General features: G+C 64.7%; 85 protein-coding genes, 3 tRNA genes and 1 pseudogene (2 of these 89 running past the window's edge). 50 read left to right on the top strand and 39 right to left on the bottom strand.

Annotated features, from left to right (window positions below):
- Both mutL and CA260_RS14120 read left to right on the top strand, forming a co-directional pair.
- On the top strand, positions 1–1,054 hold the 3' portion of the coding sequence (gene mutL, locus CA260_RS14125) for a DNA mismatch repair endonuclease MutL (RefSeq protein WP_111983706.1). The gene continues 779 nt to the left of window position 1, outside the view; 1,054 of the gene's 1,833 nt are visible here — the last part of the coding sequence; the start codon falls outside the window, past its left edge; its stop codon occupies positions 1,052–1,054.
- A gap of 181 nt (positions 1,055–1,235) precedes the next feature.
- The gene (locus CA260_RS14120; RefSeq protein WP_111983705.1) at positions 1,236–2,147 is read left to right on the top strand and encodes a DUF1684 domain-containing protein; all 912 of its coding nucleotides are present in this window, start codon (positions 1,236–1,238) and stop codon (positions 2,145–2,147) included.
- A gap of 83 nt (positions 2,148–2,230) precedes the next feature.
- Here the strand turns inward: CA260_RS14120 and CA260_RS14115 are convergent, their stop codons facing one another.
- Positions 2,231–3,013: an enoyl-CoA hydratase/isomerase family protein gene (locus CA260_RS14115; protein ID WP_111983704.1), complete on the bottom strand. Its 783-nt coding sequence runs from the start codon at positions 3,011–3,013 to the stop codon at positions 2,231–2,233.
- Between the two features lie 206 nt (positions 3,014–3,219).
- Between CA260_RS14115 and CA260_RS14110 the strand changes: the two genes are divergently transcribed.
- The 3 genes and pseudogenes from CA260_RS14110 to CA260_RS14095 all read left to right on the top strand — a co-directional run bounded on the left by CA260_RS14110 (position 3,220) and on the right by CA260_RS14095 (position 5,653).
- Positions 3,220–3,933: an FKBP-type peptidyl-prolyl cis-trans isomerase gene (locus CA260_RS14110; protein WP_172461852.1), complete on the top strand. Its 714-nt coding sequence runs from the start codon at positions 3,220–3,222 to the stop codon at positions 3,931–3,933.
- A 36-nt stretch (positions 3,934–3,969) separates the two neighbouring features.
- Positions 3,970–4,775: pseudogene (locus CA260_RS14100) on the top strand (NUDIX hydrolase).
- Entirely contained in the window at positions 4,772–5,653 is an 882-nt protein-coding gene (locus tag CA260_RS14095) for a sulfurtransferase (RefSeq protein ID WP_111983701.1), read from the top strand. The pseudogene CA260_RS14100 and the gene CA260_RS14095 overlap by 4 nt, the downstream one beginning before the upstream one ends.
- A 115-nt stretch (positions 5,654–5,768) precedes the next feature.
- On the opposite strand, the gene CA260_RS14090 is transcribed toward CA260_RS14095, so the two are convergent.
- The 4 genes from CA260_RS14090 to uvrA form a co-directional block, all read right to left on the bottom strand.
- Positions 5,769–6,524, bottom strand: coding sequence for an enoyl-CoA hydratase/isomerase family protein (locus CA260_RS14090; RefSeq protein ID WP_111983700.1), 756 nt, complete (start codon positions 6,522–6,524; stop codon positions 5,769–5,771).
- A gap of 93 nt (positions 6,525–6,617) precedes the next feature.
- The gene (locus CA260_RS14085; RefSeq protein ID WP_111983699.1) at positions 6,618–8,081 is read right to left on the bottom strand and encodes a DUF4139 domain-containing protein; all 1,464 of its coding nucleotides are present in this window, start codon (positions 8,079–8,081) and stop codon (positions 6,618–6,620) included.
- A 104-nt stretch (positions 8,082–8,185) separates the two neighbouring features.
- Entirely contained in the window at positions 8,186–8,614 is a 429-nt protein-coding gene (locus CA260_RS14080; protein ID WP_238149814.1) for an acyl-CoA thioesterase, read from the bottom strand.
- A gap of 71 nt (positions 8,615–8,685) precedes the next feature.
- A complete protein-coding gene (gene uvrA, locus CA260_RS14075; RefSeq protein ID WP_111983697.1) occupies positions 8,686–11,583 on the bottom strand; it encodes an excinuclease ABC subunit UvrA in 2,898 nt (965 codons plus the stop codon).
- 182 nt (positions 11,584–11,765) lie between these two features.
- Between uvrA and CA260_RS14070 the strand changes: the two genes are divergently transcribed.
- From CA260_RS14070 to cgtA, 4 genes are all read left to right on the top strand, one after another.
- On the top strand, positions 11,766–12,461 hold the full coding sequence (locus CA260_RS14070) for a DUF2059 domain-containing protein (RefSeq protein WP_238149767.1): 696 nt from the start codon (positions 11,766–11,768) through the stop codon (positions 12,459–12,461).
- Positions 12,462–12,598: 137 nt separating this feature from the next.
- A complete protein-coding gene (gene rplU / locus CA260_RS14065; protein ID WP_111983695.1) occupies positions 12,599–12,913 on the top strand; it encodes a 50S ribosomal protein L21 in 315 nt (104 codons plus the stop codon).
- A 19-nt stretch (positions 12,914–12,932) separates the two neighbouring features.
- Positions 12,933–13,190: a 50S ribosomal protein L27 gene (gene rpmA, locus CA260_RS14060; RefSeq protein WP_038616501.1), complete on the top strand. Its 258-nt coding sequence runs from the start codon at positions 12,933–12,935 to the stop codon at positions 13,188–13,190.
- Positions 13,191–13,353: 163 nt separating this feature from the next.
- The gene (cgtA, locus tag CA260_RS14055; RefSeq protein WP_111983694.1) at positions 13,354–14,433 is read left to right on the top strand and encodes an Obg family GTPase CgtA; all 1,080 of its coding nucleotides are present in this window, start codon (positions 13,354–13,356) and stop codon (positions 14,431–14,433) included.
- A 325-nt stretch (positions 14,434–14,758) separates the two neighbouring features.
- Here the strand turns inward: cgtA and rpsT are convergent, their stop codons facing one another.
- A complete protein-coding gene (rpsT, locus tag CA260_RS14050; protein ID WP_038616506.1) occupies positions 14,759–15,022 on the bottom strand; it encodes a 30S ribosomal protein S20 in 264 nt (87 codons plus the stop codon).
- A 269-nt stretch (positions 15,023–15,291) separates the two neighbouring features.
- Here rpsT and murJ point away from each other — a divergent pair, with 269 nt between their 5' ends.
- From murJ to CA260_RS13985, 13 genes are all read left to right on the top strand, one after another.
- Positions 15,292–16,899, top strand: a complete 1,608-nt coding sequence (gene murJ / locus CA260_RS14045; protein WP_111983693.1) for a murein biosynthesis integral membrane protein MurJ — start codon at positions 15,292–15,294, stop codon at positions 16,897–16,899.
- A gap of 175 nt (positions 16,900–17,074) precedes the next feature.
- Positions 17,075–18,028 carry a bifunctional riboflavin kinase/FAD synthetase gene (locus CA260_RS14040; RefSeq protein ID WP_111983692.1) on the top strand — a complete coding sequence of 318 codons (954 nt, stop codon included), beginning with the start codon at positions 17,075–17,077 and terminating at the stop codon, positions 18,026–18,028.
- A gap of 108 nt (positions 18,029–18,136) precedes the next feature.
- Positions 18,137–21,004, top strand: coding sequence for an isoleucine--tRNA ligase (gene ileS / locus CA260_RS14035; RefSeq protein WP_111983691.1), 2,868 nt, complete (start codon positions 18,137–18,139; stop codon positions 21,002–21,004).
- A gap of 181 nt (positions 21,005–21,185) precedes the next feature.
- Positions 21,186–21,677 (top strand): signal peptidase II, encoded by a 492-nt coding sequence (lspA, locus tag CA260_RS14030; protein WP_111984390.1) that lies wholly within the window; start codon positions 21,186–21,188, stop codon positions 21,675–21,677.
- Between the two features lie 78 nt (positions 21,678–21,755).
- Entirely contained in the window at positions 21,756–22,715 is a 960-nt protein-coding gene (gene ispH, locus CA260_RS14025; RefSeq protein WP_111983690.1) for a 4-hydroxy-3-methylbut-2-enyl diphosphate reductase, read from the top strand.
- Positions 22,716–22,760: 45 nt separating this feature from the next.
- Positions 22,761–22,836, top strand: a tRNA-Thr gene (locus tag CA260_RS14020).
- A 318-nt stretch (positions 22,837–23,154) separates the two neighbouring features.
- Positions 23,155–23,379 carry a hypothetical protein gene (locus CA260_RS14015; RefSeq protein WP_111983689.1) on the top strand — a complete coding sequence of 75 codons (225 nt, stop codon included), beginning with the start codon at positions 23,155–23,157 and terminating at the stop codon, positions 23,377–23,379.
- A 533-nt stretch (positions 23,380–23,912) separates the two neighbouring features.
- Positions 23,913–24,443 (top strand): type IV pilus modification protein PilV, encoded by a 531-nt coding sequence (pilV, locus tag CA260_RS14010; protein WP_111983688.1) that lies wholly within the window; start codon positions 23,913–23,915, stop codon positions 24,441–24,443.
- Positions 24,440–25,756, top strand: a complete 1,317-nt coding sequence (locus CA260_RS14005) for a PilW family protein (RefSeq protein ID WP_172461850.1) — start codon at positions 24,440–24,442, stop codon at positions 25,754–25,756. Before pilV ends, CA260_RS14005 begins: the two co-directional genes overlap by 4 nt.
- Positions 25,757–25,796: 40 nt before the next feature.
- Positions 25,797–26,435: a pilus assembly PilX family protein gene (locus tag CA260_RS14000; protein ID WP_111983686.1), complete on the top strand. Its 639-nt coding sequence runs from the start codon at positions 25,797–25,799 to the stop codon at positions 26,433–26,435.
- 44 nt (positions 26,436–26,479) lie between these two features.
- Entirely contained in the window at positions 26,480–30,235 is a 3,756-nt protein-coding gene (locus CA260_RS13995) for a pilus assembly protein (RefSeq protein ID WP_172461848.1), read from the top strand.
- A gap of 12 nt (positions 30,236–30,247) precedes the next feature.
- Complete coding sequence (locus tag CA260_RS13990; RefSeq protein WP_111983684.1) at positions 30,248–30,673, top strand: type IV pilin protein; 426 nt, start codon at positions 30,248–30,250, stop codon at positions 30,671–30,673.
- A complete protein-coding gene (locus CA260_RS13985) occupies positions 30,673–31,284 on the top strand; it encodes a GspH/FimT family pseudopilin (protein WP_111983683.1) in 612 nt (203 codons plus the stop codon). The genes CA260_RS13990 and CA260_RS13985 overlap by 1 nt, the downstream gene beginning before the upstream one ends.
- An 8-nt stretch (positions 31,285–31,292) precedes the next feature.
- On the opposite strand, the gene recD is transcribed toward CA260_RS13985, so the two are convergent.
- The 4 genes from recD to CA260_RS13965 form a co-directional block, all read right to left on the bottom strand.
- Positions 31,293–33,275, bottom strand: coding sequence for an exodeoxyribonuclease V subunit alpha (recD, locus tag CA260_RS13980; RefSeq protein ID WP_238149766.1), 1,983 nt, complete (start codon positions 33,273–33,275; stop codon positions 31,293–31,295).
- On the bottom strand, positions 33,265–36,921 hold the full coding sequence (recB, locus tag CA260_RS13975) for an exodeoxyribonuclease V subunit beta (RefSeq protein ID WP_111983681.1): 3,657 nt from the start codon (positions 36,919–36,921) through the stop codon (positions 33,265–33,267). Before recB ends, recD begins: the two co-directional genes overlap by 11 nt.
- Positions 36,918–40,400, bottom strand: coding sequence for an exodeoxyribonuclease V subunit gamma (gene recC / locus CA260_RS13970; RefSeq protein WP_202864096.1), 3,483 nt, complete (start codon positions 40,398–40,400; stop codon positions 36,918–36,920). The genes recB and recC overlap by 4 nt, the downstream gene beginning before the upstream one ends.
- 117 nt (positions 40,401–40,517) lie before the next feature.
- Positions 40,518–42,971, bottom strand: a complete 2,454-nt coding sequence (locus tag CA260_RS13965; RefSeq protein ID WP_111983680.1) for a TonB-dependent receptor plug domain-containing protein — start codon at positions 42,969–42,971, stop codon at positions 40,518–40,520.
- Between the two features lie 330 nt (positions 42,972–43,301).
- On the opposite strand from CA260_RS13965, the gene CA260_RS13960 reads away from it, so the two are divergent.
- Both CA260_RS13960 and CA260_RS13955 read left to right on the top strand, forming a co-directional pair.
- On the top strand, positions 43,302–43,751 hold the full coding sequence (locus CA260_RS13960; RefSeq protein WP_111983679.1) for a DUF3574 domain-containing protein: 450 nt from the start codon (positions 43,302–43,304) through the stop codon (positions 43,749–43,751).
- 1 nt (position 43,752) lies between these two features.
- Entirely contained in the window at positions 43,753–45,345 is a 1,593-nt protein-coding gene (locus tag CA260_RS13955) for a hypothetical protein (protein WP_111983678.1), read from the top strand.
- Positions 45,346–45,623: 278 nt separating this feature from the next.
- Here the strand turns inward: CA260_RS13955 and CA260_RS13950 are convergent, their stop codons facing one another.
- Positions 45,624–46,076: a hypothetical protein gene (locus CA260_RS13950; protein ID WP_111983677.1), complete on the bottom strand. Its 453-nt coding sequence runs from the start codon at positions 46,074–46,076 to the stop codon at positions 45,624–45,626.
- A 900-nt stretch (positions 46,077–46,976) separates the two neighbouring features.
- On the opposite strand from CA260_RS13950, the gene CA260_RS13945 reads away from it, so the two are divergent.
- From CA260_RS13945 to CA260_RS20955, 4 genes are all read left to right on the top strand, one after another.
- A complete protein-coding gene (locus CA260_RS13945) occupies positions 46,977–47,282 on the top strand; it encodes a HigA family addiction module antitoxin (protein ID WP_172461847.1) in 306 nt (101 codons plus the stop codon).
- Positions 47,283–47,469: 187 nt separating this feature from the next.
- The gene (locus CA260_RS13940) at positions 47,470–53,418 is read left to right on the top strand and encodes a hypothetical protein (RefSeq protein WP_146745354.1); all 5,949 of its coding nucleotides are present in this window, start codon (positions 47,470–47,472) and stop codon (positions 53,416–53,418) included.
- A gap of 11 nt (positions 53,419–53,429) precedes the next feature.
- Positions 53,430–54,314 (top strand): RHS repeat domain-containing protein, encoded by an 885-nt coding sequence (locus tag CA260_RS13935; protein ID WP_111983674.1) that lies wholly within the window; start codon positions 53,430–53,432, stop codon positions 54,312–54,314.
- A gap of 42 nt (positions 54,315–54,356) precedes the next feature.
- Positions 54,357–54,839, top strand: coding sequence for a hypothetical protein (locus CA260_RS20955; RefSeq protein WP_146745353.1), 483 nt, complete (start codon positions 54,357–54,359; stop codon positions 54,837–54,839).
- 634 nt (positions 54,840–55,473) lie between these two features.
- Here CA260_RS20955 and CA260_RS13930 read toward each other — a convergent pair.
- Positions 55,474–55,548: transfer RNA gene (locus CA260_RS13930), tRNA-Val, on the bottom strand.
- A 133-nt stretch (positions 55,549–55,681) separates the two neighbouring features.
- Here CA260_RS13930 and CA260_RS13925 point away from each other — a divergent pair.
- Complete coding sequence (locus CA260_RS13925) at positions 55,682–56,023, top strand: lipid-A-disaccharide synthase N-terminal domain-containing protein (protein WP_111983673.1); 342 nt, start codon at positions 55,682–55,684, stop codon at positions 56,021–56,023.
- Positions 56,024–56,146: 123 nt separating this feature from the next.
- On the opposite strand, the gene metH is transcribed toward CA260_RS13925, so the two are convergent.
- From metH to CA260_RS13910, 3 genes are read right to left on the bottom strand one after another with little or no spacing between them, the layout of a single operon-like run.
- Positions 56,147–58,831 carry a methionine synthase gene (metH, locus tag CA260_RS13920; RefSeq protein ID WP_111983672.1) on the bottom strand — a complete coding sequence of 895 codons (2,685 nt, stop codon included), beginning with the start codon at positions 58,829–58,831 and terminating at the stop codon, positions 56,147–56,149.
- A 6-nt stretch (positions 58,832–58,837) separates the two neighbouring features.
- Positions 58,838–59,917 carry a homocysteine S-methyltransferase family protein gene (locus CA260_RS13915; protein WP_111983671.1) on the bottom strand — a complete coding sequence of 360 codons (1,080 nt, stop codon included), beginning with the start codon at positions 59,915–59,917 and terminating at the stop codon, positions 58,838–58,840.
- A gap of 11 nt (positions 59,918–59,928) precedes the next feature.
- Positions 59,929–60,855 carry an ArsR/SmtB family transcription factor gene (locus CA260_RS13910; protein ID WP_111983670.1) on the bottom strand — a complete coding sequence of 309 codons (927 nt, stop codon included), beginning with the start codon at positions 60,853–60,855 and terminating at the stop codon, positions 59,929–59,931.
- 250 nt (positions 60,856–61,105) lie between these two features.
- On the opposite strand from CA260_RS13910, the gene CA260_RS13905 reads away from it, so the two are divergent.
- The 3 genes from CA260_RS13905 to CA260_RS13895 all read left to right on the top strand — a co-directional run bounded on the left by CA260_RS13905 (position 61,106) and on the right by CA260_RS13895 (position 64,014).
- Entirely contained in the window at positions 61,106–62,266 is a 1,161-nt protein-coding gene (locus CA260_RS13905; protein ID WP_111983669.1) for an acyl-CoA dehydrogenase family protein, read from the top strand.
- 186 nt (positions 62,267–62,452) lie between these two features.
- A complete protein-coding gene (locus CA260_RS13900; protein ID WP_111983668.1) occupies positions 62,453–62,836 on the top strand; it encodes a hypothetical protein in 384 nt (127 codons plus the stop codon).
- Positions 62,837–63,072: 236 nt separating this feature from the next.
- On the top strand, positions 63,073–64,014 hold the full coding sequence (locus CA260_RS13895) for a GGDEF domain-containing protein (RefSeq protein WP_111983667.1): 942 nt from the start codon (positions 63,073–63,075) through the stop codon (positions 64,012–64,014).
- A gap of 72 nt (positions 64,015–64,086) precedes the next feature.
- On the opposite strand, the gene CA260_RS13890 is transcribed toward CA260_RS13895, so the two are convergent.
- From CA260_RS13890 to CA260_RS21185, 3 genes are all read right to left on the bottom strand, one after another.
- Positions 64,087–67,356: an efflux RND transporter permease subunit gene (locus CA260_RS13890; protein ID WP_111983666.1), complete on the bottom strand. Its 3,270-nt coding sequence runs from the start codon at positions 67,354–67,356 to the stop codon at positions 64,087–64,089.
- Positions 67,357–67,370: 14 nt separating this feature from the next.
- Entirely contained in the window at positions 67,371–68,579 is a 1,209-nt protein-coding gene (locus tag CA260_RS13885; protein ID WP_111983665.1) for an efflux RND transporter periplasmic adaptor subunit, read from the bottom strand.
- A 565-nt stretch (positions 68,580–69,144) separates the two neighbouring features.
- Complete coding sequence (locus CA260_RS21185; RefSeq protein ID WP_172461846.1) at positions 69,145–69,300, bottom strand: hypothetical protein; 156 nt, start codon at positions 69,298–69,300, stop codon at positions 69,145–69,147.
- Between the two features lie 139 nt (positions 69,301–69,439).
- On the opposite strand from CA260_RS21185, the gene CA260_RS13880 reads away from it, so the two are divergent.
- The 3 genes from CA260_RS13880 (at position 69,440) to CA260_RS13870 (ending at position 76,336) form a co-directional block, all read left to right on the top strand.
- Positions 69,440–74,374: an NAD-glutamate dehydrogenase gene (locus CA260_RS13880; protein WP_111983664.1), complete on the top strand. Its 4,935-nt coding sequence runs from the start codon at positions 69,440–69,442 to the stop codon at positions 74,372–74,374.
- Between the two features lie 141 nt (positions 74,375–74,515).
- On the top strand, positions 74,516–75,277 hold the full coding sequence (locus CA260_RS13875; RefSeq protein WP_111983663.1) for an NAD kinase: 762 nt from the start codon (positions 74,516–74,518) through the stop codon (positions 75,275–75,277).
- A gap of 129 nt (positions 75,278–75,406) precedes the next feature.
- The gene (locus CA260_RS13870) at positions 75,407–76,336 is read left to right on the top strand and encodes a 5'-nucleotidase (RefSeq protein ID WP_111983662.1); all 930 of its coding nucleotides are present in this window, start codon (positions 75,407–75,409) and stop codon (positions 76,334–76,336) included.
- 101 nt (positions 76,337–76,437) lie between these two features.
- Here CA260_RS13870 and CA260_RS13865 read toward each other — a convergent pair whose 3' ends face one another.
- Both CA260_RS13865 and CA260_RS13860 read right to left on the bottom strand, forming a co-directional pair.
- Positions 76,438–77,295: an aldo/keto reductase gene (locus CA260_RS13865; RefSeq protein ID WP_238149765.1), complete on the bottom strand. Its 858-nt coding sequence runs from the start codon at positions 77,293–77,295 to the stop codon at positions 76,438–76,440.
- Positions 77,296–77,367: 72 nt separating this feature from the next.
- Positions 77,368–78,243, bottom strand: a complete 876-nt coding sequence (locus tag CA260_RS13860; RefSeq protein ID WP_111983660.1) for a DMT family transporter — start codon at positions 78,241–78,243, stop codon at positions 77,368–77,370.
- 240 nt (positions 78,244–78,483) lie between these two features.
- Here CA260_RS13860 and CA260_RS13855 point away from each other — a divergent pair, with 240 nt between their 5' ends.
- From CA260_RS13855 to CA260_RS13835, 5 genes are all read left to right on the top strand, one after another.
- A complete protein-coding gene (locus CA260_RS13855; RefSeq protein ID WP_111983659.1) occupies positions 78,484–79,653 on the top strand; it encodes an acyl-CoA dehydrogenase family protein in 1,170 nt (389 codons plus the stop codon).
- Between the two features lie 79 nt (positions 79,654–79,732).
- Positions 79,733–80,272: a GNAT family N-acetyltransferase gene (locus tag CA260_RS13850; protein ID WP_111983658.1), complete on the top strand. Its 540-nt coding sequence runs from the start codon at positions 79,733–79,735 to the stop codon at positions 80,270–80,272.
- A complete protein-coding gene (locus CA260_RS13845; RefSeq protein WP_238149764.1) occupies positions 80,269–80,763 on the top strand; it encodes a hypothetical protein in 495 nt (164 codons plus the stop codon). Before CA260_RS13850 ends, CA260_RS13845 begins: the two co-directional genes overlap by 4 nt.
- A gap of 650 nt (positions 80,764–81,413) precedes the next feature.
- Complete coding sequence (locus tag CA260_RS13840; RefSeq protein ID WP_111983656.1) at positions 81,414–83,681, top strand: thiamine pyrophosphate-dependent enzyme; 2,268 nt, start codon at positions 81,414–81,416, stop codon at positions 83,679–83,681.
- A gap of 106 nt (positions 83,682–83,787) precedes the next feature.
- Positions 83,788–84,252, top strand: a complete 465-nt coding sequence (locus tag CA260_RS13835) for an Ivy family c-type lysozyme inhibitor (RefSeq protein WP_172461845.1) — start codon at positions 83,788–83,790, stop codon at positions 84,250–84,252.
- Between the two features lie 45 nt (positions 84,253–84,297).
- Here the strand turns inward: CA260_RS13835 and CA260_RS13830 are convergent, their stop codons facing one another.
- Entirely contained in the window at positions 84,298–85,080 is a 783-nt protein-coding gene (locus CA260_RS13830; protein WP_111983654.1) for a phosphatase PAP2 family protein, read from the bottom strand.
- A 140-nt stretch (positions 85,081–85,220) separates the two neighbouring features.
- On the opposite strand from CA260_RS13830, the gene CA260_RS13825 reads away from it, so the two are divergent.
- From CA260_RS13825 to CA260_RS13805, 5 genes are all read left to right on the top strand, one after another.
- Positions 85,221–86,870, top strand: a complete 1,650-nt coding sequence (locus CA260_RS13825) for a serine hydrolase (RefSeq protein WP_111983653.1) — start codon at positions 85,221–85,223, stop codon at positions 86,868–86,870.
- 73 nt (positions 86,871–86,943) lie between these two features.
- Positions 86,944–88,215: an alpha/beta hydrolase family protein gene (locus CA260_RS13820; RefSeq protein ID WP_111983652.1), complete on the top strand. Its 1,272-nt coding sequence runs from the start codon at positions 86,944–86,946 to the stop codon at positions 88,213–88,215.
- A 135-nt stretch (positions 88,216–88,350) separates the two neighbouring features.
- A complete protein-coding gene (locus CA260_RS13815; RefSeq protein ID WP_111983651.1) occupies positions 88,351–89,811 on the top strand; it encodes a multicopper oxidase family protein in 1,461 nt (486 codons plus the stop codon).
- A gap of 169 nt (positions 89,812–89,980) precedes the next feature.
- Positions 89,981–90,466 carry an RcnB family protein gene (locus CA260_RS21255; RefSeq protein ID WP_191983775.1) on the top strand — a complete coding sequence of 162 codons (486 nt, stop codon included), beginning with the start codon at positions 89,981–89,983 and terminating at the stop codon, positions 90,464–90,466.
- 296 nt (positions 90,467–90,762) lie between these two features.
- A complete protein-coding gene (locus CA260_RS13805) occupies positions 90,763–91,254 on the top strand; it encodes a DUF3761 domain-containing protein (protein WP_111983650.1) in 492 nt (163 codons plus the stop codon).
- Positions 91,255–91,326: 72 nt separating this feature from the next.
- Here CA260_RS13805 and CA260_RS13800 read toward each other — a convergent pair whose 3' ends face one another.
- The 5 genes from CA260_RS13800 to CA260_RS13780 form a co-directional block, all read right to left on the bottom strand.
- Positions 91,327–92,418 carry an ABC transporter permease gene (locus CA260_RS13800; RefSeq protein ID WP_111983649.1) on the bottom strand — a complete coding sequence of 364 codons (1,092 nt, stop codon included), beginning with the start codon at positions 92,416–92,418 and terminating at the stop codon, positions 91,327–91,329.
- A complete protein-coding gene (locus tag CA260_RS13795) occupies positions 92,415–93,344 on the bottom strand; it encodes an ABC transporter ATP-binding protein (RefSeq protein WP_111984387.1) in 930 nt (309 codons plus the stop codon). The genes CA260_RS13800 and CA260_RS13795 overlap by 4 nt, the downstream gene beginning before the upstream one ends.
- 7 nt (positions 93,345–93,351) lie before the next feature.
- Positions 93,352–94,329, bottom strand: coding sequence for an HlyD family secretion protein (locus CA260_RS13790; protein ID WP_111983648.1), 978 nt, complete (start codon positions 94,327–94,329; stop codon positions 93,352–93,354).
- Positions 94,319–94,981, bottom strand: a complete 663-nt coding sequence (locus CA260_RS13785) for a TetR/AcrR family transcriptional regulator (protein ID WP_111983647.1) — start codon at positions 94,979–94,981, stop codon at positions 94,319–94,321. Before CA260_RS13785 ends, CA260_RS13790 begins: the two co-directional genes overlap by 11 nt.
- 116 nt (positions 94,982–95,097) lie before the next feature.
- Positions 95,098–97,023, bottom strand: coding sequence for a CocE/NonD family hydrolase (locus CA260_RS13780; RefSeq protein WP_111983646.1), 1,926 nt, complete (start codon positions 97,021–97,023; stop codon positions 95,098–95,100).
- 231 nt (positions 97,024–97,254) lie between these two features.
- Between CA260_RS13780 and CA260_RS13775 the strand changes: the two genes are divergently transcribed.
- Positions 97,255–98,145 (top strand): AraC family transcriptional regulator, encoded by an 891-nt coding sequence (locus CA260_RS13775; protein WP_111983645.1) that lies wholly within the window; start codon positions 97,255–97,257, stop codon positions 98,143–98,145.
- A gap of 3 nt (positions 98,146–98,148) precedes the next feature.
- Here CA260_RS13775 and CA260_RS13770 read toward each other — a convergent pair whose 3' ends face one another.
- Both CA260_RS13770 and CA260_RS13765 read right to left on the bottom strand, forming a co-directional pair.
- The gene (locus tag CA260_RS13770) at positions 98,149–98,583 is read right to left on the bottom strand and encodes a VOC family protein (protein ID WP_111983644.1); all 435 of its coding nucleotides are present in this window, start codon (positions 98,581–98,583) and stop codon (positions 98,149–98,151) included.
- Positions 98,584–98,663: 80 nt separating this feature from the next.
- The gene (locus CA260_RS13765) at positions 98,664–100,403 is read right to left on the bottom strand and encodes a GGDEF domain-containing protein (protein WP_238149763.1); all 1,740 of its coding nucleotides are present in this window, start codon (positions 100,401–100,403) and stop codon (positions 98,664–98,666) included.
- A gap of 288 nt (positions 100,404–100,691) precedes the next feature.
- On the opposite strand from CA260_RS13765, the gene CA260_RS13760 reads away from it, so the two are divergent.
- Positions 100,692–101,246, top strand: a complete 555-nt coding sequence (locus tag CA260_RS13760) for an NADPH-dependent FMN reductase (RefSeq protein WP_111983643.1) — start codon at positions 100,692–100,694, stop codon at positions 101,244–101,246.
- A 66-nt stretch (positions 101,247–101,312) separates the two neighbouring features.
- Here the strand turns inward: CA260_RS13760 and CA260_RS13755 are convergent, their stop codons facing one another.
- The 3 genes from CA260_RS13755 to CA260_RS13745 all read right to left on the bottom strand — a co-directional run bounded on the left by CA260_RS13755 (position 101,313) and on the right by CA260_RS13745 (position 105,040).
- Positions 101,313–101,624: a hypothetical protein gene (locus CA260_RS13755; RefSeq protein WP_111983642.1), complete on the bottom strand. Its 312-nt coding sequence runs from the start codon at positions 101,622–101,624 to the stop codon at positions 101,313–101,315.
- A 154-nt stretch (positions 101,625–101,778) separates the two neighbouring features.
- On the bottom strand, positions 101,779–103,971 hold the full coding sequence (ppk1, locus tag CA260_RS13750; protein WP_172461844.1) for a polyphosphate kinase 1: 2,193 nt from the start codon (positions 103,969–103,971) through the stop codon (positions 101,779–101,781).
- Positions 103,972–104,263: 292 nt separating this feature from the next.
- On the bottom strand, positions 104,264–105,040 hold the full coding sequence (locus tag CA260_RS13745) for an AraC family transcriptional regulator (protein WP_111983641.1): 777 nt from the start codon (positions 105,038–105,040) through the stop codon (positions 104,264–104,266).
- Positions 105,041–105,167: 127 nt separating this feature from the next.
- On the opposite strand from CA260_RS13745, the gene CA260_RS13740 reads away from it, so the two are divergent.
- On the top strand, positions 105,168–106,394 hold the full coding sequence (locus tag CA260_RS13740) for an MFS transporter (RefSeq protein ID WP_111983640.1): 1,227 nt from the start codon (positions 105,168–105,170) through the stop codon (positions 106,392–106,394).
- 16 nt (positions 106,395–106,410) lie between these two features.
- Here CA260_RS13740 and CA260_RS13735 read toward each other — a convergent pair whose 3' ends face one another.
- The 7 genes from CA260_RS13735 to amaB all read right to left on the bottom strand — a co-directional run bounded on the left by CA260_RS13735 (position 106,411) and on the right by amaB (position 113,354).
- Positions 106,411–107,379: a glycoside hydrolase family 43 protein gene (locus tag CA260_RS13735; protein ID WP_111983639.1), complete on the bottom strand. Its 969-nt coding sequence runs from the start codon at positions 107,377–107,379 to the stop codon at positions 106,411–106,413.
- 439 nt (positions 107,380–107,818) lie between these two features.
- Complete coding sequence (murB, locus tag CA260_RS13730; protein ID WP_111984385.1) at positions 107,819–108,838, bottom strand: UDP-N-acetylmuramate dehydrogenase; 1,020 nt, start codon at positions 108,836–108,838, stop codon at positions 107,819–107,821.
- A gap of 10 nt (positions 108,839–108,848) precedes the next feature.
- Positions 108,849–109,886 carry a quinone-dependent dihydroorotate dehydrogenase gene (locus CA260_RS13725; RefSeq protein ID WP_111983638.1) on the bottom strand — a complete coding sequence of 346 codons (1,038 nt, stop codon included), beginning with the start codon at positions 109,884–109,886 and terminating at the stop codon, positions 108,849–108,851.
- A gap of 2 nt (positions 109,887–109,888) precedes the next feature.
- Positions 109,889–110,656, bottom strand: coding sequence for a class I SAM-dependent methyltransferase (locus CA260_RS13720; protein ID WP_111983637.1), 768 nt, complete (start codon positions 110,654–110,656; stop codon positions 109,889–109,891).
- A gap of 6 nt (positions 110,657–110,662) precedes the next feature.
- Positions 110,663–111,451: an SDR family NAD(P)-dependent oxidoreductase gene (locus CA260_RS13715; protein ID WP_111983636.1), complete on the bottom strand. Its 789-nt coding sequence runs from the start codon at positions 111,449–111,451 to the stop codon at positions 110,663–110,665.
- A 4-nt stretch (positions 111,452–111,455) separates the two neighbouring features.
- Positions 111,456–111,758, bottom strand: a complete 303-nt coding sequence (locus CA260_RS13710) for a DUF4190 domain-containing protein (RefSeq protein ID WP_111983635.1) — start codon at positions 111,756–111,758, stop codon at positions 111,456–111,458.
- Between the two features lie 60 nt (positions 111,759–111,818).
- The gene (amaB, locus tag CA260_RS13705; protein WP_111983634.1) at positions 111,819–113,354 is read right to left on the bottom strand and encodes an L-piperidine-6-carboxylate dehydrogenase; all 1,536 of its coding nucleotides are present in this window, start codon (positions 113,352–113,354) and stop codon (positions 111,819–111,821) included.
- Between the two features lie 114 nt (positions 113,355–113,468).
- On the opposite strand from amaB, the gene CA260_RS13700 reads away from it, so the two are divergent.
- A tRNA-Arg gene (locus CA260_RS13700) sits at positions 113,469–113,545 on the top strand.
- Between the two features lie 279 nt (positions 113,546–113,824).
- On the opposite strand, the gene CA260_RS13695 is transcribed toward CA260_RS13700, so the two are convergent.
- Positions 113,825–114,466, bottom strand: a complete 642-nt coding sequence (locus CA260_RS13695) for a response regulator transcription factor (protein WP_111983633.1) — start codon at positions 114,464–114,466, stop codon at positions 113,825–113,827.
- Positions 114,467–114,764: 298 nt separating this feature from the next.
- On the opposite strand from CA260_RS13695, the gene CA260_RS13690 reads away from it, so the two are divergent.
- A protein-coding gene (locus CA260_RS13690; protein WP_172461843.1) for an ATP-binding protein crosses the window boundary here: on the top strand, positions 114,765–115,343 show its 5' portion. It continues 3,711 nt past the right edge of the window; only the first 579 of its 4,290 coding nucleotides appear in the window; it begins with the start codon at positions 114,765–114,767; its stop codon lies beyond the right edge, outside the window.

The following is a 115,343-nucleotide window of genomic DNA, read 5'->3' as shown; positions in this document are numbered from 1 at the left end:
TCTGGTGCGCGATCGCGTGGTGGCGCATGCGGTGCGACAGGCTTACGCGGACGTGTTGTTCCATGGTCGTCATCCGGCGTTCGTGTTGTACCTCGAACTCGATCCGGCCGGCGTGGACGTGAACGTGCATCCGGCCAAGCACGAAGTACGCTTTCGCGAGCAGCGGCTGGTGCATGATTTCCTGTTCCGCACGCTGCATGAGGCACTTGCGCAGACGCGGGCAGGGCAGCTCGGTGCATCAACGCAGGAGCCGATGGCGGCAACGCCACCTGCTTATGCGTTTGCCTCGGCACCCGGCGCGCCTTCCGCTCCGGCATGGCCCAACGCCTTCAGCCAGAGTCGCCTCAGCCTCGGTGTGCGCGACGAGCCGTTGGCTGATTACGCCGCATTGCTTGGAGAACCTTCGGCACCGCCCGCCTCATTGGCCTTTGCCGCGAACACACCGATGCCCGAAGCGGCGGATGACGAAGCACCGCCACTCGGTTTCGCCATCGCGCAGCTCAAGAGCATCTACATCCTCGCGGAAAATGCGCATGGCCTGGTGCTGGTCGACATGCATGCGGCGCACGAGCGCATCACCTATGAAAAGCTCAAGGCAGGGCGCGCCTGCAGCAACCTGCGATCGCAGCTGTTGCTGGTTCCGCTGAATGTGTCAGTGAGCGCGAAGGAAGCCGCCGCAGCGGAAGAGCACGCCGATGCCTTGGCCGACTGGGGACTGGAACTGTCGCGTAGTGGTCCTTCGGGCGTCGTGGTACGGCGCATCCCGGCATTGCTGGAAGGCGCTGACGTGGCCCAGTTGTGCCGCGACGTGCTGGCCGAACTTGCGCAGCACGGCAGTTCGCGGCGCCTGCAGGAGCTGGAGAACGAACTGCTCGCCACCATGGCCTGTCATGGCTCGGTGCGCGCGGGCCGGCGTCTCACCGTGCCCGAAATGAATGCGTTGCTACGTGAAATGGAAGCCACCGAACGCTCCGGGCAATGCAACCACGGTCGCCCGACCTGGACGCAGCTGAGCCTGCCCGAGCTGGACAGGCTGTTCCTGCGCGGCCGCTGAATCTCGTATATGTAGGAGCGCACCCAATGCGCGATCGCAGGTTGCGGCGTTGCCGCTCCGTAGGCTTTTCGCGCACTGGGTGCGCTCCTACAGGTGGGATACCGGTGCGCTCGGGGGCCCACGCTTGCCAGTGCGGCAAATGGACGGCCATACTCGGACCCCTGTTCCGACGGGGCCTGCCATGTTGCGTACCGCCGTTTTCGCTTTCGCCTTGAGCCTTGGAGTTGCCGCAGTGCACGCCCAAACCCCCAGCCATACCGACGTCAACGATTTTTCGCAGCAGATCGCGCAGTGGCGCAGTGCGCGCCTCAACAACCTCACCGCACCGAGCGGCTGGCTCAGCCTGATCGGGCTGGACTGGTTGCAGGAAGGTGCGAACCGCGTGGGCAGCGCCGCCGACAACGACATCGTGCTCAAGGCGGGGCCTGCGCACCTGGGCGTGGTGACGCTCGCAAAGGATGGCGCCGTGCATATCGCCCTCGACAAGAACAGTGGCGCCACGGTGGACGGCAAGGCGGTGCAGGAGGCCGATCTCGTCGATGACATGCATGCCGGCAACGCTTCGCCGTCGGTGGTGGCATTCGGAAGCGCGAGTTTCCTGGTGATCGAACGTGATGGGCGCAAGGCGTTGCGCGTGAAAGACAGCAACGCGGAGACGCGCACGCATTTCGCAGGCCTGGATAATTTCCCGGCCGATCCGTCGTGGCGCATCGTGGCGGACTGGGTGCCGTTCAATCCGCCGCACGAACTGGAGATCGGTTCGGTGCTCGGCACCATCAACAAGGAGAAGGTGCCGGGCAAGGCGGTGTTCCATCGCGATGGCCACACCTATGAGCTGATGCCGATCCAGGAAGAACCGGATTCGCTGTTCTTCGTTATCGCCGACCGTACGTCTGGTCGCGAAACTTACGGCGCCGCGCGCTTCCTCTACGCGGATCTGCCGAAGGACGGCAAGGTCGTGCTGGACTTCAATCGCGCATACAACCCGCCGTGCGCATTCACACCGTATGCGACCTGTCCGCTGGCGCCACCGGAGAACCGGATGGATCTTGCGGTGACGGCGGGCGAGAAGAAATACAGCGGCGGCCATTGAGCGCCGCATGACCGCAACGACCAACGTCTGATGCGGACACCCCAGAAAGGCCAGGCGAATCGAATCGCCTGGCCTTCGCTTTTTCAGCGGCCCTTGAATTCGGGCTTGCGCTTTTCCAGGAACGCCGTGGTGCCTTCGCGCATGTCCTCGGTGGCGAAGGCGAGGGCGAAGGCCTGCGTTTCAAACTCCAGCCCCTGGTCGATGCTGGTCTCGCCGCCCTGCAGTACGGCGTCGAGGATGCCGGCGGCGGCCAGCGGGGCAGACGCGGCGAGCTGGTCGGCCAAGGCGTTGACCGTTTCGTCCAGCGCCTCCGGTGCCACTACGCGGTTGACGACACCCAGCTCATAGGCGCGTTGCGCGCCGATCGGCGCACCGGTCAGGCACAGCTCCAGAGCGGCGCCGCGGCCGGCCAGGCGCAACAGGCGCTGCGTGCCACCGAAGCCCGGGATCAGTCCGAGATTGATTTCCGGCTGCCCGAACTTGGCCTTTTCGCTGGCGACGCGCAGATGACAGCACATGGCCAGTTCCATGCCGCCGCCAAGGGCGAAACCCTGGATGCGTGCGATCACCGGTTTGCCGAGGCGTTCGACCAGGCTCATGAGGCGCTGGCCCGCGCGCGAGAAGCCTTGCGCCTGCACCGGCGTGTAGCCGTTCATTTCGGAGATGTCGGCACCGGCCACGAAAGCCTTTTCGCCCGCACCCGCCAATACCACGACACGGACAGCGTCGTCCTGGGCAGCCTGGGTGAAGGCCAGGGTCAGCTCATTGAGCGTCTCGCGATTGAGCGCATTGAGCTTGTCCGGGCGGTTGACGGTGATCGTGCGCACCGCGCCGCGGTTGGTGATGTCCAGGTTCCGGTAGGCCATGGCCTCGCTCCAGAGGTAAAGCGGCTATGGTACCAGTGGGAACCTTTGGAGCTCCCGGCGTTCTCAGCAGGGACCCCCGTCGACGGACGTTCGCTGCACGATAGGCCCGGACCGCTTACGATGACTAAGGCAACACTGACTAAGGCATTATGACGACGATACTTGGCCAGGGTTGCCTCTAAGTTCGCGCTGCAATGGAGATAGGCATGGCACAACTGCGTTGGCTGGCTCTGGGCATCCTGCTGTGGGGTGCGATGGCGCATGCGCAGGATGGCGGCGCCTCGCCCGACGCATCGCGGGTCAGGCTGGACAAGGCCAAGTTGTCCTATGCGATCGGTTTCCAGATCGGCAGCCAGTTCGCCAACGGCGAGCCGGACGTGGACATCCCCACGCTGCAGAAGGCCATCCAGGACGCGTATTCGAAGAAGCCGCCGTCGGTGTCCATGCAGGACATGCACGACCAGTTGCAGCGGCTCGACGAGGAAATGCATTCCAAGGCGCTGGCCGAGTACAAGCGCATCGCCGACGCGAATGCGCGCAAGAGCACTGAATTCATGGAGCGCAATCGCCAGCAGCCCGGCGTGATCCAGCTGCCTTCGGGCATCCAGTACGCGGTGCTGAAGAAGGGCGAGGGAACGGTCAATCCCAAGGTCACCAGCCAGGTCACCGTCAACTACAGCGGCCGGCTGGTGGATGGCACGGAATTCGACAGCACCTGGGCGCATGGCGCGCCGGTGCGCTTCCAGGTCGACAAGGTCATCCAGGGCTGGCAGGACGTGATTCCGCGCATGCACGTGGGCGATCGCTGGAAAGTGGTGATTCCGCCGCAGCTCGCCTACGGGCCGCGTGGTGCCTTGCCGCGCATCGGTCCCAACGAGGCGCTGGTGTTCGAAATCGAGTTGCTCGACATCCAGCAGTGACGCTCGCCCCTGCCTGAGGGCAGGGAATCGGCTAGCATGGGTGGGCTCATGCTCAACGATCCCCTCCCTCCGCCTTCCGCACCTCTCACGCCGTGCATCGGCATCTGCAAGCTCGACGACCGTGGCTATTGCCTCGGTTGCCTGCGCACGGGCGACGAAATCGCGCGCTGGCGTGGCATGGGTGATCGCGAACGGCTGCACTTGATGCTCGACGTGTTGCCCACGCGCAAGGTCGCGCCATGAGCGCACTGCTCGCCGACCTCAGCGCCTCGCTGTTGCCGCTGTCCTCGCCGCCGAGCGGCCAGGGCTGGAACCATGCGCAGATGACGGAGCTGCTGGGCGATGCGCCGCGGCGTCCGGCGGCCGTGCTGGTGGGCGTGCGTGAGGGCGTGCAGCCGCGGGTCGTGTTGACGGTGCGGACCAACGACCTGCCGTCGCATGCGGGACAGGTGGCTTTCCCCGGGGGCGGCAGCGATCCCGTCGACGTGGATGCCGTGGCCACCGCGTTGCGCGAAAGCGAGGAAGAGATCGGCCTGGAGCGCTCGCTGGTGACGCCGCTGGGGTTCCTCGATCGCTTCGAGACGATCAGCGGCTACAACATCACGCCGGTGGTGGCGCGCATCGATCCCGCGGCGCGCCTGTATCCCGCGCCAGCGGAAGTTGCCGAAGTGTTCGAGGTGCCGCTGTCGTTCTTCCTGGAGCCGGCCAACCTGCGGCGCTATACGATGGAGTTTCGCGGGCATAGCCGCGACATGGTGGAGTTCGTGCACGGCGGGCATCGCATCTGGGGCGCCACGGCCGCCATGGTGTTCAACCTGTTGCAGAGGATGGGACGCGCATGACCCTCAAGACCACATTGATCACGGTCGACGATCTGGCCGCGTTGCCGGTGGATACCGCGCTGATCGTCGACTGCAGGTTCGACCTGATGGCGCCCGGCACCGGCGATCGCGATCCCGGCAAGGGCGAACGCGATTATCGCGAGGCGCATATCCCGGGCGCCGTCTATGCAAGCCTGGATACGGACCTGTCCGATCTTTCGCGACAGGCCGAAGGCTTGGGGCGCCATCCGTTGCCGCTGGAATCCGCGTTTTCTTCGGCACTGTCGCGCTGGGGCTGGCGAGCTGGCATGCAGGTCGTGTGCTACGACGCCGCGAATGGTTCGTTGGCCGCGGCACGCCTTTGGTGGTTGCTGAGGCTGGCTGGCGTGCGCGAGGTTGCCGTGCTTGATGGCGGCTATCCTGCGTGGGTGGCAGCTGGCCTGCCGCTCGAATCCGGCGACGTCGTACGTGCACCGACGAAAGTGGATCTGCATTTCGACGCGAACCAATACCTCGTCGATCATGCGCGCTTGAAGGACGCTCCAGGCCGTGTCCTGCTGGATGCCCGCGCCGCACCGCGCTATCGGGGTGAAGTCGAGCCGATCGACCGGGTCGGTGGCCATGTGCCGGGGGCGTTGAATCGTCCGTTCGCCGACAATCTGGATGCGGATGGTCGCTTCAAGCCCGCGGCTGTCCTTCGCGAAGAATTTCTTGCCCTGCTTGGCACGCACGCGCCGCAGGACGTGGTGCACATGTGCGGCTCGGGCGTCACGGCGTGCCACAACCTGCTGGCGATGGAATATGCCGGCCTGACGGGTTCGCGCTTGTATGCACCGTCGTGGAGCGGCTGGGTGAGCGACCCGGCAAGGCCGGTGGCCAAGGGTGCATCGCCCGGCTGACGCAAGCGCGTTTTGTGCAGGAGCGCACCCAGTGCGCGACCGCAGAGCAACAATCTCACCGCTCCGCTGGCTTTTCGCGCACTGGGTGCGCTCCTACAGGAAAAGGCAGGTGCGCTTAGTCCTTCTTCTTCAGGCGCGCCACCAATTGCTGCAGCACCGCCTGGGTTTCCGGGTGGAAATACGCGTCGATGAATTCGTCGATGGGCAGCGCATCCGGATCGGCCCATACCTTGGTGAGATCGGCGCGCGCGATGGCGCGGGTCTTGAGCATCGCATTGGACGGCAAGGCCAGCATGCCCTGCATCCAGTGGAGCGCACGCGTCACGACCTGCTCGACGTTGGTAAGTTCGTCCACAAGGCCGCAGGCCAGTGCTTCCGACGATTCGATCATTGCGCCGGCCACCATCAGCCGTTCCGCGCGATAGGGGCCTACGACGCGACGTAGCGCGTGCTGGATGCTTTCCGGCACGACGAGGCCGACCTGCACTTCGTTCAAGCCGATGCGGAAGGGACCTTCGGCCATGACGCGGTAGTCGCAGAACAGCGACAGCACCGCGCCGCCTGCCGGACTGTGGCCGGTGATGGCCGCCACCAGCGGTACCGGCGACATCGCCAGCTTCGCGGCAGTCCGGAAGAATTCCCGCCAGAACTCCTGCACGCCTTCGCGATCGCGTCCCAGCAGTGCAGGCACATCGACACCGGCCGAAAACATGCCCGGCGCACCGGACAACACCAGCCCTCGTGCGCCGGCACGAACCGCATCGTCGATGCCGTGGCGGATCGCGCGCAGCAGGTCGATGTTGAGCGCGTTCACCGGCGGGCGCGCCAAGTTGATTTCAGTGATGGCGTCGTGCGCGATCAGGTTGAGCATGGCAAAGGCCCGTCAGGAGAAGAAGGACAACGATGGGCAACGAGAGTAGCAAACCCGATTGCGGCTGGCTTCCTCTCGTTGCGCACGGCCGGGTTACCCCTGTGGATGGTCCTCGGCGGACCACTGGTAACGCACGGCATAGTCCAGCGTGGCCTTGCCGCCGGCCGGAACGGTCACGCGAAACTCCAGCGTGTCCGGCGTCTGCTGACTGGGCTTGCTGCTGGAGGAGACCAGGGTCCACTGCCGCCAGCGCGAGGGATGCTCGCGCACCGTGACCACGCGCGCGCTGTCGCCTGCATTGGTGAGCGTGATGCGGAACGACTCGTCGAGCGTACGGCTGGCCTTGTCCACGCTGAAGGCCGTGCGTTCGCGTTCGCCGCGCAAGTCGAAGGCCGTGCCCAGCGTGATATGCGCGTCGCTGCCCTTGGGCGTGTCGTTGATGCGACCTTCGCCGATGAATTGCGGCGTGCCGTTGCGGTCGGCCGTCAGCACACGCAGATAACCCGCTGGCAAGCTGTCGAAGGCGCGCAGCTGCAAGGTGCTGGTGACGGCGCCATTGCCGCCGGGCGTGAAGTCGCGATTGATCATCGGCTGTGGCGGCACCCAGCCGCCGCCATTCTCGAACAGCGACGTACGTTCGCATTCGATCGTGCGCGTCGCATACAGAGGTACCTGGCTGACGCTGCCATCCGGTAGATCGACAGCACCAGGCAGGGTGTAGGTGCGGTAATCGGCCAACGTATCCTGTTCCGGCAGGGGGGCGGCATCGGCCTTCGCACGCATCGCATAGGCGACCGGGGCACCCATCGGGCGAGGCGCCGAGGGCTTGGCGAAATTGGGCTCGCCGGCAACCAGGGTCAGCTGTGTGTCCTTCCAGTCGCGGCCGCTGCGGTTGGCGATGCTGGCGCGCGATTCGAACTGCATCTGGCAGCGATCGCCCGGCTGCAAGGTGCCCACATAAGCGGCACGCCAGCCCAGGCCGGACGTGGTGTAGCTCAGCGTGGCCCTGGCCGTACCGGCGCGCTGGGCGTCGATGCGCAGCTGCAGCAGGGAGCCGGTCTGGAAGCTGTTCTGCGCGCGCACCGCGGCGTACTCGCGAATGAGGCTGGTGCCGCCATCGCTGCCCTGCACCAGCAGGCCATCGCCTGCGCGAAGCAAGGTCCCTGAGGCCAGCGGTTGACCGCCGCTGCCTAGCACGGAGACCGGCTGGCCCACCAGGCTGGCCAGCGCGGCGTTCTGCCCCTGGCCGAGCAGCAGGCGCTGGGAAAGTACGTGGGCGCTATCGCCTTCGACCGACAACGCCATGGCCTCCGGATCGAGATACTGCGGCAAGCCGCCGAGGCTGATGTCCTGCACGCCGTTCTTCAGTTGCAGCTCGCGCGGCTCGCGGGCTACGGCATAACCGGCCTGCACGCCGCCATTGCCGGCGCTGAACAGTGCGGCATCGTCGCTGCGATAGAGCGTGAGATGGGTGGCCGGCGATGATGCGGCCAATGCGCCGGTCGACGCAGTGGTGGCGATGGCAACGGCAAGGGTGGCGAGGGGAAGCGGGCGCACGGTCGAACTCCTTTCGGGTGGTCGCCGTGGATGTTACGGGTGTCGGATGAAGCTGGGGCATCCGGCGTTCGCGGGTGCTTAACCCCGAACGCCGGATGCGTCGTTCAAGCGCCCTCGGCGGCGTCGCGGATCGATCGCGGCAGTGGCACCGGTTTGCCCGTGGCGGGATTCATCCACACCATGACCACCTTGCCGTCGCTGTACAGCTGCGTGTCGTCATCCGCGTCGACGATGCGATGCGCCAGCGTGATCGAGCTGTTGCCCAGACGCTCGCAGGTCAGCTCTACATGCAGCTGCGCGGGCCATTCGATGGGACGGCGATAGTTGATCTCGCTCGCGGCCAGCACCGGCATCGACTGCTCGTCGAACCAGCCCGGCACATGGCGCAGCCATTGCAGACGGGCTTCTTCGAGGTAGGTGAGGTAGTTGGAATTGTTGACGTGGTTGAACGCGTCCAGATCGCGCCAGCGCACGCCGATCGATGCGACAAACAACGCCCGCGGCTGATTGGCGGGCGCGTCGGCGTTGTCCATGGCCGAGGCGCGCTCCGGCGCCTCGGTCTTGCGGGCGCGCGTGCGTTGCTCCGACGCCGGTTGGGTGGAACTCATGCAGTCTTCTTCCGTAATGCAGGTTTGCTCTTGCCGTGGTTCTGCGTCTTGGCCGCCTTGGCCGGCTTCACGTCGAGATGGGGAGCGAGGAAACGTCCGGTATGCGAACCCGGCGTGGCCGCGACCTGCTCCGGCGTGCCGGTCACCAGGATGCGACCGCCACCGGCACCGCCTTCCGGGCCGAGATCGACCAGCCAGTCGGCGGTCTTGATCACGTCCAGATTATGCTCGATCACCACCACGGTGTTGCCCTGTTCCACCAGCTGGTGCAGCACGTCGAGCAATTGCTCGATGTCGTGGAAGTGCAGGCCGGTAGTCGGTTCGTCGAGGATGTACAGCGTGCGGCCGGTGTCGCGCTTGGAGAGCTCCTTGGAGAGCTTCACGCGCTGCGCTTCGCCACCGGAGAGCGTGGTCGCGCTCTGGCCGAGCTTGATGTAATCCAGGCCCACGGCGCGCAGCGTTTCGAGCTTGCGTGCGATGGTCGGCACGTTCTCGAACAGCTTCAATGCATCTTCCACCGTCATGTCGAGCACATCGGCAATCGTGTGGCCCTTGTAGTGCACCTCGAGCGTTTCGCGGTTGTAGCGCTTGCCGTGACAGACGTCGCAAGGCACGTATACGTCCGGCAGGAAGTGCATCTCCACCTTGATCATGCCGTCGCCTTCGCAGGCTTCGCAGCGGCCGCCGCGCACGTTGAAACTGAAGCGACCCGGCGTGTAGCCACGCGCACGCGCTTCGGGCACCTGCGCGAACAGTTCGCGCAGCGGCGTGAACAGGCCGGTATACGTGGCCGGGTTCGAACGCGGCGTGCGGCCGATCGGCGACTGGTCGACGTCGACCACCTTGTCGAACAGTTCCAGGCCCTCGACCGACTTGTACGGCGCCGGCTGCTCGCTGGATCCGTTCAATTCGGCGGCGGCGAGGCGGAACAGCGTGTCGTTGACCAGCGTCGACTTGCCCGAGCCGGACACGCCGGTGACGCAGGTGAAAAGACCGGCGGGAATGGCGAGGTCGACGTTCTTGAGGTTGTTGCCGCTGGCGCCCTTCAGGTGCAGCCACGAATCGGCATCCAACTGCTGGCGACGTTCGGTAGGCACCTTGATGCCACGCTTGCCCGACAGGTACTGGCCGGTGACGGAGCTGGACGAGGACAGGATGTCCTTCAGCGCGCCCTGCGCCACGACTTCGCCGCCATGCACGCCAGCGCCGGGACCGATGTCGAGGATGTAATCGGCCATGCGGATAGCGTCTTCATCGTGCTCGACCACGATCACCGTGTTGCCGAGGTCGCGCAATCGCGTCAGCGTGCCGAGCAGGCGCTCATTATCGCGCTGGTGCAGGCCGATCGACGGCTCGTCCAGCACGTACATCACACCGACCAGGCCGGCGCCGATCTGCGAGGCGAGTCGAATGCGCTGCGCTTCGCCGCCGGACAACGAGTCGGCCTGCCGGTCCAGCGTGAGGTAGTTGAGGCCCACATCGTTGAGGAACGACAGACGCTCGCGGATCTCCTTGACGATCTTCACCGCGATCTCGCCGCGCCAGCCCGTGAGCTTCAGCGCTTCGAAGAAAGCGAGTGCATCATCGATCGAGCGCGAGGTGAGCGACGGCAGCGCGTGGTCGGCCACGAACACATTGCGTGCGGAACGGTTGAGTCGCTGGCCTTCGCACTCCGGGCACGGGCAATCGCTGATGTACTTGGCCAGTTCCTCGCGCACGGCCGGCGACTCGGTTTCCTTGTAGCGCCGTTCCATGTTCGGGAGGATGCCTTCGAAGGCGTGCTCGCGCGTGACGCGACCGCCGCGCTCGGTGATGTACTTGAACGCGATGCGTTCCTTGCCGCTGCCGTAGAGCACGGCCTTCTGCACGTCCGCCGGCAGCTTGCGCCACGGCGTATCTACGTCGAACTTGTAGTGGCCGGCCAGCGACATGAGCAGCTGGAAGTAGTGCGCGTTGCGGCGATCCCAGCCGCGAATGGCGCCGCCGGCGAGCGAGAGCTCCGGATGCGCCACCACGCGCGCCGCGTCGAACACCTGCGTGATGCCCAGGCCATCGCAGCTGGGGCAGGCGCCGATCGGCGAGTTGAACGAGAACAGACGCGGTTCCAGCTCCGGCAGCGAGTAGTCGCACACCGGGCATGAATAGCGCGAGGACAACAATTGTTCCGGCGCCTTCGCGTCATCCATGTCGACGATGATGGCGAGGCCATCGCCCAGCCGCAGTGCGGTTTCGAACGATTCGGCCAGGCGCTGCTTGATGTCGTCGCGCGGACGGAAGCGGTCGATCACCGCTTCGATGGTGTGCTTCTGGCGCAGCGTGAGCGGCGGCACGGCGTCGAGGTCATACACGGTGCCATCGACGCGTGCACGCACGAAACCCTGCGCGCGCAGCTGGTCGAACACCTGCACGTGTTCGCCCTTGCGCTCCCGGATGACCGGTGCAAGCAGCATGAAGCGCTTCTCGGAGTCGAGCGCCAGGGTGTTGTCCACCATCTGGCTCACCGTCTGCGCTTCCAGCGGAATCCCGTGGTCGGGGCAGCGCGGCGTGCCTACGCGGGCATAGAGCAGGCGCAGGTAGTCGTACACCTCGGTGATCGTGCCCACGGTGGAGCGCGGGTTGTGCGAGGTGGACTTCTGTTCGATGGAAATGGCCGGCGAAAGACCTTCGATGTGGTCGACGTCCGGCTTCTCCATCATCGAGAGGAATTGCCGGGCGTAGGCCGACAGCGACTCGACATACCGGCGCTGGCCTTCCGCATAGATCGTGTCGAAAGCCAGCGAGGATTTGCCTGAGCCGGAAAGGCCGGTGATGACGATCAGCCGGTCACGCGGCAGATCCAGGTCGATGTTCTTGAGGTTGTGCGTGCGCGCACCGCGGATGCGGATGGTGTCCATGTCGCCCGGGAAGGTGGGGAAAGGGAAAAACTGCACTATACCAAACCAATCAGGTTAGTTATTACCCGCCTGACGCCTGACCGTCGTCTTCAGGGAAGACCGGCGCAACTATGGCTAAATAGGTTCTTTGGCCCCGACGGGCCCTGGCTTGGATTCGGTAGAGAGTGCGGATGCTTAAGTGGATGAGATGGGGTGTCGGCCTGGCGCTTGCAATGGCCGGCGGACAGGTGATGGCGGCCTCGGGCCCGGCCAGTGAAGCCCAGGTTCGCCAGCTGATGGATGTCGTCGGCGTGGGCAAGATGTTGAGCCAGATGAACTACCAGGCGGTGACCACGATGCAGCAGTCGCTGCCGTGCGTGCCGGCCGAGTACTGGCAGGGCTACATGGACGCCAACGCCACCCAGCAGTTCATCGGCCGCCTGGTGCCGGTCTACCAGAAGCACTTCAACGCGGACGAAATGGAGGGACTGCTCAAGTTCTACCGTTCGCCGCTGGGCCAGAAGGTCATCAACGAGATGCCCACGACCATGGCTGAGGCCAACCAGGCGGGACGCCAGTGGAGCCAGGAGCGCAGCGACCAGATGATCGCCGAGCTCAAGCAGAAGGGCAGCCTGGACGCCGGGGGCCGTTGTCCCTCCAAGGTGGCCGCCACCGCCCCGGCACTGGGAGCGGTAGCGGGCGCGGCGCAGGCCGACGACGAAGCCGCGGAGGAGGCCCCGGCCAAACCGGCAGCCAAGGCTCCGGCCAAGGCGAAGACGAAGGCGCCGGCCAAGAAGACGACGAAGCCTGCTGCCAAGAAGCCGGCGACCAAGACACCGGCGAAGACGACGGCAGCCAAGCCCGCCAGCCAGTCGGCTCCCGCCCAAGGCGGCCAGTGACCGGCCGCCGTCCCGGCGTGAAGAGGCCACTGGTCAGTAATTGACCAGTACCTGCGAAGCTCGCTATACTCCCGAGTTCGCCGGTGCCCATTTCGGCTCGGCGAGCCCAAGAGAATAACGACAGAAGGGATATTCCCATGAGTTACGCAGTCATCAAGACCGGCGGCAAGCAGTACCGCGTTCAGCAGGGCGACGTCCTGCGCGTGGAGCTGCTGAACGCCGAAGAAGGCGCCGCTTTCACCTTCGACCAGGTCCTCCTGGTCGGCGCCGGTGAGTCGATCACCGTCGGTGCGCCCGTCGTGGCCGGTGCCACTGTCAGCGCCACCGTGCGCAAGCACGGCCGTGCCGACAAGGTCCGCATCATCAAGTTCCGTCGCCGCAAGCACCACAAGAAGCAGCAGGGACATCGTCAGCATTTCACCGAAGTCGAGATCACGGGCATCAACGCCTGAGCAACTGGAGCATTGAGTCATGGCACATAAAAAAGGCGTAGGTTCCAGCCGCAACGGTCGCGATTCGAACCCGAAGTACCTCGGCGTGAAGGTTTACGGTGGCCAGGCCATCGAAGCCGGCAACATCATCGTGCGTCAGCGCGGCACCAAGTTCCATGCCGGTACCGGCGTGGGCCTGGGTCGTGACCACACGCTGTTCGCCCTGGTCGACGGCACCGTCGAATTCAAGGCCCGCGGCGCCGAAGGTCGCAAGTTCGTCAGCGTCGTCAAGGCTTAATCCCCTTCGATGTTGCAGCGAAGGCCCCGCTTCGGCGGGGCCTTTGTTTTTGTAGGAAGCAGGTGGGCCGACGAGGTGCGCAGGGCGCAAGTGTCGGATTCCCTTATCATGCAGCTCGGCTGCGCGTCCTGTTTTCCAGTTTCCTTTCCCCCGGATTCCTTTCATGAAATTCGTCGACGAAGCCATCATCAAGGTCCAGGCCGGTGACGGCGGCAACGGGTGCATCAGCTTCCGTCGCGAAAAATTCATTCCCTTTGGCGGCCCCGACGGCGGCGACGGCGGCAGCGGCGGCTCGGTGTGGCTGGTGGCCGACGAAGGCCTCAACACGCTGATCGACTTCCGCCACCAGCGCATGTTCAAGGCCCAGCGTGGCCAGAACGGCATGGGCAGCCAGATGTACGGCAAGGGCGGCGAAGACACCTTCATCCGCGTGCCCGTCGGCACCGTGGTCACCAACGTCGACACCGACGAGACCATCGGCGACCTCACCCAGCACGGCCAGCGGCTGCTGGTGGCGCAGGGCGGCAAGGGCGGCCTCGGCAATATCCATTTCAAGAGCTCGGTGAATCGCGCGCCACGCAAGTCCACGCCAGGTACGCCGGGTGACGTGCGCGAGCTGAAGCTGGAGCTGAAGCTGCTGGCCGACGTCGGCCTGCTGGGCTTCCCGAACGCGGGCAAGTCGACCTTCATCCGTGCGGTGTCGGCGGCGACGCCGCGCGTGGCGGATTACCCGTTCACCACGCTGCACCCGAACCTGGGCGTGGTCAGCCTGGGTACCGACCAGAGCTTCGTGATCGCCGATATCCCGGGCCTGATCGAGGGCGCCGCTGACGGCGCCGGCCTCGGCATCCAGTTCCTGCGCCACGTATCGCGCACGCGGTTGCTGCTGCACGTGGTGGACATCGCGCCGATCGACGGCTCGGACCCGGTGGAGCAGGTGCATGCGATTGAGCAGGAACTGGAGAAGTTCAACCCGGAACTGCTTGAGCGTCCGCGTTGGCTGGTGATGAACAAGGCCGACGTGCTGCCCGAGGACGAGCGCCAGGCAGTCGCCGAGGACGTCGTGAAGCGACTGGGATGGGAGGGGCCGTGGTTCCTCGTGTCGGCCATCGCCCGCGAGAACACCATGCCGGTGTGTCAGCAGATCTGGCGCTTCCTGGAGGCCGAGCACATGGCGCGGGAAGAACGCGACGACATGCTGCCGGGGGATGTACGGCTGCGGGGCGAGGGGGCGGCGGAGTAAGCCGTTTCGGAGTGTTGATCAGAAAAAGGCGGCCAGAGGGCCGCCTTTTTTTCCTCAGGGCCGGGTGACTCTCGAATGATTGTAGGAGCGCACCCAGTGCGCGACCGCTGAGCCCCGGCTGCAATGCTTTGTAGGCTTTTCGCGCACTGGGTGCGCTCCTACAGAAGGCTGGCGGCTCCCGCGGAGGCGGCCGCGCTCCCTTCTCCCCGGGTAAATGCCGGGCGCAAAAAAACCGGCTCTCGCCGGCCATGGTTTCCTCCACGCACAGAAAAGCCGGCTTGCGCCGGCTTTCCTACCAACCCGAGATGCAATACGCGGAGCCGGCTTATGCCAGCTCGCGGATCTTCGCGTTGAGGCGGCTCTTGTGGCGAGCAGCCTTGTTCTTGTGGATCAGGCCGCGGGCGGCGTAGCGATCCATGACCGGCTGCGCGGCGGCGAACGCCTCGACAGCAGCAGCCTTGTCCTTGTTCTCGATGGCCTTGACGACCTTCTTGAGGGCGGTGCGCACCATGGAACGGGCGCTGACGTTGCGCAGGCGGCGCTGCTCGGACTGGCGCGCGCGCTTCTTCGCGGACTTGATGTTGGCCAAGGTAGAACTCCGGAATGAATGACTGGGTTGGAAAAAGACGGCAATTATGCGGTCAATGCGCCGTTGCGTCAACAGCTTAGCTGTTTGTCAAGGCGCCAATGGGCGCCAGACGTCGCTGCGGTGGGCGATGGCTCGGATGAACCAGCCCCGATTATGCCACGCCCGGGCCGTGAACTTGGCTCGGGCGGCTGTCACACTACGCGCCTTTCGGCCCGGGCAGGGCGATCCGTGCCCGCAGCGTCTCACCAGAAAAGGCACTGTTTCCACGCATGAAGTCTCCCAGCATGTTCCGCGGGCTCCTGTCCTTCAGCAGCATGACCATGATCTCGCGCGTGCTCGGTCTGGTCCGGGACATGTCCATCAATGCGACGTTCGGCGCCAACGCGGCCACGGATGCGTTCTGGGTGGCTTTCCGCATTCCCAACTTCATGCGCCGCCTGTTTGCGGAAGGCTCGTTCTCCACGGCCTTCGTGCCCGTGTTCACCGAGGTGAAGGAGAAGCGCAGCCACGACGACCTGAAGGAGCTGATGGCGCGCGTCTCGGGCACGCTGGGCGGCGTGCTGCTGGTGATCACGGCGTTGGGCGTGATCTTCGCGCCGCAGGTGGCTTCGCTGTTCTCGCAGGGCGCGGCGGATACGCCGGAGAAGTTCGCGCTGACCACCCAGCTGCTGCGCCTGACCTTTCCGTTCCTGCTGTTCGTGTCCCTGACGGCGCTGTGCGGCGGGGCGCTCAACAGCTTCCATCGCTTCGCGCTGCCGGCGCTGACGCCGGTGATCCTCAACCTCTGCATGATCAGTGGCGCGCTGTGGCTATCGCGCTACCTGAACCCGCCGATCATGGCGATGGGCTGGGCCATCCTGGCGGCTGGCGTCCTGCAGTTGCTGTTCCAGCTGCCGTCGCTGAAGGGCCTGAACCTGCTGACCCTGCCGCGCTGGGGCTGGAGCCATCCGGACGTGCGCCGCATCCTGCGGCTGATGGTGCCGACCCTGTTCGGCTCCTCGGTGGCCCAGGTGAACCTGCTGCTGGACACGGTGATCGCCGCCTACCTGATGACCGGCTCGCAAAGCTGGCTGTCGCAGGCTGATCGCTTCCTGGAGCTGCCGCTGGGCCTGTTCGGCGTGGCGCTGGGCACGGTGATCCTGCCGTCGCTGTCGCGCCACCACGTCACCACCGACAAGGACGGTTTCTCCAAGGCGCTGGACTGGGGCCTGCGCATCACGCTGCTGATCGCCGTCCCCGCGATGTTCGCGCTGATGCTGCTGGCGCGTCCGCTGGTGGCCACGCTGTTCCAGCATGGCCAGTTCACGCCGTTCGATACCCGTATGGCGACGCTGTCCATCACGGCGTTGAGCTTCGGCCTGCCGGCCTTCGCGCTGGTGAAGGTCGCCCTGCCGGCGTTCTATGCGCGCCAGGACACCCGCACGCCGGTGCGTGCGGGCGTGGCCTCGCTGGTGGCGAACATGGTGCTCAATGTGGTGTTCGTGGCGATGCTGTTCACGCTGTGGGCCACACCCGAGCAGCGCCAGCTGCCCTGGATGGACGGCATCGCCGCCGTGCCGGGCCTGCACATGGCACTGGGCATGGCCAGTGCGTTGGCCAGCTATATCAACCTGGGCCTGTTGTGGCGGTGGCTGAAGCAGGCCGGTGTTTATCAGCGCCAGCCCGGTTGGGCTCGCCACATGTTCCGTCTGGTGATCGCCTGCGCGGTCATGATTGCCGTGCTGCTGCTCGGCATGTGGTGCTGGCCGGATTGGACGGCTGTCGAGAAGTGGACCCGCGTATGGCGCCTGGCCGTGCTGGTGCTGGCGGGCGGCGGTGCCTATGTGGTGACCCTGTTCGCGGCGGGCTTCCGCATGCGTGAGCTGCGCGGCGCCTGAGCCGTCTGACGACGCCTTGTAGGAGCGCACCCAGTGCGCGATCGCCGTTCAGAACCCCCGGGCGATAGGTCACCCGGGCAGACCCGTTTTCGATCATGCGCAGATCGCGCACTGGGTGCGCTCCTACAGAGAGGCAGAAGCAGGGAAGGTGGCGCTCACCCGCTATACTCGCCCGATGATGAGACTTTCCAGGGATGTCGCCGGCCCTTGCCTGGCGCCGGGTGGCAGTGTGGTGGCCGTCGGGGCGTTCGATGGGCTGCATCGTGGTCACCAGGCCTTGCTTGCGGAGGTCCGCGAGCGGGCTTCGACGCTCGGACTCACGCCGGTGGTGGTGAGTTTCGAGCCGCTTCCGCGGGCGTTCTTTTCGCCTGAACCGGTGGCGCGCCTGTCCAGCGTGCGTGAAAAGTTGCGCGGTTTCCATGCGGCCGGCATGGAGCACGTACTGCTGCTGCGCTTCAACCACGCGTTGACCGCCATGTCCGCCGAGGATTTCGTGCGCCGTGTGCTGGTCGAGCGCCTCGCGGCGCGTGAGGTCTGGGTGGGAGGCGATTTCCGTTTCGGGAACAAGCGTGCGGGCGACGTGGCGCTGCTCGAAAACATGGGCAGCGAACTCGGCTTCACCGCACGCACCATGCCGGCCGTGCTGCTCGAAGGCGCGCGCGTCTCGGCCACCCGCGTCCGCATGTTGCTGGCCGCCGGCGAGTTCGCCGGTGCGACACCGCTGCTCGGTCGTCCCTTCGTCATCGAAGGCAAGATCGAGTACGGCAAGCAGTTGGGCCGGCAGCTGGGTTACCCCACCGCCAATATCCATCTGCGTGATCGATCCAGCCCCGTCCACGGCATCTTCGCGGTGCGCGTGGGCCTGGGCGAGAGCGAATGCAGCTGGCCAGGCGTGGCCAGCCTCGGCGTACGGCCCACGGTGAACGAGGTGCCCGAGCCGCTGCTGGAGGTCCATCTGTTCGACTTCGAAGGCGACCTCTACGGCCAGCGCATGGCGGTGGAGTTCGTGGCCAAGCTGCGTGACGAGCAGAAATTCGACAACCTGGACGATTTGACCGTCCAGATGGCCAAAGACGCCCGCCAGGCGCGCGAACTGTTGGGCATGAATCCGCGCCTCAGCGAGGCGTAACGGCCCCAAATCCGGTAACGTTGGCGTTTCCGCCGTGTCCATGGCGGCGCCAGGCAACAAGGGCGCCCGCCAGGCCGCGCCAGACCCCGATCAGAGCATCCCCAGGCAATGACCCAGGACTACAAGAACACCATCAACCTGCCGCAGACGGAATTCCCGATGCGCGGCGACCTGCCCAAGCGCGAGCCCAAGTGGCTGGCCGACTGGCAACAGGTGAACCGCTACGTGCAGATCCAGGAGCGCGCGGCCAACCGCGACAAGGTGTTCGTGCTGCACGACGGCCCGCCGTACGCCAACGGCGCGATCCACCTGGGCCATGCGGTGAACAAGGTGCTCAAGGACGTGGTGGTGAAGTCGCGCCTGCTGGCCGGCTATCGCGCGCCGTACGTGCCGGGCTGGGATTGCCACGGCCTGCCGATCGAAGTGGCGGTGGAAAAGAAGTTCGGCCGCGTGGGGGACAAGCTCGATGCCGCCGCGTTCCGCCAGAAGTGCCGCGAATACGCCCAGCAGCAGATCGACCTGCAGCGCACCGACTTCAAGCGCCTGGGCGTGCTGGGCGATTGGGAGAACCCGTACCGCACCATGGACTTCAAGTACGAAGCCGACATGGTGCGCGCGCTGGCGAAGATCGTCGGCAACGGTCACGTCGTGCGCGGCGCCAAGCCGGTGTACTGGTGCTTCGATTGCGGCTCGGCGCTGGCTGAAGCCGAGATCGAATATGCCGACAAGACCTCGCCGGCGGTGGACGTCGCCTACGACGCGGTGGACGCGAAGGCGCTCGCGCAGAAGTTCGGCGTGGATGCGGGCAACGCCATCGTCGCCATCCCGATCTGGACCACCACGCCGTGGACGCTGCCGGAAAGCTTGGCCGTGTCGCTGGGTGGCGAACTCGAGTACGCGCTGATCGAAGGCCCGTCGCGCGACGGACATCGCGTGCTGCTGGTCGTTGCCAGCGCACTCGTCGAAAAGGTCGCGCAGCGCTATGGCATCGACGGCGAGGCGAAGGTGCTTGGCCACGTCGCCGGCCAGTCACTGGAAGGCGTGCTGCTGAAGCATCCGTTCTATGCACGCGAAGTGCCCGTGCTGATCGGCGACCATGTGTCGGCCGAAGACGGCACTGGCGCCGTGCACACCTCGCCCGACCATGGCGTGGAAGACTTCGTCGTCTCGCGCAAGTACGGTATCGAGACGCTCAACTACACCGAGGCGCGCGGCACCTACCGTGCCGATACGCCGGCCGCGCTCGACGGCACGGTGATCGCAGGCAAGCACTTGTGGAAGGCCAACGACGAGATCGTCGAGCTGCTGCGTCGCCGCGGCGTGCTGCTGGCCTTCGCGAAGATCGAACACAGCTACCCGCATTGCTGGCGTCACAAGACGCCGGTGATCTTCCGCACCACGCCGCAGTGGTTCATCAGCATGGAGAAGGAAGGCCTGCGCCCGACCGCGCTCGATGCGATCAAGCACGTGCGCTGGGTGCCGGGCTGGGGCGAGGAGCGCATCGCCGGCATGGTGGGCGATCGTCCCGACTGGTGCATCTCGCGCCAGCGCACCTGGGGTGTGCCGATCGCGCTGTTCATCCACAAGGGCACGCAGGAACCGCATCCGGATTCCGTCGCGCTGCTGGAGCAGGTGGCCAAGCGCGTGGAGCAGGGCGGCATCGACGCGTGGTACGCGCTGGATGCAGCCGAGCTGCTCGGCGACCAGGCCAAGGATTATGAAAAAGTCCTCGACGTGCTCGACGTGTGGTTCGATTCCGGCGTCAGCCACTTCGCCGTGGTCGGCCAGCGCGCCGAACTGCAGCAGGGCAAGGCATCGAGCTACAAGGTGATGTACCTGGAAGGCTCGGACCAGCATCGCGGCTGGTTCCAGTCGTCCTTGCTCACTTCGTCGGCCATGTTCGCCAGGGCGCCGTACAACGACGTGCTCACCCACGGCTTCACCGTGGATGCGCAGGGCCGCAAGATGTCCAAGTCGCTGGGCAACGGCATCGAGCCGCAGGACATCATGAAGAACCTGGGCGCGGACATCCTGCGGCTGTGGATCTGCTCGACCGACTACCGCAACGAGATGTCGCTGTCGGACGAGATCTTGAAGCGCGTGTCGGATACGTATCGCCGCATCCGCAACACCGCCCGTTTCCTGCTCGGCAACCTCGACGGCTTCGATCCCGCCAAGCACCTGGTGCCAGTGGAAGAGAGCCTGTTGCTCGATCAGTGGGCGGTGCAGCAGGCGTACGACGTGCAGCAGGCGGTGATGGCGGCGTACGACCGCTACGACTTCCCGGAAATCGTCCAGCGCGTGCAGAACTTCTGCACCAACGAGCTGGGCGCGCTGTACCTGGACATCACCAAGGACCGTCTCTACACGATGCCGACCGACAGCCACGGTCGCCGCAGCGCGCAGAGCGCGATGTACCGTATCGCCGAGGCGCTGGTGCGCTGGCTGGCGCCGGTGCTGAGCTTCACCGCCGAGGAAATCTGGCAGTACCTGCCAGGCGAGCGCAGCGAGAGCGTGCTGTTCGAAACCTGGTACGAAGGCCTGGCCGCCACGCAGGGTTCGCCGGAGCAGCGCCGCTACTGGTCCGACCTGCTTGCGATCCGCGAGACCGCCTCGCGCGTGCTCGAAGGCATGCGCAAAGGCGAGCAGATCGGCGCCTCGCTGGAAGCGAAGCTGGCGATCCATGCCGATCCGGCGATCGTCGCACGCTACCAGCCGGCGGCCTCGGAGCTGCGCTTCTTCTTCATCACCTCCGACCTGCGCCTGGACCTGGCCGGTGGCCAGCCGGCCGATGCCGTGCTGACCGAGCTGGAAGGCGCGGACGTGTGGGTCTCGGCAACCGTCAGCGATGCCGCCAAGTGCGTGCGCTGCTGGCATCGTCGCGATGACGTGGGCACGCATGGGAACCATCCGGAGCTCTGCGATCGCTGCATCAGCAACGTCGAAGGTCCGGGCGAGGACAGGCGCTGGTTCTGACGCCAGTACTTCACTTCTTCCTCTCCCCGCCGGGGAGAGGACTGAGGTGAGGGGCGGGTGCTCGCGATAGAGCTCAAAAAGGGCAAGCGTCGCTCCGTACCCAACCAGTCGCGAGATTGTCCCCTCACCCCAACCCTCTCCCCGGAGGGGAGAGGGAGCTTCCAGGCAAGATTGACCCATGATGAAACCCAAATCCAACGCCCTTTCCTGGCTACTGCTCTCGGTGGTCGTCATCGCTCTCGACCAGCTGAGCAAGTGGTGGGCGCTCACCGCACTGCAGCCGGCTGGCCTGCCGCACCCGGTGATTCCCGGTTTCCTCAACTGGACGCTGGCGTTCAACACCGGCGCCGCCTTCAGCTTCCTCGCCAGCAGCGATGGCTGGCAGCGCTGGTTTTTCGTATTGCTGGCGGTCGTGATCAGCGGGGTGCTGGTGGTGTGGCTGCATCGCACCCCGCGTAACGACTGGAAGACAGCGATGCCGTTGGCCCTGATCGTGGGCGGCGCACTGGGCAATCTCATCGACCGCCTGCACGCGGCCCAGGTGACCGATTTCATCCAGGTGTACTACCGCGAGTGGAGCTACCCGGTGTTCAACGTGGCCGATTGCGGCATCACCGTCGGTGCGGTTGCGCTCGTCGTTTTCGGCCTGTTTGCCGGCAAATCCAGGGCCTGAACGTACTGTCACGTCCCATGGGACCGGGCATGCGATAATGGCCGTCTGCCATTAGGCCCAGTCGGGCCCGGAGCGTCCGTGGATATCCTGCTTGCCAACCCCCGTGGCTTTTGCGCCGGCGTGGATCGCGCCATCGCCATCGTCGAGCGTGCGCTCGAATCGTACGGCGCGCCGATCTATGTGCGGCACGAAGTGGTGCATAACCGTTACGTGGTGGACAAGTTGCGCGCCGATGGCGCGGTCTTCGTCGAAGAACTCGACGAAGTGCCTGACGGCGCCACGGTGATCTTCAGCGCCCACGGCGTCTCCAAGGCCGTGCGCGAGGAAGCCGACCAGCGCGGGCTCAAGGTGTTCGATGCAACCTGTCCGCTGGTGACCAAGGTCCACATGGAAGTCGCCCGCCTCGGTCGCACCGGCCGCAGCGTCGTGCTGATCGGCCACGCCGGGCATCCGGAGGTGGAAGGCACCATGGGGCAGTGGAATCCCGCCAATCGTGGCGAAATCCTGCTGGTGGAGTCCGTGGAGGACGTGGCCGACCTCGAGCCCAGCTTCCCGCACGAACTCTCCTACGTCACCCAGACCACGCTCTCGGTGGATGACACCAAGGCCATCATCGACGCGCTGCGTGCGAAGTTCACGGACATCGATGGCCCGCGCAAGGACGACATCTGCTACGCCACCCAGAACCGCCAGGATGCCGTACGCCGCCTGGCCGATGCCGTGGATCTGGTGCTGGTGGTGGGTTCGGTCAACAGCTCCAACTCCAACCGCCTCCGCGAGCTGGCGGAAAAGCAGGGCGTGCCCGCCTATCTCATCGACGGTGCCGAACACATCGAGCAGCGCTGGCTCGACGGCGTCACCCGCATCGGCCTCACCGCCGGCGCGTCCGCGCCCGAAAAGCTGGTCAAGGACGTGATCGCCCGCCTGCAGTCCTGGGGCGCCGGTGCCGTGCGTGAGCTGGACGGCGAACCCGAAACCATCACCTTCGCACTGCCGAAGGAACTGCGCATCGCCGGCGGCGCCTCCGCCAGCCTCTGACAGCTTGCACACCCCCTCCTGCCTCCGTAGAATTAGCGGTTCCTCGCCGGAATAGCTCAGTTGGTAGAGCGGCGCATTCGTAATGCGTAGGTCGCAGGTTCGACTCCTGTTTCCGGCACCAGTATCCGAATAAAAACAGCGTCATACGCATTGCAGCGTATGGCGCTGTTTTGTTTTTGGCGGATCCGCTTGTCTAGTCGACGCGGGTCAACCGCTAGTAGTAGCCGAGGTCGATTTCCCCCATGGCCGCGCAGTGATCTCACCGCGCCATGCCGCGGTTAGTGACTCGTTCGCAAGGTCATCGGGAAGGGCGCCCTTTTGCCGGCAGCCAGTCGAAGTTTGGTGGCGCCCTGCTGTTCTTGGTCTGCCAAACGGTCGACTTGCAGCATTCACCAAGCGGGCAGACGATGATGAAAGTCAGGGGAAGGTGTGATGCCGCATGCCGTCGTTCTCCTGCGATTTTCGGGGAGCGCAAGTCCGCATCTTGTATGAGAGCGGCGTTCATGGCGACGCGATCTGGATCGCGACCATGACGGACGGGTTTTGCGTGCAGAGCATCGACGGGTCCACTTATGTCGGCGACTGGCCGCCATCCCTGGTTGAGACCGCCATCGAAGCTTCGGTGCTGCGTGGGCTGGAGTGGATGCGGCAGGTCGATCGATAGCCTCTTCCATCGCGGCCATTCTGCAAGTGGCCGATCGAATGAGGACTGCGCGCCTATCGAGGCCAAATCGATGCATGTGCGACATCACTCAGGCGCGCTCCCAATCAAGAGCGGCACCCCTGTAGGAGCGCACCCAGTGCGCGATTCCGCGTGCCTCAGCCTTCCACAACCTCCAACTCAAACACATGGTTGTCGATCACAGCTGCTGACGGTAGCACTCCCTTGAGCGCGGCTCATGCATTCGCCTGTAGCCGGGTGCCGTAAAGATCAACCACACCATGGCGTGCTTGCCTACTCGTGTCGTCACTCGATGGCATGTAGGCGCCAGGCGCGGCAATCCGTACATGTCCATGCGCGCGCTTGTCGCAGAAGACCAGCTTCACGTGGCGCCACGTCGCAGCCGTCTGACGAGCGCAATGGAATCGGCCGTGGCGCGCGCCATTCGTCTGCTTTTTCTCGCCGCTCGTCGGTGCGACAGCGTTCCCCGGAGAGCATGAACCATAGAGTTTTCCCAGGTTACGGGAGCTACGGTCATGGATGGCCAGCAATACCAGCGCGGTGTATCGCTGATCGAAGTGCTAGTCGCGGTCTTCGTGTTCAGCATCGGCCTGGTGGGTCACGCGGGCATGATGGTGATGTCGGCGCGATCCAACCAAACCGCCTATCTGCGAACGCAGGTGGCGTATCTGGCGAACAACATGGCCGATCGCATGCGGGCGAATCCGGTCGGTGTGTGGAGCGGCGACTACAACAGCGATGACTATCCGGTCAGCAGTGGATCGACAAGTTGCGACGCGCAGACACCCTGCGGCCCCGCAGCAGTGGCTGAACGGGATAAGGTGCTGTGGAGTCGCCTGCTCGATAGCCAGCTGCCCGACGCCAGCGCCCGCATCCAATGCCGAGGCATGAATGCGGTGGGCTATAACCCGTCGGCCCAGATCGGTCAGCGACCGCCTTACGGTGGCAGCTGCAGGATGACCGTGTCGTGGACCGAGCGCGGGGCAGGGGATCGCCAGCACGCCGATGCGGCGAGCCAGCTGTTTGCATGGGAGTTCCAGCCATGATCGGCCCTGCAGACCGTCGCCATGTCGCGGGCTTGTCGCTGATCGAGCTCATGGTGGCGATGGTGCTCGGGCTGCTGGTTTCCGCCGGCATCGTGAGCGTTTTCCTGTCGACGTCGGCCAGCAGCCGCGCGCAGGGCCAGCTCGCGCAGGTTCAGGAGGGAGGGCGCTACGCGATCGGGCGGATCGTGGACGACCTGCGCATGGCGAATGCGCAGTACTGCACTTCCACCGGCGGTACCGCGTCGACCACCAGCAGCGGGCTGAGCCTAGATGGGTTGCGCGCGCCGGTGGTCTACGCAAGAAACCTTCAGGCGGCACTAGGTGCGAGCGATCTCACCACACGTTGGGGGGCGACGTCCGGCAGCAACACCTACCCCAGCGCTCCGACGGCGCCTTATTCGTTGCCCTCTTTCTTCTGGATGCGCGGATATGACTGCAGCAGCACGACCTGCTCACCCATCGATCCACCGACGTCCGTGCTGCCATCGATGGGCAAGTCTGTCGACCACCGTGCGCTGGGAACCGGCGTGTTGACGCTGCGGTACGTGGATGGCTCGCGGGGCTGGGCGTTGGGGGCAAGCAGCTATGTGGTCACCGACACCGCCGGAAGCATCACGTCGATTCACCTTGCGCCCGCGAGCGGAGAGCCGCCGCTTACCGACCTGGAACCCAGTGACCTGGTCATGCTGTCGGACTGCTCCGGCGGGCAGGTCTTTGCGGTCAGCGGCAAGCCCGACCTGACGCCCGACCCCAGCCAGAACTTCACGGCGCCGGTGGCCCGTTCGAGCCAGGCAGCACCGAGACTTTTCGATTTCAACAAGGACTTCGCCACGCTGACCTACTTCGTGAAAGTGGTCGCCAACGATGACGGCACCACTACGGGCGCGTTGATTCGCAAGGATCGGACCGGAAGCCAGGAAATGGTGCGTGGCGTGGAGCGCCTCGACTTTCTCTACGGCGTTGAAGACGGCAATGGCCATACGCGCTATCTCTCCGCCGCCGAGGTCGACAGCAATGCCGGCGCGACGATTGCCTGTCCGCCTTCCGTGCCGCTGCCCCTGGAGCGCGACCCCGGCTGTCTCTGGCGCGCAGTGAAGACCATCGAGGTGCACCTGCTCATGGCAGCCGAAAAACCGCTCTACACCCTTACGCCGCGCGAGCAGATGTATGCCTATCAGATCGACGGCATCTCGGCGCCGGCTTCGCCCGATGCGTCAGGTCGTCGGGTGACTCCCTCAGCGCAGGGCTTCGTGAATCAGAAGCTGCGCCGTGAGTTCATCGCGTTGGTTTCGGTGCGCAACTACAACCCCTGACCGCCGCAAACCACCGGGGCCGCCAGACGGAGACATTGGCATGAGTCATCAGAACTTCTTTCGCATGGGAACTGCGCGGCGCGCGCGTGGGACGGTACTCGTCGTCGCGTTGATCTTCCTGCTGCTTCTGACGCTGTTGAGCATCGGTGCATCCAGCCATTCCTTGTTGCAACAGCGCATGGCCGGTGGTCTGCGCAATGCACAGCAGGCCGAGATGGGCGCGGAAGCGGCGCTGCGTGGCGCGGAGTGGCGCCTCTGGACGGCAAGCGCGACCTCGTCCGCATTGCGCTGCGGCAAGGCGGTGCTGACGGATTGTTACCTCGACGATCCGTCCGTCGGTCCCGCCGAGGCGGTGCGCGTATTCCGCACGAGCCAGGGCTGGGTCACCGGCTACGGCACCGAATACGGGGCGGCGAACGGCGGCATCGATTTCACAAGGCCGGCGCCGGATGACGGGCACGCCGCGCTGGCCTACAACCCCCGCTACCTGATCGAGGATCTCGGCCCCGAACTGCCGCCGGACACCGGCGTGCAGCACGAGTCCGGTGCGAGCGGTGCCGGCGGCGTCGGTTACACGTCGACGTCCCGCCACATTTACCGGATCACGGCCCGCTCGACCGGCGGCAGTGCGAACACGGTGCGTGTCTTCGAAAGCACGTTTTCCGCCAAAGGCGATTAAGGGAGCTGCCCATGCGTTCAATGAAAGTGCCAGGGATGGTGCTAATGGTGTTGCTCATCGGCGCCGCAGGGATGCGCACCCAGGCGGGCACCGTGGATCTTTCGGCCACGCCACCCGAACTGACGCCGGCGGTGGCGCCGAACATCATTCTTACCTACGACGATTCCAACAGCATGCGGAAGACGTTCGTGCCGGGTTACCTCGATGGCGACATCGCCTATGGAGCCTACTCGGGCTTCATTACCGACCCGATCACGGGCGGGCGCATGTGTGGCTGGTACAGCGCGGATGCGAGCAAGGTGGTGCACCCATGGAATTTCTCGCCGGCAGTCAACACCATCTACTACGACGAACAACTGACTTACGTCGCACCCAAGCATCCGGATGGCAGCGCCATGGATCCGGGCAGCTTCACGGCGGCCTGGGAAGACGGCATCGCCGCGAATACGGGCGGCACGCGCGCTGTTCGCAACCTGCTCACCGACTACGCCATCTACTGGTGGGGCGGCAATACGATCCAGCCCGAGGCGATCTATCCGGCCAGCAAAAGTCATCCGGCGTCCATGCAATGCAAGGTCGACGATGGCTATATGCCGTTTCCATTCGCTGATCCCGATGGCAACAACGCCCACGCCTTCTTCTATCGCTTCCTGGGCGATCGCGCGAGCCGGCGCGACCTGTTCGATCCACGCAAGTACGTGGCGGTCGATGTGTCGACCCTGAGCGACGCGCAGAAGAAGAACTTCACGATCTGGTACGGCTTTTACCGGACCCGCAACCAGGCGGCACGCTCGGCGCTTGCGCGCGCACTGGAAAGCGTGCCGCGTACCATCCGTGTCCAGTGGCAACGACTGACTACCGGCCCGCTGGACAACACCGCCATCATTCGTCCTCTGACCGATGAAACGCAGTTCCGGAAGCTGATGGACTTCGTCTATGCCAGCCAGCCTTCCGGCGGTACGCCCACGCGCGGCGCGATGACCAGGGTCGCCAACTATTTCAGCCGCTCCAACACCGCCTTGTCGGAGAACAATCCGTACTATGACGTGGCGTCCGGCAGGGAGCTGAGCTGCCGCCGCAATTACAGCCTGCTGGTCACCGATGGCGGATGGAACGAAAACGCCGGGTTCACCAGGGACTGGTCGGACGCCACGGGGGCGAAAGGCAATGTGGCCGTCGCGCCGAACCCGGATCAGACAATCACCACCTTGCCGGACGGCCGCAAGTACGATCCGAACAGTGCCGCCGCGACCATCTATGGCGGTGGGCCCTCGCAGCGAAACCTGTCCGGCTTTGCCGACGTGGCCTTCCATTACTGGGCCACGGACCTGCGGCCGGATCTCAAGAACGACGTGGTGCCTTATCTCCCCGACAGGACCACGGGCATCACGGGAGCCTCGATCTCGACGCCCATGGGTAGCGATCCGGCATCGTTGCCCGATGAGGTCTACTTCAATCCCGCCAACGATCCGGCGACCTGGCAGCATCTGGTGCAGTTCGTCGTGACGTTTGGCCTGGACGGCGTATTGGATTTTCCGGGCGATCTCACCGCCCTGCGCAAGGGCACCAAGACGTGGTCCGACTGGGCATCGCCACCCAACGACGAACTGCTGGACACCGCCGCGAAAACGGACGACACCTGGCATGCGGCGATCAACAGCCGTGGCGAACTTTTCAACGCCAACAATCCGCAACAGCTGATCGACCAGATCCGACAGGTCATCAACAGCATCGTTGCGAGGACGGGTTCATCGGCCGCCGGCGCGATAAGCCATACCGTGTTGGGAACGGACAGCACGTATTTCCGCACCGGTTTCAGCAGCGACGATTGGAGCGGCGTGGTGCAGGCGGTGCGCGTCGATGAGTCCGGCAATCTGGGCGCGTCCCGGTGGAACGCCGGTGCCCTGCTCGACGCACGCACCGGCAATGCCGATGACCGGGTCATCCTCACCAGCACGGCACCCGGGGCCAGCCATGGCGCGGCGTTCCGGGGCGCGTCGGTGCTCGAAGCCCTGCACGCCGTGGATGCCGGCTTCGAGACCGGGGCGGCGGGCAACGACAGGCTGGACTGGATACGGGGTGTGCGTACCAAGGAGGGCAGTGCATTCCGTCAGCGCAGCTCGGTGCTGGGTGCGGTGGTCAATGCGCAGGCGGTATATGTGGCGTATCCGGCGAGCGGCTATCGCGACACGTTTCCTTCTCGGCGCAGTCGCCCGGGCGAACCAGCGCCCGAGATGGCGGTCGGGAAGGATGGCCGCCTGCTGCACAGTTACGAGCAGTTCGTGGCCGACCATCTCAAGCGGGCGCCCACGCTGTATGTCGGTGCCAACGACGGCATGCTGCATGCCTTCGATGCCACGACCGACGGTGTCGATCCGGCCTCCGTCGATAGCGCACCGAAGCCAGGCGCGGAGCGCTGGGCTTATGTGCCCTATAGCGTTTACGGCGGGCTGCGCGGGATGAGTGCGCTGACCCACTTTCAATATGCGCCCACGGTGGATGGCACACCGGTGGTGCGCGATGTGTATTTCAGTTCAGGCCCGCTCGTGGGCTGGCACAGCATCCTCGTGGCGGGAGTCCGCTTTGGTGGCAGGGGGATCTACGCGCTGGATATCACCGACGCGGGAGCGAACGAGGCTACGGGGCCGTCGGAAAAGGTGCTGTGGGAATTCCATCATACCTCCGCGAGCATGGCGGGTGACCCGTCAAACCTGGGCTATACGTTTGGACGTCCGAACATCGGCCGCTTGGCCAACGGACGGTGGGTGGTGCTCGTACCCAGCGGCTATTTCCCCACGGGCAGCACGGAGCCGGCCGCAGCCCGTCACGTCAGTTCGCTGTTCGTACTGGATGCCCAGACAGGGACGCTGCTGAAGGAATTGCGCACGCCCACCCTTGTGGCAGGCATGGGCATCACAAGCGATGGTCTCACCTCGCCGGTGCTGGGCGACTACGAAGGCGACCAGGTCGATGACGTGGCCTTCGCTGGGGATCTGCAGGGCAATGTATGGCGCTTCGACCTCAGCGACGAGGACGCATCGAACTGGAAGGTGGATCTTCTGTTCAAGCCCGCTGTCGCCGGACAACGGCCGGTGACGGTGATGCCACGTCTGTTTCCGGACCCTGCCACGCGTCATTTCATCGTACTGTTCGGCACCGGCAAGTACCTGGGCAGCAGCGACAACCTCGTCGACGCCACCACGCAGGTGCAGGCGGTATACGGCATTCGCGATCCAGGCACGTCGCGTGCCATGCCGGTGATCGAGGGAACGACACCGATGGTCCAGCAACAGCTTTACGAAAAAGGCGACGTGCGTGGCCTGACCACACATGCCGTGCCGTTGAAGGATGGCGCGGGGAATCCGGTGGGCGGTTGGTATTTCCTGCTGCAGACGACCGGTGTCGACGGCAAGCAGAGCAATGCGGGCGAGCGCGTGGTCGTGGACGCCACGGCGCTGTTCGACAGCAATCGCGCCATCGTGACCACGCTCATCCCGCAGAAAAGCGACCCGTGCAATCCGACCACGCAAGGTGCCGTGCTGGTCGTGGATGCCGCGACGGGCGGTGCCGCGAGTGGGGTCCAGTTGGGGCCTGTCGGCGGATGGGACGACGCGTATGCCCACGCCGGTGCGCGCATCACCAACGCGCCGACCGGCGGGTCGTTGCCGGCGGCCATTCGTGTCGGAGGCGGGCAGGTATATCTGCCGGGGATCACGCTGTCGTCTGATGGAAGCCCGTTCTCCGTGGGCGATGCCATCTGGCGTCGCCGCTCATGGCGCGCTCTCAACAACGATCAATGACAGGAGTGGCTCATGAATCCGCGAGGTTTCACCTTGGTCGAGCTCATGGTGGTGGTGGCCATCGTCGCGATACTCGCGGCCATCGCCATACCGTCCTATGGCCGCTACACCTATCGCGCGCGCCGCGCCGAAGGCCAGGCCCTGCTCATGCATATCGCCAATGCGCAGGAGCGCTACTACGCCGTGCATAACCGTTACGGCGATCTCGTGGCGATCGGTTATTCGAGCTCGGCCACTGCCATGTCCGAGTCCGGCCATTACCAGGCGCAGGTCACCGTGCAGGACACCAATGGGGCGGGGCAGGCCTATGTGGCGGTGGCCAATGGGCAGGGCATGCAGGCCGGTGATGCCTGTGGATCCCTTTCCATCGACAACACGGGCACGCGCTTGCCGGACGCCGCGGACGCATCGCGCAATACCAACGGACGGTGCTGGTGATGATGCCGCGCGACCGTTTGCTGCCGTCCCGGGGCGTCACGCTGGTGGAGCTGGTGATCGCACTGGCGGTGCTGGCGATCGTGGTGACGCTGGTCGCGCCTTCATGGAAGGGTTTGTTGCGTCGCCATCACGTGAATGCAGCCGCGGAGATGCTGCGCAGTGACCTGGCCTATGCGCGGCACGAGGCCGTGCAGCGCGCGTCATTCGTCTCCATCTGCCCAAGCAGCACGGGCGATGCCTGCGCCACCCAGGCTTTCTATGGCGATGGCTGGATCGTCTATGCCTATCCCGTCGGGGTCGCGGGCGCCAACCGCGCCTATATGGCCAACGCGCCGGGTTTCAGCCGACTGCGTCGCACGGTTCCCACGGGCTCCATGGCGGTGACCGCCTCCGATGCAGGTGTGGTCACCTTCGGCCAGCAAGGCCAGTTCAAGTCGACGTCCGAACGTGCCACGGTGTCATGGCGTGTCTGCGCACGTGCGTCTGGCGACGATCCCCAAGGCGAAGCGAGCACGGATGTGCCCGGGGTGGAACTCATCCTCAACGGTTCCGGCAGCCTGCAGCGCCGTCAACTGGCGCCGGACGAACGTTGTCTTCCAGCGTCATCGTGATTGACGGATCACGCTGACGTCATTGCGGAAAAACGCGACCACAGTCCCGAATGGCGGCGCGTGGATTGCCCGATGGCGGCGGCGACACGCTCTTCCGATCCCAGCAAGGTGAACCAGCGCCGCGCGCGGGTGACGCCGGTGTAGAGCAGTTCGCGCGTGAGCACGGCGCTGGCCGCGTCCGGTAGCACGAGCGCTGCATGATCGAACTCGGAACCCTGCGACTTGTGCACCGTCATCGCGTACACGGTCTCGCGTTCGCCCAGGCGCGAAGGAAGCACGAGCCGGATACGCGTGGCTTCGTCCCCGCTCTGGCCGGGCACTTCGAAGGCGACGCGCAGGTGCAATCTGCCCTGCTCGTCGGGCACGCGCAGCGCGATGCCGATATCGCCGTTCATCAGTCCCAGGCTGTAGTCGTTGCGGGTGACCAGCACGGGGCGGCCTTCGTACCATTCCTGCGTGGCATCGATCAGGCCTGCCTGCTGCAGGATGGCCGCGATCTGGCGATTGAGGCCTTCCGTGCCGAACGGGCCCTGGCGCAACGCACACAGCAGTTGGAAGCTGCCGAAGGTTTGCAGCACACCGCGTGCCCACGCTTCGAAGCTTGCGATGTCGGCCTGTGCATGCGGTCGCTGGTCGCGCAGCCACTGCAGGTAATGCCGATAGCCCTGCGGCTCGCCGCCATCGTCATGAGCGGCGAAGCGGTGACGGCCGCCGTCGAGCACCAGTTCGGCGAGCCGTGCGGTGTTGGCGGTGGCATCGATCCAGGCGATGTCGCCATGTGGTTCGCCCAGCAGGTGCAGCGCCTGCAGCGCATCGCCCTCATTGATGCGCTGGGCGAGTTGGCCGATGCCGCTGTCGGCGCCAAAGCGATGGCTGTGGCGCAGCATGGCCACGTGCTGGTCCAGCGGCAGCGCATCGCTGTGTATCCACGCATCGACCGTATCGCCGCTGGTCGTGCGCAACCAATCGGCTGTTGCCTGGCTGTAATGGCCCGCTTCGGCGCGGAGGCATAGATCGCCCAATACGGCGCCGGCTTCCACCGAGGAAAGCTGGTCCTTGTCGCCGAGCAGCACGAGGCGGGCGTCGTCCGGCAAGGCGTCGAGCACGGCCGACATCATTTCCAGATCGATCATCGAGGCTTCGTCGATGACCAGTACATCCAGATGCAGCGGGTTCGCCCTGTCATGGCGGAAACGTCGACTGTCGGGACGCGCACCCAGCAGGCGATGCAGCGTATCCACCTGGCTGGGGATGCTGGTGCGAACCTCCGCGTCCACATCGAGCAGGGCGATCTGCGTACTGATCGATGCCTGCAGCCGGGCCGCCGCCTTGCCGGTGGGCGCAGCCAGCCGAATGCGCAGCGGTCGCGCGGCGTCGGTGCGATGCAAGGTCTGCAACAGACCAAGCAGCCGCACCACGGTCGTGGTCTTGCCGGTGCCCGGGCCGCCGGTGATCACGGTGAACGGACTGCGCGCCGCCAAGGCGCAGGCCACGCGCTGCCAATCGGGTGTGCCTTCGTCCCTGGTTGGAAACAGTCGCGCCAATTGCTCGCGCAGTCGCGCAGGCATCTGCGCAGACGGCGAAAGGCGGCGGCCAATGGCCTGGGCCACGCGCTGCTCATGGTTCCAGTAGCGACGCAGGTAAAGCCGGGTGCCATCGAGGACCAGGGGCGAACCACCATGGGTGCCCTCGGGAAGGCCGACCAGTACCGATGCTTCGAGCAACGAAGGGTTGCCGGCGATCGTCGCGACCGAAGCTCGCCAGCCGTCAGGCCAACCGCCTTCGTCGGCCAGCGAGGCCCAGTCGGCGAGATCCAGGCACAGATGGCCGTCCGCCTGCTGGCGGCTCACCAGTGCGCCAAGCAGCGGCAGGGCAGCTGCCGCGCCAGGATCCTGCGAGGCGAGGAAGTGGGCAAACGCCACGTCGAGCGCGCGCAGCAGGCCGCGTTCGGCGGCGAGGTCCAGCGATGCGGACAAGGCATCATGCCGCATGCGTGCGGCCTCCCGTAGCGAACAGGCGATCCATCGCATCGATCAGCGTGAACGGCAGTCGTTCGATGTGGACGCCATGGCCCTGGTCGTCGACGCCACGCAGGTAAAGGTAGGCGACGCCGCCGACGTGTCGTTCGTAGTCGTAGTCTGGAAGCCGCGCGCGCAGCTGCCGGTGCAGGGCCAGCGTGTACAACGCGTACTGCAGGTCATAGCGCTCGCGCAGGATGGAATCGCGCATCGCGGTGGCGGTATAGGCGGCCGCATCGCTGCCAAGCCGGTTCGACTTGTAGTCGATCACGACATAGCGCCCGCGGCGTTCCGCCACGAGATCGATGAAACCCTTGAGCAGGCCGTTGATATGTTCGGCCTGCAGCGCCGGCCGAGGCAGGCCGCCCAGCGAGTGCGTGGTGACGAGCCGATCCAGTGCAAGCGTGTCGACATGGCGCGCCTCGAACCAGAATTCCAATTCCGCGTAGTAGCTGTCCATCTGGGCCAGGCTCGCCGTCGCGCCATCGGGCAATGCCAGCGGCGTGCGCAGCAGTTCGGGGAGCCAACGCATCAGCAGGGGGATGTCCGACTGCCAGCCGCGACGCTGGCAGCGTCGCGTGATCTCCTTGGCCAACCCGGAAGGATCCGCGGCCACGGCGGCAAAGCCTTCCTCGGCCGACCATTCGAGCAGGTCGTGCAGGAACGTGCCGGCCTCGGCGCCGGCGTGGAAGGCGTGGATGCCACGGGCGGCGCCGGGCGCATCCATGGGGGCGATCGAGGGTTCGCTGTCGGCTTCCATCCGCACGTCCTGCGCAGCCGTTTCCGGCGCAGCCGTGGGCGCGTCGTCTTCCGCGAGCTTCAGCGAGCTGTAGCTCGCCACCCACCAGCGTTCCTGCGGCGGGCCCTGGAATGTGCGCGCCTCCCACAAGGGCGTGATATCGGTTGCCCTGGTCTGGAGCGGCTGCGTGTCGGGAAACGACAGCACGTCGAGCTGGATGTCCGCACTGTCGTCGCGCAGGGCTTGCAGCCGCGCCGGCAGTTCGTCGGGCTGGATGATCTCGTCGCCGGACAGCACGTAACCGAACGCGGACTTGTGCAGCGAAGGCGTGGCGCTGTTGCCGCTCTTGCAGCAGGCGACGCCCAGCCAGCAGGCGTAGCGCGCGCGGGTAAGCGCGACATAGAGCAGTCGAAGGTCTTCCTGCAGGCGCTCGCGGTCGGCCATGGCCACCGCCGCGCTGTCCGCACGCAGGTCCATGCGGGCTTCACCATCGTCGCCGTGCCACACGAAACGATCGTCGGGCTTCACTTCGCGCGAAGCACACACGAACGGCAGCAGCACCAGCGGATATTCCAGGCCCTTGGACTTGTGGATGGTCACCACCTTGATCAGCGCATCCTCGCTCTCGAGACGGACGATCTGGTCCTCGGCGGTGTCGCTCTGTGCATCGTGCGCCATGGCCATCTGTGCAGCGAGATAGCGCACCAGCGCCTGCTCGCCGTCGAGGCTCGCCGCGGCATGCTGCAGCAGTTCGGCCAGATGCAGCAGGTTGGTCAACGCGCGTTCTCCATCGAGGCGCGAAAGCAATCGCGCCGGCAAGTCGAACGCATGCAGCAGATCGTGCAGCATGGCCAGCACGCCGTGGCGAAGCCAGGTGTCATGCAAGTGCCGGAAGCGTTCTCCGCATGTTTCCCAGTAGTGTTCGTCGAGATTGAGCCTGTCCAGCTCCGCATCGCTCTGGCCCAGCGTGGGCGTCGCCAGCGCCGCGCGCATGGCGCGATCGGACCCCGGCGAGGCGCAAGCCTGTAGCCAGCGCAAGAGGTCGGCGGCTTCGGGCGACGCATACACCGAATCGCGATCGGACAGGTACACGCTTTTGAGGCCGCGTCGCTGCATCTCCTCGCGTACCTTCGCCGCTTCGGTGCCGCTGCGTACGAGAATGGCGATGTCATTGGCGCGCAGTGGCGTCAGCTTGCCCGCGTCATCCACAAAGCCGCAGCGGTCTTCCTGCGCGGCCGTCAGCAACTGCGTCACGTAGGCTGCCGCATGTTGCGCCATCAGGTTGGCGTAGGCGGAAGCGCTGATGGCTTCGCCGCCGCTCGCCACCGCGAGCCGCATCGGCGGCAAGGCGTGTCCGTCCAGCACCAGGCGATCAGCACGCCCGCGCGCCTTCACCGGATGGAAGGGCAAGGCTTCGCGACCGAACGCAAACGCACCGGCGTGATGCGTGTCGGCATGCTCGAACACGCGATTGACCGCGCGTACCAGCGCGTCGGTGGAACGATAGTTGGTGTCGAGCGTCCACGTCGGCTGGTTGGCGCGTTCGCGCGCACGCAGGTACGTATGGATGTCCGCGCCGCGGAAGCCGTAGATGGCCTGCTTCGGGTCGCCGATCAGCAGCAGGCCGGTGCCTTCGCGCCCATCGTAGATGCGGCGGAAGATGTTCCACTGCAGTGGGTCGGTATCCTGGAACTCGTCGATCAGCGCGATCGGATATTGCCTGGCGATGGTGTCGGCGAGCCGAAGCCCGCTGATGCCGTGCAAGGCGTCGTCGAGCCGGCGCAACATGTCGTCAAAGCCCATCTGCGCACGGCGTTGCTTGGTCTGCTCCAGGCGTTGCGACACCCAACGCGTCGCCTGCGCGAGCACGGTGGCCTTGAGCGGGTCGAGCCGCCCCTGCAGTTCCATGCACGCCTCGATGGCCTCGAACGCCGCGTGCTTCAGCGGTTCGGCGTTCTTGTTCAGTGCTGCAGCCAGTGCGCCTTGCGTGTAGCGTCGCAGCGTGTCTGGCGCCACCGGCCCGCCTCGCGACCACTCCCGCAACTCGGCGAGCTGCGCAGTGACGTTTTCCGCAGGCATTTTCCTGGCGTTGAGCGCGCGTGCCGCCAATGCCTTGGAGAACATAGCTTCGATGGCGTCGACATCATCGCTCCAGGCCAACCGGGCGCAGGCTTCGGCGGCGTCCGCGGCATCCACGCCTTGCCGGAATTGCGTCATCGCTTCAGCCGGCTCGGGCAAGGGCTTGCCGGCGAGACGCAGGGTCGCCAGCGGCTGGCGCAGCAGTGGTCGCAGTGCCTTCTGCAGGTCGTCCGGTGTTTTCCACCAGTGCGAGACCAGCGCGGCGCCGGCGCGGTCGAGCGGGAAGAAATGCGTGCGCCAGTAATCACGCACCGTTTCGGCCAGCAGCTCGCTTTCGTCGGCGTTGGTGTCCTGGACGAATGGATGACCGCTGTCGAAGGCATGCTGGCCGAGCATGCGCTGGCACCAGGCATGAATCGTGTGGATGGCGGCTTCATCCATCCATTGCGCAGCGAGTTCGAGCTGACGTGCAGCGCGGGAGCGCGCTTCCTCACCGGGATAGGCGGCGATCAGTTCGCACAGGAAGTCGTCGGCGGCGACCCGTCCACGAAAGGCATCGGCCGCTTCGCCCAGGCGCTCGCGGATGCGTTCGCGCAGCTCGGCGGTCGCCGCCTTGGTGAAGGTGAGCACCAGGATCTGCGACGGCAACAACGGCAGGCCGTCCGGACGGCCGTGCCCCAGCACGAGGCGCAGGTACAGCGCGGCGATGGTCCACGTCTTGCCCGTGCCCGCGCTGGCCTCGATCAGTTGGATGCCCTGCAGCGGAAGGCGTAGCGGCTGCAGCGGTTGGCTGGCGATCATGCGACGTCCTCCTGGCGTGCGATTTCCAGCAGGGGACGGTAGAGCGACAACCATTCCACGAAGCCACCCGCGAGCAACGCGTCGAAGCGCGGCCAGGCGCGTGCCAGATACGCATCGTCGTCCACTTCGCCGGCGATGCGCGCGAAGCTGTTGCCTTCGTAGGCGAGCAAGGCCTGCTTGCGTGCCTTGTCCTCGTCGCCTGCCTGCAACCACGCGAACGCGGTGCGGCGTGCAAGCGGCAACGGGGCATCCATGCCTTCTCGCCACGCCGCCAGCAGTTCGTCCAGCCACAGCGTGGCATGCGACGCATCCAGGGGCGGCAGCGCGATCCGGCTATCCAGGCCCACCACGCGCGAGGTGATGGACAACCCCTGCGCATGCGCAAGCAGGTGGATGATCCAGGCGGCGATCAATTTGTCGTGGCGGATCACGCCGTTCTTCTGCAACAGGCGCCCGGTTGCGAGCTCGAGGCGGACGAGCGCGCCATCGGTGCCCTGCCGCAGGTCGGTCAGCCAGTCTTCCACGCGCACGCCATGCGCCACGTATTGCAGTTCGATCTTGTCGTCGCGCAGCGGCCAGCGCTCACACGCGGCAAGCCAGGCCTGCGCAAGGACCTCGCCCTCGCGGACCAGCACCTGTTCGGCCAGTTCGCCGAAGCCGCCGGGCGGAAGCACGCCCTGGCGCGCCAGCTGCTGCGTGGCCGCGCCGATGGACAGCCCGGCATCATTGCTGCGCAGCGCGGCGTGAACGATGGCGGTGGTGGCCTGGTGCTGCTCCAGGCCGCCGAGCGCAAACGGCTCGTCGTCGGCGGCCTCTGCATCCAGTGCATTGAATTGCACCTTGAGCCGCTGGTTGTAGAAGCTGCGCACCGGCTGCGAGAGGAAGGCGCGCAGCTGCGTGATGCCCAGTGCGGCATCCGGTTGCCACGGCGGCAGCGGTGTCGTGGCGCCGGCATCGTGTGGACGCAAGGCCTGTCGCCATTCGCGCGCATAGGTAAACAGGCGCGCATCGGTATCGGCCTGGAAATAGCGGCGGCTGAAAGGCTGCAGCGGATGGACCGTGGTGAGCGCGTCCAGCAGTCGTACACCGGCGTCGTGCGCGTCGGCGGCGTCACCTTCGCGATGCCAGCCGGCGGCCAGATAGTCGCGCAACTGTCCCACCAGCACGGACGGCGGCAGCGCGCTGTTGTCGCGCACGTGACGGCCCACCCAGCTGATGTAGAGCGCATCGCGTGCCGACACCAGCGCTTCGAGGAACAGATAGCGATCGTCCTCGCGGCGCGAGCGATCGCCCGGACGGGCGTGGCCCGGCAGCGCCATCAGGTCGAAATCCGCCGGCGCCTGCTGGCGCGGATAGTCGCCATCGTTCATGCCGAGCAGGCACACCACGCGGAACGGAATCGCGCGCATCGGCATCAATGTGCAGAAACTGACCGCGCCGCCCATGAATCGCTGCGACAGCCGGCTTTCATCCATCGCGTCGAGCCAGTGTTCGCGCACGATGGCCAGTGGCAGGGGCTGCGCGAAATCCGCCTCCTGGCAGGCATCGCGCCAGGCGTCCAGCGCATCACCCAGGCGCGTGAGGCGATCGCCGTCGCGCGGGTCGTCGGCTTCGAAGAAGTCGGCGAGCAAGGCTTGCAATCGCGCGTGCCATTGCGCGGGCGTCGCCGGTTCACGCAACGCCCGCCAGTAGTCCTCCAGCCGATCCAGCAGCTGCACCAGGGGACCGACCAGCGCGGCATCGAGCCCGCCGACTTCTTCGTAAGGCGCGATGTCGTGCCAGGTGGAACCCTCGCCCACCGCATAGCCCAGCAGCATGCGGCGCAGGCCGAAGCGCCAGCTGTTCTGTTCGATGCCGGGCAGATCCAGGCTCTGCTTTTGCGCGGCGTCCAGCCCCCAGCGCACGCCGGCGCCCTCGATCCAGCGGCGCAGGACCGGCAGGCCGGATGCGTCGATACCGAAGCGCTGCCGCACGGCCGGCACGTCGAGCAAGTCGAGCAGGTCGCTGACGGCGAAGCGCGACTCGGGCAGCGTCAGCACCTGTTCGAGCGCCACCATCAATGGCAGCACGCCGCGCGAGGGCTGGTCGGTGACGGAATAGGGCAGGTGGCGCGGGTCGCCTGGCGGAAGCCGGCCGAAGACGGCCTGTACGTGCGGTGCGTAGGCCTGGATGTCCGGCACCATCACGATGACGTCGCGCGGCGACAGCGCCGTGCCGCGCAGGTGTGCTTCTTCGAACATGGCCAGCAGCTGGTCGTGCAGGATCTCCACTTCGCGCTGGGGACTGTGCGCGACCTGGAAGCGCAGCGACGCGTCGCCCTGCCGCCAGGGTTTGCGCTGCGCGGGCGTCGTCGGTGCCGGTTCGAGATCGAGGATGGCCTGTTGCACCTGGCGCAGCAGCGTGCCGTTGCCGGTGTCGGTGAACAGGTCGATGCTGCGGTTCCATGCCGCAAATTGCTGGCGATAGCCCTCGGGCCGATCGAAGTTGTCCAGCAACCGGATGTAGTCGCGCCCCTGCCGGCCCCACGCAGCCAGCAGCGGATGCGCATGCAGGTGCAGGTCCTCGTAGCGCGGCTCGTCGGGCAGGCCGGGTTTGCCCGCATGGCGGCGCTGGCTGGCCTTGAGCAGTTCGCGGTCTTCGATGATGTCGGCCCAGTAGTGCCGGCATGGATTGGCCACCAGCAGCATCACCTGGCTGAAACGGGCCAGTGCAGTGAGCGCCTCCAGCGTCTGTTGCGGCAGCGAGGAGATGCCGAACACCACGATGCGGCGCGGCAGCGTCGCCGGTCGCGTCGTCAGCGTGGCGATACGTTCCAGGAAAGCCTGGTGCACGGCCGCGCGATGGTTGCGCCGCTCGGTGCCCACGTCTTCCAGCACCAGCTGCCACAGCCGCGCCTGCCAGCGCTGGTCCATCGCCAATGGAGCCTGGCGGTCGCGCAGGTCGTCGCGCAGCTGGTAGTGGCCATGTTCCCAGTCCGCCAGCCAGTCGGCCCGGTAGACCTGGTATTGATCGAACAGGTCGGCAACGCGTTCGGCCAGCTGGAAGCGCTTGCGTTCGTCGTGGTCGTCGCGCAGGAAATCCCGCAGCGGGGCGAAGTCCGGCTCGTGCAGGTATGCGGGCAGCAGGCGCGGCAGTCGCCAGCACAGGCGCGACTTGTCGAACGGCGACGTGGTGGGTACCGCATCGCGACCCAACACGCTGCGATAGGCGGACCACAGGAAGCGGCCGGGCAGCTGCACGTCGATGGCGGCGCTGATGCCCAGGCCGCCATCGGCGGTGGGACGCGCGAGCGCCCATTTCAACCACTGCGCGATGCCGTTGCTCTGCACCAGCATCAACTCGTCTTCCAGCGGCCGCAGCGGCGCGCGCGCGAGCCAGGCGGTCAGCAAGTCGCGCAGGTCTTCCATGCGGTTGCCATGGATGACCATGAGGCCCGGCACGATCGGGGCCTCGAAGGGCAGGTCCAGGCTATGGCTCACGTCAGGCACGGGGCGGTTTCGCTCATGGGGACATTCTCGCCGAGTGGGCGGGGGATGTCCCGTATCCTGCCTGTCTGCCGTCCCATGGCCTGAGAGGGCAGCCGTGCCCGGTCAGGTTCAGAACGTGTAGCGCACCCGCCCGTACCAGTAGGCGCCGTTGATGCCGATCGGCGAGATCACGTCGTAGGGGAAATTGCCCGCATAGTTGATGTCGCTGTTGGACCGCGTGGGGTACTGGTTGGTGAGGTTGTAGCCACCCACGGCGACGCTGAGCCGCGGGGTGAACTTGAACTCCGCTTCGGCATCGAGCTGCCATCGCGCGGCATAGGTCTGTGTGGGTACGTAGCCACCGCCGAAGTCGAAGACGCGCGTGACCGAGCCTTGCCGCGTGACGCGACCCAGCAGGTTCCAGCGCGTGCTGTTCCAGTTCGCGGTGAACGAACCGCGCTGGCGTGGCGCCGCATCGGTGAGCGTGTTCTGCTCTTCCACGCCGAACAGCACGTTGCCGGCGCCGGTGGCCGCCAGGGCTTCCGGCGTCGCCAGCACCTGGCGGATGTCGGTGTGGTTGTGACTGTAGGCCAGCGTCAGCAGCAAACCGCCGCCGGCCAGCGGCGTGCGGTAGTTGCCCACCAGTTCGACGCCACGCGTGCGCGTGTCCACCGCGTTGGTGAAGAACGCCACGCTTTGCACGCCGGGCACGCCGAAGTGCTGCAGGATGTAATCCTCCAGGCCCGGGCTGTCGATGGTTTCCGAGAGCGTGACGCGATGGTCGATGTCGATCTGGTACGCGTCGAGGCTGAAGTCGAAGTGCTCGTCGATCTGGCCGGTGAGGCCGAGGCTGGCGTTGCGTGATTTCTCCGGACGCAGCGATTGCGCCCCCAGGCCCTGCGCGATCGGGTTGTTCACCGAAAGAATGCGCCCGGTGACCAGCTTGCCGTCCGCGCCGTAGCCGGTGCTGGTGGCCTCATAGCCAATCTGGCTCAGCGAAGGCGCGCGGAAATTGTTGGAGTAGGCCGCGCGCAATGCGTAGCCCGGTGCGAACTCCCAGCGGCCGCTCAGCTTGCCGCTCCAGTTGCCGCCGAAATCGCTGTAATGCTCATAGCGGGCGGCGGCGTCGACGAAGAGGTGCTCGGTCACGTCGCTGGAGACTTCCGCATAGGCGGCGCCCACATCCCGCGAGAGGTTCGCGGCATCCTGCGGTTGCAGGCCGCCGCCCGCCTGCGCACCGACCGGTGCGTCGATATACGGGCCGGCGATGTACGAGGCGACGTCGCCCGGCAAGGTACGGAAATTCTCATGGCGGTATTCGACGCCGACGGCCAGCGTCGCCACCCGCGAACCAACACCGAAGTCGCGGCTGAAATCACCGTTGACGCTGCCCTGGTTGAAGCGATAGCTGCCGATATGGAACGACGTCGGGCTGTCGGGGCCGAGCGAAGCGTTGAGCGAGTCGCGCAGGTCGTAGCCAAAGGCGTTGCTGCCCCAGTTGAGGCTGCCGTCGTAGCGCCAGTCGCCCAGCAGCCCGCGTACGCCAGCGGCCGTCTGCACGTCGCGGTCGGTGCCGATCGACTGCGGCAGGAAGCCGTCCGGATAGATCGACGTGACGTTCGCGCTGCTGTCGGGGTAGCGGAAGTAGTTGTCGCCGATGCTGTGGCGCTGCGTATACGTACCGAACCAATACAGCGTGGCGTTGCCGCCGAGCGGCAGCTCGCTGTTGAGCCAGCCGTTGTAGCTCTCCGCCTTGGGGTCGCCCGCTGCGTAATTGCGGTGCCCACGCAAGGCGAGGTTGGCCGGCGTGGGATCGGCCAGCCAGTCCGGCACGGTGTCGTAGCCGGCGCGATTGGTGGAGCCGTGATTGTTGGCCTCCAGGCCGAAGCGGAAGAAGCCGGTGCCCGCCAGGCGCGTTCCCCATTTGGCGGCGGCGTAACCGGTATCGCCGTCGGTGATGTCGCGGTCGTTCGGACGGAAGTGCGTGTGGTACGCGCCGCCCGTGACCGCCACTTCGCCGCCTTGTGGCGCGTCATCGAGGATGATGTTGACCACGCCCGCGATCGCGTCGGAGCCGTACTGCGCACCCGCGCCATCACGCAGCACCTCCACGCGTTTGATCGCGCTGATCGGGATGGCATTGAAATCCACCGGCGTGGTGCCGCGGCCGATCTTGGTGTCGGTGTTGACCAGCGCGGAGGTGTGGAAGCGCTTGCCGTTCACCAGCACCAGCACCTGGTCCGGCGAGAGGCCGCGCAGCTGCGCCGCGCGCACGTGGTCCGAGCCGCCCGAGTTCGACTGGCGCGGAAAGTTGAACGAGGGCAGCAGGGTGGCCAGCGCCTGGCCCAGCTCGCCATTGACCGCGCCGGCGGCACGGAGGTCCTCCTGCGTGAGCACGTCGACCGGCACTGGCGATTCCAGCGCGGTGCGATGGCTGGCGCGAACACCGGTGACCACCACCTGGTCGAGCGTCCTTGCCTGGCTGGCGTCGTCCTGCGCCTGTGCATGGACCGCCGTCGTTGCCAGCGTGGCAATCAGCGCGGGGAGAAGTCGGCGGCGCAATGGCCTCGTGTGGCTGGGCATCGTGGATTCCTCGGGCGCAACGGGCCATCGCCCTGTGCCATGGGCCAGGGCGGCCTGGGGTTTTTGAAAAGAGGGGAAAGGCTAGCGAGGGTGGAGCATCAACACCCGCAACATCGGCGCACGGGGGAGCCATGCATCGATATCGAATGATCGAAAGCGTCGAGCTTCATCTCAGGCAAGCCTTTCCCCGGTACGACTGGCAGTGGGCCTGGATCGCAACGCGACCGGCAATTATTTGTTGCATTGCGCAAGTTCTGTTGTCAATACTTTGCGAAGACATTCATCGGCGTCTATCCGTCTGGATGTCCAAACGAACATAAGGACATAACCATGCGTTATCTGCGATTCGCCTCGACGGTGTTGCTGCTTGGCCTCGCCTCGGGCTGTGCTACCACCGCGCCCGTTGCTTCCTCCACGTTGCAGGGCGATGCGGCGCATCCCGCGCAGACGCAAGGTTGGGTGGAGACCAGGCTGTATTTCGGTTTGGGCCTGGCGGACGATGCTTCGAGCGGAATAAGCGAGCAGGGTTGGCGCGGCTTCCTGGACGCCGAGGTGACGCCCCGTTTCCCCGATGGGCTCAGCGTGGTCGACGTCTATGGCCAGTGGCAGGGCAAGGGGCAGCTGTCGCCCGAGCGGCTGCGCTCCAAGCTCCTGTTGATCGACTATCCGGACACGGTGGCCAATCGCGCCAAGGTCGAAGCCATCCGCGCCGCGTGGAAAAAGAAGACGGGTGACCAGTCGGTGCTGCGCGTGACGCAGCCGGCCGAGGTATCGTTCTGAGATGAACACGACGACGCGACCGCACTGGATTTCTTCCGGTGACCTCAACGGCTTCCTTGGCCTGGTGGTCGACAACCTGTCGATCATGGCATTCCTCGCCGCAGCCTTGATCGGCATCTTTGGCATGCCGCCCGATATCGTCTTCCTGCGGATGTTTCCCGGCACCACCTTCGGCGTGCTGGTGGGCAACCTGGCGTATACCGCCATGGCGCGGCGATTGGCGCAGCGCACAGGGCGTGAAGACGTCACCGCGATGCCGCTGGGCCTGGATGCGCCCACCAGCATCGGCCTCGCCCTGCTGGTGCTTGGCCCGGCCTTCCTCCACTTCAAGCAATCGGGCCTGGACCAACACGCCGCGGGCGTGGCGACCTGGCAGCTCGGCATGGCCTCGCTGGTGATCATGGGTGTGCTGAAGTTCGTGCTGTCGTTCTTTGGCGGCATGGTGCAGCGTCATGTGCCACGTGCCGGTCTGCTCGGTTCGATCGCCGGCATCGCGCTCGTGCTGATGGGTTTCCTTCCGCTGGTGGAGATCCTCAAGCTGCCGATCGTCGGTTTCGCCGGCCTCGGCGTCGTGCTCTATGCGCTGGTGGCGCGCGCACGCATGCCACTGGGATTGCCCGGCGTGCTGGTGGCGTTCGTGGTGGCCGCGCTGCTCTATTACGTACTGGGCCCGTTGGGGTGGCTGGGCACCGGATACACGCCGCCGGTGGCGTGGCAATGGCGCTTTGCCTTGCCGCTGCCGACGCTGCAGTGGATGAACGGGATGGCCGCTGCCGTACCGTACCTGCCGTTGATCCTGCCGTTCGGCCTGCTGATGGTGGTGGGTGGCATCAATGTGACCGAGAGTGCGCGCGCCGCGGGCGATGATTACCGCACGCGCGACATCCTGCTGGTGGAGGCCCTGGCCACGCTGGTGGCGGGCTTTTGCGGCGGCGTCGCGCAGACCACGCCTTACATCGGCCAGCCGTCGTACAAGGCGATGGGCGCGCGCAGTGGCTATACCTTGTTGACAGGCCTGGTCATCGGGCTCGGCGGTGTGTTCGGTTACTTGTCCAACATCGTGGAACTGGTGCCGCTTTCCGTGCTCGCACCCATCCTCGTCTTCGTCGCCATCGGCATCACGGTACAGGCGTTCGAGGCAACGCCGACACGCTACGCGGCAGCGGTAGTCTTCAGTTTCTTTCCCGCGATCGCGCGCATGGTGACGATCAAGCTGAGCGATCCGACCTATGTGCCGGGCGATCGCCTGCAGGCCTTGTTCACCGATCGCGCGCACGGATTTTCGGAGCTGGCGGTGATCACCGTGCTGGGCAACGGCTTCATCATCACCTCGATGATCTGGGCGAGCTTCGTCGTCGCGATGATCGACGGAAAGCCACTGCGTGCCGCGTGGATCCTGCTGCTTGGCGGTGCGCTGAGCCTGTTCGGCATCATCCACTCGGTGCAGCTCAGTGGCGGCATCTACCTGCCATGGCTGCTCGATGACGCATCGCGGCTGCTCGCGTGGCAGTTCGCCGGGGCCTATGCAGTGCTTGCCATGGTGCTGGTGCTGCTTACAACGGCCACACGGTTCACACAATCCGATACTGCGTGAGGGCGCAGGCCGGAATTGAGAGTCGTCTCATGGTTGGGGTAGGGGTCGGTAACCACAATGCGCCGGCCTCGCCGCGATGATGAGCCGACACTTGCCTGGGCCTTGTGTCTGCCATCATCCGGTGAGGTGCCGAGCACCCCTCATCCATAAACTGCGCGCCGTGGCACGGGCGTGGTGGTCACGCCGAGCGGCAGTCGCTCGCAGGATGGCCGGCTTCCCTAATGCACCACGTTTCGACGTTCATGCCGCAAGACGCGCGTGAGTCACGCGCATCTCGGTCAGATGTGCAGCGCTGTTGCCGGGGTGGTCGCCATGCCTGACAAGGCTTCGGCGCGGGTCATGCTGCGCTCGGCGCGTTCCAGCGCCGTGCATGCCGATTCCGCTGCGTAGCGCATCAGGTACGCCAGGTGGGCGCGGTACTGCGAACCGATGCCATGCGCGCGGATCATGCCCGCCGCTTCGGCCAGGCACTCCAGGTCGGTATAGGCGCGGTCGAGATCCGCGCTGCTGGTGGATTGCACGAAGTCGCGTGCGCGCATCGCATCGTGCGAGCGAACGCTCACCAGATCCTCCACCAGTCGCGCCGCCTGGCGCGCGGCGAACACCAGCACGTCGGCCGCGGCTCGAGAAAGTTCGCTGTCCGACATCGCACGGTCGGTGAGTTCCACCAGACTGCGCGTCACGACAAGCAATTGCGCCACGGGGTTTGCCGTCGCGTCGCTATGGTCCATGGTTCCGCCCCCTCGGAGAATTGGGGCGTATTCTCCACACCGCGAGGGGCTTTGGATATCGGAAAATGCCTCCCATCGCCTTCCTCGCAGGTCGCAGGAGTCGGCGGGCCTGCCGGAACCGGGGTACGATGTCGGTCATGCATGGAATCAAGGACTTGGGCGCGCCCCGTTCCTATCGGATGGGCGCCGACATGCTTTCGGCCCGCCGCCCTCACGCCCATCCTCGCCCGGACGGACACCCATCTCGCCCATCCCTGACAGACGATGCCCACCCTGCTTGTTAGGGTCAGGCCGTCATTCGCGCCGTCTTCTCGTAGGGCTTCGCGAATGACCATGAAGACAAGTCATGAGGCGCGGGCCATGGGTGGTGGAACACCCACGACCCGCTAACCATCACCAACTCGAGACAGTTGATTATGGCTACCCGCGATCATACGGTACGCATTCGCCCGTCCGTTCCCCCTGACGGCACCCTCACTCCTCCATCCGGCGACCCGCCACACACGCGTGTGGCATGGCCCCAAACCCTGCGTTCCTGCACTCGCGGTGACATCGCTCTGGCGGTGCTCGCCCTCGCGCGCCTGCGTCATGACAGCGAACAACGCCGCCAGGCGCGAGCGCGGGGACTCCCCGGCAGACCACTGGAATGGCCGCTTCCCACGGCCGTCACGGCCAGCCTGGGCACCGCGATCCACTGCCTCCAGCAATACGCCCGCCTGCTCGGTCACGAGCCACGAGTGAACCCACCACGCGTCCGATGATCGCCATCGCGGCGCATCGGCCGGCATGGCGATGCGCCGCACCCAGGCGTTCACTGACGCCGCTACTAGGCATGCACTGACACGGAAGGCTGCAAGCGCCCGCCCGTTCTGCAGTCGTGCCCGACAAGGAAGCGAAGCCATGGAACTCATCCAACTCACGCCACGCATGGACGTGGACCCTGCGCAGCGCCTGCGCTCCCCCGGCGATGTGCTGCTGCTCGACTACATGCTCCCGGCAACCGCGAATCCCCAGCAACTCGCCCGCCGCACCGGCATCCGGGCATTGCACCTCAGGGAAATCCTCACCGACGCCCGACCGATGACTCCCCGCCAAGCGATACGCCTCGCCCTTGTGCTCGATACGTCTCCGCTCTACTGGCTGGTGCTGCAGGCGCGCCACGACCTGGCTCGCGAGGCGCAACGCATTACTTCATCGCGTCGCTAGATATTGGCGCAGACGATTTGGGCAAAATTATCAAGGGCGCCGCGAGTTGGGATCCCCTCTCGCCCCCAGGGCGGCTAGTACCCTCCCACGAGGCGCATAGTTCTTACGATGTAGGTCCTTGACGTGAAACCCTGGCCTCGCTAGAAAATGCGACAGCCACACGCAATGTGTGGAACAGGGGGACAATGTGAAGGAGCTTGTGCAGGGATGCCGTCCGGCATGCCAGGGCGTGGCGTATCTTTCCGGGCTTTCTCGTATTTTTGCTGCTTTGGCGGTGATCTTTGCGGTCACCGTGGCGCACGCCCAGACCGACAGCGGCGTAGAACCATACGAAGAATTCGGCAAGAAACTTCGTGCCGCCGAGGAAATTACACCGCTAAAGAGCGACCTCTTCGGGGACAAGGTGAGCCTGTACAACGGCTCGACAGAGTTCAATGTTGTTGATGTGAGCGTGCCTGGTAATGGCGGCTTGCCCGTGGAATTTCGCCGAAGACTCATCATTGAGGACCGGCGAAAGACTCCGGGCAATATCGGTGGACTAGGCGACTGGGACGTGGACGTTCCCTATATCGAGGGCACTTTCACACAGCAAAACGGCTGGGTCATCGACAACAACGATTCGCCCGACACTGCGCGCTGCACCAATCAACGATTGCCCTACGTTCGCGTCAGCAACCTGACCTACAAGCCCGATGCCTCTGTTATCTGGGATGGAAACCATCTCCATATTCCGGGCATTGCCGATGACGAGCTGTTGAAGAATACCGAGGCGAAGCTTCCCGCCATCGCGGACGGCAACTCCTATCCATGGGTGACCAAGGGATTTGTTCGTTTGGGCTGTTCGGCCAGCACGGCCAACGGCTACCCGGGCCAGGGATTCGTTGCGATCACGCCGTCAGGCGTGCGCTACACATTCAACTGGGGCGTGACTCGCGCGGCCCCAACCCTCAAACTCGGCAAAAATCAGCTCGTCACGCGGTCGAGGGTATATCTGCTCGCGACGCGCATTGAAGATCGCTTCGGCAACTGGGTGACCTACACCTACAGCGGAGACCAGCTCACGCGCATTGACGCAAGCGATGGCCGAGCCATCACCATCGGATGGTCGGGGAGCACCATTTCGTCGGTAACGAGCGCGGCAGGAGTGTGGAATTACTACTACACGGCAGGAGCGCTGAGCACCGTCAGGCAGCCAGATGCATCACAGTGGAATTACTCCACCATCTCCGGCTCGATGATAACGGTCAAGGGCGGGTTCCCGGACGACTACGTGCCGCCGAACACCCATTGCCAGATGGAGATGGATCCCAATACAGGCGACTTCGTCTACGGCGTGGGCGCGCCCTCTGGCGCCATGGGTGTGTTCCATTTCACCTACATGAGGCATTACCGCAACTACATACCCTTGTCGTGCATCGACGGAAATTCGTACCACTTCTATCCCGACGTGGATGCGTTCTTCGATAACTTCGCATTGCAGTCGAAACAGGTCACAGGCGCCGGACTGAGCACGCTCAACTGGGCCTACGATTACGGTTCGGTCGCTGGTAGCTACTTCACGCCTTCGGTGCCGGGGCCATGGCCGTCGGGTGCTGAAAGCTATGTCCCTCAAGGTACGTGTTCGGCTTGCAGTGTGTCCAAGACGGTCACCGTCACCGGACCTGACGAAATCACCAAGTACGCCTTTGGCGTGCAGTACGCGCGCAACGAGGGCCGTCTGCTACAGACCGAATACGACACCGCTTCCGGGGCGGCGGTCAAAACGGTCAGCACTACCTACGTCGACGACAGCGAAATGGCTGCCCAACCGTTCCCGGAGAATGCGGGGCTTTCTGTACTGCCGTCCTACAAGAACCCCATGGTCGGCCGCATTCGCCCGACGCGATCGACCACGACTGTCCAGGACGGAGATAGCTATACCTGGCTTGCTGAAGCGTTCGATGCGTTCGCACAGCCGACCAAGATCATGCGCTCCAACAGCATTGCGGGACAGACGGCTGTCGAAGAGCAAATCACCTACTTGAACGACTTGCCTCACTGGGTTATTGGGCTCCGCACCCAGCTGGACAACCTCACCACCGGCGAGACGGTCAACAAGGACGTCTATGACCTGACCAAGGTCACGCTGTCCCAGCGTTGGCGCTTCGGTCAGCTGGTAAAGAGCTATGCGTTCAATGGGCAAGGTCTGTTGGCAAGCTTCACAGACGGCAATAGCTACACGACAACCCTTGGCGACTACAAGGGAGGCATCCCCAGAGACATCATCTACCAGGACACTTCCCGTCAGCGACTGGAAGTTGATGACATGGGCCGAATCATCCAGGTGACTGATCAGCTCGGTGCCGTTACCAAGTACGGCTACGACGCTTTGGGAAGGATGACGCGGATTGATTACCCTGCCGGGGATGAGGTTGCGTGGTATCCAAAGGTCTACACCTATGACTATGTGACGGGTGCAGAACGCGGCGTGGGCGCCGGCCATTGGCGACGCACGATGTCCAAGGGCAATGCAACGACGGTGACGTACTTTGACGCCATGTTGCGTCCCGTCTTGGTCGACAGCTCCATCAACGGCGACGGCAGTTCGCATAGCAATGTCCGGAGCGATTACGACTGGCGCGGCCAAAAAACATATGCCTCCTATGCCGTTGGCGGCCAGCCAGACCTTGGCGCAATTTCGTCAGGGACCAGTAGCGTCTACGACATTCTTGGACGGGTGACTCAGGTCCAACAGGCCTCAGAGCTGGGCACATTGACAACAACGATGGAGCATTTGTCCGGGGCGCGCACACGGATCACCGACCCCAAACAATATGTCACCACGCGCACCTTCCAGGTTTTCGATCAGCCGAGTGAGGACGCGGTCATCCAGGTGGCGGCACCTGAGGGCGTGACACAGACGATCGTTCGCGACGTGTACGGGAATCCGCTATCGATCACGCAATCGGGCCTGTATGGCACGGAAAGCGATAGCGTGACCAAGACACTGGTCTACGACAGCTTCCATCGCCTGTGCCGCACGATTGAGCCAGAGAGCGGAAGCGAAGTCACCGACTACGACGGCGCCAACAACGTCAAATGGATCGCATCAGGGCTGACGATCAATGGAGGAAGTTCAGTATGCGGTCGTGATCAGGTTGCCGACGCCGCCAAGACCGTTCGCAACTACGATCAACTGAACCGGCTATGGACCATTCTTCCCCCGGCTGGCACGCAGAGCACCACGTACCACTATTTCGCCACTGGCCAGCTCCAACAGGCTGACTCGGGCATCACGACCTGGATTGCAGATCGCAACAAGTTGGGGCAATTGAAATCCGAAACGCTGGCTGTGAATGGCAATGGCAGCAGCGTCATCCGCTACACACATGATGCCTATGGTTCCACGCGCACGGTTAGCTATCCGGATGGCACCGTGGTGGACTATGCGCCTGACGCTCTGGGCCGTCCGACGCAGGCGGGCGGCTACGCCACCAATGTCAGTTACTTCCCGGATGGCGATATCCAGCACTTCGTTTACGGTAACGGCGCGGAGTATCTGGCACAGAAGAATGCACGCCAGCTGCTCAGTAATTTCACTTACGCGAAGGGCAGTGCGCTCAACATCAGCGAGGATATCTCCTACGACGGAAACGGAAACATTGGATCAATCAATGATCTAGCGGGAGGCGTGCGCAGCAAATCCTTCGGCTATGACGGCCTTAATCGTCTAACCAATGCGCAAGCCCCAGGCATGTGGGGCACGGAGACCTACACCTACGATCCCATCAACAACCTTCGCACACGCCTCACCGCTGGGCAGACCTACACCTATAACTACGACGCCACCAACCGGTTAGCGAATATCTCTCAGGGATCGAGCCCGGTCGTGACGCTCCAGTACGACAACAAGGGCAATGTTTCTAACAGAAACGGCGCCACGTTGCATTTTGACGAGAAGAACCAGCTGCTGGACATCCCTGGTTATGACACTTACGGCTACGACGCCTCCGGTCGACGAGTCGTACGGACTCCAACCGGCGGGCAAGGCTCCGTGTACTACTTCTATACGGACGCAGGACAGTTCCTCTATCAGTTTGATGCTGCCACGACCAAGACGACTGCCTACATCTATTTGGGCAAGAAGCTGATCGCGCGAAATGAGGCATATAACACCATGGTTCGCGGCAACATCGACGGTGTCAACATTGATGGATCGAACAACGCCACGGTCACTGGGTGGGCGTGCTCCTCGGGCCTGACCTCATCGATAAATGTGGATCTGTATGTCGGCGGCCCTGCGGGCACGGGTGTAGCACTCGGTCGCTATCTAGCCAACCAATCGAGCGAAGCTGCGGTCGCGTCAGCCTGTGGCGTGGGGGCAGGGAGCTTCCGCTTCAGTATTCCGCTTACCGCAGCCAATCGAAGCCAATATGTTGGACAGAATATCTATGTCTACGGTATTTCGCCCGTAGGCAACGGCAACCCCGCACTCACCAACAGCGGCACCTACATTGTCCCAGCTTCACCGAATGCGCCGCCGCAACCTGCATCGCTTACCGCGACGCTCGCGGGAGACCTGACGAGCATCTCCGTTACATGGGCTGGATCGAGTGGCGCCACGAGCTACACGTTGCAGCAGAACGTAAGCAATGGCGGCTGGGCACCGGCATACAGTGGCTCTGGCACGAGCTATTTGCTCAGCAATCCGCCCGACGGCGACTACACCTATCGGGTACAAGCGTGCAAATCCAGCGACTGCAGCTTGTTCGTCATTTCAAACACGGTTTCGGTCAGGCACATACCGCTGGCGCCAGCGACGATCTCTGTGCCTGCGACCAGCAATGGCCCGCTCACGGTGAGCTGGGCGGCCAGTGCGTATGCAACAAGCTATACGCTCGAGCAAAGCATCAATGGACAAGCGTGGGCCGCCATCTACACGGGCTCTGCGATCAGCACGTCCTTCAGCGCGAGCACTACAGGCAGCTATACGTTCCGGGTGAAAGCCTGCAATACGAATGGTTGCAGTACGCAATACACGACGAGCTCTGCAGTCACCGTGACCATTCCACCTGGCGCCCCGACGCTAAGCACGCCAAGCGGAAGCACGACGGGAAGCTATACGGTGAGCTGGACCGCCGTTACTGGCGCCACGTATTACAACCTGCAGGAACAAGTCGGCGGAAACTGGAGCACCGTGCAGTCCAATTCCGCCACCAGCTGGGGCGCCTCGGGCAGGGGCAACGGCACCTATGGTTATCGCGTCCAGGCCTGCAACGCCGGCGGCTGCAGCGGCTGGAGCGGCGTAAGCAGCACCACCGTCCTGCTCCCACCGAGCCCCGCACCGAGTATCAGCGCGCCAGGTAGCAACACCACGGGCAGCTATGGCATTAGCTGGAGCAGTAATGCCACAGCGACTTACTACCAGCTTTGGCAGCTCAATCCCGGGGGCGGATGGGGGGTAGCCCAAAGTACTGGCGCTACGAGTTGGTCGGTGAGCGGCAAAACGAGTGGAAATTACCAGTATTTCGTAACCGCCTGTAACGCCAGCGGCTGCAGTGCGGCCAGCGCCACGGCGACTGTCGCCGTGCTCCTGCCGCCGGCCAGTGCACCATCGCCGAGCGTCCCTTCCAACAGCACGAACGGCAGCTACACGGTCAGCTGGAATGCCGTCACTGACGGCGCGTCGTACACGCTACAAGAAAGCGTGAACGGTGGTGGTTGGGCAACCGTTCAAGCCAACGGCGCAACCGCTTGGTCGACTGGCGGTCGCGGCAATGCGAGCTATGGGTACCGCGTGCAAGCTTGCAACGCCAGTGGATGTGGCCCGTGGAGTGGAACCACAACGATAACGGTCCTGTTGCCACCGCCTGCGCCAGCCTGGGTCCAGGCACCTTCATACGTGCATGGGCAGCAGTACTACATCACGTGGGCAAGTTCAGCTACGGCGACGTCGTACAACGTCATTCGAAAGAACCTCGATAACGGGAACACCATCGTCTACACCAGCACGTCGGTGACGACGGTGACCATTCCTATCCCTGGTGCGACGCAGTCCATCCAGTGGGGCGCGCAAGCATGCAACGCGTCCGGATGCTCGGCGACTACTAATGCGCCGAACATTACCAATACCGATCCACCTGGTCCGATCAATTGAGGGGCGGGGACATGGAATTCTGGATGAAGGCTGTAGGAGACCGGCTGAGCCGTGCGTTGCTGATTTTGCTTGCGATAAGTGCTAGCGAAAGAGCTCTCGCCGGTACAGTTACCTATATGTACACCGACCCACAAGGTACGCCGCTGGCTGAAGCTGATACGAGCGGCAATGTAGTGGCGACCTTTGATTACAAGCCTTATGGATCGCAGGCTCTGGGGACCCCAAAAAATGGGCCAGGATATACTGGGCATGTTAACGATGCGGATACGGCGCTCGTTTACATGCAGGCTCGCTACTATGATGCAGCCATCGGGCGCTTCCTTTCGGTTGACCCAAAAAAGGTTAAAAGTGGCGAGCTCTATAGCTTCAATAGATTTGCCTATGCTGACGACAACCCAACGTTAAAGACAGATCCGACAGGGGAGTCGACTTGCGTCGACAAAGACTGCAAGATGTCGACAATCGATGCACATCCAGCAGGGCCTAACGGGCCAACAATTACTTTCCATAACGATAATCCCAAAGGGGCCTCTCCCGCTCAACCCGTCAGTACTGAAACGGCAAAGATGGTAGAGGCCGCGGTGATTGCTTCTGGTGTTTCCTCTGTAAATATCAACAGTACGACCGGCGGGCAGCATGCGCCGACAAGTCGCCACGCCGGCGGGAAGGCCGTTGATATAGACACAGTCAACGGAAAGACTGTTCGTGGTCAAGGGCAATCTAAGGCCGTTCAATCTCTGCAGAAAGCCTTTGAACAACAATCAAATTCGCGTGAGAATTTCGGTCCGGCCGTAATGGAAAAAACCAACGCCATTGGTGGAAAACCCGAACATTTCGATGATCCGAAAGTTGGAGAGGATCATCAGGGACATATCCATGAAAGCGGGCAAAATTGAGTAGGCCATATGATGGTCTACGATCGATGCTAAGGAGTCTTTATGGTTTTTTTTCGGCACGGAATATTAGCGCTTGCGGCGATCCTGTTTTTTGTTGCTTTGCCTGCGATGGCTGACAATGCAAAGCAAAGTTGTGCCAGCGACATTAGATTTGAAGGGGTGTCGTCCATATCAATCAATTCGCTGGGATGGCTCGCGATCCCCAAGTCCATTTCGGCCGCAGAGGGTTCGGTCGTATTTTGGCCATTTGATACTGAGAGTCAGCCTGTTCAGGCTGAGTGGTCTGCGCTCGCAATCGTTTTGGCAAATTCAGGCGACATAGGCGCTAATTCGGTTGGAGGTATTATTTGGGTTAAGAAGACGAAAATATCGGGAGTAAAGATAGACTTGATCTCTAGGCCAGCGGCTTCTGTGACGTTTTCATTTGATAAGGACAATACTAATTGTCGGGAAGGCGTCAAGTTTGAGCTAACAAATAGCTCTGAGGTTAAATTCGGAGGCCGGACTGTCGGTAAAATTAACTAGCTTGATGGGGCGAAGTACGCCTGGGCAGGAGAATGCCGCCAGAGCGCACTCTTGAAGGGGCAACTTTGCAGGCGTATATCAAGCCGTCACTGAATGTGAGGGCGGGTTGCCGGGCCGCGTATACGGACTAACCCCTCCACCACGCTGTTGACATTAGGTTGCAGTAAGCCTGTTACCGCTTACTACCGACTATTGGGGCAAGTCAAATCATTAGGCCGTTGGTGTTGCCGTCACCTCAAATAACAATGGATCAGGTGTAGGTCGTGCCTACCTGAGCATGAAAAGCCTTTTTCGCTGCGATCGAGGCTACGCTGTGCGCATGCCCGTAAAAAGGGGGGGCGCGATATGAAGCATTCAAATGCAGCCGACCGTTGTCGAGTTTCAACGAGCCGAGCACATCGCAGGCAACGGTGTCAGGTTCAGTTCCTCTAAGAAGAAGGTAAACAAAAGGAAGTGAACCTGACACCGTTACTCGCCGGTGAATTTTGCATTGAAATGCACTTCAAGCGATGAAGCGGCAAGTCACTGGCAAACGAACAAGAACCGCCAGTCGGTCCGGCGTTCCTAAGCGCAGGCAACAAAAAAGGCCCCATCGCTGGAGCCTCTAAGTCCCTTGCAACAAGGGTTTGTGCGGTGGTGGGCGATGCAAGGATCGAACTTGCGACACCTGCCGTGTGAAGGCAGTGCTCTACCGCTGAGCTAATCGCCCGCCGAGCGCGCAAATATACGGTGCCCCGGGGGCGGGGTCAAGGCTTTCGATCCAAAAATTGCCATGGACTGGGCAGGCCTGTGAAAGGTGGGCGCGTACAATGTCGCGTTTAACACGATACCGGCCCAGGCTCATGGACTTCCTGCAGCACGAACTCAACCACATTCTCCAAGCCCTGCACAATTTCGAGTTCACGCCCTGGAAGATGGTCGGTTATCTCGGCTCGATCATGTTCACCAGCCGCTGGTTCGTGCAGTTGTACTTCACGCGCAAGCTCAAGCGCGTGGTGATGCCCTTGTCGTTCTGGTGGTTGTCGGTGATCGGCAGTGCGTTGCTGCTGTCGTACTTCGTGTTCGGCAAGAACGACTCGGTGGGCATTCTTTCCAACTTCTTCCCGGCCTTCGTATCGATCTACAACCTCGTGGTGCACATGCGCGAGGTGAAGCGCCGTTCGCTGGTTGAGAGCGAGGTCTGAGGCTTGGCTGTCCTGTCGTTTTTGTAGGAGCGCACCCAGTGCGCGATAAGCCTACGAAGCGATGACGACGCGACGTCGATCGCGCACTGGGTGCGCTCCTACAAAGAGCAGGTACGGCTGCCGTCAGTCGGGGTCGTAGTCGAGGTTGGAGGCGAGCCAGCGTTCCGCCACATCGCGCGTCCAGCCCTTGCGCTTGGCGTAATCCTCGACCTGTTCGCGGGTGAGGCGGCCGACCACGAAGTATTGGCTGTCCGGGTGGGAGAAATACCAACCGGAGACAGCCGCCGTCGGATACATCGCGAAGCCTTCGGTGAGTTCGATGCCGGCGTTGCGGGTGGCGTCGAGCAGGTGGAACAGGGTGGCCTTCTCGGTGTGGTCGGGGCAGGCGGGGTAGCCGGGAGCCGGGCGGATGCCGCGATACTTTTCGTCGATCAGTGCCTTGTTGTCGAACTGCTCGTCCGGTGCATAACCCCAGAATTCGCGACGCACGCGCTCGTGCATGCGCTCGGCAAAGGCTTCGGCCAGGCGGTCGGCCAGCGCCTTGAGCAGGATGGCCGAGTAATCGTCATGGTCGGCTTCGAACCGCGCGACGTGGGCGTCGATGCCGATGCCCGCGGTGACGGCGAAGCCGCCCACCCAGTCGCGCTTGCCGGCGCTTTTGGGTGCGACGAAGTCGGACAGGCAGAAGTCCGGCCGCTCCACCGGCTTGTCCGCCTGCTGGCGCAGGTGATGCAGGACGACCGTCTTGCCGTCGCCGAGCTGCACTTCGACATCGTCGCCGTTGCCGGTCGCCGGCCAGAAGCCGATCACGCCACGAGCCGTGAGCCAGTTCTGCGCAATGAGTTTGTCCAGCATGGCCTGCGCGTCGTTGAACAGTTCACGTGCCTGCTTGCCCACGACCTCGTCGTCGAGGATGGCAGGATAGTGGCCGGCCAGTTCCCACGCGTTGAAGAACGGTGACCAGTCGATGTAGCGACGCAGCTCCGCCAGGTCATAGTTGTCGAACACGGTGATGCCGGGCTGGCGCGGCGCGGGCGGTTCGTAGCTGGCCCAGTCGGTGCTGAAGCGCTGGGCGCGCGCCTTGTCCAGCGGTACCAGCGGCTTCCCGCTGCCGCGCTGCCTGTGGCGCTCGCGCACCTCGGCGTATTCGGCCCGGACCTTGGCCATGAAGTTGTCGACCAGGTCCTTGCTGACCAGCGACTGTGCCACGCCGACGGCGCGCGAGGCGTCCTTCACCCACACCGTGGGCGACTTGTAGTGGGGTTCGATCTTCAGCGCGGTATGCGCGCGCGAGGTGGTGGCGCCCCCGATCAACAGCGGAATGCGGAAGTCCTGGCGCTGCATTTCGCGGGCCACCTGGCTCATTTCCTCGAGCGAGGGCGTGATCAGGCCGGACAGGCCGATGATGTCGGCATTGTGCTCGCGGGCCGTGTCGAGGATCTTCTGCGCCGGCACCATGACGCCGAGGTCGATGACTTCGAAGTTGTTGCAGCGGAGCACCACGGCGACGATGTTCTTGCCGATGTCATGCACGTCGCCCTTGACCGTGGCCATGACGATGGTGCCGTTGTTCTTGCCGGTATCGCCGCTGCGCAGTTTCTCCGCTTCGATGTACGGCAGCAGGTAGGCCACGGCCTTCTTCATCACGCGGGCGGATTTCACCACCTGCGGCAGGAACATCTTGCCCGCGCCGAACAGGTCGCCGACGACGTTCATGCCGTCCATCAGCGGACCTTCGATCACATCGAGCGGCCGCGTGGAGAGCTGGCGCGCCTCCTCGGTGTCTTCGTTCACGAACTGGTCGATGCCGTGGACTAGGGCATGGCTGAGACGTTCGCGTACCGGCTTCTCGCGCCACGCCAGGTTCTCGACGACCGCCTCGCCTTTCTTCGCCTTGAACTTCTCGGCGATCTCCAGCAGGCGCTCGGTGGCGTCGGCGCGGCGGTTGAGCACCACGTCCTCGACGCGCTCGCGCAGTTCTTCCGGCACGTCGTCGTAGATCATCAACGCACCGGCGTTGACGATGCCCATGTCCATGCCCGCCTTGATGGCGTGGTACAGGAACACGGTGTGGATCGCCTCGCGCACCGGGTCGTTGCCGCGGAACGAGAACGACACGTTGGAGACGCCACCGGAGATGTGCGAATCGGGGAAGCGGCGCTTCAGCTCGCGCGTGGCTTCGATGAAGTCCACGGCGTAATTGTTGTGCTCTTCGATGCCGGTGGCGATGGCGAAGATGTTGGGGTCGAAGATGATGTCTTCGGGCGGGAAGTCGAGTTTCGTGGTCAGCAATTCGAAGGCGCGCGAACAGATCTCGACCTTGCGTTCGCAGGTGTCGGCCTGGCCTTGCTCATCGAACGCCATCACCACCACGGCGGCGCCGTATTGCTGCACCTTGCGCGCGTGTTCGAGGAACAGTTCCTCGCCTTCCTTCATCGAGATGGAGTTGACGATGCCTTTGCCCTGCAGGCAGCGCAGGCCGGCTTCGATCACGGTCCACTTGGAGGAATCGACCATCACCGGTACGCGCGCGATGTCGGGTTCGGCGGCGATCAGGTTGAGGAAGCGCGTCATCGCGGCTTCCGAATCGATCAGGCCTTCGTCCATGTTGACGTCGATGATCTGCGCGCCGTTGGCAACCTGCTGGCGCGCGACGTCCACGGCTTCCTCGTAGCGATCTTCCTTGATCAGCTTGCGGAACTGCGCGGAGCCGGTGACGTTGGTGCGTTCGCCCACGTTGACGAACAGCAGGTCGGGCGTGATGACCAGCGGTTCGAGTCCGGAGAGGCGGGTATGGCGAGGCATCATCGGGACTCAGGCGACCTTGGCATGGGTGGAAGGAAGCGCGCGCGGGGTGCATTCGCGGACGGCGTCGGCGATGGCCTTGATATGGGCCGGCGTGGTGCCGCAGCAGCCGCCGACGAGATTGAGCAGGCCGTCGCGCGCGAAGCCGCCGATGACGGCGGCCATCTGCTCGGGCGTCTCGTCGTATTCGCCGAAGGCATTCGGCAATCCCGCGTTCGGATGGCTGCTGACGAAGCACTGCGCGACGTTCGAGAGCGTCTGCACGTGCGGGCGCAGGTCGGCGGCTCCCAGTGCGCAATTGAGACCCACCGAGATGGGGCGCGCGTGCTGCACGGAGTAGTAGAACGCTTCGGCGGTCTGGCCCGACAGCGTGCGGCCCGAGCGGTCGGTGATGGTGCCGGAGATCATCACCGGCACGCGCGTGCCGCGCTGGTGGAACAGTTCGCTCAGCGCGAACAGGGCGGCCTTGGCGTTGAGCGTGTCGAAGATGGTCTCGACCATCACGATGTCGGCGCCACCATCGATGAGTCCGCTGGCGGCCTCGGTGTAGTTGGTCACCAGTTCTTCGAAGGTGACATTGCGGAAGCCCGGATCGTTCACGTCGGGCGAGAGCGAAGCGGTGCGGCTGGTGGGACCAAGCACGCCGATCACAAAGCGCGGCTTGTCCGGCGTCTTCGCTTCCCACGCATCGCAAGCCGCACGTGCGAGGCGTGCACCTTCGCGGTTCAACTCGTAGGCCAGGTGTTCCAGGTGGTAGTCGGCCTGGCTGATGCGGGTGGAGTTGAACGTATTGGTCTCGACCAGGTCGGCGCCGGCTTCGAGATAGGCCTCATGCACACCACGGATGATGTCCGGGTTGGTGAGCGTGAGCAGGTCGTTGTTGCCCTTGAGGTCGCAACTGCCCGGATGGTCGTGCGTGTGCGCGCTGTCGTGGCCGTCGACGAAGCGCTGGCCGCGGAAAGCGGTTTCGTCCAGCTCGTGACGCTGCAGCATGGTCCCCATGCCGCCGTCGAGGATGAGGATGCGTTCGCCGAGCAGGCGCTGCAGCAGAGCGACACGTTCGGGATGGAGCCAGGGTAGCGTGCTCATGGGCGTTCTCTTCAAGGCTTGCGGGCGAGCAGACTGATCACTTCGAAGTGCGGCGCCTTGCGCTCGCGGCTCAGTCGATTGCAGCTGATGACTTCCAGTCCGGCGGACATGGCAAAGCCATCCAGTTCGCTGGAGGAGAAGCCGAGGTTGCGATGGTCGAATGGTTCCACTACCGCGCGGTGATCGTGCTTGCCCAGCGTGACGGCAAGCAACCGGCCACCGCTGCGCAACAGCCGCGATGCTTCGGACACCGCTTTCGCCGGGTGTTCCGCGTAGGTGAGGGCGTGCAACATCAGTACAAGGTCGAAGCGTCGCTCGCCCAGGTCCAGTGCATGCATGTCGCCCTGGCGTACTTCCACGTTGGTGAATGGCTTGAGGCGTTGCGCGGCCGCTTCCACGACGCGGTCGCTGCTGTCCACGCAGACGATGGATCGTGCGTGGGGCGCCAGAAGTTCGGCGGTGATGCCGTCGCCGGAGGCAATGTCGAGCACGTCGCCGGTTTCCAGCAATTGCAGCAGCGAACGGGCGAGCGTTTCCCATGTGCGACCCGGCGAATAATGGCGCTCCATGTCGCCGGCCACCGTGTCTGCCCAGCCTTCCTCACGGGCGCGCTGCGCCAGCACGCCCGGCAGGCGCGCGGCGTCTTCGCGCAGCAGGGCGTCGTCGATGCTCTCGCGCAGGGACTTGAGCAAGGCCTGCTGGGGTTCGTCGCTGTCGCCGTTGGCGCGGTAATAGGCGGACACACCGGCGCGGCGGTCGCGCACCAGTTCCGCTTCCTTGAGCTTCGCAAGATGCGTGGACACGCGCGGCTGGGCCAGGTGCAGCACCGCCGCCAGCTCGGCCACGGTCAGCTCTTCCCGCTCGAGCAAGGCAAGCAGGCGCACCCGGGTGGGGTCCGCCAGCAGGCGCAGGATGCTGGAGACGGCGGCCAGATCCATGGTTATCCTTATATCGCGATACAGAGATGCAATAGGCTAGGCCTAGGGTCGCGGGGCGTCAAGTTTGGCGGGGTCACGTAGGAGCGCACCTTGTGCGCGAAAAGCCTACGGAGCGGCGATGCCGGGGTCCTGCGGTCGCGCACCGGGTGCGCTCCTACAAGGAGGGAGAGGGGCCTTGCTGCACCCGCACAGAGGGTATCGGCGCGGGCGGGCTAAAATAGGCGGCTTCCTCCTTCCCCTTGGAGCCGTCATGGATTTCCGTTTTACCGAAGACCAGCTGTCGATTCAGGCCATTGCCCGCGATTTCGCGCAGAAGCGCATCGTGCCGGTGGCGGCCGAGTTGGATGAGAAGGGGGAGTTCCCGCTCGAGAACATTCGCGAGATGGGCCAACTGGGGCTGATGGGCATCGAGGTGCCGACCGAATACGGCGGCGCGGGCATGGATCCGATCGCCTATGTGCTGGCGATGATCGAGATCGCCGCGGCCGATGCCGCCACCGCGACCATCATGTCGGTCAACAACTCGCTGTTCTGCACCGGCATCCTCAAGCACGGCACGGAAGACCAGAAGCAGAAATACGTGCGTGCCATCGCGCAAGGCGAAGCCATCGGCGCCTACGCGCTCACCGAGCCGCAGTCCGGTTCCGACGCGTCAGCCATGCATACCCGCGCCACGAAGAACGCCAACGGTGACTGGGTCATCAACGGCAAGAAGAGCTGGATTACCTCGGGCATGGTGGCGCGCTACATCATCCTGTTCGCCATTACCACGCCGGGCATCGGCGCCAAGGGCGTGTCCGCCTTCATCATCGACACGCAGCTGCCGGGATTCCATGCCGGCAAGAGCGAACCGAAGCTGGGCATTCGCGCCTCGGCCACGTGCGAAATCGAATTTACCGATTACGTGTGCCCGAAGGAAAACCTGCTGGGCGAGGAAGGCAAGGGCTTCGCGATGGGCATGAGCCTGCTCGACGCCGGCCGCATCGGCATCGCGTCGCAGGCCGTGGGTATCGCGCGCGCCGCCTACGACGCCTCGGTGCAGTGGTCGCGCGATCGCAAGGCGTTCGGCCAGCCCATCGGCACCTTCCAGATGACACAAGCGAAGATCGCCGACATGAAGTGCAAGCTCGACGCCGCCATGCTGCTCACGCTGCGCGCTGCGTGGACCAAGGGCGAAGCGGAGAAGAACGGCGGCCGCTTCGGCACCGAGGCTTCCATGGCCAAGCTCATGGCGTCCGAGGCCGCGATGTGGATTTCGCATCAGGCCGTGCAGATCCACGGTGGCATGGGCTACTCCAGGGAGATGCCGCTGGAGCGTTACTTCCGCGATGCCAAGATCACCGAGATCTACGAAGGAACCAGCGAAATCCAGCGCATCGTGATCGCCCGCGCCGAAACCGGCCTGCGCTGAGCGGTTGGTGGTATCAGGGCTTCTGGTGCAATGCCGGAAGCTCGGTGGCGCGACCGCGAAGCGCCACCGGGGCTTGCTGACAGGCCATAGCGGAAAGAGCTGACGCAGAGGTTGACGGTTATCTGGTTGATCGCAAATACTTGCGATCAACCAGGGAGTGGTCCCCCTCCCGCCAAGGATGGCGCCATGCTGACATTTCTGCTCGTCGTGCTGGCGCTGATCGCGCTCGCGGTGTTTCCGGTCATGTATACCGCGAGGGCGCTGGGAGCGGAAAAGACCAGCATCGGCTCGGTTCTGTTGGTGCTGGTGCTGCAGCTTTGTCTCTCCAGGCTGGTGGACATGGTGATCTCCTCGGGTCTGGTGGCGGCGCTGGCTGGATTCTTCGGCGGCGCGCTCATCATCCAGATGGTGATGGTGACCACCTACAAGCGCGCGTTGCTCATCAGCCTGGTGAGTTCGGTGATCACCATCATCGGCGTGTTGCTGCTCATCAAACTGATGGGCAACCATGGGGCACCGGTCGAGGAAGTGTCCATGCTGCTCACGGCCCAGTCGGGACGCATCGCCTGATTTTTTGCAAAGGTCCGGCGCCTCGCTGGCAGTCTCGGCAAACGCGGCCCAGCGTCGAGGTGCGTCGTGAACTGACTGGAAATGGCGATGCCGGCACCTCGGTGGAAGCGGTCCGCGGCCCGGCGTGGTGACGCGCAATCGCCTCGCCCGGCGGTTTTCCAGCGATGCGGCGATCTTCGGCACGGTGGTTGCTTCGTAGTCCGGGTCTGCCACCCTGCGACGCGAGCGCACTGCCCATGAGCCAAATCGATACCCCGCTGGAGCAAGAAAGCGCGATCTACAAGACCCTGCTGGAATCCACCAAGGCCATTCCGTGGCGTATCCATTGGGACAGTCTGTCATTCTCCTACATCGGTCCGCAGATCGAAGCGCTGCTCGGCTGGGAGCCGGCGAGCTGGGTCAGCGTGCAGGACTGGGCTGATCGCATCCATCCTGACGACCGCGAGTGGGCGGTCAATTTCTGCGTGGCGCAATCCAAGGCGGGCGTGGACCACGAGGCGGATTATCGTGCGCTGTGCAAGGACGGCAGCTACGTGTGGATACGCGATGTCGTGCACGTGGTGCGTCGCGAAGACGGCAGCGTGGATTCGCTGGTCGGCTTCATGTTCGACATCAGCGAGCGCAAGCGCACCGAGCAACGCCTCATCGAATTGCAGCGCGAGCTTGAAGCGCTTTCCTTCAAGGACGGCTTGACAGGTATCGCCAATCGGCGGCGCTTCGACGCGGTATTCGAAGAGGATTGGGTCGATGCCCGCCGCAGCGGCAAGCCGCTGTCGCTGCTGGTGATCGATATCGATTTCTTCAAGCAATACAACGACCACTACGGCCACGTGCAGGGCGACTACTGCCTGAAGATGGTGGCCAAGGTGCTGGAGAAGGCGGTGCGCCGCAGCCACGACTTCCTGGCGCGCTTCGGTGGGGAGGAGTTCGTGCTGGTGCTGCCGGAGACCGATGCCGATTCGGCCCGCCAGGTGGCCGAGCGCTGCCAGGAGTTGCTGGTGCAGGAGTGGATCCCGCATGAGCGCTCGATGACGGGCAAGGCGCTGACCGTGAGCATCGGCGTGGGCACCGTGGTGCCGATGTATGGCGATGAGCGCCAGTCGTTCCTTGAGCTGGTGGATCGGCGGCTGTACCAGGCGAAGCTGCGCGGGCGCAACTGCATCGCCTGCGCGGACTGACCGGTTCCACCAGGCATGAAAAAAGCCCCGGTCCTGCGACCGGGGCTTTTCGTTGGACGACGCGCGGCTTGGTTACGAGCCGCGGCGCGGATCCGAGTCGAACGGCTGCATGCCGCCCGGCCCGCCATCCTGCGGCGGGTTGGTTCCCGCATCACCTGCGGCAGCCGCCTCGCCATGCGCCTGGCGGATCTTGTGCGATGCCTCGTCCAGCTTGTCGCCCAGCAGGCGGCGCACCGTCACGTAGAACACCGGGATCAACAGCAGGCCCAGGAACGTGGCGAAGATCATGCCGCCGATCACGCCCGTGCCGATCGAGTGACGGGAGTTGGCGCCGGCACCGGTGGAAATGGCCAGCGGGAACACGCCCAGGATGAACGCCATCGAGGTCATCAGGATCGGGCGCAGTCGCTGGCGGGAGGCCGTGATCACCGCATTGAACAACGACTGGCCTTCCTGCTGCTGCTCGACCGCGAATTCCACGATCAGGATCGCGTTCTTCGCCGCCAGACCGATCACCGTGATCAGGCCGATCTTGAAGTACATGTCGTTCGGCATGCCGCGCAGCATCGAGAACACCACGGTGCCGAGCAGGCCGAGCGGAACCACCAGCAGCACGGCCACCGGGATCGACCAGCTTTCGTACAGGGCTGCCAGGCAGAGGAACACGATCAGGATCGACAGCACCAGCAGCAGCGTGGCCGAGTTGCCAGCCAGGATTTCCTGGTAGGACTGACCCGTCCAGTCGGAGCCGAAGCCCTTGGGCAGGTCGTTCTCGACGATGCCCTGCAGTGCCGCCATGGCCTGGCCGGTGGAATAACCCGGCGCTTCGCTACCTACGATTTCCACTGCCGAGTAGCCGTTGTAGCGGGTGAGGGCAGGCGAGCCCATGTCCCACTTGGACTGCACCACGCTGGAGATCGGGATCATGTTGTACGGGTTGGTGGTCGACACCGTCGACGCGCTGGTGGACCCGGTTGCCAGGCTGCTCGGCGTGTACAGGTGCTGCAGCGCATCCGGACCCATGCGATAGGTCTGGTCCGCCTGCATGTAGACGCGCTTCACGCGGCCGCCATACACGAAGTCGTTGACGTACACCGGCGCCAGCGCAAGCTGGATGGCCGTATAGACGTCGCTGACCGACAGACCCATCGCCTGTGCCTGCGTGCGATCCACCTTCAGGTCCCACTGCGGGGCATCCGGCAGCGAGTTGGGACGCACGCCGAACAGGGCCTTGTTGTCCTTGGCCTTGGCCAGCGCCATGCCCATCGCCTGCATCAGCTCGCCATGCGTCTGGCCGGCGCGTGCCTGCAGGTACATGTCGATGCCGCCGAACTGGCTGAGGCCGCGGATGGTCGGGAGGTTCACCACGAAGATCTGCGCATCGCGAATGCCGTGGAACACGCCATTCAACTGCATGATCAGCTCGTCCGCGGTGATCGAGCGCTCCTTCCAGTCCTTGAGCTTGATGAAGGCCATGCCCGTGCTTTCGCTGGTGCCGATGAAGCTGAAGCCTGAGATCTGGTACATGCCGACGATGGCGTCGTTCTGCGGGCTCTGCTTCAGGCGCTCGCGCATTTCCGTCATCACCTCCTGCGTGCGGTGCAGGGTGGCACCCGGCGGCAGGTTGACGATGGCAAGCGCGAAGCCCTGGTCTTCGCTGGGCACGAAACTGGTCGGCAGCCTGGTGTACAGGAAGCCCGTGAAAGCGACGATTACCGCGAACACCAGCATCCAGCGTGGCGCATGGCGCGTCGCGCTGCCGATGTGGCCGCTGTAGGTGTGCGTCACCCAATCGAACACGCGATTGAAGCCGCGATAGACGACGTTCTTCTTGTGCTCGTGCGTCGGCTTGAGGATGGTGGCGCAGAGGGCCGGGGTGAACGACAGCGCAAGGAACGCCGAGAAGCCCATCGACACGGCGATGGTCAGCGCGAACTGCTTGTAGATGATGCCGGACGCACCGGGCTGCAACGCGGACGGCACGAACACCGCCGCCAGCACCACGGTGATGGCCACGACGGCGCCGGTGATCTGGCCCATCGCCTTGCGCGTCGCTTCCTTCGGTGACAGTCCTTCCTCGGACATGATGCGTTCGACGTTCTCGATCACCACGATCGCGTCGTCCACCACGATGCCGATGGCCAGCACCATGCCGAACAAGGTCAGCTGGTTGATGGTGAAGCCGAGTCCGACCAGGCCGATGAAGGTGCCGAGCAGCGCGACCGGGATCACCAGGGTGGGGATCACCGTGGCGCGGAAGTTCTGCAGGAAGATCAACATCACCAGGAAGACCAGAATGATGGCCTCCACCAGCGTGTGCACCACTTCCTCGATCGAGATCTTCACGAACGGGGTGGTGTCGTACGGCGCAAACCAGGTGACGCCTTCCGGGAAGTCCTTGGAAAGTTCGGCCATCTTGGCCTTGACCGCATCGGCCACGTCCAGCGCGTTCGCGCCCGGCAGCAGCTGCACGCCGAGACCGCCGACCTGCTGGCCATTCCAGGTGGAGGCACGACCATAGGTCTGCGGACCAAAGCTGATCCTCGCCACATCGCTGAGCTTGACGACGGTGCCATTGCTGTTGGCGCGCAGGATGATGTTGCCGAACTCATCCGGCGTGGAGAACCGCCCCTCGGCAGACACCGTGGCGGTGAAGCTCTGATCCTTCGGGGACGGGTCGGCACCCAGCGAGCCGGCAGCGAACTGCACGTTCTGCGTGGCAACAGCGTTGCGCACTTCCGTGGCGGAGAGGCCGTAACCCTGCAGCTTGTCCGGGTTCAGCCAGATGCGCACGCCGTACTCGGAGCCGACCAGGAAGGTGTTGCCTACGCCAGGAATGCGGCCGACCTGGTCCGCCACCTGCGACGCGATGATGTCGGCGAGACGATTGGCGTCAATGTCGGGATTGGTCGACACCAGCGAGACGAACATCAGGAAGTCGGGGTTGTTCTTGGACACCACCACGCCTTGCTGAGTCACCGCCGTGGGCAGACGCGGCTGTGCCAGCTGCACCTTGTTCTGCACCTGCACCTGGGCGATGTCCGCATTGGTGCCGGTCTCGAAGGTCAGCGTGATGGACGCCGAGCCGTTGGCGCCCGATGACGAGCTGAAGTACAGCAGGTGGTCGATGCCGGTGAGCTGCTGCTCGATCACCTGGGTGACGTTCTTTTCCACCGTGTCGGCGTTGGCGCCGGGATAGGTCGCGGATACCACCACCTGTGGCGGCGCGATGTTGGGATACGACTCGATACCCATGTTCAGCACGGAGATCGCGCCGACGAGGGTGATGAGAATGGCGACCACCCACGCGAAGATGGGGCGGTCAATAAAGAAACTCGGCATGTCTGTCGACTCCCTTACTGCTTGCCGGTAGCAGGCTTGGCGTTACCGGCCGCTCCCGCCGGAGCCTTCTGGTCGGGCTGCCACGGCGAGGCCTTGGCCGGCGCACCCGGCTGCACGGTCTGCAGGCCCGAGACGATGACCTGGTCGCCCGTCGCGAGGCCGCTGGTGACGATCCAGTTGCCCGCACGCATGTTCTCGGCGGTGACGTCCTTGCGTACGACCTTGCCATCCTGGCCGACCACCAGTGCATAGGCGCCGCCGACGTCGCGCAGGATGCCCTGCTGCGGAATCAGGAACACGTTCTGCTGGTCGCCGAGGTTGGCGCTGATGGTCACGTAGGTGCCCGGCAGCAGGCGATGGGTCGGATTGGGCAGCTGCGCACGCAGGTTCACCGCACCGGTGGTCGGATCGACCGTGGCGCCGGAGAAATCCAGCGTGCCCACCTGGTCGTACTTGCTGCCGTCGGGCAGGGTCACCTGCACGGTCGTCTTGTTCTGGTCGGACAGCACCACCTTGCCGGCCGTCTGCGCGGCGCGCAGGCGATCGAGGTCGGTCGAGCTCACGGTGAAATTCACGTAGAGCGGATCGAGCTGGTCCACCGTGGTCAGCAGCGTGGCGTTGCTGCCGGCATCGGTCGTGCCGTTGCCGACGATGGCGCCTTCGGTCACCTGCTGCTGGCCGGCGCGGCCGTCGATCGGCGAGGTCACGCGGGTGAAGCCCAGGTTGATGCGGGCGGTTTCCACCGCGGCCTTGGCCTGCTGCACGGCCGCGCTGCTGCTGCGCTCATTGGCTTCGGCGAGGTCCAGGTCGGACTGCGAGACGAAGCCCTGCGGACGCAGCTTGCGGAAGCGCTCGGCGGCCTTGTGGTAGTTCTCGTAGGTGGCCTGGGCCGAGGCCAGGTTGCCCTGGGCGGAGGCGAGGCTGGCCTGGTAGACCGACGGATCGATCTCGAACAGCACCTGGCCCTGCTTCACGTCAGTGCCTTCCTGGTAGACGCGCTTGAGCAGCACGCCCGACACGCGGGCGCGGACGTCGGCGCTGCGGAACGCGGAGACTCGACCCACCAGGTCCTTGGTCAACGGGGTGCTCTGCGGCTGGGCCCGGATGACGCCGACTTCCGGCGTGGGCATTTGCTGCTGGCCTTGTTCCTTGCCTTTGCCACAGGCGGCCAGAGAGAGCAGGCCAAGGCACAGCAGGAGTGTGCGCAGTGACGTGGACTTCATGTGGGCTCCATTCTTCTTGATGTGTCTTGGGGGATGCAGCGTGTCGACGCCTCTCCGGGCGGCAACCGTGGGTCCGGCTAGCTTTGGAACACAGCAAACCCGTGCCGGCTCGAGGTCCCCGCGGGGCCTGAAACAGCACGGGAGCGCGGCTGCCATGGCTTGGATCAAAAGCAGACGGGCGTGGACTATACCGTACAGTTTACAATTTGTAGAGCCATGGGACCTGCCTCCAGCCTGCTTTCGTACTCCCTGGGCCATGTCGGGTGAGGGAAGGTGGCAGCGGTAGCAGTCCCCTTAGTCCAGTCCTGGGCACAATTTTGGCTCAATTCCGTGAAAGTAGAGTGTCGGAACGCCTACGCCGCGTTCCGATATCGCTGTCTTGCATGGTGCCAGCAACCTTATCGCATGGCCTGTGCCGTTGGTCCGGTCTCCCCTGCGATGGTTTTCGGTTGCGGCGCTTGCCCACGGTGCACCCAGCGAGCGATCCGCCCGTCTTCCGTCGATCCGCTCTACCCAGGAGGGCCAAGCGGATTTGCCTGCTGCGACGCAACGCATCGGCGGCTTTTCATTCGCCACATACGCACTGGTATTGCTGTGACATGACGGTCACGGACAAGCGCCAGGCTAAGGGCAACACACGATGCGGATGGGCTTTTTCGTCTTGCGCGAGCCCTTTCGCAAGGCCGTCGTTGAAGTCCTCCATGGCATGCGGATGGGTCATGCCTTGCTCTGCTGCAACGGCGTCATGGCTACACCGCAGCTGAAGTGGTCTGGTCGCAAAGCTGGATTAGAACTGACGCGAAGCGTATTCTTTTGAAGCTTTTTTAGCCTCATTCCGTCTCCCCAAAACAGTAGATGCCATGAACGCGATTCGTGCGGCTAGCAACAGCTCATTCCCCACTGTTGTTTTCGAAGAACTGAAGCAAAGCGGATTTCCCACCCAGCGCCTTGATGAGGCGCAATTTTTTATCAGCGCTTTCTTCGCGCGCATCGCAGACAGCGATCTTGAGCTGCACACCGCAGCAGAATGGGCGGCGCTGATCGCCGACCTGATCGGCTTCATGCAGCAGCGCCAGCCGGGCCGTGCCTCGGTGCGGGTGGTCAACCCGCAGAAGAGCCATGCCGGACGAAGCTACGTCGAGGTCGTCACCGACGACATGCCGTTCCTGGTCGACACCGTCACCATGGTCGCGGCCGAGCACCTGCAGATCCATGCCGTGATCCACCCGGTGGTGGAGGTGACCCGCGACACCGCCGGCAAGCTGGTGAAGATCGGCGCCGAGGGCGGCCTGCCGGAATCGGTGATGCACTTCGAGGTGGACCGCGTCGCCGACGAAGCCGCGCAGGAAAAGCTCAAGGCACAGCTGGAAGATTCGCTGGAAGACGTGCGCATCGCCGTCAACGACTGGATGAAGATGCGCGACAAGGCGTTGGAAATCGCCGGCGAACTGCCGTCGCGCCAGCTGCCGATCGACGCTGCCGCCGTGCATGAAGCGTCCGAGTTCCTGCGTTGGCTGGCCGACGACAACTTCACCTTCCTCGGTTATCGCGAATACGAAGTGACCGAGGCCGATGGCGAGGAAGTGCTGCGCGCCGATGAAGGCTCGGGCATGGGCATCCTGCACAAGGCCGAGCGCTCGCTGGCGCCGCGCTCGCTGCGTTCGCTGGTGGCGAGCGACCTGCCGCAGTCGGGCTCGACCGACGCCATCATCCTGACCAAGACCAACGCGCGCTCGCATGCGCACCGTTCGGGCTACATGGATTACGTGGGCGTGCTGAAGTTCGACGCCAACGGCAAGCCGGCGGCGGAACAGCGCTTCCTCGGCCTGTTCACCTCCAGCGCCTACATGTCGCGTCCGCAGAACGTGCCGCTGGTGCGCCAGAAGTTCGAATACGTGATGGACCGCTCGGGCCTCAAGCGCGATTCGCACTCGGGCAAGGCGCTGCGCCACATCCTCGAATTCCTGCCGCGCGACGAGCTGTTCCAGGCGAGCGAAGACGAGCTGTACAGCATCGCGATGGGCATCCTCGAGCTGCGCCAGCGTGCACGCACGCGACTGTTCGTGCGTCGCGACCGTTACGGACGCTTCATCACCTGCACGGTGTTCGTGCCGCGTGACCGCTTCAACACCACCGTGCGCGAACGCATCGAAGCACTGCTGCGCGACGCCATGCGCGGCGAACACCTCGACTCGTCCGTGCTGATGGGCGAAGCCGCGCTGGTGCGCCTGCACGTGGTGGTGCGCCCGAAGATCGGCGACCAGGTGCATTTCGATACCGCCGAACTCGAGAAGGGCGTGGCCGCGATCGTGCGCAACTGGCAGGACGACCTGCGCGATGCGCTGGTGGCCAAGCTGGGCGACCACGATGGCGTGGTGCTGGCCAACCGCTACGGCAAGGCGCTGCCGGCCGGCTACGTCGAAGACGTGGCGCCTGTCGCCGCCGCCGAGGACGTGCATCAGCTGTCGCTGCTGAAGGGCGACGATGCGGTGCGCATGTCGTTCTACCATCCGGCATCGCGTCCGGAAGAGCTGCGCTTCAAGGTCTACCGCAGCGGCGGCGACATCGCGCTGTCCGAAGTGCTTCCGCAGCTGGAAAACCTCGGCCTGCGCGTGCTCACCGAGCATCTCTACGACGTGAACCTGGGCGACACCACGCTGTACATCCAGGACTTCGAAGTGCAGACCGCCGGCAGCCTCGCTTTCAGCGTGGAGCAGGTCGGTACGCTGTTCGAGGATGCGTTCGAGCAGATCTGGCGCGGCAATGCCGAGAATGACGGCTTCAACCGCCTGGTGCTCGGCGCCAAGCTGAGCTGGCGCCAGATCGCCATGCTGCGCGGCTACTGCAAGTACCTGCTGCAGACCGGCGTGGCCTTCTCGCAGAGCTACATGGAAGACGCCTTCAACCGCTATCCGGCCATCGCCGGCCTGCTGGTGGAGCTCTTCCTCGCCAAGTTCGATCCGCGTCGCGAGCAGCTGGGTGCCGATGAACTCAAGCGTGCCGGCGAACTGCTGCGCGGCGAAATGCAGGCGCTGATTCCCGAATCCGTACGCACGGCGCATCCGGTGCTCATCGATGAGCTGATCGCCGCGCTGTCGAAGCCGCGCGACGAGCAGATCGCCGCCATCGAAGAAACCATCGGCACGCTGCTGGAAACGGTGTCCAGCCTGGACGACGATCGCATCCTGCGCAGCTTCATGGCGCTGATCCGCTCCACGCTGCGTACCAGCTTCTTCCAGAAGTGGGACGACGCCTATCGTCCGTACATCAGCTACAAGTTCGACTCGCATCGCGTGCCGGACCTGCCGAAGCCGGTGCCTTACCGCGAAATCTTCGTCAGCGCACCGCGCGTGGAAGGCATTCACCTGCGCTTCGGTTCGGTGGCGCGCGGTGGCCTGCGCTGGTCCGATCGTCGCGAAGATTTCCGCACCGAAGTGCTGGGCCTGGTGAAAGCGCAGATGGTGAAGAACACCGTGATCGTGCCGGTGGGCTCGAAGGGCGGCTTCTTCGTCAAGCGTCCGCCGGTGAACGGTGATCGTGATGCGCAGCTGGCCGAGGGCATCGCGTGCTACCGAATGTTCATCAGCGGCCTGCTCGACGTCACCGACAACCTGATCGAAGGCAAGGTCGTGCCGCCGCATGACGTAGTGCGCCACGACAACGACGATCCGTACCTGGTGGTGGCGGCCGACAAGGGCACGGCGACGTTCTCGGACATCGCCAATGCCATCTCCGTCGAGCATGGCTTCTGGCTGGGCGACGCGTTCGCGTCGGGCGGTTCCAACGGCTATGACCACAAGGGCATGGGCATCACCGCCAAGGGCGCATGGGAGTCGGTGAAGCGGCACTTCCGCGCACTCGGCCGCAACAGCCAGACCGAAGACTTCACCTGCGTGGGCATCGGCGACATGTCGGGCGACGTGTTCGGCAACGGCATGCTGCTGTCGCGTCATATCCGCCTGGTGGCCGCGTTCGACCATCGCCACATCTTCCTCGACCCGAACCCGGATGCCGAGCGTTCGTTCGTGGAGCGCGAGCGTATGTTCAAGGTGCCGCGTTCGAGCTGGGACGACTACGACAAGTCGCTCATCTCCGCGGGTGGTGGCGTGTATCCTCGTTCGCTGAAGTCGATCCCGGTCTCGCCGGAAATGCGCACCGTGCTCGGCCTCAAGCCGGACGTGACGCAGCTGCCACCGGCCGAACTGCTCAGCGCCATCCTCAAGGCGCCAGTGGACCTGCTGTGGAACGGCGGTATCGGCACCTACGTGAAGGCCAGCAGCGAAACGCATGCCGACGTAGGCGACCGCGCCAACAACGCGCTGCGCGTCAACGGCGGCGAGCTGCGCTGCAAGGTGGTGGGCGAGGGCGGTAACCTGGGCTTCACCCAGAAGGGCCGCATCGAAGCCGCCCAGCATGGCGTGCTGCTCAACACCGACTTCATCGACAACTCCGCCGGCGTGGACACCTCCGACCACGAGGTGAACATCAAGATCCTGCTGGGCGACGCCGTGCAGCGCGGTGAGCTGACGCTCGACCAGCGCAACACGCTGCTCGCCAGCATGACCGACGAAGTCGGCCAGTTGGTGCTGTGGGACAACTACCGCCAGAACCAGGCCATCACGCTGATGGAGCGCCAGTCGGTGCATCGCATCGGTTCGATGGCGCACTTCATCCGCATGCTGGAACAGGAAGGCCTGCTCGATCGCCAGGTGGAAAACCTGCCGAGCGAGTCCGAGCTGACCGAGCGCAAGACGCGCGGCATCGGCATGACGCGCCCAGAACTGTCGGTGCTGCTGTCCTACGACAAGATCAAGCTGTACCAGCAACTGCTCGATTCGGACGTGCCGGAAGATCCGTACCTCTCCAAGGAGCTGGTGCGCTACTTCCCCGAGCCGTTGCATGCGCCGTACGCGGACCACATGCAGCGTCATCGCCTGAAGCGCGAGATCATCGCCACCGCGGTGACCAACTCCACGATCAACCGCATGGGCGCGACCTTCATGATGCGCATGCAGGAAGACACCGGACAGGGCCCGGCGGCGATCGCCAAGGCCTACACGGCGGCCCGCGAGATCCTGGGCGCGCGCGAGTTGTGGTCCGAGGTCGAGGCGCTGGACAGCAAGGTGGCCGAGGGCACGCAGATCGATGCGATCCTGCAGATCTGGTCGCTGCTGCGCCACATGACGCGCTGGCTGCTCAACCGTCCGGGTGGCACGCTGGACATCAACGCCAACGTCGATCGTTACCAGACGGGCGTCACCGAACTGCGTGCGGCATTGCCGAATGTGCTCACCGAGACGGGCAAGCAGGACTTCGCCACCAGCCAGGAGAAGTGGGAAGGCCTCGGCCTGCCGTCGGAGCTGTCGCTGCGCATGGCCCGCATCCCCGAGCTGCGCGCCATGCTCGACATCGTCGAAGTGGCCCAGCAGAGCGGCCAGCCCATCGGCAACGTGGCCGGCGTGTTCTACGAACTGGGCGAGTCGCTCGACCTGGAATGGTTGCGCAGCCAGATCGAGGCGCTGCCGGTGGAAGGTGCCTGGCACGCACAGGCCCGCGGTTCGCTGCTGGACGAGCTGAACCACCAGCATCGCGCGCTGGCCCTGCAGGTGCTGTCGATGACCGGCGGTTCGAAGGACATCTCGCCGGTGCAGGCATGGCTGCAGCGTGACGACGCCACGCTGAAATACACCCGCAACATGCTGGCGGAGATCCTCACCCAGAACGCGGACTACCCGATCGCCTCGGTCGCGGTCCGTCGCCTGGCCCAGCTGGCGCAGGTGCCGGTGAACCAGTAAGCCGCTGCGTCATCCCGGCATAAACCGGGATGACGGGTGCATTGGTCGCGGTACTCCGAAGGGCGCAGGCCGGCAACGGTCTTGCGCCCTTCGTCCATCTACGCTCAACTGGCGACCTCACCCCGAACGATGTCAGGCCCCATGCGCTTCGCCTTCGTCGCCAGCGAAACCCACGTTGCCCAGCAGGCACGACGCAAGTTCATCGACCGCTACGACGACGTGGCGCCCGAAGACGCCGACGTGATCGTCGCGCTGGGCGGCGACGGCTTCATGCTGCGCACCCTGCATGCGTATCGCGCGCTGCCGGCGCCGGTGTATGGCATGAAGCTCGGACGCGTCGGTTTCCTGATGAACAAGCATCACGTGGACGAGTTGGAGGGGCGCATTGCGCGCGCCCACGCGGCGGTGCTGTATCCGCTGGAAATGCGTACCGTCGATGCGGCGGGTGATATCCAGCACGCGCTGGCGTTCAATGAAGTCTCGCTGCTGCGCCAGAGCAACCAGGCGGCGCACCTCGAAGTGAAGCTCAACGATCAGGTGAAACTGCCCACGTTGGTGTGCGATGGCATCCTGATTTCCACGCCGGCGGGTTCGACGGCCTATAACCTGTCGGCGCATGGACCGATCCTGCCGCTGGACGCCAATGTGCTGGCGTTGACACCGATCAGTCCGTTCCGTCCGCGTCGCTGGCGCGGCGCGATCCTGCCGCATCGCACGCTGGTGACCTTGCGCGTGCTCGATCCCGGCAAGCGGCCGGTGAGCGCCACCGCCGATTACCTCGAAGTGCGCGACATCCGCGAGGTGCAGATTCGCCAGTCCGAAGGGCAGGGCGTGCGGTTGCTGTTCGATCCTGAGCACAACCTGGAACAGCGCATCCTGGACGAGCAGTTCGCGCCGGATTGAGCTTTCGAGCGAGGCGTCCGGCTGCGCGGGCCGCAAGCGCCACGGCGTGGGGCGGCATGTGTGCAGGCAGGGCGCGCGGTTTCAACGGCGTCGCTACTTGGTGCCTGCCCCCATGCTAGATTCCTCTCCATGAGTCGCCCCGCCCGAGACGCCCACGATCCCGCCGCCGCCACGGACAACCGGCTGGTCGTGGCCATTTCCTCGCGCGCCCTGTTCGACCTGGGCGAAAGCAACGACCTCTTCGAGCAAGAGGGACTGGACGCGTATCGCGCATTCCAGATCGAGCACGAGAACGACATCCTGAAGCCGGGCGTGGCGTTCCCGCTGGTGCAGAAGCTGCTGGACCTCAACAAGCTGGCCGGCGACGTGCCTCCGGTGGAGGTGATCCTGCTGTCGCGCAATTCCGGCGACACCGGTTTGCGCATCTTCAATGCGATCCAGCATTACGGCCTGGAAATCAGTCGCGCTGCCTTCACCAGCGGCGCGCCGACCTCCGATTACATCGCGCCGTTCAAGGCCGACCTGTTCCTGTCCGCCAACGCGGAAGACGTGGGCCGGGCGCTGGCCGCTGGCGTGGCCGCCGCCACCATCCTGCCGTCGACCGCACCGCCGCGCGCGACCGAACAGTTGCGTATCGCGTTTGACGGCGACGCGGTGATCTTCGGCGACGAGGGCGAGCGCGTTACCCGCGAGGAGGGTCTCGAAGCCTTCCATCGCAGCGAGCGGGAGTTGGCCGAGGAGCCGCTGTCGGTGGGGCCGTTCCGCGGGTTTCTCACGGCCGTGCACCGGTTGCAGGCGGCATTCCCTGCCGAGGACTCGCCGATTCGCACCGCGCTCGTCACCGCGCGTTCCGCGCCGGCGCACAAGCGGGTGATACTCACTTTGCGGCGCTGGGGTGTGCGCATCGACGAAGCGCTATTCCTGGGCGGGCGAGACAAGGGCCCGTTCCTCGACGCCTTCGGCGCCGACATCTTCTTCGACGATTCGCCGGCGAACGTGGAATCGGCGCGCAAGCATGTGGCGACGGGGCATGTGCCGCACGGCGTGAGCAATCGCTAGCCAGCGCTTTTGTAGAAGCGCACCCAGTGCGCGAAAAGCCTACAGGCCGTCGATGCCAGAAGCGCCGATCGCGCACTGGGTGTGCTCCTACAGGTAGTGCATTACGGCACCGAATGCCCCTTGCTCGCCGTCCAGATCGCGTACCAGTCCTCCGCATCCAGAGACACGTCCAGCGCCTTCACCGCATCCTGCAGGTTCACCATGCGGCCACTGCCCGTGATCGGGTGCGGACGCGAGGGATGGCGCAGTATCCAGGCGAACGCCAGGGTGGTCAGGCTGATGCCGTGGCGCTCGGCGATGTCGAGCATCGCAGTGCGCGTGCGCACCGCGTGCTCGTCTTCGGCGTTGAAAAGGCGGCCGCCGGCGAGCGGTGACCAGACCATCGGGCGACATCCCAGCTGCTGCGCCTGGTCGAGCGTGCCGTCATCCAGCGCATCCGTCTGCAGCGGCGAAAGCTCCACCTGGTTGGTGACCAGCGGATGGTGTTGCTGGAGCAGGGCGAACTGGCTGGTGGTGTGGTTGGACACGCCCCAATGGGCCACCTTGCCTTCGCGGGTCAGCGTGGCGAAGGTGTCGGCCAGGGCGGCCGCGTCCATCAGGTAGTCGGGGCGGTGGATCAGCACCAGGTCGAGCTGTTCCGCGTGCAGGTTGCGCAGCGACTGTTCCACCTGGGCGCGTACATAGGCGGCCGAGGTGTCGTAGTAGTTGATGCGGTACGGGCGTTGCGCCGAGCGCAGGCGAATGCCGCACTTGGTGACCAGTTGCATGCGCTGGCGCAATGCCGGCTGGGCTTTCAGCGCGTCGCCGAACTGGCCTTCGGCTTGATACTCGCCGTAGATGTCCGCCAGATCGAACGTGGTGATGCCCAGTTCCAGCGCCTGCTCGATCCAGCGCACGCGCTCGGCCACGCTGAGGTTCCAGCTGGTGATGCGCCACAGGCCGGCGACGATGGGGGACATGGTGAAATCAGCTCGGGTCATGGGCGGCGTCGCTGTTTGATCGGGTGGATGAAGGGCGAGCGGGCGTGGTCGTCAGACCATCTTCGTGCGGCGCCACCAGGGCGTGACCTTTTCCTCGCGCACCAGGGTGAAGAGGCCCGAGCCGAGGATGAGCACGATGCCGATCAGCATGGGCCAGTCCAGGTGGTCGCCGAACAGCCAGTAGCCGAAGAAGATCGCCCAGAGCATCTGGCTGTACTGCGTGGGCGCGATGCGATTGGCCGGCGCGTGATGCGTGGCCAGCATCAGCAGCACGCCGGCGAGCCCCGCGAGCAGGCCGTAACCGGCAAGCAGGAACCACTGGTGCGCATCCGGCCATACGAAGGTAGGCAGCATCCATGCGGCGCCGCTTACCAGTGGGCCGATGACGCCGGCGCCGTAGAGGCTGATGCGCTTTTCGTGCGGGCCGGCCATGCGCAGGGCCACCACCGATACCGCGCCGGAGAGGCCGCAGGTCATGGCCGCGAAGTGGCCCACGCCCAGCGCGCGAAAGCCGGGCCGCAGCACCACAAGCACGCCGATGAATCCCACGATCACCGCCGACCAGCGCCGCCAGCCCACGTGTTCCTTGAGGAAAATCACCGAGAGCAGGGTCACGAAGATCGGCAGCAGGAAGATCAGTGCGAACGCCTCGGCCATCGGCAGCGCGGTGAAGGCGATCACGGCCGAGGTGTTGCAGATGGCGCCAGTGATGGCGCGAATCCACCACAGGCTCGGCTTGCGCGCGTGGAACACCTCGAGGTAGCGGTCCCCGGGTTTGCGGATGAACGGCAGGGCGCTGAGCATCAGCACGGCACCGAAGAACACCGCCTCGTAGGCGGGCAGGGTGCCGTGCAGGGATTTCACGAAGGCATCGCTGATCGCGTAGGCGGCGTAGCAGGCGAAGCCTAGAAGAACACCTTTGAACATGGAGGGTCCGGCCGGGGGAGCGGGTATGCCAGGGCGTCGTCTCGGCGAGGGCTGGAACCGGGACATCGATGGCGCCAGGCGGGCCGGCCCGCGCCCTGGGGCGCACCGGAACGACGGAAAGCGCTGCGCATGGTCCCACAGCAGGCCCCGGGCGCCTACCCCATGCCTGCTGCACCCCGCCATGACCCGCACGTAAGGGCCCGCTAGAATGAGGGTTTGTCCCAGTCACGGAACCCCCGCATGTCCGCTCGCCTGAATCCCCTCGATCTCTACGACGTCCGCTCGCTGCTGTCCGACGAAGAACGCATGGTGCAGGACTCGGTGGGCCGTTTCGTGGACGAGAGGGTGTTGCCGATCATCGGCGACTGCTTCGACCAGGGCCGCTTTCCGAAGGAACTGATTCCGGAAATCGCCAGCCTGGGCCTGCTTGGCGCGACCATTCCCGAGAAGTACGGCTGCGCCGGCATGAATGGCGTGAGCTATGGCCTGATCTGCCAGGAGCTGGAGCGCGGCGATTCGGGCCTGCGCAGCTTCGCCTCGGTGCAGAGCTCGCTGTGCATGTACCCGATCTACGCCTACGGCACCGAAGAGCAGAAGATGCACTACCTGCCGAAGATGGCGGCGGGCGAGATCATCGGCTGCTTCGGCCTCACCGAGCCGCACGGCGGTTCGGACCCGGCCAACATGAAGACCAACGCCAAGAAGGACGGCGGCGACTGGGTCATCAACGGCGCCAAGATGTGGATCACCAACGGCAACCTCGCGCACATCGCCATCGTGTGGGCGCAGACCGAGGACGGCATCCAGGGCTTCATCGTGCCCACCGACACCAAGGGCTTCACCGCGCAGGAAGTGCACAAGAAGATGAGCCTGCGCGCGTCGGTGACGTCCGCGCTGTTCTTCGACAACGTGCGCGTGCCCGAAGCCAACCGCCTGCCGAACGTGAAGGGCCTGAAGGGTCCGCTGGGCTGCCTCACGCAGGCGCGCTACGGCATCACCTGGGGCCCGATCGGCGCCGCGCAGGCCTGCCTGAAGGAAGTGCTCGACTACACGCAGGAGCGCGTACTGTTTGGACGTCCGTTGGCGTCCAACCAGGCCATCCAGATCAAGATGGCCGAGATGGCCCGCCGCATCACCATGGCGCAGCTGCTGTCGCTGCAGCTCGGCCGCCTGAAGGATGCCGGCACCATGCAGCCGACGCAGGTGTCGCTGGCCAAGTGGAACAACTGCCGCATCGCCATCGACATCGCGCGCGAGTGCCGCGACATCCTTGGCGGCGCCGGCATCACGACGGAACACGTGGCCATCCGACACGCGCTGAACCTGGAATCGGTCATCACCTACGAAGGCACCGAGACGGTGCATCAGCTGGTGGTGGGCCGCGAGCTGACGGGCATCAACGCGTTCTGATGCTTCGCGGTCGCCGCCATCCCGACCCTTGCCGGGACGACGCAGAGATAGACGAAGCCATAGCGACGGAGTGCCTGGCATGAGCTGGCAAGACATTCGCATCGAAACCGATCGACTCATCCTCCGCCCCACGCAGGCGGAGGATTTCGAAGGCTGGGCGGCGCTGATGGCCGACGAGGAAAACTCACGCCATATCGGTGGTCCGCAACCGCGCGCCACCGCGTGGCGTGGTTTTCTCTCGATGGTCGGTGCGTGGGCGATCCAGGGCTTCGCCATGTTCTCGGTGATCGAAAAAAGCAGTGGGCGCTGGATCGGACGTCTGGGACCATGGCAACCCGAAGGCTGGCCCGGCACCGAAGTGGGCTGGGGCATCGTGCGTGACGCCTGGGGCAAGGGCTACGCAACCGAGGGCGCCGCGGCCGCCATCGACTGGGCCTTCGACACGCTCGGCTGGACCGAAGTGATCCACACCATCGCACCCGACAACACGGCATCGCAGATCGTCGCGCGCAAGCTCGGTTCGACCTTGCGTGGCCCCGGCCAGTTGCCACCGCCATTCGAGCACGTGATCGTCGAGATCTGGGGCCAGTCCCGTGAACAATGGCGTCGACGCGCATGAGCCATGTCACGCCCGCGCTGTATGCCACGTTGGCCGAGATCGTGCCGGAGCTGCACGTGCATTGTGTCGATCCGTGGTGCGTGATCGGCAGTGCGGCCGCGTTGCTGGCCGGTGCGGATGTAAGCGTGGCGGACGTGGATGTACTCACCTCGCGCGGGGATGCCGAACGCTTGATGACGCTGTGGGCCGATCGCCGTGAGCATGTGTACGAGCCTGCGGGCGCAGAGCGTTTCCGCTCCCATTTCGCGCGATTCCGTTTTCCCGGATTGCCGGTCGAAGTGATGGGCGGGCTGGAGCTGAACCAGGGCGACGGATGGAAGCCCGTATCGGCAGGTCGCCTCCTGCTGGCCGGCCTGAATGGTCTTGCCGTGCCCATGCCGTCGGTCGATGACCAGATTCGTATTCTTGAAAGCTTTGGTCGAGAAAAAGACCTGGCGCGGGCGAAGTCGTTGCGCGCTCTCACTTCCTCTCCCCTCCGGGGAGAGGACTGAGGTGAGGGGCGGGTGCTCGCGATGATGATGCTACGGAGCATGCTTCGACCTGGCCGTATCGCAAGATTGGCCCCTCACCCCAACCCTCTCCCCGGTGGGGAGAGGGGGCTGGTCTGCGCTCTTGCTTGTCTTCCTCCCCCCTCCGGGGAGAGGACCGAGGTGAGGGGCGGGTGTTCGCGATGATGTTGCTACGGAGCATGCTTCGACCTGGCCGTATCGCAAGATGGGCCCCTCACCCCAGCCCTCTCCCCGGAGGGGAGAGGGCTGATCTGCGCGCTTGCTTGTCTTCCTCTCCCCTCCGGGGAGAGGACTGAGGTGAGGGGCGGGTGCTCGCGATGACATTGCTACGAAGCATGCTTCGAGCCCGCGCGGTCGTCTCCTGCGAGAGTCGACAAGCTTTTTGTAGGAGCGCACCCAGTGCGCGAAAAGCCTACGGAGCATGGCGGCCGTGGCGCTGCGGTCGCGCACTGGGTGCGCTCCTACAAGGAGAGCCGGCAGTTCTTTCGCGAGCCTCCGCCCTTCGCCCCAACCCTCTCTCCCCCGGGGATGCCCTTTGGTCACCCAAAGGGGAGAGGGAATACGCGCTTCGCATGAGGCGCAACTCTGTTCCCCTATACGCCGCCACCGCGGCCGTTCGTTGACGAGACACCATGACCGCCATCCCGTACTCCCTCACGGCACGCCACAAGGGTTTCAACCGCGCTGAAATCGTCGACCAGAACTTCACCGAGTTCGTGCAGCTCTGGCATGGCGAGGTGCAGGCGCCCCACGGTGACCATTCGCCCGTGCTTCCCGGCAGTTCGCTCGACGCGAAGGGCTTTCGCGAGCTGCTCGAATCGCAGCTGATCAGCCGGCACCTCGACCTGATGGCGCGCGTGTTGCGTGTGCAGAACAAGGTGTTCTACACCATCGGTTCCAGCGGCCATGAAGGCAACGCGATGGTGGCGCGTCTCACGCGTCATACCGATCCCGCGTTCCTGCATTACCGCTCCGGCGGCTTCATGGCCGAGCGTTTCCGCAAGCTGCCCGGCATGGATCCGGTGATGGATTCGGCGCTGTCGTTCGCCGCCAGCATGGAAGATCCCGCCTCGGGCGGTCGCCACAAGGTGTGGGGCAGCAAGCCGTTGTGGGTGTTGCCGCAGACGTCGACCATCGCCTCGCACTTGCCCAAGGCATTGGGCACGGCCGTTGCCATCGAGCAGGCACGGCGCATCGGCCACAAGCTGCCGATTCCCGAGGACAGCATCACCGTCTGCTCGTTCGGCGATGCCTCGTCGAACCACGCCACGGCGCAGACTGCTTTCAACGCCGCGGCCTGGACGGCGTACCAGAAGCTGCCGGCGCCCGTGCTCTACGTGTGCGAGGACAACGGTATCGGCATCTCCGTGAAGACGCCGAGCGGATGGGTGGCGAATAATTTCCGCCATCGCGCGGACCTCGATTATTTCTTTGCCGACGGCCTCGATCTTGCGAACGGTTATGCGCAAGTGCAGGAGGCGGTGGAGCACTGCCGCACCACGCGCCGTCCGACCTTCCTGCATCTGCGCACCACGCGTGTCATGGGCCATGCCGGTACCGATTTCGAAATCGAGTGGCGCAGCGTGGAGGAACTGTTTGCGGTGGAGGCCAGCGATCCGCTGCTGCGTTCCGCCGAAATCGCCTTGTCCTCCGGCCTGTACAACAAGGAATCGCTGCTCGCGCTGTACGAAGCCACGCGCAAGCGTTGCTTCGAGGCGGCCGAAGATGCCGATCGGCGCCCGCGCCTGACCACGCTCGAGCAGGTCATGAAGCCACTGGCGCCGTATACGCCGGATGCGGTGAAGGCTGAAGCCGAGCGCACGGATTACCAGCACCGTCGCGTCGCTGCGTTCGGCGGCGAAGACAAGCTTCCCGAGAAGCAGGCGCCGCGTCATCTGGCCATCCAGATCGGCCAGGCGTTGCACGACATCATGGCGAAGTATCCCGAGTCGCTGCTGTTCGGCGAGGACGTCGCGCAGAAGGGCGGCGTGTATACCGTCACCAAGGGCCTGCACAAGACGTTCAAGGGCAGCCGCGTGTTCAACACGCTGCTGGACGAGACGATCATCCTGGGCCTCGCGCAGGGCTACGCGAACATGGGCATGCTGCCCCTGCCGGAAATCCAGTACCTCGCGTATTTCCACAACGCCTGCGACCAGATTCGCGGCGAAGCGGCTTCGCTGCAGTTCTTCTCCAACGACCAGTACCGCAACCCGATGGTGATGCGCGTGGCGAGCCTGGGTTATCAGAAGGGTTTCGGCGGCCATTTCCACAACGACAATTCGATCGCCGCGTTGCGCGATATTCCCGGCCTCGTGGTCGGTTCGCCGAGCCGTGGCGACGACGCCGCCACCATGCTGCGCACGATGACGGCATTGGCGAAGGTCGATGGCCGCGTCTGCGCGTATCTCGAACCCATTGCGCTGTACATGACCAAGGATCTGTACGAAGCCGGCGATGGCCAGTGGCAGTTCGCGTATCCCGAGCCCGGCGAAGCGATGACCTTGGGCGAAGGTCGTGTGTATGACGGCGACGCCAACGACCTGGTGATTTTCACTTTCGGCAATGGCGTGCCGATGTCGTTGCGTGCGGCGAAGACGATCACGCAAGAGCTCGGTTGGAGCGTGCGCGTGGTCGACTTGCGTTGGCTCGCTCCTCTCAACAACGCCTTCATCGCGGAACAGGCAGAATCGGCGAAACGCATCATTGTGCTGGATGAAGGTCGGCGCAGTGCGGGTGTAGGCGAAGGCATCATCACCGCCATCGTGGAAGGCGGCCATGGCGCCACGCCGCTGCAGCGAGTGGTGGGTGCGGATACCTACACACCGCTTGCGGGTGCCGCACTGCTGGTGCTGCCGGGCGAGGCGGATATCGTCGCCGCCGCTCGCAAGCTGACCTGATAGGGCGTACGGAGACACCGGCTTTGCTGGTGCGCCGACGGCTCGGCGCACTCTGGCATCGAAGGGGTTTTCAATGACTTGTCGTGCTGTCCTGTTGGTATTGTCGATGACGATGGCCGCCTGTTCGACGCAACGCGATCAGGCGGCGGACCCCGTGCGGGAAGCCGTCGCCCCGCCTGTTCCTACCCTGGACAAGAGCGGCACGCTCTATTTCTACGGGCTTTTGCAACGGCCGGATTTCTCGCTGGCATTTGCGGCCATGTCGGGCACGAGCCAGTTGCCTGCCTGGACGCGGCACGACCAGCGATCCACGCCGGCACAGAGGGTGGAGGTGGCCGGTCGCGAACGATGGCTGGCCGTGGCATGCAAGCCGCACGACTGTCCTACCGAGCGCATCATGGTGCTGTACGACGCGCAGGCCCACGAGATGACGGGACTGTTCGCGCGGCGCAAGGTGGACGCCTCGGATCTCACCAGCAACGCCCCGACCAACGACGAGCTGACCTGGCTTGGCGTGCCGGACGACGAGACCAGGCGATTCCTGCACGAGCGTATGTACTCGGCTAAATAGCGAGTGCGGTGAATGTCGCGTTGAGATCGCGCACCGGATGCGCTCCTACAACGCGGGGTGACGGCGTCTCCAGGCTTCGGTGCCGGCGATGCACAGTACCAGCCACACCAGTCCGCTCGCGTAACCGGCCATCACGTCGCTGAAGTAATGCACCTGCAACACGATGCGGCTCAGTCCGATGACCGTGACCATGGCCACCGCCAGGGCAACGACGAGTCGATGCCAGCGGTGCGCGGACAGGCGCAGCAACACGTATGCCAGCATGCCGTAGAACACGATCGCGCCGAACGCGTGGCCGCTGGGAAAGCTCCAGCCGTGTTCGACGATGAAGCCGTGGCTGTGCAATGGGCGTGGCCGTTGGAACAGGGCCTTCAATCCGCTGTTGAGCGGCACGATGCCGGCCATGGCGATCGCCCAGCAGGTGGCCAGCTGCGGTTGGCGACGCAGCAGCAGTACCGCCAGGACCAGCACGGTGGCGGTCGCGACCGAACCCAGGTCGCCGAAGTGCGAGACGAAGGCCACGACGCTCAGCGTGGAAGGCTGCATGCGTGCGCGCAGATCCTCGGCAAGCGCCGTATCGAAGCGGGATAGTCCGGCCTCCATGCCCAACGCGAGCGCCAAGGCCGCGAAGAGCAGCAGGGCCGCGATCGACAGCGTCACCACCGTGCGCGCCCGTATCATCGTGGGCTCATGGCCCAGGCGCAGTGCCGTTTCGCGCTGGCGCCGGTTCCACTGCCATGCGATATCGCCTGCGAGGCAGGCGAGCAACAGCAGGGCTGCCCAGAGCGCGAGGGCATGCGTGGCGATCCATTCCACCGGGTCGTTCATCGGGCGAGTCCTTGGGGAGCGCGCACATCATCTTCGGTGGACAGGCCCGCGTCGAGCCTGCCTGCACCCATGACTTCCAGTGCTGGCCTGTGCTTGCGTTTGCCGCGATAGTGTCGCGATCCACAGCCCAGGAGCCCGCGATGTCCCAACGCTTCTCTCCACGCCTGGCCGGCTATTGCGCGATGCTGGTGCTCGCCGCGCCGGTGTATGCGCAGAACAGCGCTCCGTCGACGGCGCCGGTCGCCACGCCTGCCGTTGCCCAGCCGGCCTTGCCGGCGCAGCTGCAGGACTTCGGCGCCTACGTGGACAGCGTCCGCAAGCAGTTCGACGTGCCGGGCATCGCGGTAGCCATCGTCAAGGATGGGCAGGTCGTGCTGGAGCAGGGCTACGGTCTGCGCGAGCAGGGCAAGCCCGAGCCGGTGGACGCCCGCACGCTGTTTGCGATTGCCTCCAATACCAAGGCCTTCACCGCGGCATCGCTGCAGATGCTGGCGGAGGAAGGCAAGCTGAAGATGGACGATCGCGTGATCGATCATCTTCCCTGGTTCCAGATGTCCGATCCCTATGTCACGCGCGAGATGCGCGTGCGCGATCTGCTCGCGCATCGCAGTGGCCTGGGCCTCGGCGCGGGCGACCTGCTGTATTGGCCGCCGACGTCCTATTCCACCAAGGAAGTGGTGCAGCGCCTGCGCAACGTTCCTTTGGCGACGAGTTTCCGCAGCGCCTACGCCTACGACAACATCCTGTTCGCGGTGGCCACGCTGGTGATCGAGCAGGTCTCCGGGCAGAGCTATGCCGACTTCGTCCGCGAGCGCATCTTCAAGCCGGTGGGCATGGATGAATCGCTGGTCGACATGGCCGCGCTCAAGCCCGGCATGGACGTGGCCATGGGCCACGCCAAGTTCAACTTCACCGAACTCAAGCCGGTGCCGCCGATGGCGTGGTCGAACAACTCGGGTGCGGGTGGCATCTACGCCAGCGTGCATGACCTGGCCAAGTGGATGAACGTGCAGCTCGCGGGCGGCAAGTTGCCGAATGGCAAGCCGCTGTTCTCCGAGGACAGCCAGAAGCAGATGTGGTCGATGTTGATCCCGATAAAGATCAGCGAGCCGCCGGTGCCGGAACTGAAGGACATGCGTCCCAACTTTGCCGGCTACGGCGAAGGCTGGTCGCTTTCCGACTATCGCGGCCAGCGCCTGGTATGGCACACGGGCGGCTGGCCCGGCATGGTGTCGCGCCTCACGCTGGTACCGGAACTGAAACTGGGTGTGGTGGTTCTGACCAACCAGGAATCCGGCGCCGCGTTCAATGCGGTGACCTATCGCGTGCTCGATGCGTACATGGGTCGCGACAAGAAGGATTGGGTGGCGGCCTATGCGGCGGCCGTCAAGAAGTCCGAAGGCAACGCGGACGACAGCTGGCAGAAGCACCAGGCCGCGCGCGACAAGAACGGCAAGCCGTCGTTGCCCCTGGCCAGCTATGCCGGTACGTTCCGCGATCCCTGGTATGGCGACATCGTGGTGAGCCAACACGGCGGAAAGCTGCGCCTGACGTTCTCCAAGACGGCGCAGCTGGCCGGCAACATGCAACCATGGCAGCACGATACGTTCATCGTGCGCTGGGATGATCGTTCGCTCAACGCCGATGCGTTCGTGACCTATGCGCTGGACCCCGACGGCAAGGTGCGCGAAGTTCGCATGCAGCCGATCTCGCCGATGACCGACTTCAGCTTCGACTTCCAGGACCTGCGCCTCTCGCCAGTGAAGGATGCGAAGACAGCGTCGCCCTGACCAATAGCAGGGGCGTTCCACGCGAGGCGCTGCCTATAGTGGCAGCGTCCCCACGGAAGAGCACGAACATCGAATGAAACGTCTCGTCACCGGCCTGCTGGGCCTGTCGTTCGCTGGCCTGTGCATGGCTGCACCCGACGCCTGTCGCTACGGTGTGTATGGCGAGGCGGGCAAGCCGCCCGTCGTGATCTCCAATCCCACCGGCGGTGCCGGCGCACCGGAGCGCTATACCTTTATCGACGGACGGCGCGGCGACGTCAACGGCAAGGATGGCCTCGTGCATTGCGCACGCGGCGCCGTCAGCGTGCGCCAGGGCGATGGCAGCTACGTCGTGCAGCCGCGCGTGGCGCTTCGCGAAACGCCCACGCGCTTCAAGAGCCATGGCGCCGAGCTGGCCGGCGTGCTGATCGAGCCCGCATCGACGAACGGCAAGCCGCCGTTGGTCGTGTTCGTGCACGGTTCGGAGAAGACGCCCGGCATCGGAGGCTACTATCCCTACGTGTTCGCCGCCGAAGGCCTTGCCGTGTTCGCCTACGACAAGCGCGGCACCGGCGCGTCCGAGGGTGATTACACGCAGAACTTCGAGCTGCTGGCCGACGACGCCGCTGCGGCGTTGGATCAGGCGCGTGTGCTGGCGACGGGACGCTACTCGCGGGCCGGCTTCTTCGGTGGCAGCCAGGGTGGCTGGGTTGCGCCGCGGGCCGCCGCGCTCGCACACGCCGACTATGTGGCGGTGGGTTTTGGTCTTGTCATGACGCCGCTGGAAGAGGACGAACAGCAGGTCGTGCTGGAGATGCGGGAAAAGGGTTACGACGACAAGGCCATCGCCCATGCGCGCGAAGTGGCGGATGCCGCGGGCCAGGTGATGGCCTCGCATTTCACGTCGGGCTACGAACAGCTGGCCGCGGTGAAGCAACGCTTCGCGAACGAACCCTGGCTGCATCGCATCGAAGGCGAGTTCACCGGCCCGTTGCTCGCCGAAAAGGAAGCCGACCTGCGCCGTACAGGTGCAGCCCGTTACGACAATCTCAACATTGTTTGGCGGTACGACGCCGTCGCGGCGATTCGTGCCTTGAACATTCCGCAACTGTGGGTGCTCGCCGGCGACGACCGCGAAGCGCCCAACGCCGTCACGCGGCAACGCCTGACGGAGATGAAGCAGCAGGGCAAGCCGATCGACCTCTACGTATTCCCGCACACCGACCACGGCATGTACGAGTTCGTGCAGGATGCCGACGGCACGCGTCACGTCACCCGCATTACGGATGGCTATTTCCGCTTGCTCGCCGACTGGATCCGGCAGGAGACGCATCCACCTTACGGTACGGCAAAGCACGTGCCGTGAGCTGATGCGGCGCGGGACGCTGGAGAGCCTTCGAGAGCACGCCTGTTGAAGGTTCCAGTCATGTCGACAGCTTGCTTGCATGTCGCAGCGGGATGGGGGCAACCTGTCGGGAGATGTCGCTGACGAGGTAATGCCATGTCCCTCGATCGTCGCGAGTTCCTGAGGCTGGGTGCCTGCGCCGCCGCAGCCGGCATGATGCCGTTGCGTACGCTTGTGGCAGGCGCGCCTTTGCCGAAGGCGGATGCGACCTTGCGCATCGGTCGCTCGCTTGTCGAGCTCGCGCCGGACCGCATCGTCCCCACCACGACGTACAACGGCCAGTGTCCGGGGCCGCTGCTGCGGTTCCGCGAGGGCCAGCGCGTGGTGGTGGACGTCTACAACGACACCGACGTGCCAGAGCAATTGCATTGGCACGGACAAGCCGTGCCGGTCGAGGTGGATGGTTCGGCGGAAGAGGGCACGCCGTTCATCCCAGCGCACGGCATGCGGCGCCTGGCGTTTACGCCGGGGCCGCCTGGCTTTCGCTTCTATCACAGCCATGTCACCGCGCGGGACGACCTGACCAAGGGGCAATACGCCGGCCTCGTCGGGCCCCTCTACGTCGAACCACGCGATGAGCCTGGCCGCTACGATCGCGAAGTGTTCCTGACGCTCAAGGAGTTCGAGCCGTACTTCAGCCAAGGCGGGGACATGGCCGTGGATTTCCTGCGTCCTGCCGATCGCGACCGAGACCTGCAACGACGCGGCGAACAGGCGATGCGCGCATCGCTCGCGGGCGGCTCGGCCAAAGGCTATGAAGTGGGTTACCAATCGTTCGCCATCAATGGCCGCATGCTCGGACATGGCGAGCCCCTTCGCGTGAAGGCAGGCGAGCGGGTGTTATTTCATGTGCTCAATGGCAGCGCCACCGAGATCCGCAGCCTTGCCTTGCCAGGACACACGTTTCGCGTGACCGCGCTCGATGGCAATCCGGTGCCGCGCACCGCCGAGGTGCCGGTGCTGTGGATCGGCACGGGCGAGCGGGTCAGCGCCGTAGTGGAAATGACGCACGCGGGCGTATGGCTCATGGGCGACCTCGACGACGACGATCGCTCCCGCGGCATGGGCATCGTGGTCGAATACGCGGGGCACAAGGGCAGGCCACGGTGGAATGCGCCAGCCCATGCAGGCTGGGACTATCGTTGGTTTGCGGCGCAGGATCGCAAGCCCCTGCCGACGGATGAAATCATCGAGCTCACCTTCGCGAAGGCCAATGCTGCCGAGCGGGGCTTCAACCGGTGGACCATCAACGACGTGGCTTTCGACATGAAGGCAATGCGTCCGATGGTGACGTTGCGACATGGCATGCGCTATCGGCTGCGCATGCACAATGCCAGCGACGATATCCATCCGATGCACCTGCATCGCCATCGATTCGAAATCACGGGCATCGCCGGCAGGCCGACCGCGGGTGTGCTCAAGGACGTGGCGATGCTGGGCGGCTACCAGACGATGGATCTGGACTTCACCGCGGACCAGCCTGGCCTGTCGCTGTTCCATTGCCATATGCAGTTGCATATGGACTTCGGCTTCATGGCCTTGTTCGACTGCGTCTGAGCTGAAACCTTCCGTCGCGTTAACGCATGAACTTGCGCCCGCTTTCGTGGCGTTTTTGCGGCAGAAATCACTCGCCACGCACTTCGCAGGAATCCATCATGTCGCCACCGCCGGCCAGGCGCGCCAGGGGGCGCGCTGCTTCCCCGGTGGCGTCCTGATGGAGACACGCATGAAAAAAGTACTGTTCGCCCTCGCGCTGGGTGCCCTGACGGCAACCCCGGCGCTGCTGGCGGCGCCGGCCCCGTACGGCCAGGACCACGATTACTACGATCATGACCGCGGCCATGATCACGATCACGATCACGATCGGGATCACGACCGCGATCGCGACCATGATCGTGATCGCGACCATGATCGTGATCGCGACCATGATCGCGAGCGCTACGAGCGCGACCGCGAGCATCACGAAGAACATTACGATCGCCGCGACTACGTGATCGTGCACGACCGCGGCATGCATGAAGGCTGGTACCACCGTGGCGGTTATGTGCCGGTGGAGTACCGGGACCGCCGCTACGTGGTCGAAGACTGGCGCACCTATCACCTCGCTCCGCCCCCGCCGGAACATCAGTGGGTGCGTAGCGACACCGGCGAATTCCTGCTGGTGGCAGCCGCGACCGGCATCATCACCGACATCATCATCAACAGCCATTGACGGCCAGGCCGCATCGCCTTCGTTGCGATACGGCCTTGCTCCAGGCTTTCGAACGGGTCGGTTTCGGCCCGTTATTTCGCAGGTTTTTTCGAGACGGCAAGACGCAGCATGAACGGTCGTGACGCAATGACGATTGCGCGACACATGCTTGTTGCATAGTCGCGCCGCAGGCACATGAGAGCCTGCACGCATCCGCCGCGGAACATGCGTGTTACCGGGCGCAATGCACGAGGGGGAGTCCGTCCACCTGGCGGCATCTCCATGGATCAGACGAGTTCGCGCTGGAGGGAACGAACATGAAATCGTACGGTTTGATCGCTGTCTTGCTCGCGGGTCTGCTGGCAGGTCCGGCTGTGTATGCACAACAGGCGTCCGCGCCCGCGGGTTCCACCGGGCAATGCAAGGATGGCAGCTACACCGACCATGCCACCAAGAAGGGCGCCTGCTCGGGCCACAAGGGCGTGAAGGAGTGGTACGACACGGCCGCCGCTGCACCGGCCGCTGCGGCACCCGCAGCCGCTGCTGCGCCTGCCTCGGCCCCTGCCGCCGCGCCGGCGCCCAGCGCTCCGGCAAAGACGGCCGCGCCGAGCAAGTCCATGCACGAGCCTGCGGCCACGGCAGCACCGGGTGGCGGTCCGGGCATGGTCTGGGTGAACTCCAGCAGCAAGGTCTACCACTGTCCGAACGACAAGTGGTACGGCAAGACCAAGTCGGGCTCCTACATGAGCGAGGCCGACGCCAAGGCCAAGGGTTACCACGCCGATCACAACAAGACGTGCACGCCGTAACCAGGCACGCGCGATAGCGGAAAGACGAGGGCCGGCGCATGCCGGCCCTTTTCATGGTGCGATGGTCGAGGCTCAATCCAGGCGCTTGTGGAACAGCCGTATCGCCAGCGTGAGCATGATGGCGATGAATGCGGCGAGCGCGACGCAGTCCTGCCACAGATCGCCCAGCGTCGCGCCACGTAGCATGACGCCGCGGATCAGGCGCATGAAGTGGGTGAGCGGCAGCAGCTCGGAGATCCACTGCGCGGGCCGTGGCATGCCGTCATAGGGAAACATGAAGCCGGACAGCAGGATCGACGGCAGGAACACGAAAAAGGTCATCTGCATCGCCTGGAACTGCGATTTCGCGCGCGTGGAGATCAGCAGGCCCAGCGACAGATTGGCCAGGATCAGCAGGCTGGATGCCATGTAGACGTCCCAGAGGCTGCCGCGTATCGGCACCTTGAACAGCCACACGCCCAGCAGCAGCACCATGCTCGTCTGCACCAGGCCGATGGCGGCGTACGGCAGCACCTTGCCGATCATCAGCTCGGTACGACTCACCGGCGTGGTGATCAGCAGTTCCATGTTGCCGCGCTCGGTCTCGCGCACGATCGCCACCGCGGTGAACAGCACCATGGTCATGGTGAGGATGACACCCACCAGTCCGGGCACGATGTTCACCGGCGAGCGGCGCTCGGGGTTGTAGAAGCTCACCACGCTGATCGGTTGTTCCGCCATCGCGTGGAAGTCGTCGGGCTGGTTGAGCGGGTATTGCGCGAGCTGCGCCGCGGCCGATTGCACGACGTTGTCGCTGCCGTCGACCATCACCTGGATGGCCTCGCGCCCGTCGAGCTTGCGTCGTTCGTAATCCGGCGGGACGGCGATGGCCACGCTCACGCGGCCTTCGCGCAGCAGGTCGATCAGCTGTTGCGGGCTCTGCGCCGTGGCACGCAGTTCGATCACGCCGCTGGCGAGCATGTCCTGCACGGCAGCGCGCGAACCGGCGGTCTGCGCCTGGTCGGCCACCGCCGCAGGGAGGTGGCGCAGGTTGAGGTTGATGGCGTAGCCGAACAACACCAGCTGCAGCACCGGCATGCCGATGATCATCGCCAGCGTGATGCGATCGCGACGCAGCTGGCGCAGCTCCTTGATCATGATCGCCCACAGGCGGCGCAGGTTCACGCGGGTTGCTCCTGCTTGTCGGCGTGCTTTCGGGTGGCGACGACGAAGACGTCTTCGAGGTTGGGCGGAACACCCTCCACGTCGGCCTGCGCACCGGCTTCGCCGAGACGATGGCGCAGCGCATCGATGGATGCGTTGCCTTCGCGCATCAGCACGCGCAGTTCGTTGCCGATCTGGGCCACGCTGAGCACATCGGTTTGGCCGTCCAATGCCTCCTTGGCCTTGCGTGGCGTGCCCGCGCGCACCAGGAAGGTGCGGCCATCCAGTTTCTTCGTGAGTTCGGCGGGCGTGCCGTCCGCCACGAGGTTGCCGTTGTCGAGGATGGCCAGGCGATGGCAGCGCTCCGCCTCGTCCATGTAGTGCGTGGAAACGAGGATGGTGGTGCCTTCGTCGGCGAGCTCGAACAGCTTCTCCCAGAAATCGCGCCGCGATTCCGGGTCGACGGCACTGGTGGGCTCGTCGAGGAACAGCAGCTCCGGCCGGTGCACGATCGCGCCCGCGAGCGCGAGGCGCTGCTTCTGGCCGCCGCTGAGGGTGCCGGCGAGCTGGTCCTCGCGGTCATCCAGTCGGTAACGCTTGAGCAGGTCGTCGACGCGCGGCTTTTCATCGTGGCGCGACAGGCCTTGCACGGTCGCGAGGAACTCCAGGTTCTGGCGTACGGACAGGTCGTCGAACAGCGAGAACTTCTGCGTCATGTAGCCGATGTGCTGCTTGAGTTCCTCCGCCTGCTCTGGGATGTGCAGTCCGAGCACTTCGATGTCGCCCTCGCTGGGCGTAAGCAGGCCGCACAGCATGCGGATCGTGGTCGACTTGCCCGAACCGTTGGGGCCGAGGAAGCCATACACGCAGGCGCGCGGCACCTCCAGGTTCACCTTGTTGACCGCCACTACCTGGCCGAAGCGTTTGGTGAGGCCTTGCGCGTGGATGGCCGCCTCACTCATCGGCGTGTTTTCCGGGAAAGCTCGCCGATACGGGAAAGCCTTGCGGCAGATCCCTTGCATCCTGGCCCAGGGCGATCTCGGCGAGATAGCTGAGCCGCGTGGCGTCGTCGCCACTGAGCGCAAAGTAGGGCGTGAAGGTCGGTTCGCTGCGGATCATGCGCACCTTGCCCTGGAAGCTGTGCTTGCCATCGTGCAGCGTCACGACCGCCGCATCGCCGACCTTCACCGAGGGACGCAACGCAGCAGGCACGTAGACGCGCGCGTAGGGCGTGTCACTCGCCAGCAGGATCACCAGCGGCGTGCCGGGTTGGGCCTGGTCGCCGAGCTTGTAGGGAAGGCTGTCGACGCGCACGTCGCGTGGTGCGGTGAGGTCCAGCTTTTCCAGATCGACCGCACGGGAACTCGCGGTTGCGGACGCGGCGGCGACGGCGGCGCGCGCCTGCGCGATGTCTTCCACGCGCGAGCCGTTCAACAGCTGGTCGAGCATGGCCCGATCGGCGCCCACCGCAGCCTCGGCGTTGCCCGCGGCGGCCTTGGCGCGATCGAGGTCGGCCGCGGACACGAACTGCTGCCGGGCGAGCGCGGAAAGGCGCTGGTAATACGCAGTGGCGTCGCGTGCCTGCGCCTGGGCACCGACGAGATTGGCGCGTGCCTGCCGGATCTGTTCCTCGCGTGGTCCCCGCTCGAGTTCGAGCAATGCCTGCTGTTGCTGGTGCAGGTCGGCCTGGGCCGTGTCCAGCGCGGCCTGCGTGCGCGTCGTCTCCAATTGCATGATGCGTGTGCCCGCCGGCACGTACTGGCCTTCCCGGACGTCGATCCGCACGATGTGCTCGGCCGCGGGTGCGGGCAACGTGATGCGGTCGAACTCGACCGTGCCGAGCACTTCCGGCGGCGACGCGCGGCAACCGGCCAACAGCAATAACGCGGGCAGGAAGAAGCGGGCGGGCGATGCCGTGCGATCAGTGGTCATGCTTGGGCTCCATGCCATGGCCTAGCAAGGCGAGTGCGTGGTTGGCGAGATCGTCCATGCTCAGGTCCGCCTGGAAGATCTGCCGCCAGATCGGCGCACCGGCGGCGGGAAAGAGGGTAAGTCCGATGATCGAGACGACCAGCAGCCGAGGGTCCAGCGCGGGATTGAGCTGTCCGCGCCGCTGCGCCTCGGCGAACCTGCCGGCCAGCATGTGGGGCAGGTCGGGACCGATGCGCGAAAGCAGCAGCTCGCGCAGCGCACCGCCTTCGCACAGCACTTCGCGCACCCAGAGCGACGGAAACCACGGATAGGTCTGCAGTACGCCGAATACGCCGCGCACGAAGCTCTGGGCCATCGCGTGTGCATCGTCGCCGGCCTGGGCTACGTGTTCGCGCAGGGTCTTCACCGCGGGCATCAGCCGTTCCTCGAACACCGCATCGCGCAAGGCGAGCTTGCTGCCGAAGTAGTAATTGAGCAGCGCCGGCGTCACGCCGGCCTGGCTGGCGATGCTGCGCAGGGAGGTGGCTGCGATGCCGTCGCGCACGAAGCAATCGAGTGCCGCCTCGATCAGGCGAGAACGCAGGTCGGGGCTGTCCGTGCCGGGGCGGCCAGGGGCGCGCCGGCTGGACGCACGGGTCTTGGAAGGGCTCATGCCGATAAATTAATCATACATATAATTAATTTAAAGTGATTGTCGCGTGGGCGATTTGTCGCAAAGAAAAAGGCCGGCATGAGGCCGGCCTTTCGAGGTATCGCGGCGTGCTGCGTTTAGCCGTTCGGCACCACCGGCAGGCTGATGGAGCTCGCCGTGCCCGGCGTGTGCCACACGCGCTGCGTGGCCTTCTGATAGTCCGAGGCCTTCGCATCGAAGATGTTCGGCACGAAGGTCTGCGGATTGCGGTCGTACAAGGGGAACAGGCTGGACTGCACCTGCACCATGATGCGATGTCCCGGCTGGAACACATGGTTGGTGGTGGGCAGGCCGAAGCTGTACAGCAGCGGCTGGTCGGGCGTGAGCGCCTGCGGATGCTCGAAGCTGGTGCGATAGCGGCCACGGAAGATATCCAGCGACACGGCCAGTTCATAACCGCCCATCGACGGATTCGAAGGCACCGTGTCCGGATATACGTCGATCAGCTTCACCACCCAGTCGCTGTCGGTGCCGCTCGTTGAGGCGTACAGGTTCACCTGCGGCGCGCCACCGATATGTACGGGTGCGGTCAGCGGTTCGGTCACGTAGGTGAGGACGTCTGGACGTCCATCCGCAAAGCGCTGGTCGTTCACCAGCCAGCGCGTCCAGGCGTCGTGATCGGCGAAATGCACCGGGCGCGGCTGGTAGGGCACGGGTTTGGCCGGATCGGAGACATATTCGTCGTACTTGTGGGCCTCGCCGGTCGGCGCGTTGAACGACAGTGCGCCGTTGGCGCCGAGGTACAGGGCCTTGGGCTTGTTGGCACAGCCCTTGTCGCAGCTCAGCGGCCAGGACTTGTAGCGGTCCCAGTGGTTTTCGCCGGTGTTGTAGATCAGCACCGGCGGGGTGCTGGCCTTGGGCGCGCCATCCACCAGGTACTGGTCGAAGAACGGCTTGAGCACGTCGCGGCGGAACTGCAGCGAGGTGTCGCCGTCCCACTGCAGCGGGCCGAGCGAGGTGCCGTCGTAATTCACCTGGCTGTGGCGCCACGGGCCCATCACGAGGAAGTTCTTGTCGTTGCCCTTGTCCTTCGGCTCCGTCACGGTATAGGTGTGGATCGCGCCCCACATGTCTTCCTGGTCCCACAGGCCCTGCAGCCACATGGTGGGCACCGTGAGCGGCTGTTCGGCCATCACCTTGTCGAGCGCCTGGCCCTGCCAGAACGCATCGTAGGCTGCGTGCTCATGCAGCTTGCGCCAGAACGGCAACTGCTCGAAACCGTTGGCGCGCGCGTAGTCGCCCGCCGAACCAGCGGCGAGGAAGTTGCTGTAGTCGTCGAAGCCCACGCGGGGCACGGCCTCGCCCTTGCCCTTCTGCGCGGTCTGGCCGGAGATGTAGTCGAAGTTGGTCTGGCGATAGGCGCCGTAGTGGAACCAGTCGTCGCCCATCCAGCCGTCGATCATCGGGCTTTCCGGCGCGGCCACCTTCAACGCGGGATGCGGATGGACCAGCGCCATCACCACGGTGAAACCTTCATAGGACGAACCGAGCATGCCCACCTTGCCGTTCGACTCGGGGGTGTTCTTCACCAGCCAGTCGATGGTGTCGTAGGCATCGGTCGAGTGATCCACTTCGCTGGAGTTGAGGGGACCGCGCAGCGGACGCGTCATCACATACTCGCCTTCGGAGCCGTACTTGCCGCGCACATCCTGAAACACGCGGATATAGCCACCCTTGACGAACACCTCGTCGCCTTGCGGCAGCGTGGCATCCATATGCGGGGAATCGAAACGCGCGGCGCGGCCGTCCGCGTTGTAGGGCGTGCGTGTCAGCAGGATCGGTGCATGCTTCGCGCCCTTGGGGATCACGATCACCGTATGCAGCTTCACGCCGTCGCGCATGGGGATCATCATCTCGCGCTTCACGTAGTCATAGCTGGCGGTCGGCTGGACGAACTTGGCCTGCGGTACATCCGGCGTCAGTGGCGCGGTCTGGGCATGGGCGAAGCCGATCGTGAAGGCGGCGAGGGTGGCAGCGGCAAGCAAGGTACGGCGGATGCGCATGGATCCTCCAGGCGGATGGGCCGTAAAGACGGCCGCTCCGGACGGGTCAGTGGTGGACGATGGGGTTCGGCAACCGACTTTAAGCGACGCATGAGGGCGCTCCCACCATGACTTCCAGCCTATGAGGCAGGTCTGGTGCCTGCAGCGTGGATGGCGAAATGCGCAAGAATGGAGCCGTGGCAGCCGATGGCGTCCAACACACTGGCGTCGCCCCATCGAGGAAGCCGCCTCATGAAATCCAACACGCGTCACGATTACCTGCAGCGCATTGATCGCGTCGTCGCATTGCTGCAGTCGACAGTGGCAGAGGGCGGCGACCTGCCGGAGCTCTCGCATCTGGCCGCGGCGGCCCATCTGTCGCCGTTTCACTTCCACCGTGTCTATCGGGCCCTGGCGGGCGAAACCGTGGGCCAGACGGTGGCACGTCTACGCCTGTTGCGCGCACTGCATTTGCTTGCCGATCCCGATGGGCGGGTCACCGAGACCGCGCTCGCCATCGGCTATGACACGCCACAGGCCTTCGCGCGCGCTTTCCGGCAGGCATTCTCCGCGACACCCAGCGAGATGCGAGGGCAGGGCGAGCGCCTGCAGGCGGAGATCGAACGCCTGCGGCGTCCACGGGTTGGCGACGAGTCGTCGGTGGCTCTGAAGGTGGAGGTCGTGTCGATCGAGCCCTTCCGCGTGATGGCGATGCGCCACACCGGTCCCCAGGCCGATCTCGATCAGGCCTATGAGCGCCTGTTCCAGTGGGTCGCGATGCAGGGCGCGCTCGAGCGCGTGGTTGGCATCTATGGCGTTCCCCTTGACGATGCGCGGGAGGTCCCGCCGCAACAGTGCCGGTTCGATTGCGCACTCGCCATGGCCGGCGACGAATGTCCGGGTGATGCATGGGTGCAGCCGCTGGCGCTCGGTGGTGGCATGTGGGCGCGTTGCCACCACGTCGGTTCGTATGACGCACTCGACGCGGCAACCGACCGGCTCATCGCGGCATGGCTGCCCGGCAGCGGCTACGTGCTGCGCGACCAGCTGCCGTATCGCCATTTCTTCGACGATCCCGAGCAAACGCCGGAGGCGTTGCTGCGCGCCGACATCTACCTTCCCGTCGAGCCCAGTCGATCGTGACGCCTAGCCGGCATGCTCGGCCCACGGGTCGTAGCTGCCGAACCACCACAGGTGGCCTTCCAGGTCGCGGCAACTGTAGCCCGCGCCGCCATAGTCCTTTTCGGCGTAGTCATCGATGATCTCGGCGCCCACGGCCTTCGCCCGCTCGTAATGGGCCCGGCAGTCCTTCACGATCACGCAAGGGCATTGCGTCTCGCGTCCGTTTGTTTCATCGGGCTGCATCATGCGTGCTCCGAAGCCATCGTCGCGCACCGAGCCGAGCATCAGCATGCCGTTGCCGTATACCAGCTGCGCGTGTGCCACGCCGCCCTGTTCGTCGTCGTAGACGGCCTGTTTCTGGAAGCCGAACGCCGTGCACAGCCAGTCGATCGCCGCGTGTGCATCGCGATAGCGGAGACACGGAATGATGGTGCTGCCTGCCATGTCGGGGGTGGCCATGGACGCCTCCAGGTGATGGGTGGGCCCAGCGTAGCGCGGTCGTCGCCGATGTCTTGTCGATTTTCCGAGTCGCCTCGGCCTCAGCGGCTGCGATCGATGTCGACCGCGCGTGGCCAGCTGCGGCGAGGCGGCGTTTCGAGTTTTTCGTCGAGGCGGGCGCGATTGCGGCCGGCGAGCTTGGCGCGATACATCGCGTGGTCGGCGCGCTCCACCAGCGATTCCACGTTGTCTTCCGGCACGCGCATGGCAATGCCGATGCTGACGCTGAGCACCAGGCCATCATCGTTGACGGGGATGTCCATGCGGTGCACGCGCCGGCAAAGCCGCGTGGCGACCTGCATGGCCTGTGCCTGTTCCACGCCGTAGAGCATCGCCACGAACTCTTCGCCGCCGTAGCGACCGAGCAGATCGTGCGGGCGCAATTCATGCCGCAGGGCGTCGGCCACAGCGATCAGCGCACGGTCGCCGGCGGCGTGACCCTTGCGGTCGTTGAGCAGCTTGAAATGGTCGAGGTCAAGGAACAGCAGCGCCACCGGCTGCGTGGTACCGCTGCCCAACAGGCGCGAGACGCTTTCCGCCCAGGCGCGCCGGTTGAGTACGTTGGTCAACGCGTCGTTGTCCGCCAGCTCCTGCACGATGTCGCGATCGCGACGCATGCTCAGCGCGCGATCCGCCAGGCCCAGCGAAAGCACCACCGCTTCGAATGCGCCGGCCGCGAGGGAGGCGTCGTTCAGCCAGATCACGTCGGCCAGCATGCCGCCCGCCTGGCTGCTGGAGAGCGCCGTGAGCGCCAGCAATGGCGTCCAGCCGGCCAGGAAGAACCACGCCGGCCGTGCGCCTCGCGCCGCGGCCACGACGGCGGCAAGCAGGAGCAGCAACGTGCCGATGATCAGCAAGGGGCCGACCAGCACCTGTGCCGTTTGCTGCAGCACCGGGATCTGGCAGCTTCGCAACAGCACCACCAGCGGCATGCCGACGGCGAGGGCGAGCGTCGGCGTATGCAGCAGCGGCGCGAAGCGCGGCAGCTCGCAGAAGCGCGCCATAAACATCGCCGCGAACGCGAGCGATAGCGCCATGGCGGAGGAGCTCACCAGCGCGGCGCTGCCGGCCAGCCAGGTCGCTTCCAGCGGATGGAACAGATAGCCCGTCTGCAGTCCCTGGATGAGCGCGTAGCAGAGCACGTAGCCCGCATACCAGGCGAAGGTGGAATCGCGCAGCATCATCGCGAGGCACAGGGCCATCAGCGACATCGCGAGCATCACCGCGAAGCAGGCGCTGGCGAAAACCAGCCAGCGCGCGTCCTCCCGGAGATATTCATGCCACGACTGCAACTGGAAGCTCACCGGCATGCTGCGCACGGGCGAAGGATCGAAGCGGATCAGGATGGGTGAAGAAGCCGGCACCTCGGGGCCGATGCGATAGGCGAGGCGCCCATTGCCGTGCGCCGGCGGCGTGAAGTCGTCCAGCGACTGGGTCGCGGTCTTGCCCTGCGCATCGAACAGCGTCACCGCCGAGAGCGGCGGCGGATACACGGTGAACACGCGCTCTTCGTCCACCAGTGGCGGCTGAGGTTGCAGCACCACCCAGGTGCCTAGCCCTCGCGTCGGCACGCGTTGAAGGAGTTTCGGATCGAAGCTCTGCAGTTCGCCGCGGCGGAAGGCATCGAGCACCATTTGCGGCGTATCGCCGGCACGCACCTCGCGCGAGGCGCCCGTCAACGCGGTATCGGCATGCGCCGCGAAGGCGAGCAGGCTCGTGGCGAGGATGCACAGCATCCGCCATTGCCAACGCTTCGCCATCGATGCGAACAGCCCTCCCATGTCGCCGTTCCCCTGTGTCAGCGCCTGCTCCTCCTTGGAGCAGGCGCACGCGTCCCTGGCGTTGGCGGCCGTCCTTGAGTGATGAATCCCCGGTCGCGCGTCGCGCGGGGGGCCGCCTGCCTGTAGCGTACCTTGCGCAAGCGCAGCCCGGGTCGGTTTCCACTACGCCAAAAGGCATAGACACGGGGCGCCATTGGGCAGGGTCAGGTCGCTCACGCGGGGTTGACCCCCGCCGCTGCCATGCTGCGGGTCTCGCTTCCCATCCCCTGGCAAGAGGAGTGCATTGGCATGAGCAAGATCCGTGTGGCCGTATTGGTAGGCAGCCTGCGCAAAGACTCCTTCAACCGGCACCTGGCCCGGGCCGTCGAGCGACTGGCCCCATCCGACTTCAGCTTCGACCATCTACGCATCGACAACCTTCCGCTGTACGACCAGGATTTCGACGGCCACTACCCCGCCGAATGCCAGCGGCTCAAGGACGAAGTGTCCGCGGCCGATGCCTTGCTGTTCGTCACGCCGGAATACAACCGCTCGATTCCGGGCGTGCTGAAGAACGCCATCGACATTGCATCGCGCCCATGGGGCACGAACTCGTTCGCGGGCAAGCCTGGCGGAGTGATCGGCGTTTCGGTGGGAGCTACCGGCACGGCGCTGTCGCAGCAGCATCTGCGCAACGTACTCGCCTATCTGGATGTGCCCACGCTGGGGCAGCCGGAAGTGTTCATCCAGAACAAGGAAGGCTTGTTCGACGACGAGGGCCATATCGGCAACGAAGGCACGCAGAAATTCCTGCAGGGCTTCGTGGACCGCTACGTAGCGTGGGTACGCCGCTTCACGAGCTGAAGCCAAAGAAAAAGGCGCGCCCCGCATGGGAGGCGCCCTGGAATCGCCGGTACCCGCCGTGGCGGATCAATGCGTGCCGGTGGTCCCCGTCGTGCCGCCGGTACCTCCCGTGCCATCGCGACTGCCACCGCCGGTAAGCGCGCCGACGATGACCGCCGCACCCGCCACACTGGCGCCTATGTATGCCGGAGTGAGATTGCCTTCAGCAGCGCTTCCCGCAGTGGCGCCCGGAATGACGGCGGCATCCTTGCGCTGGTCAGGGGTTTCTTCTCCGGCGGCGGTGGCGGCGTGGTGACCGCCCGGTGGCGTGGGTGGCGTTTCCGCCTGGGCGTGTGCGATCAGGCCAGCCATGGCCATGGCGGCGAACAGCTTCTTCATGGGAACTCCCTGTGGTGATACGGAAGGTCAAGATCGACCTCCGGGAACCATAGGGAGCGGACGCCATCGTCGGAGTCAGCCTGATGGCTTCCTGCGGCTCAGTGCTGTGCCAGCCGCGGTGTAGGAAACGCCAAGGGTTTTGTCGGCCGAACGCCTACACTTCGATCGCCGCACCGGATCCGCAGAGCTTGTCGAGCAGCTGCGCCTGCACGTTGCGGACGGCCTGATTCGTGCCCGGCTGGCTGCGCGTATAGCGGCCGTCGGAACGCAGCAGCCAGGTGCTGGAGTTGTCCGAGAGATACAGTTCCAGCTCCTTCTTGAGCCGGCTCTGCAGCTTCTTGCCCTCGATGGGGAAGCCGGTTTCCACGCGACGGTCCAGGTTGCGTTCCATGAGGTCCGCGCTGGCAAGGTAGAACTTCTCGTCGCCGTTGTTGGCGAACCAGTACACGCGGCTGTGTTCCAGGAATCGCCCGACGATGGAGCGCACGCGGATGTTGTGCGACACCCCGGCGACCCCAGGGCGAAGGCAGCACATGCCGCGCACGATCAGGTCGACTTTCACGCCGGCCATGCTGGCCTTGTACAGCGCGCGGATCATCTTCGCGTCGGTCACCGCATTTGCCTTGATGATGATCTGTGCCGGCTTGCCTGCCGTCGCGTGCGCGGTTTCGCGCGCGATCATCTCCAGCAGCGTCTTCTTCAGCGTGAACGGCGCATGCAGCAGCTTCTTCATCTGCAGCAGCTTGCCCATGCCGGTGAGCTGGCTGAACAGCTTGTGCACGTCCTCGCACAGCGCATGATCGGAGGTGAGCAGGCTGTAGTCGGTGTACAGGCGTGCGTTGCCGGTGTGGTAGTTGCCTGTGCCCAGATGCGCGTAACGCACCAGCTCTTCGCCTTCGCGGCGCTGGATCAGCATGAGCTTGGCATGCGTCTTCACGCCCACCACGCCATAGATCACCATCGCGCCGGCCTGCTGCAGGCGCGAGGCCAGCGACAGGTTCGATTCCTCGTCGAAGCGCGCGCGCAGTTCCACCACGACGGTCACCTCCTTGCCCGCACGCGCGGCATCCACCAGAGCGTCGACGATTTCGGAGTTGGCGCCGCTGCGATAGAGCGTCTGCTTGATGGCCAATACATTCGGATCCTTCGCGGCCTGGTGCAGCAGGTCCACCACCGGCGCGAACGATTCATAGGGATGCAGCAAGAGCACGTCCTGGCGGCTGATCACCGCGAACAGGTCTTCGGCCTTCTTCAACGCCTTGGGAATGGACGGCGTGAACGGTGGGTATTCCAGATCCGGATGGTGCGTCTTGGTGATCAGGCCGAACAGGCGTGCGAGATTCACCGGCCCGTTCACCTCGTACATTTCCGCCGCCGTCAGGCCGAACTGGCGCAACAGATAGTCGGTGAGTTCCTGCGGGCAGTTATCGGCTACTTCCAGGCGCACGGCATCGCCGAAGCGGCGCGAATACAGTTCGCCGCGCAGTGCGCGCGCGAGGTCTTCGACGTCTTCCGGGTCGATGGTGAGGTCGGCGTTGCGGGTCAGGCGGAATTGATAGCAGCCACGCACGGACATGCCCGGGAACAATTCCTCGGCATGCGCGTGGATGATCGAGGAAAGCAGCACGAAGTTTTCGCCACCCTCGCTGACCTCCTCGGGCAGGCGGATCAGGCGCGGCAATACGCGCGGCGCCGGCACCACGGCAAGGCCCGAGTCGCGACCGAAGGCGTCGGTGCCTTCCAACTGCACGATGAAGTTGAGGCTCTTGTTGACCAATAGCGGGAAAGGATGGGTCGGATCCAGCCCGATGGGCGTAACCAGCGGCGCCACTTCATGCTTGAAGTACCGACGCACCCACAGCTTCTGCTTGTGCGACCACTCGTTGCGGCGGACGATGCGGATACCTCGGCGCGCGAGCTCAGGCAGGATGCGGTCGTTGAGGATCGCGTACTGCCGTTCGATCTGCTTGTGCGTGATCTCGCTGATTTCGGCGAGCGCCTTGCGCGGTGCGATGCCATCGGAACCAACGATTTCGTGGTCGAAGGCGATCTGGCTCTTGAGTCCGGCGACGCGGATCTCGAAGAATTCATCCATGTTGCTGGAGAAGATCAGCAGGAACTTCAGCCGCTCCAGGATCGGCTTGCTTTCGTCCAGCGCCTGGTCGAGCACGCGGATGTTGAATTGCAACTGCGACAGTTCGCGATTGATGTAGAGGTTGGGGTCGTTCAGATCGGGTGGCGTGACGGCCGGAACCGCCGCCGCGGCGCCGTGGTTCGGCAGGGCTTGTGTGGAAGGCGCCGGCGTGGCGTCGCGAACTGCACCGGATTGGACGACATCGTTACTCATCGGCTCACCGTTCGACGGGCGGATGCGCAGTGCGCGGGTTCCGCAAAGGGGCATAGTACGGCGCCGAATAAGACCGGGCCATGGCAGCGCCGCACGCACTCACGCGCTGTCACGCGATGGACATGTTGCGGCTTGCGTTTGACACATTCGTGACAATGCCGATGACGATGTCATGGGTTCGTGACGTTGGTCTTCACGCTGGGCCTTACATGTAGGAGTGCACCCGGTGCGCGACCGCGGAGATTCGGCGTGCCGCTGCGTAGGCTTATCGCGCACTGGGTGCGCTCCTGCATCAGGACATACCGAGATAGCGACTCGGCGCCACGCCCAGCACGCGGCGAAATGCGGCGGTGAATGCACTCGGGTTGCCGTACCCCAGATCCATGGCCACCTGCGTGATGGCATCGCCGTTGCCCAATCGCGTAAGCGCTGCAAGCAGGCAGGCCTGCTGCCGCCACGCGGTGAAACTCATGCCGGTTTCCTCGCGAAAGGTACGCGTGAAGTGCCGGCGACTCATGCCTGCGCGTCGCGCCATGTCGTCGATCTTCATTTCCTGCGAGGGACGATCGAGCAGTTCGCGACACAGCGCGGCCAGGCGTTTGTCGTGCGGCAATGGCGTGTTGAGCGGCAAGGCGGGCATGCGCCGGATTTCATCCAGCAATAGCGCCATGACGCGCCCATCGCGACCGTCGAGTTCGTACTCGGCGGGCAGGTCCACGGCTTCCAGCAGCAATTCGTGGAGCAGCGGCGACACGGCGATCACCTGGCAGCGTTCCGGCAGGCCGGCCGCAAGAGCCGCCTCCGGGGTGACGTAGACGCTGCGCGTGGATACCGGGCCGCCCATGTGCACCTCGTGAGAGACCCCGGGAGGGATCCACAGTGCACGCCGCGGCGGCACCACCCAGCTGCCTTCGCCGGTGATCGCAGTCAGCACCCCGGTGGAGGCGTACAGCAGCTGGCCGCGCCGGTGCGAATGGGCGGGCAGGACGTAGTGCGACGGGTATTCGTTGCCGGTCGCGATCACGTCGCGTGGGGTGTTCTCAAAGGCGTCGGCACGGGCGTTACGCACAGGTGTGGCCCAAATTCAACAGAAGTTGACCCGCTGATGTGTGCGGGCCGGCCTCGCTCACTCTAAGGTGACGACCCTGGCGACGCAACCTGCGACGCCTTGCCGCAGACCACCGATCCGAGTCCCCATGCAAACCCGTGTCGAAGAGATGACCCCCGCCACCGTGCCGCCGGCCCGCGCCGAGCACGCCACCGAATTCCGTATCCTGGGTGCGATCAGCTTCTCGCACCTGCTCAACGACATGATCCAGTCGTTGATCCTGGCGATCTATCCGATCCTCAAGAGCGGCTTCAACCTGAGTTTCGCCCAGGTGGGCCTGATTACGCTGACCTACCAGCTCACTGCTTCGCTGCTGCAGCCGGCGGTGGGCATGTTCACCGACAAGAAGCCGATGCCGTATTCCTTGCCGGTCGGCATGGGCTTCACCTTGTGTGGCCTGCTGCTGCTCGCCACGGCACCCAACTTCGCCGTGCTGCTGGTGGCCGCGGCGCTGGTCGGCACGGGCTCATCGGTGTTCCATCCGGAATCCTCGCGCGTGGCCCGCATGGCCTCGGGCGGACGCCACGGCCTCGCGCAGTCGCTGTTCCAGGTGGGCGGCAACGCCGGCTCGTCGCTCGGCCCGCTGCTTGCCGCGTGGATCATCGTGCCGCACGGTCGCGGCAGCGTCGCGTGGTTCTCGCTTGCTGCACTGCTGGCAATGGTGGTGTTGATGCAGGTAAGCCGCTGGTATCGCGATCACCATGCGGAGCGGGGCAAGCCCAAGGCGCGCCATGTGTCAGCCGTTTCGCTGACGCGCGCGCAGGTCGGCGCTTCGCTGTTCATCCTCGGGGTGCTGATCTTCTCCAAGTATTTCTATCTGGCCAGCATCAGCAGCTATTTCACCTTCTACCTGATCCACAAGTTCGGCGTGTCGGTGCCGAACGCGCAGACTCACCTGTTCGTGTTCCTGTTCGCGGTGGCCGCGGGTTCGCTGATCGGTGGCCCGGTGGGCGACCGCATCGGGCGCAAATGGGTGATCTGGGCCTCGATCCTCGGCGTGGCGCCGTTCACGCTGCTGCTGCCGCACGTGGACCTGTTCTGGACCGGCGTGCTGACGGTGATCATCGGACTGATTCTGTCCTCGGCGTTCTCGGCCATCCTGGTCTACGCACAGGAACTGATTCCGGGGCGAGTGGGCATGATCTCGGGCCTGTTCTTCGGCTTCGCCTTCGGCATGGGTGGCATCGGCGCCGCCGTGCTGGGCCATATCGCCGATGCGCGTGGCATCGAGTACGTCTACGGCCTGTGCGCCTATCTGCCGCTGATCGGCATCATCACGGCGTTCCTGCCCAACCTGGAACGCCGTCGCGCCTGATCCCGTCGCACGCGCCTCACAGCGCGTGCGCTGGCACGCCTTCGTTGGTAATGGTGACCGGCAGGATGTGGCCCTGCGCATCGAATTCCATGCGGTCGATGCTCACCTCGCGATGGTTGCCATCCGTATCGCCGAGTGGGTGGCGGTGATAGACGATGAACCAGCTGTCGTCGCGCTTCACGTGGAAGAGCGAATGATGGCCCGCGCCGGTAGCGATCTTGGGGTCCTGCTGCAGGATCTTGCCGATGCGCTTGAACGGGCCCAGCGGCGAGTCGCCGATGGCGTAAGCCACCGAATAGTCCGGGCCTGTCCAGCCACCCTCGGACCACATGAAGTAGTACTTGCCGTTGCGCTTGAACATCAACGGACCCTCGACGTACTTCTCCGGCGTGATCTCGTGCCAGAGCTTGCCGTCCGCCGTGGGCTCGACGCCGCTGAAATCAGGCTTGAGCTTCACCACGTTGGCATGCTTCCAGCCGCCATAGATCAGGTACCAGCTGCCGTCGTCGTCGTGGAACACGAACGGATCGATCGGCTGCGCGCCGTTGTGGAAGGCATCGACCAGCGGTTTGCCGAGCAGATCCTTGAAGGGACCTTCGGGCTTGTCCGCCACTGCCACGCCGATGCCGCCCACCTCCTTGTCGCTCTGGATGTCGTTGGCCGAGAAGAAGAAGTAGTACTTGCCATCCTTCTCCACCATGGCCGGCGCCCACATCGCCTTCTTCGCCCAGGGCACGTCGGCCATGCGCAGCACGCCCTCGTGCTTCGTCCAGTGCACCAGGTCCTTCGAGGAGAACGCATCGAAGCCCGTCTGCAGGCCGTAGCGAACGGAGGTGGTGGGATAGATCCAGTACTGGCCTTCGAAGATCGCCGCTTCCGGATCGGCATACCAGCCTGGAAAAACAGGGTTGCTCGCGTGTGCGAAGGGAACGAAGGCCACACAGGCGGCGAGGGCGGCTTGGATCAAGGACGTGCGAAGGCGCATGCAACAGGCTCCGGCTGCGAACAAGAGTCTGCAAGGCTAGCGCATCGCGCGATATGCCTGGCATGCCAGAAGTCTCACCCTTGCCCCTGATTATTGTGGGAGCGCACCCTGTGCGCGACAGCCTGACGGAGCGATGCGCCGGGACTCTGCGGTCGCGCACAAGGTGCACTCCCACAACACAGGAACGCGTGCCCAGGCGTCTCGAAACAGAAATTGTTCTGTAGGAGCGCACCCAGTGCGCGATGGCCTGACGGGGCGGTACGCCGGGAATCCGCGGTCGCGCACAAGGTGCACTCCCACAAAACAGGGGCGCGCGCCCCGGCGGCGTCGCGAACCAGATGCCGTTCCGCAGGAGCGCACCCAGTGCGCGAAAACCTGACGGGGCAGTGTGCCGACAGTCCGCGATCGCTCTACATGGGGCGATTATCGCGCTCCGCCATCAAACCACGACGGGTTCCGGCTCCAGCACGACGCCGAACTTCGCGCGCACGCCCTCGATCACCTTCTGCGCGAAAGCCCACAGTTCGGCGCCACTGGCGCGTCCATGATTCACCAGCACCAGCGCATGCCGATTGGAAATTCCCGCGTCGCCGTCGCGTTCGCCCTTGAAGCCGCTCTGCTCGATGAGCCAGGCCGCCGAGAGCTTCCAGCGGCCATCGGCGCCTACCCAGGACACCAGCTCGGGATGCGCACGTTTGACCGCTTCGCCAAGCGCCGCGTCCACGATGGGATTCTTGAAGAAGCTGCCTGCATTGCCGATGACGGCCGGGTCGGGAAGTTTCTTCGTGCGCAGATGCACCACCGCTTCGGCCACATGGAAGGGTGCAGGCTTTTCCACGCCCATGCGCGCGAGTTCGTCGCGAATGCCGGCATAGTCCAGTCGCAGCTCGCGCGAGCGGGGCAGGGCAAAGCGCACGGCGGTGACGATGTAACGGCCGGGCTGATGCTTGAATACGGAGTCGCGATAGGCGAATGCACAGGCGGTGCGATCCAGTACCGCCACGCGCTGTTCCTGCGTATCCCACGCCTCCACGCTTTCGATGAACTCGGCGACTTCCGTCCCGTACGCGCCGATGTTCTGGATCGGCGCCGCGCCGACGGTGCCTGGAATCAGGATCAGGTTTTCCAGCCCCGCGAAGCCCTGGCCCAACGTCCAGCGCACGAAGTCGTCCCAGCGTTCGCCGGCTGCGACAGCGATGTGTGCGACGTCGCCATCCTGTTCCACCTGCACGCCGCGCGTGGCCATGGCGAGCACGGTGCCGTCGACATCGCCGGTGAACAGCATGTTGCTGCCTTCGCCCAGCACCAGCAGCTTGCCCCGGCGTACGGCGGGAAATGCCAGCAGTTCGGGCAGCTTGGATGCGTCGTTGATCTCAGCCAGCAGGCGAGCACGCGCATTGACGCGGAGCGTGTTGCGCGTGCCCAGCGGCGCGTTCTCGATCAGCGTATAGCCGCCCATGTCGGTGCGTTCAACCACCATGGGTGTCCTCGCGCTGGCGACGGATTTCGTCCACGCATTCGGCGATCAACGCCGGGCCGCGGAATACCATGCCGGAATAGATCTGCACCAGCGAAGCGCCGGCGTCGATCTTCTCGGCCGCATCGCTGCCATCGAGGATGCCACCCACGCCGATGATGTCGAGCTTGTCGCCCACGCGCTTGCGCATGCCGCGCAGCACGGCGGTGGAGCGCGCGAACAGCGGCTTGCCCGAGAGGCCGCCGGTTTCGTTGCCATGCGGGTCGCTGGCCACGGCCGAGTGGTCGATGGTGGTGTTGGTGCAGATCACGCCATCCACGTTGGCGGCCAGCAGCACGTCGGCAATGGCGTCGAGTTCGGTTTCACTGAGATCGGGCGCGATCTTCAGCAGCATCGGTTTGCGCTGGCCGCTCTGAGCGCCCAGCCGCTCCTGCGCTTCGCGCAGCGTCTCGATGAAGCGTCGCAGCGTGGCTTCTTCCTGCAGGTCGCGCAGGCCCTGCGTGTTCGGCGAGGAGATATTGACCGTGACGTAGCTGGCCAGCGCGTACACGCGCTCCAGGCAGAACAGGTAGTCGTCCACGGCCTTGTCGTTCGGCGTGTCCTTGTTCTTGCCGATGTTGATGCCCAGCACGCCGCGATAACTGGACTGCTGCACGTTGCGCACCAGGGCATCTACGCCCGCGTTGTTGAACCCCAGGCGATTGATCACCGCCTCGTGCCGCGGCAGGCGGAACATGCGCGGCTTGTCGTTGCCCGGCTGCGGACGCGGGGTCGTGGTACCCACTTCGACGAAGCCAAAGCCCAGTGCGCCGAGTCCATCGAGATGGTCGGCGTTCTTGTCCAGGCCGGCCGCCAGACCGACGGGGTTGGGAAAACGGATGCCGAAGGCCGTGGTCGGCAGGTCAGCCGGTGGCTTGGCGACCAGGTGCGCGAAGTTGCTGCGCTGGGCCACGTCCAGGCCATACAGCGTCAGGCCGTGCGCCGTTTCCGCGTCGAGCGCGAACAGCAGGGGGCGGATCAGGTTGTACATGCTCAAGGCAAGGTGCCCACGTAGATGACGGTGTCGTAATCGAAGCTGATGCGGCCGTCGACCGCGCAGCTGTCGAACAGTTTGTGCAGGGCCTGCATCATCGGCTCGTGTTGCGGATGGCCCGCGCGTGGTGCGTAAGAGGACGACATCAGGCGCCCACGCAGCCCATCGAAGTCGAGCAGCTGGCCATGATCGAAACGGCCCATGCCGAGGTATCCGATACCAAACCAGGCGCGCATCTGCGGCTCGTCGCCATAGCGCTCGGCGACGCTGGTGTAGTCGGTGCCATATTCCTTCAGCAGGGCCTCGTAGCCTTCCAGAAAAGGCGTGCCCACCAGGCGACGCGAATTCCAGATGATGGCTGCCAGACCCGAAGGCTTGAGAACACGCTGGAACTCAACGCGCGTCGCGGCCTGATCGAACCAATGGAAAGCCTGGGCGACTGTTACCAGATCGATGCTGGCGTCATCCAGGCCGGTGGCGGTGGCATGCCCTCCGATGGTGCGGAAGCGCTCGTTGTCGCCGAGCCACTGTTCCGCCGCCTTGCGCATCGGTTCGTTCGGCTCCACCGCGATCACGCGGTAGCCACCGTCCAGGAACAGCTTGCTGGAGATGCCCGTACCGGCGCCGACGTCCGCCACCAGCCAATGCGGATTCACGCCGTATGTGTGTTGCAGCCATTCAAGCATCGCCACGGGATAATCGGGGCGATAGCGCACATAGTCGGCGACGCGATCGCTGAAACGCCCGGTGGAGTCCAGATCAGTCATGGGTCATCAACCTGACAGCAGCTGGCCGCCGTCCACGCAGAGCGTCTGGCCGGTGATCCAGCTGGCGAAGGGAGAGGCGAGGAACAGGGCGACGTTGGCGATTTCCTCGGGTTTGCCGTAGCGACCGAAGGGGATCTTCGCCAGCGTCTGCTGGTACAGCTCCGGCGCCTCGGCCTTGCGGCGATCCCACAGGCCTTCCGGAAACTCGATGGAACCCGGCGCGATCGCGTTCACGCGAATCCGATGCTTGGCCAGCATCATCGCCTGCGAGGTGGTGTACTGGTTCAGCGCCGCCTTGGCCGCGGCATACGGTGCACTGCGCGTGCTCGGGTGGAAAGCGGCGATCGATGACGTATGCAGGATGCACGCGTGAGACGACGCCTTCAGGTGCGGCAGGGCCGCCTGGGAGGCGCGCACCGCTGCCATGATGTCGATGTTGAAGCCCGCCAGCCAGCTGGCGTCGTCATTGCTGAAGCCGTAGCCGCTGGCGTTGTTCACCAGTACGTCGATGCCGCCGAGCACTTCCGACGCTTCGCGGATGTAGGCATCGATGGCTTGGGCATCCGCCAGGTCGCAGCGACGCGTATGTGCGGTCACGCCGAACGCGGCGATGGCGTGGCGCACCTTGTCCAGCGCGGTCTCGCCGCGCGCGCACACCGATACCGCCGCACCCGCTCGCGCAAAAGCCAACGCTATGCTGCGGCCGATGCCTTTGCTGCCGCCCGCCACCACGACGCGATAGCCGCGGAAGTCGAACGGCGCCGTCGCGAGTGTGGTGGTGTCTTGCGGACTCATGACATCACCAATGCAGCGAGTGGAGGCCGATGCCAAAGCCCAGCAGGAGGAAAACGACGACGAATACGATGGCGAGCAGCGCGAGGGCCAGATGGATGTAACCGAGCACCAACCCAGCAAGTGCCAGGCCGTCGCCATCTACCGTGCCGGGCTCCGCTCGGCGGATTTCCCCGCGCGCCAGGTGTCCGCAGACGACCGCCACGATGGCGCCGATGAACGGCAAGACGAACCAGCAGGCAATGCCGAAGATCAGGCTGATCACCGCCATGGAGTTGGTGCTTCGGTATGCGGGCGTCTGATAGCTCATGTCGATGCACGTTGGGCGGTGAAAGATGGCGACCGGCGGTTGCCGGTCGCCGATACTGTCTTACAGGTCGAACTTGATGCCCTGCGCCAGCGGCAGCGAATTCGAGTAGTTGATGGTGTTGGTCTGGCGGCGCATGTAGACCTTCCACGCATCCGAACCCGACTCGCGACCACCACCGGTTTCCTTCTCGCCACCGAAGGCGCCACCGATTTCCGCGCCCGAGGTGCCGATGTTGACGTTGGCGATGCCACAGTCGGAGCCGGCTGCCGACAGATACTGCTCGGCCGACTTGAGGTTCTGCGTGAAGATGGCCGAAGAGAGGCCCTGCGGCACGCTGTTCTGCAGTTCGATCGCTTCGTCCAGCGTCTTGAACGGCATCACGTAGAGGATCGGCGCGAAGGTTTCCGTCTGCACCACCTCGTCGCCGTTCTTCACACCGCTGACGATGGTCGGCAGCACGAAGTTGCCCTTGCGGTCGGTGAGCGCGGCGCCACCGGTGAGCACCTTGCCGCCGGTCGCCTTCGCCTTCTCCACCGCGGCGAGGTAGGCCTGCACGGCCTCCTTGCTGTTGAGCGGACCCATCAGCGTGGTGGCCAGCGTCGGATCGCCGATCTTGCCTTCCACCTGCTTGTACGCGGTGACCAGCTTGGCGGTCACGTCGTCGATGATGGATTCATGCACGAACAGGCGGCGCGTGGTGGTGCAACGCTGGCCGGCGGTGCCGACAGCACCGAACACGATGGCGGGGATGGCCAGCTTCAGGTCCGCGCTTTCGTCCAGGATGATGGCGTTGTTGCCGCCGAGCTCCAGCAGCGAACGGCCCATGCGCTTGGCGACGCGTTCGCCCACGTGACGCCCCACCTTGGTGGAACCGGTGAAGCTGATCAGCGGAATGCGATGATCGTCGACGAACGACTGCGACAGCTCGACGCCGGCGTCGTTGAACAGGAAGAAGATGTCCGGGAAGCCGGCTTCCTTCAGCGCTTCGTTGCAGATCTTCATCGTGGCGATGGCCGACAGCGGCGTCTTCGGCGAGGGCTTCCAGATGCAGATGTCGCCGCAGATGCCAGCGAGGAAGGCGTTCCACGCCCACACCGCCACCGGGAAGTTGAATGCGCTGATGATGCCGACCAGGCCCAGCGGCTGGTACTGCTCGTACATGCGATGGCCCGGACGCTCCGAGTGCATGGTGTAGCCGTAGAGCATGCGGCTCTGGCCCACCGCGAAGTCGGCGATGTCAATCATCTCCTGCACTTCGCCGTCGCCTTCGGGCTTGATCTTGCCCATTTCCAGCGCGACCAGCGAACCCAGCGCGTCCTTGTGCTTGCGCAGCGCTTCACCGCACAGGCGGATCGCCTCGCCACGGCGCGGCGCCGGAGTGGTGCGCCACACCTTGAACGCTTCCTGCGCGCGCTTGACGATGGTCTCGTAGTCGGCGGCACTGGAGGCATGCACGCTGGCGATCACGTCGCCGGTAGCCGGGTTGACCAGTTGCAGCGTGCCGGCGTCAGTGGTCTTGGACCACTCGCCATTACCCAGGTACGTACCCGACTGGGAGGCGCCGAGACCAAGTGCGGTGAGGATTTCGTGGGACATGCTTGACTCCAGACCGTGGCGCGAAGAAAGGCGCCGGGATGAAAACGGTCATTCTAGCAGGCCCCCCGCCACGGATCGCCTTGGCCGCCGATCCATGCCAGAATTCGCGGCGCTGCCCCCGTAGCTCAGTTGGATAGAGCGGTCCCCTCCTAAGGGACAGGTCGTACGTTCGAATCGTATCGGGGGCACCATTTCAAGCACCGCAAGGGCCGGCATCGCCGGCCCTTCGCGTGTCTGACCGGCCAGGATGCATGAACGGACAATTCATGCTGCGGAAGCACAAAGGCGCGGGGGTTGGCATGCGCAGCGTGCACGGCTAAAAAAGGTCGCCGCCAGTGAGTGCGCTTCCAGCGTGCAGCGTCGCCTTCTTGGCGAGCGGAGCGTTGGCGTTTGAAGGCAGACGCCGGCGTTCTGGCGTGATGGAACTTCATCTGCACGTGCCCATCTCGCGCTGGCGGGTCCGTGATGAGTTACGTGAGCATCCCGTGCTCGCGCGCATAGGCATAGACGTCGAGGTCGCTCTTCAGGCCAAGCTTGGCCATCCCATCCATTTTCTGTCGGCTGATGGTCTTGACGCTGCGATTGAGCTGGCTCGCGATCTCGGACACGGTGAAGCCCGAGGCGAACAGCCGAAGTACTTCGGTTTCGCGCTTGGAAAGCACGGGTTGCGAGGAGAACTGGGCGCCGGTCCGCGCGATGTCCAGTGTCTTGCGGATGGCCGTGCTCAGGTAGTCGCGTCCGTGGGAAACCGCCTGTATCGCCAGAGTCAGTTCGGTCAACGCATCGGATTTGCCAAGCAGCCCGCGCACGCCCGTCGCGAGGATGGAGTTGAGCACGCCCGCGTTGTTGACCATGGTGAGGACGACCACCGGCAGCGTTGGCCAGCGCCGATGGATGAGGCCGAGCATGTGCAGCCCGTCGGCGACCTGGCCACCAGGCATGCTGAAATCGGTAAGGACGATGTCGCAGGGATGCGTGTGAATCGCGTCGATCAGTTCGCCCGGCGAACCGACATCGGCGACCACGCTGGTCTGGGAGTGGCTCTCCAGCAGGGTGCGGACACCGCTGCGGACTATGGGATGGTCATCGGCCAGAATGATGCGCAGGGTCATGGCTGTTCAGGTCGTACGCCAGTTTGGGCTGTAGGTTAGCCGATTGCGCATGGCAAGCAGAGGCGATAAAGCCTTACTCCTTGCCGGGGCGTCTTCAGACAATTCTTATAGAGCATGATGTAGTCGGGTCACTAAGCTCCACCCCTCCTTGGCTGGCTGGAATCCGGGCGCACCCATGGACGTCAATGACGTTTTTCACAGTGACGCGACACACTATCGCCCGAACCACGGGCCGCAGGTCGCGCGCCGCTCGAGATGGCGCAGGGTCCCCTGGCTGGCGCTCGCCTGGTGCCTTGGTATGGCGGCGCAGGCCTGCGCAGGGCAGGGTGGCGGCGTACAGGACGATTCGACGTCTGCCGGCAAGGACTCGAACAGCAGCGTGCTGACGCTGACACCCGAAGAGGACACCTGGCGTCACCAACATGCGGTTGTGAATGTAGGCGTATACGCAGGCGATCATCTGCCGGCGGAGACCTGGGTGGCCGGGCGGCCGGAAGGCTTCGGTGTCGACTATGCCCGACTGCTGGCAGGCAAGGCCGGCCTGCGACTCGTCTTCCATCCCTATACCGACATGCGGGTGACGGCTTCGGATCGCTCGGACAACCCCTACGACCTGCTGGCCGCCATGTCGGCCTCCCAGGCGCAGAAGGCCGGGTTCGACATGCTCAAGCCCTATGGGCAAGGAGCCTTGATCCTGGTCAGCCGCAAGGGCGATGAGCGCATCCGCTCGGAGAGCGATCTTGCGCATGCGCGCATGGCCATCGAACGCGATTTCCATGGTATCGCCGACCAGCTCGCGAAGCGGTTTCCCGAGGCGACCCTCGTGTTCGCGGACGATGGCCGGCAAGCCCTGGACCTGGTGGCTACCGGCAAGGCC

Source organism: Dyella jiangningensis (assembly GCF_003264855.1).
GTDB classification, from domain to species: domain Bacteria; phylum Pseudomonadota; class Gammaproteobacteria; order Xanthomonadales; family Rhodanobacteraceae; genus Dyella; species Dyella jiangningensis_C.
The sequence above is the reverse complement of the archived record's forward strand: the minus strand, read 5'-3'. Positions and strand labels throughout refer to the sequence as shown.

Coding starts and splice junctions, on each gene's coding strand:
- CA260_RS14120 (WP_111983705.1), top strand. CDS start 1,236: ATGTTGCGTACCGCCGTTTTCGCTTTCGCCTTGAGCCTTGGAGTTGCC.
- CA260_RS14115 (WP_111983704.1), bottom strand. CDS start 3,013: ATGGCCTACCGGAACCTGGACATCACCAACCGCGGCGCGGTGCGCACG.
- CA260_RS14110 (WP_172461852.1), top strand. CDS start 3,220: ATGGCACAACTGCGTTGGCTGGCTCTGGGCATCCTGCTGTGGGGTGCG.
- CA260_RS14095 (WP_111983701.1), top strand. CDS start 4,772: ATGACCCTCAAGACCACATTGATCACGGTCGACGATCTGGCCGCGTTG.
- CA260_RS14090 (WP_111983700.1), bottom strand. CDS start 6,524: ATGCTCAACCTGATCGCGCACGACGCCATCACTGAAATCAACTTGGCG.
- CA260_RS14080 (WP_238149814.1), bottom strand. CDS start 8,614: ATGGACAACGCCGACGCGCCCGCCAATCAGCCGCGGGCGTTGTTTGTC.
- uvrA (WP_111983697.1), bottom strand. CDS start 11,583: ATGGACACCATCCGCATCCGCGGTGCGCGCACGCACAACCTCAAGAAC.
- CA260_RS14070 (WP_238149767.1), top strand. CDS start 11,766: ATGAGATGGGGTGTCGGCCTGGCGCTTGCAATGGCCGGCGGACAGGTG.
- rplU (WP_111983695.1), top strand. CDS start 12,599: ATGAGTTACGCAGTCATCAAGACCGGCGGCAAGCAGTACCGCGTTCAG.
- rpmA (WP_038616501.1), top strand. CDS start 12,933: ATGGCACATAAAAAAGGCGTAGGTTCCAGCCGCAACGGTCGCGATTCG.
- cgtA (WP_111983694.1), top strand. CDS start 13,354: ATGAAATTCGTCGACGAAGCCATCATCAAGGTCCAGGCCGGTGACGGC.
- murJ (WP_111983693.1), top strand. CDS start 15,292: ATGAAGTCTCCCAGCATGTTCCGCGGGCTCCTGTCCTTCAGCAGCATG.
- CA260_RS14040 (WP_111983692.1), top strand. CDS start 17,075: ATGATGAGACTTTCCAGGGATGTCGCCGGCCCTTGCCTGGCGCCGGGT.
- ileS (WP_111983691.1), top strand. CDS start 18,137: ATGACCCAGGACTACAAGAACACCATCAACCTGCCGCAGACGGAATTC.
- lspA (WP_111984390.1), top strand. CDS start 21,186: ATGAAACCCAAATCCAACGCCCTTTCCTGGCTACTGCTCTCGGTGGTC.
- CA260_RS14015 (WP_111983689.1), top strand. CDS start 23,155: ATGCCGTCGTTCTCCTGCGATTTTCGGGGAGCGCAAGTCCGCATCTTG.
- pilV (WP_111983688.1), top strand. CDS start 23,913: ATGGATGGCCAGCAATACCAGCGCGGTGTATCGCTGATCGAAGTGCTA.
- CA260_RS14005 (WP_172461850.1), top strand. CDS start 24,440: ATGATCGGCCCTGCAGACCGTCGCCATGTCGCGGGCTTGTCGCTGATC.
- CA260_RS14000 (WP_111983686.1), top strand. CDS start 25,797: ATGAGTCATCAGAACTTCTTTCGCATGGGAACTGCGCGGCGCGCGCGT.
- CA260_RS13995 (WP_172461848.1), top strand. CDS start 26,480: ATGGTGTTGCTCATCGGCGCCGCAGGGATGCGCACCCAGGCGGGCACC.
- CA260_RS13990 (WP_111983684.1), top strand. CDS start 30,248: ATGAATCCGCGAGGTTTCACCTTGGTCGAGCTCATGGTGGTGGTGGCC.
- CA260_RS13985 (WP_111983683.1), top strand. CDS start 30,673: ATGATGCCGCGCGACCGTTTGCTGCCGTCCCGGGGCGTCACGCTGGTG.
- recD (WP_238149766.1), bottom strand. CDS start 33,275: ATGCGGCATGATGCCTTGTCCGCATCGCTGGACCTCGCCGCCGAACGC.
- recB (WP_111983681.1), bottom strand. CDS start 36,921: ATGATCGCCAGCCAACCGCTGCAGCCGCTACGCCTTCCGCTGCAGGGC.
- CA260_RS13965 (WP_111983680.1), bottom strand. CDS start 42,971: ATGCCCAGCCACACGAGGCCATTGCGCCGCCGACTTCTCCCCGCGCTG.
- CA260_RS13960 (WP_111983679.1), top strand. CDS start 43,302: ATGCGTTATCTGCGATTCGCCTCGACGGTGTTGCTGCTTGGCCTCGCC.
- CA260_RS13955 (WP_111983678.1), top strand. CDS start 43,753: ATGAACACGACGACGCGACCGCACTGGATTTCTTCCGGTGACCTCAAC.
- CA260_RS13950 (WP_111983677.1), bottom strand. CDS start 46,076: ATGGACCATAGCGACGCGACGGCAAACCCCGTGGCGCAATTGCTTGTC.
- CA260_RS13945 (WP_172461847.1), top strand. CDS start 46,977: ATGGAACTCATCCAACTCACGCCACGCATGGACGTGGACCCTGCGCAG.
- CA260_RS13935 (WP_111983674.1), top strand. CDS start 53,430: ATGGAATTCTGGATGAAGGCTGTAGGAGACCGGCTGAGCCGTGCGTTG.
- CA260_RS20955 (WP_146745353.1), top strand. CDS start 54,357: ATGGTTTTTTTTCGGCACGGAATATTAGCGCTTGCGGCGATCCTGTTT.
- CA260_RS13925 (WP_111983673.1), top strand. CDS start 55,682: ATGGACTTCCTGCAGCACGAACTCAACCACATTCTCCAAGCCCTGCAC.
- metH (WP_111983672.1), bottom strand. CDS start 58,831: ATGATGCCTCGCCATACCCGCCTCTCCGGACTCGAACCGCTGGTCATC.
- CA260_RS13915 (WP_111983671.1), bottom strand. CDS start 59,917: ATGAGCACGCTACCCTGGCTCCATCCCGAACGTGTCGCTCTGCTGCAG.
- CA260_RS13910 (WP_111983670.1), bottom strand. CDS start 60,855: ATGGATCTGGCCGCCGTCTCCAGCATCCTGCGCCTGCTGGCGGACCCC.
- CA260_RS13905 (WP_111983669.1), top strand. CDS start 61,106: ATGGATTTCCGTTTTACCGAAGACCAGCTGTCGATTCAGGCCATTGCC.
- CA260_RS13900 (WP_111983668.1), top strand. CDS start 62,453: ATGCTGACATTTCTGCTCGTCGTGCTGGCGCTGATCGCGCTCGCGGTG.
- CA260_RS13895 (WP_111983667.1), top strand. CDS start 63,073: ATGAGCCAAATCGATACCCCGCTGGAGCAAGAAAGCGCGATCTACAAG.
- CA260_RS13890 (WP_111983666.1), bottom strand. CDS start 67,356: ATGCCGAGTTTCTTTATTGACCGCCCCATCTTCGCGTGGGTGGTCGCC.
- CA260_RS13885 (WP_111983665.1), bottom strand. CDS start 68,579: ATGAAGTCCACGTCACTGCGCACACTCCTGCTGTGCCTTGGCCTGCTC.
- CA260_RS21185 (WP_172461846.1), bottom strand. CDS start 69,300: ATGACCCATCCGCATGCCATGGAGGACTTCAACGACGGCCTTGCGAAA.
- CA260_RS13880 (WP_111983664.1), top strand. CDS start 69,440: ATGAACGCGATTCGTGCGGCTAGCAACAGCTCATTCCCCACTGTTGTT.
- CA260_RS13875 (WP_111983663.1), top strand. CDS start 74,516: ATGCGCTTCGCCTTCGTCGCCAGCGAAACCCACGTTGCCCAGCAGGCA.
- CA260_RS13870 (WP_111983662.1), top strand. CDS start 75,407: ATGAGTCGCCCCGCCCGAGACGCCCACGATCCCGCCGCCGCCACGGAC.
- CA260_RS13865 (WP_238149765.1), bottom strand. CDS start 77,295: ATGTCCCCCATCGTCGCCGGCCTGTGGCGCATCACCAGCTGGAACCTC.
- CA260_RS13860 (WP_111983660.1), bottom strand. CDS start 78,243: ATGTTCAAAGGTGTTCTTCTAGGCTTCGCCTGCTACGCCGCCTACGCG.
- CA260_RS13855 (WP_111983659.1), top strand. CDS start 78,484: ATGTCCGCTCGCCTGAATCCCCTCGATCTCTACGACGTCCGCTCGCTG.
- CA260_RS13850 (WP_111983658.1), top strand. CDS start 79,733: ATGAGCTGGCAAGACATTCGCATCGAAACCGATCGACTCATCCTCCGC.
- CA260_RS13845 (WP_238149764.1), top strand. CDS start 80,269: ATGAGCCATGTCACGCCCGCGCTGTATGCCACGTTGGCCGAGATCGTG.
- CA260_RS13840 (WP_111983656.1), top strand. CDS start 81,414: ATGACCGCCATCCCGTACTCCCTCACGGCACGCCACAAGGGTTTCAAC.
- CA260_RS13835 (WP_172461845.1), top strand. CDS start 83,788: ATGACGATGGCCGCCTGTTCGACGCAACGCGATCAGGCGGCGGACCCC.
- CA260_RS13830 (WP_111983654.1), bottom strand. CDS start 85,080: ATGAACGACCCGGTGGAATGGATCGCCACGCATGCCCTCGCGCTCTGG.
- CA260_RS13825 (WP_111983653.1), top strand. CDS start 85,221: ATGTCCCAACGCTTCTCTCCACGCCTGGCCGGCTATTGCGCGATGCTG.
- CA260_RS13820 (WP_111983652.1), top strand. CDS start 86,944: ATGAAACGTCTCGTCACCGGCCTGCTGGGCCTGTCGTTCGCTGGCCTG.
- CA260_RS13815 (WP_111983651.1), top strand. CDS start 88,351: ATGTCCCTCGATCGTCGCGAGTTCCTGAGGCTGGGTGCCTGCGCCGCC.
- CA260_RS21255 (WP_191983775.1), top strand. CDS start 89,981: ATGAAAAAAGTACTGTTCGCCCTCGCGCTGGGTGCCCTGACGGCAACC.
- CA260_RS13805 (WP_111983650.1), top strand. CDS start 90,763: ATGAAATCGTACGGTTTGATCGCTGTCTTGCTCGCGGGTCTGCTGGCA.
- CA260_RS13790 (WP_111983648.1), bottom strand. CDS start 94,329: ATGACCACTGATCGCACGGCATCGCCCGCCCGCTTCTTCCTGCCCGCG.
- CA260_RS13785 (WP_111983647.1), bottom strand. CDS start 94,981: ATGAGCCCTTCCAAGACCCGTGCGTCCAGCCGGCGCGCCCCTGGCCGC.
- CA260_RS13780 (WP_111983646.1), bottom strand. CDS start 97,023: ATGCGCATCCGCCGTACCTTGCTTGCCGCTGCCACCCTCGCCGCCTTC.
- CA260_RS13775 (WP_111983645.1), top strand. CDS start 97,255: ATGAAATCCAACACGCGTCACGATTACCTGCAGCGCATTGATCGCGTC.
- CA260_RS13770 (WP_111983644.1), bottom strand. CDS start 98,583: ATGGCCACCCCCGACATGGCAGGCAGCACCATCATTCCGTGTCTCCGC.
- CA260_RS13765 (WP_238149763.1), bottom strand. CDS start 100,403: ATGGGAGGGCTGTTCGCATCGATGGCGAAGCGTTGGCAATGGCGGATG.
- CA260_RS13760 (WP_111983643.1), top strand. CDS start 100,692: ATGAGCAAGATCCGTGTGGCCGTATTGGTAGGCAGCCTGCGCAAAGAC.
- CA260_RS13755 (WP_111983642.1), bottom strand. CDS start 101,624: ATGAAGAAGCTGTTCGCCGCCATGGCCATGGCTGGCCTGATCGCACAC.
- ppk1 (WP_172461844.1), bottom strand. CDS start 103,971: ATGAGTAACGATGTCGTCCAATCCGGTGCAGTTCGCGACGCCACGCCG.
- CA260_RS13740 (WP_111983640.1), top strand. CDS start 105,168: ATGCAAACCCGTGTCGAAGAGATGACCCCCGCCACCGTGCCGCCGGCC.
- CA260_RS13735 (WP_111983639.1), bottom strand. CDS start 107,379: ATGCGCCTTCGCACGTCCTTGATCCAAGCCGCCCTCGCCGCCTGTGTG.
- murB (WP_111984385.1), bottom strand. CDS start 108,838: ATGGGCGGCTATACGCTGATCGAGAACGCGCCGCTGGGCACGCGCAAC.
- CA260_RS13725 (WP_111983638.1), bottom strand. CDS start 109,886: ATGTACAACCTGATCCGCCCCCTGCTGTTCGCGCTCGACGCGGAAACG.
- CA260_RS13720 (WP_111983637.1), bottom strand. CDS start 110,656: ATGACTGATCTGGACTCCACCGGGCGTTTCAGCGATCGCGTCGCCGAC.
- CA260_RS13715 (WP_111983636.1), bottom strand. CDS start 111,451: ATGAGTCCGCAAGACACCACCACACTCGCGACGGCGCCGTTCGACTTC.
- CA260_RS13710 (WP_111983635.1), bottom strand. CDS start 111,758: ATGAGCTATCAGACGCCCGCATACCGAAGCACCAACTCCATGGCGGTG.
- amaB (WP_111983634.1), bottom strand. CDS start 113,354: ATGTCCCACGAAATCCTCACCGCACTTGGTCTCGGCGCCTCCCAGTCG.
- CA260_RS13695 (WP_111983633.1), bottom strand. CDS start 114,466: ATGACCCTGCGCATCATTCTGGCCGATGACCATCCCATAGTCCGCAGC.